The organism is Dietzia sp. CH92, from assembly GCF_032248695.1.
Classification (GTDB): domain Bacteria; phylum Actinomycetota; class Actinomycetes; order Mycobacteriales; family Mycobacteriaceae; genus Dietzia.
Window position 1 is genome coordinate 564,580 of record NZ_JAVHXC010000002.1, and the last position, 82,143, is coordinate 646,722.

General features: G+C 72.6%; 69 protein-coding genes. 25 read left to right on the forward strand and 44 right to left on the reverse strand.

Annotation, left to right across the window (positions count from 1 at the left end; all coding sequences use genetic code 11):
• Positions 1-84 precede the first annotated feature (84 nt).
• Complete coding sequence (locus RWK90_RS06030; RefSeq protein WP_314035769.1) at positions 85-936, reverse strand: formate/nitrite transporter family protein; 852 nt, start codon at positions 934-936, stop codon at positions 85-87.
• Positions 937-1,461: 525 nt separating this feature from the next.
• Here RWK90_RS06030 and RWK90_RS06035 point away from each other — a divergent pair.
• The 7 genes from RWK90_RS06035 to RWK90_RS06065 all read left to right on the forward strand — a co-directional run bounded on the left by RWK90_RS06035 (position 1,462) and on the right by RWK90_RS06065 (position 11,230).
• Positions 1,462-2,427: an NADP-dependent oxidoreductase gene (locus RWK90_RS06035; RefSeq protein WP_314035771.1), complete on the forward strand. Its 966-nt coding sequence runs from the start codon at positions 1,462-1,464 to the stop codon at positions 2,425-2,427.
• A gap of 406 nt (positions 2,428-2,833) precedes the next feature.
• Positions 2,834-3,499 carry a SipW-dependent-type signal peptide-containing protein gene (locus tag RWK90_RS06040; protein WP_314035773.1) on the forward strand — a complete coding sequence of 222 codons (666 nt, stop codon included), beginning with the start codon at positions 2,834-2,836 and terminating at the stop codon, positions 3,497-3,499.
• Between the two features lie 92 nt (positions 3,500-3,591).
• Positions 3,592-4,185, forward strand: coding sequence for a signal peptidase I (locus tag RWK90_RS06045; protein WP_314035775.1), 594 nt, complete (start codon positions 3,592-3,594; stop codon positions 4,183-4,185).
• Positions 4,178-5,893 (forward strand): hypothetical protein, encoded by a 1,716-nt coding sequence (locus RWK90_RS06050; RefSeq protein ID WP_314035777.1) that lies wholly within the window; start codon positions 4,178-4,180, stop codon positions 5,891-5,893. Before RWK90_RS06045 ends, RWK90_RS06050 begins: the two co-directional genes overlap by 8 nt.
• Before the next feature lie 207 nt (positions 5,894-6,100).
• On the forward strand, positions 6,101-7,327 hold the full coding sequence (locus tag RWK90_RS06055) for a leucine-rich repeat protein (protein WP_314035779.1): 1,227 nt from the start codon (positions 6,101-6,103) through the stop codon (positions 7,325-7,327).
• A 65-nt stretch (positions 7,328-7,392) separates the two neighbouring features.
• On the forward strand, positions 7,393-10,143 hold the full coding sequence (locus RWK90_RS06060; protein WP_314035781.1) for an ATP-dependent DNA ligase: 2,751 nt from the start codon (positions 7,393-7,395) through the stop codon (positions 10,141-10,143).
• A gap of 349 nt (positions 10,144-10,492) precedes the next feature.
• Positions 10,493-11,230 carry a DUF4352 domain-containing protein gene (locus RWK90_RS06065; protein WP_314035783.1) on the forward strand — a complete coding sequence of 246 codons (738 nt, stop codon included), beginning with the start codon at positions 10,493-10,495 and terminating at the stop codon, positions 11,228-11,230.
• 380 nt (positions 11,231-11,610) lie between these two features.
• Here the strand turns inward: RWK90_RS06065 and RWK90_RS06070 are convergent, their stop codons facing one another.
• Positions 11,611-12,141 (reverse strand): DUF6328 family protein, encoded by a 531-nt coding sequence (locus RWK90_RS06070; RefSeq protein ID WP_314035785.1) that lies wholly within the window; start codon positions 12,139-12,141, stop codon positions 11,611-11,613.
• Positions 12,142-12,252: 111 nt separating this feature from the next.
• Here RWK90_RS06070 and RWK90_RS06075 point away from each other — a divergent pair, with 111 nt between their 5' ends.
• Positions 12,253-12,798, forward strand: coding sequence for a hypothetical protein (locus RWK90_RS06075; protein WP_314035787.1), 546 nt, complete (start codon positions 12,253-12,255; stop codon positions 12,796-12,798).
• A 237-nt stretch (positions 12,799-13,035) separates the two neighbouring features.
• On the opposite strand, the gene RWK90_RS06080 is transcribed toward RWK90_RS06075, so the two are convergent.
• The 3 genes from RWK90_RS06080 to RWK90_RS06090 are packed head-to-tail and all read right to left on the reverse strand — an operon-like array spanning position 13,036 to position 16,875.
• The gene (locus tag RWK90_RS06080) at positions 13,036-13,473 is read right to left on the reverse strand and encodes a hypothetical protein (RefSeq protein ID WP_314035789.1); all 438 of its coding nucleotides are present in this window, start codon (positions 13,471-13,473) and stop codon (positions 13,036-13,038) included.
• Positions 13,466-15,049, reverse strand: a complete 1,584-nt coding sequence (locus RWK90_RS06085) for a sodium:solute symporter family transporter (protein ID WP_314035791.1) — start codon at positions 15,047-15,049, stop codon at positions 13,466-13,468. Before RWK90_RS06085 ends, RWK90_RS06080 begins: the two co-directional genes overlap by 8 nt.
• Positions 15,046-16,875, reverse strand: a complete 1,830-nt coding sequence (locus RWK90_RS06090) for an AMP-binding protein (RefSeq protein ID WP_314035793.1) — start codon at positions 16,873-16,875, stop codon at positions 15,046-15,048. Before RWK90_RS06090 ends, RWK90_RS06085 begins: the two co-directional genes overlap by 4 nt.
• A gap of 66 nt (positions 16,876-16,941) precedes the next feature.
• On the opposite strand from RWK90_RS06090, the gene RWK90_RS06095 reads away from it, so the two are divergent.
• Together RWK90_RS06095 and RWK90_RS06100 are read left to right on the forward strand one after the other, a co-directional pair.
• On the forward strand, positions 16,942-17,721 hold the full coding sequence (locus RWK90_RS06095; protein WP_314035795.1) for an enoyl-CoA hydratase-related protein: 780 nt from the start codon (positions 16,942-16,944) through the stop codon (positions 17,719-17,721).
• Between the two features lies 1 nt (position 17,722).
• Complete coding sequence (locus RWK90_RS06100; RefSeq protein WP_314035797.1) at positions 17,723-19,456, forward strand: helix-turn-helix domain-containing protein; 1,734 nt, start codon at positions 17,723-17,725, stop codon at positions 19,454-19,456.
• A 471-nt stretch (positions 19,457-19,927) separates the two neighbouring features.
• Here the strand turns inward: RWK90_RS06100 and urtE are convergent, their stop codons facing one another.
• From urtE to RWK90_RS06170, 14 genes are all read right to left on the reverse strand, one after another.
• A complete protein-coding gene (urtE, locus tag RWK90_RS06105; protein ID WP_314035799.1) occupies positions 19,928-20,629 on the reverse strand; it encodes an urea ABC transporter ATP-binding subunit UrtE in 702 nt (233 codons plus the stop codon).
• Entirely contained in the window at positions 20,626-21,567 is a 942-nt protein-coding gene (gene urtD / locus RWK90_RS06110; protein WP_314035801.1) for an urea ABC transporter ATP-binding protein UrtD, read from the reverse strand. Before urtD ends, urtE begins: the two co-directional genes overlap by 4 nt.
• On the reverse strand, positions 21,564-22,874 hold the full coding sequence (gene urtC / locus RWK90_RS06115; protein ID WP_314035803.1) for an urea ABC transporter permease subunit UrtC: 1,311 nt from the start codon (positions 22,872-22,874) through the stop codon (positions 21,564-21,566). Before urtC ends, urtD begins: the two co-directional genes overlap by 4 nt.
• Positions 22,871-23,755 (reverse strand): urea ABC transporter permease subunit UrtB, encoded by an 885-nt coding sequence (gene urtB, locus RWK90_RS06120; RefSeq protein ID WP_314035805.1) that lies wholly within the window; start codon positions 23,753-23,755, stop codon positions 22,871-22,873. The genes urtC and urtB overlap by 4 nt, the downstream gene beginning before the upstream one ends.
• Before the next feature lie 107 nt (positions 23,756-23,862).
• Entirely contained in the window at positions 23,863-25,092 is a 1,230-nt protein-coding gene (gene urtA / locus RWK90_RS06125) for an urea ABC transporter substrate-binding protein (RefSeq protein ID WP_314035941.1), read from the reverse strand.
• A gap of 644 nt (positions 25,093-25,736) precedes the next feature.
• Positions 25,737-26,744, reverse strand: a complete 1,008-nt coding sequence (locus tag RWK90_RS06130; RefSeq protein ID WP_314035807.1) for an urease accessory protein UreD — start codon at positions 26,742-26,744, stop codon at positions 25,737-25,739.
• Positions 26,741-27,376, reverse strand: a complete 636-nt coding sequence (gene ureG, locus RWK90_RS06135; protein WP_314035809.1) for an urease accessory protein UreG — start codon at positions 27,374-27,376, stop codon at positions 26,741-26,743. Before ureG ends, RWK90_RS06130 begins: the two co-directional genes overlap by 4 nt.
• An 84-nt stretch (positions 27,377-27,460) precedes the next feature.
• Positions 27,461-28,663, reverse strand: coding sequence for an MFS transporter (locus tag RWK90_RS06140; protein WP_314035811.1), 1,203 nt, complete (start codon positions 28,661-28,663; stop codon positions 27,461-27,463).
• A 156-nt stretch (positions 28,664-28,819) separates the two neighbouring features.
• Positions 28,820-29,629, reverse strand: coding sequence for an urease accessory UreF family protein (locus tag RWK90_RS06145; protein ID WP_314035813.1), 810 nt, complete (start codon positions 29,627-29,629; stop codon positions 28,820-28,822).
• Positions 29,626-31,821 carry an urease subunit alpha gene (ureC, locus tag RWK90_RS06150; RefSeq protein WP_314035815.1) on the reverse strand — a complete coding sequence of 732 codons (2,196 nt, stop codon included), beginning with the start codon at positions 31,819-31,821 and terminating at the stop codon, positions 29,626-29,628. The genes RWK90_RS06145 and ureC overlap by 4 nt, the downstream gene beginning before the upstream one ends.
• Before the next feature lie 59 nt (positions 31,822-31,880).
• Positions 31,881-32,762: a hypothetical protein gene (locus tag RWK90_RS06155; protein ID WP_314035817.1), complete on the reverse strand. Its 882-nt coding sequence runs from the start codon at positions 32,760-32,762 to the stop codon at positions 31,881-31,883.
• Positions 32,759-33,079, reverse strand: a complete 321-nt coding sequence (locus RWK90_RS06160; protein ID WP_314035819.1) for an urease subunit gamma — start codon at positions 33,077-33,079, stop codon at positions 32,759-32,761. The genes RWK90_RS06155 and RWK90_RS06160 overlap by 4 nt, the downstream gene beginning before the upstream one ends.
• Positions 33,080-33,239: 160 nt before the next feature.
• Positions 33,240-34,205, reverse strand: coding sequence for a PDR/VanB family oxidoreductase (locus RWK90_RS06165; protein WP_314035821.1), 966 nt, complete (start codon positions 34,203-34,205; stop codon positions 33,240-33,242).
• Positions 34,202-35,299 (reverse strand): aromatic ring-hydroxylating dioxygenase subunit alpha, encoded by a 1,098-nt coding sequence (locus tag RWK90_RS06170; RefSeq protein ID WP_314035823.1) that lies wholly within the window; start codon positions 35,297-35,299, stop codon positions 34,202-34,204. Before RWK90_RS06170 ends, RWK90_RS06165 begins: the two co-directional genes overlap by 4 nt.
• A gap of 139 nt (positions 35,300-35,438) precedes the next feature.
• Between RWK90_RS06170 and RWK90_RS06175 the strand changes: the two genes are divergently transcribed.
• The 8 genes from RWK90_RS06175 to uraH all read left to right on the forward strand — a co-directional run bounded on the left by RWK90_RS06175 (position 35,439) and on the right by uraH (position 42,663).
• Positions 35,439-36,044: a helix-turn-helix domain-containing protein gene (locus tag RWK90_RS06175; RefSeq protein WP_314035825.1), complete on the forward strand. Its 606-nt coding sequence runs from the start codon at positions 35,439-35,441 to the stop codon at positions 36,042-36,044.
• Between the two features lie 68 nt (positions 36,045-36,112).
• Complete coding sequence (locus RWK90_RS06180) at positions 36,113-37,486, forward strand: amidohydrolase (RefSeq protein WP_314035827.1); 1,374 nt, start codon at positions 36,113-36,115, stop codon at positions 37,484-37,486.
• 37 nt (positions 37,487-37,523) lie between these two features.
• Positions 37,524-39,032: an aldehyde dehydrogenase family protein gene (locus RWK90_RS06185; protein ID WP_314035829.1), complete on the forward strand. Its 1,509-nt coding sequence runs from the start codon at positions 37,524-37,526 to the stop codon at positions 39,030-39,032.
• Positions 39,033-39,083: 51 nt separating this feature from the next.
• Positions 39,084-39,584 (forward strand): thiamine pyrophosphate-binding protein, encoded by a 501-nt coding sequence (locus RWK90_RS06190; RefSeq protein WP_314035831.1) that lies wholly within the window; start codon positions 39,084-39,086, stop codon positions 39,582-39,584.
• A 28-nt stretch (positions 39,585-39,612) separates the two neighbouring features.
• Positions 39,613-40,236 (forward strand): thiamine pyrophosphate-dependent enzyme, encoded by a 624-nt coding sequence (locus RWK90_RS06195; RefSeq protein ID WP_314035833.1) that lies wholly within the window; start codon positions 39,613-39,615, stop codon positions 40,234-40,236.
• Positions 40,236-41,810 carry a GMC family oxidoreductase N-terminal domain-containing protein gene (locus tag RWK90_RS06200; protein ID WP_314035835.1) on the forward strand — a complete coding sequence of 525 codons (1,575 nt, stop codon included), beginning with the start codon at positions 40,236-40,238 and terminating at the stop codon, positions 41,808-41,810. The genes RWK90_RS06195 and RWK90_RS06200 overlap by 1 nt, the downstream gene beginning before the upstream one ends.
• Positions 41,807-42,340 carry a 2-oxo-4-hydroxy-4-carboxy-5-ureidoimidazoline decarboxylase gene (locus RWK90_RS06205; RefSeq protein ID WP_314035837.1) on the forward strand — a complete coding sequence of 178 codons (534 nt, stop codon included), beginning with the start codon at positions 41,807-41,809 and terminating at the stop codon, positions 42,338-42,340. The genes RWK90_RS06200 and RWK90_RS06205 overlap by 4 nt, the downstream gene beginning before the upstream one ends.
• Positions 42,340-42,663: a hydroxyisourate hydrolase gene (gene uraH / locus RWK90_RS06210; RefSeq protein WP_314035839.1), complete on the forward strand. Its 324-nt coding sequence runs from the start codon at positions 42,340-42,342 to the stop codon at positions 42,661-42,663. Before RWK90_RS06205 ends, uraH begins: the two co-directional genes overlap by 1 nt.
• A gap of 72 nt (positions 42,664-42,735) precedes the next feature.
• Here the strand turns inward: uraH and RWK90_RS06215 are convergent, their stop codons facing one another.
• The 14 genes from RWK90_RS06215 to RWK90_RS06280 form a co-directional block, all read right to left on the reverse strand.
• Positions 42,736-44,157, reverse strand: a complete 1,422-nt coding sequence (locus tag RWK90_RS06215; protein ID WP_396230270.1) for an amidohydrolase family protein — start codon at positions 44,155-44,157, stop codon at positions 42,736-42,738.
• Positions 44,154-46,826, reverse strand: a complete 2,673-nt coding sequence (locus tag RWK90_RS06220; RefSeq protein ID WP_314035842.1) for a molybdopterin cofactor-binding domain-containing protein — start codon at positions 46,824-46,826, stop codon at positions 44,154-44,156. Before RWK90_RS06220 ends, RWK90_RS06215 begins: the two co-directional genes overlap by 4 nt.
• Positions 46,820-47,671, reverse strand: coding sequence for an FAD binding domain-containing protein (locus RWK90_RS06225; protein WP_314035844.1), 852 nt, complete (start codon positions 47,669-47,671; stop codon positions 46,820-46,822). The genes RWK90_RS06220 and RWK90_RS06225 overlap by 7 nt, the downstream gene beginning before the upstream one ends.
• Positions 47,668-49,041, reverse strand: coding sequence for an 8-oxoguanine deaminase (locus RWK90_RS06230; RefSeq protein WP_314035846.1), 1,374 nt, complete (start codon positions 49,039-49,041; stop codon positions 47,668-47,670). Before RWK90_RS06230 ends, RWK90_RS06225 begins: the two co-directional genes overlap by 4 nt.
• Positions 49,038-50,447 (reverse strand): amidohydrolase family protein, encoded by a 1,410-nt coding sequence (locus tag RWK90_RS06235; RefSeq protein WP_314035848.1) that lies wholly within the window; start codon positions 50,445-50,447, stop codon positions 49,038-49,040. Before RWK90_RS06235 ends, RWK90_RS06230 begins: the two co-directional genes overlap by 4 nt.
• Positions 50,448-50,490: 43 nt before the next feature.
• On the reverse strand, positions 50,491-51,108 hold the full coding sequence (locus RWK90_RS06240) for a pyridoxamine 5'-phosphate oxidase family protein (protein ID WP_314035850.1): 618 nt from the start codon (positions 51,106-51,108) through the stop codon (positions 50,491-50,493).
• Entirely contained in the window at positions 51,105-51,884 is a 780-nt protein-coding gene (locus RWK90_RS06245; RefSeq protein WP_314035852.1) for a creatininase family protein, read from the reverse strand. Before RWK90_RS06245 ends, RWK90_RS06240 begins: the two co-directional genes overlap by 4 nt.
• Positions 51,872-53,209 carry an FAD-binding oxidoreductase gene (locus tag RWK90_RS06250; RefSeq protein ID WP_314035854.1) on the reverse strand — a complete coding sequence of 446 codons (1,338 nt, stop codon included), beginning with the start codon at positions 53,207-53,209 and terminating at the stop codon, positions 51,872-51,874. The genes RWK90_RS06245 and RWK90_RS06250 overlap by 13 nt, the downstream gene beginning before the upstream one ends.
• Before the next feature lie 61 nt (positions 53,210-53,270).
• Positions 53,271-54,446 carry an ABC transporter substrate-binding protein gene (locus RWK90_RS06255; RefSeq protein ID WP_314035856.1) on the reverse strand — a complete coding sequence of 392 codons (1,176 nt, stop codon included), beginning with the start codon at positions 54,444-54,446 and terminating at the stop codon, positions 53,271-53,273.
• 49 nt (positions 54,447-54,495) lie between these two features.
• The gene (locus RWK90_RS06260) at positions 54,496-54,993 is read right to left on the reverse strand and encodes a nucleoside deaminase (RefSeq protein ID WP_314035858.1); all 498 of its coding nucleotides are present in this window, start codon (positions 54,991-54,993) and stop codon (positions 54,496-54,498) included.
• Positions 54,990-56,165, reverse strand: a complete 1,176-nt coding sequence (locus tag RWK90_RS06265) for an ABC transporter substrate-binding protein (RefSeq protein ID WP_314035860.1) — start codon at positions 56,163-56,165, stop codon at positions 54,990-54,992. The genes RWK90_RS06260 and RWK90_RS06265 overlap by 4 nt, the downstream gene beginning before the upstream one ends.
• A 132-nt stretch (positions 56,166-56,297) precedes the next feature.
• Positions 56,298-57,239, reverse strand: coding sequence for an ABC transporter permease (locus RWK90_RS06270; protein ID WP_314035862.1), 942 nt, complete (start codon positions 57,237-57,239; stop codon positions 56,298-56,300).
• Complete coding sequence (locus tag RWK90_RS06275) at positions 57,239-58,024, reverse strand: ABC transporter ATP-binding protein (RefSeq protein ID WP_314035864.1); 786 nt, start codon at positions 58,022-58,024, stop codon at positions 57,239-57,241. The genes RWK90_RS06270 and RWK90_RS06275 overlap by 1 nt, the downstream gene beginning before the upstream one ends.
• On the reverse strand, positions 58,021-59,346 hold the full coding sequence (locus RWK90_RS06280; RefSeq protein WP_314035866.1) for an amidohydrolase family protein: 1,326 nt from the start codon (positions 59,344-59,346) through the stop codon (positions 58,021-58,023). The genes RWK90_RS06275 and RWK90_RS06280 overlap by 4 nt, the downstream gene beginning before the upstream one ends.
• 226 nt (positions 59,347-59,572) lie before the next feature.
• On the opposite strand from RWK90_RS06280, the gene RWK90_RS06285 reads away from it, so the two are divergent.
• Positions 59,573-60,166, forward strand: a complete 594-nt coding sequence (locus RWK90_RS06285) for an XRE family transcriptional regulator (protein ID WP_314035868.1) — start codon at positions 59,573-59,575, stop codon at positions 60,164-60,166.
• Between the two features lie 213 nt (positions 60,167-60,379).
• On the forward strand, positions 60,380-61,981 hold the full coding sequence (locus RWK90_RS06290) for a DUF222 domain-containing protein (RefSeq protein ID WP_314035870.1): 1,602 nt from the start codon (positions 60,380-60,382) through the stop codon (positions 61,979-61,981).
• Between the two features lie 13 nt (positions 61,982-61,994).
• Here the strand turns inward: RWK90_RS06290 and RWK90_RS06295 are convergent, their stop codons facing one another.
• The 7 genes from RWK90_RS06295 to RWK90_RS06325 form a co-directional block, all read right to left on the reverse strand.
• Positions 61,995-63,587, reverse strand: coding sequence for an FAD-dependent oxidoreductase (locus tag RWK90_RS06295; protein ID WP_314035872.1), 1,593 nt, complete (start codon positions 63,585-63,587; stop codon positions 61,995-61,997).
• Between the two features lie 237 nt (positions 63,588-63,824).
• Complete coding sequence (locus RWK90_RS06300; protein ID WP_314035874.1) at positions 63,825-64,940, reverse strand: 2-oxoglutarate and iron-dependent oxygenase domain-containing protein; 1,116 nt, start codon at positions 64,938-64,940, stop codon at positions 63,825-63,827.
• Positions 64,937-66,103, reverse strand: coding sequence for an XdhC family protein (locus RWK90_RS06305; RefSeq protein ID WP_314035876.1), 1,167 nt, complete (start codon positions 66,101-66,103; stop codon positions 64,937-64,939). Before RWK90_RS06305 ends, RWK90_RS06300 begins: the two co-directional genes overlap by 4 nt.
• Positions 66,104-66,178: 75 nt before the next feature.
• Positions 66,179-67,219: an allantoicase gene (gene alc, locus RWK90_RS06310; RefSeq protein ID WP_314035878.1), complete on the reverse strand. Its 1,041-nt coding sequence runs from the start codon at positions 67,217-67,219 to the stop codon at positions 66,179-66,181.
• Positions 67,216-68,601 carry an allantoinase AllB gene (allB, locus tag RWK90_RS06315; protein ID WP_314035880.1) on the reverse strand — a complete coding sequence of 462 codons (1,386 nt, stop codon included), beginning with the start codon at positions 68,599-68,601 and terminating at the stop codon, positions 67,216-67,218. The genes alc and allB overlap by 4 nt, the downstream gene beginning before the upstream one ends.
• The gene (locus tag RWK90_RS06320) at positions 68,598-69,932 is read right to left on the reverse strand and encodes a DUF6986 family protein (protein ID WP_314035882.1); all 1,335 of its coding nucleotides are present in this window, start codon (positions 69,930-69,932) and stop codon (positions 68,598-68,600) included. Before RWK90_RS06320 ends, allB begins: the two co-directional genes overlap by 4 nt.
• A 93-nt stretch (positions 69,933-70,025) precedes the next feature.
• Positions 70,026-70,313, reverse strand: coding sequence for a metalloregulator ArsR/SmtB family transcription factor (locus tag RWK90_RS06325; RefSeq protein ID WP_314035884.1), 288 nt, complete (start codon positions 70,311-70,313; stop codon positions 70,026-70,028).
• A 94-nt stretch (positions 70,314-70,407) separates the two neighbouring features.
• Here RWK90_RS06325 and RWK90_RS06330 point away from each other — a divergent pair, with 94 nt between their 5' ends.
• Genes RWK90_RS06330 through RWK90_RS06350 form a run of 5 tightly spaced genes read left to right on the forward strand, consistent with a single transcriptional unit; the run spans position 70,408 to position 76,284 of the window.
• Positions 70,408-72,081 (forward strand): ABC transporter substrate-binding protein, encoded by a 1,674-nt coding sequence (locus RWK90_RS06330; RefSeq protein WP_314035886.1) that lies wholly within the window; start codon positions 70,408-70,410, stop codon positions 72,079-72,081.
• Positions 72,048-73,073: an ABC transporter permease gene (locus tag RWK90_RS06335; protein WP_314035888.1), complete on the forward strand. Its 1,026-nt coding sequence runs from the start codon at positions 72,048-72,050 to the stop codon at positions 73,071-73,073. The genes RWK90_RS06330 and RWK90_RS06335 overlap by 34 nt, the downstream gene beginning before the upstream one ends.
• Positions 73,066-74,739 carry an ATP-binding cassette domain-containing protein gene (locus RWK90_RS06340; RefSeq protein WP_314035890.1) on the forward strand — a complete coding sequence of 558 codons (1,674 nt, stop codon included), beginning with the start codon at positions 73,066-73,068 and terminating at the stop codon, positions 74,737-74,739. The genes RWK90_RS06335 and RWK90_RS06340 overlap by 8 nt, the downstream gene beginning before the upstream one ends.
• Positions 74,736-75,410: an ATP-binding cassette domain-containing protein gene (locus RWK90_RS06345; RefSeq protein ID WP_314035892.1), complete on the forward strand. Its 675-nt coding sequence runs from the start codon at positions 74,736-74,738 to the stop codon at positions 75,408-75,410. The genes RWK90_RS06340 and RWK90_RS06345 overlap by 4 nt, the downstream gene beginning before the upstream one ends.
• 28 nt (positions 75,411-75,438) lie before the next feature.
• The gene (locus tag RWK90_RS06350; protein ID WP_314035894.1) at positions 75,439-76,284 is read left to right on the forward strand and encodes a hypothetical protein; all 846 of its coding nucleotides are present in this window, start codon (positions 75,439-75,441) and stop codon (positions 76,282-76,284) included.
• Between the two features lie 28 nt (positions 76,285-76,312).
• On the opposite strand, the gene ccsB is transcribed toward RWK90_RS06350, so the two are convergent.
• The 4 genes from ccsB to RWK90_RS06370 form a co-directional block, all read right to left on the reverse strand.
• The gene (gene ccsB, locus RWK90_RS06355) at positions 76,313-77,332 is read right to left on the reverse strand and encodes a c-type cytochrome biogenesis protein CcsB (protein WP_314035896.1); all 1,020 of its coding nucleotides are present in this window, start codon (positions 77,330-77,332) and stop codon (positions 76,313-76,315) included.
• Positions 77,329-78,990 carry a cytochrome c biogenesis protein ResB gene (locus RWK90_RS06360; RefSeq protein ID WP_314035898.1) on the reverse strand — a complete coding sequence of 554 codons (1,662 nt, stop codon included), beginning with the start codon at positions 78,988-78,990 and terminating at the stop codon, positions 77,329-77,331. Before RWK90_RS06360 ends, ccsB begins: the two co-directional genes overlap by 4 nt.
• 192 nt (positions 78,991-79,182) lie before the next feature.
• Complete coding sequence (locus RWK90_RS06365) at positions 79,183-80,844, reverse strand: hypothetical protein (RefSeq protein WP_314035900.1); 1,662 nt, start codon at positions 80,842-80,844, stop codon at positions 79,183-79,185.
• Between the two features lie 218 nt (positions 80,845-81,062).
• A complete protein-coding gene (locus RWK90_RS06370; RefSeq protein ID WP_314035902.1) occupies positions 81,063-81,671 on the reverse strand; it encodes a DUF3558 family protein in 609 nt (202 codons plus the stop codon).
• Positions 81,672-82,143: the final 472 nt, after the last annotated feature.

An 82,143-nucleotide genomic window follows, 5' to 3' on the forward strand; every position in this document is an offset into this window, starting at 1 on the left:
GGCGCGGCCGCGCCTGGGTTGGGCGCGGCCGCGGGGGGCGGGGCGGTCCCGGTTCAGGGCTCAGGACCGGGGACTCGGGCGGGGTCAGGCCGAGACGGCGGCGACCTCGGTGGGCTCGGGCGTCGACTCGACCGGGCGCCGCGCCTTGGTACGGGCGTGGGTGACGTAGAGGGTCAGACCCACAAAGAGCAGGCCACCCACCAGGTTCCCGGCGACCGTGGGGATCTCGTTCCACACCAGATAGTCGCCCAGCGAGAAGTCGCCGCCCAGCATGAGCCCGGTCGGGAACAGGAACATGTTGACCACGGAGTGCTCGAAGCCCATGTAGAAGAACAGCATCACCGGCATCCACATGGTCAGCGCCTTGCCGCTCACGCTGGTGGACATCATCGCCGCCACCACGCCGGTGGAGACCATCCAGTTGCACAGCACGCCGCGGAAGAACAGCGAGAGCATCCCGGCCGCGCCGTACTCCTTGTACCCCAGGGTCCGCGCCTCGCCGATCTCGCCGAGCCGCTGCCCCACCTCGTCGGGTGCCACGTTGAAGCCGTACGTGGTGATGAACGCGATGAGGAACGCCACCGTCAGCGCGCCGGCGAAGTTGCCCACAAAGACCAGGCCCCAGTTGCGGAGCATCCCGCCGACCGTGACGCCCCTGCGCTTGTCGAGCAGGGCCAGCGGCACCAGCGTGAACACGCCGGTCAGCAGGTCGAAGCCGAGCAGGTACAGCAGGATGAAGCCGACCGGGAAGAGCACCGCCCCAAGCAGCGCGCTGCCCGTCTGCACGGTGACCGTGACGGCGAACGCCGCCGCCAACGCCAGGATCGCGCCGGCCATGAAGCCGCGGATCAGCGTGTCTCGGGTGGACATGTGGACCTTCTTGGCCCCGGCGTCGATCATCGCCCGGGTGAAGGCCTCTGGTTGAACGTAGGACACGTCGTCTCCTCCAGCTCTGCGGTAGCCGCGTTGGTGAACTGGACCGAGTCTGACTGTCCTTTGTGTCGTGGCCGTTTCGCTGCCGCAGCGGTCGGTAACCGTCGGCTCACGGGGTAGCGCGCGGGCAGTGAGGGGCCCGGCGACGGGCCGGCGAGGGGCCGGTGACGGGCCCGGCCGGTGGTTCGAGGGTCAGGGTCCGCCATCGCGGGGTCGATTTCGTTCGCGTTGTCCCAGGTGGTTTCGTCCCCAACCGCTCGGATGTGACCACTCGACGAGCAGCACACCCACGTCGGGCCCGCCCTCGTGCGATTGACCTTCCCGCAACTTCGGAGGAGTGGGTGACAGCGGGCGGTGAGCGGCCAGGGTGAACTCGTCGTCGTCGCCGTCGTCGTCGTCGACACCTCCCCAGGCCCGTCGCGCGCGGCGGCACCGACCCGCCGCCGTGGTTACCCTGCGAGACAGAAGTCAATCGTGCCAACAATCCAGCGGCCCGGCCCCCTCGCCGGTCTGCGGGAAAGAGGAAGAATGACCGTCTCCACCGCCCCCGTCCGCGCCGTCGGAGTGACGACCTACGGGGGCCCGGACGCTCTGCAGGTCGTGGAGGTCCCGCGGCAGGAACTGGGCCCGACCGAGGTCCGCGTGCGCGTCACCGCCGCCACCGTCAACCCCACCGACACCTACACGCGCAACGGTTCGCGCTCCAAGACCGGCACTCCGCGCGGCGCCGCCGACGTGCCCGGCATGGACATCGCGGGCGAGCTCGTCGAGATCGGCGAGGACGCCGACACCACCCTGTCCGTGGGCGACCGGGTGATGGGGATCGTCGTCCCGCGCCACGATCACGGCGCGTATCGCGAGGACGTCGTGCTGCCGGCGCGGTCGATCGTCGCCGTCCCGCGCGGGGTCGACGACATCGCCGCGTCCACCCTGCCGATGAACGGGCTCACCGCCCGGCGCGCTCTCGACCTCATGAATCTGCAGCCCGGCCAGGTGCTGGCCGTGACGGGCGCGGCCGGCTCGACCGGCGGGTACGTCATCCAGCTGGCCAAGCACGCCGGGCTGCACGTGGTGGCCGACTCGTCCGAGGCCGACGAGGAGCTCGTGCGCTCCCTCGGCGCCGACGAGATCGTCCGGCGCGGCGACGGCGTCGCCGATCGGATCCTCGAGCTGTACCCCGACGGGGTCGACGGCCTCTTCGACGGCGCCGTGCATGACGCCGCCGTGCTTCCCGCCGTGAAGACCGGCGGTGACGTGGCGACCGTGCGGTGGTATCAGGGCGACGGCAAGCGCGACCTGCGGGTCCACGCCGTGAGCGTGGCCGACATGGCCGAGGAGCAGGAGAAGCTCGACGAGCTGCGGCGGCTGGCCGAGGACGGCGTGGTCACGCTCCGCGTGGCCGACAGCTACGCGCCCGCCGACGCGTGGCGTGCGCACGAGCGGCTCGAGGCCGGCGGGACGCGTGGGCGGTTGGTCATCGACTTCGCGAGGTAGGGCGGGCGGGCGTCCGGGCCGTCCGGGCGTAACCCCCTGAGCAGCGCCGTGGGTGTGCGATACCCGCGGCGCTGCTCTGTGTCGTGGGCGGGTGTTTCGGGAGGCGGTCTCACGGACTCGGAGCGCGGGCCCAGTTGTGCCCGGCAATGTTTACTTGGATCTCCAAGCTTCTAAATCAAGTGTCCAAGTCAGTTGACCAGAACGATCGGTCTGGCCGTCCCGCTCATCGGAATACCCGAGGGGCGCCTCATAATGCCTGGCGGAGACGGTTTGTCCCGAGAATCGGCCAATGTGTGAATTAGTCAACAATGGGCGCCGTTCCGGTTGCTACTCGCGGGTAGGTGAACAATAATAAACGTGTCGCGTCAGCAACCGCTGACGCCAGCCCCTCCCGAAAGGCCTGCCGATGAGCACCTCGACTGAGTCCCCCCAGCCCGCCGCGAAGAACCAGAACCGTCGCAAGAAGGCCCGCGCGATCATGGCCTCCGGCCTCGTTCTGGGCGTGGGCGCCGCCGTGACCCTGGCCGCCTGGTCCGACACGGTGTGGGGTGCCGGTACGTTCGGGACCGAAGGGAATGCCTTCAATATCAAGGGGTCCTTCGATGGTGGCGCCAGCTGGAATGAGCACGTCTCGTCGACCGGCTCAGGCACCGACGCGCCGGGGGCCATGTCCTTCGCCCAGAACGCCAATGCCCTCATTCCGGGCGTCCCCGTCTACCAGCTCGTCGGCCTGCACGAGGTCGAGGGCAACCTAGGCGCCGACATTGTCCTGAAGCGGACCAATGTCGATACCAGTGATCTGAGGGACGTCGTGAAGGTCGCCGTTGCTGACGCCGGCACCGGCAAGACTGCTCCGGCGTGCGGCTCCGGCGCCCCGTTCGGCGCCCCCGTGGCAATCGGCAATCCGGCCGGCCAGACGCTCAGCACCGAGATCGCCGCCGACGGTTACCGCTGGATCTGCTTCTCGGCCACGCTCGACGACAAGGCCACCCCCACCGTCTCAAACAAGAAGTCGCAAGAGATCCTCTGGGAGTTCGCCGCCACCTCCAAGAACGAGCCCGCCGCCCCGTAATCCGCCACGCGTCGGCGGCGGTGATCCCGCCGTCGCCGGCGCCTCACTGAACTCCCCTCTCCTTCCCTCCACGCCCTCGTCAGGAGACCGCCATGAGCGCCCAGACCGTGCCGCCCCCGTCCGAAGAGTCGACCTCGATCGCCGGGGCCCATCGGGCGCCGCGGGGCCGGTCGGTGTGGTCCTACATCGGCGGCGGCATCGGCAACCTGCTCGCCGCCGGCGGCGTGGTGTGCGTCATTCTGGTGATCCTCGCGGTGTCCATGAACATCTCGCTGATCATGTTCAAGACCGGGTCGATGTCGCCGACGATCCCCACCGGTTCGGTTGCGGTGGTCAAAGAGATCTCCGCCGATGAGATCCGGGTGGGAGACGTGATCACGGTCGATCGCGAAGAGGGCCAGCTCCCCGTCACCCACCGGGTGGTGGAAGTGCACCCGCAGTCGCCGGGCGAGGCGCTCGTGCAGATGAAAGGTGACGCCAACCCCAACATCGACCCCGGTATGTACCGGGTCGAGACGGTCCGCAAGGTCCTCTGGTCCGTGCCCGAGCTCGCCAAGGTGATCGTGTGGTTCGGCAACCCCTACGTCCTGGGCGGGATCAGCCTCGTCGCGGCGCTCGGCGTGCTGTGGGCGTTCTGGCCGCGGGGTGAGGAAGACAACTCGAACGGAGGATCGGTCGATGAGTAAGTACTGCGGACAACTTCGCGTCGGTCTTGCTGTCTTCGGAGTTCTCGCGCTGATCGCGACGGTAGCCCTGAGTGCGGCCACCATTCGCCCGACAGAGGCGACGTGGTCGGACCGGGTCATGGGGACTGCCCAGTTTGGTACCAGTGAGGTAGCCGGACAGAACTTCGCGAGATCCGCCGCCTCTTTCGGCTCTCTCAAGCCGTGGCTGTCTAGTGCAAACGGCATCGGGGCGATCCAGAGAGAAGTCACCCCATCGACCGATTGGATTGCACGCGACCCAGCGCCCTCGAATTGGACGAGGGAGTCCGTCGGCAACTTCCTCACTTCAGTTCGTGCAAGCGCCGAAACTCGGACGTGCGCACGTCGAGAGAACCGTCAGCCCAACGGGTGCCAGCTCGAAAACTTCCCTGACGGCCCCGGAACCAGCTATGCCGTGTCCCAAATTCGGGATCTCGAGGCCTCTGCACTTGCCGTTCTCGTCAGGGTGCCGCTCGTCCGCACCTCTTCCTCCCCGATCACTGCAACCGCATCCTGCTCTCCCGGCATTGACGGCCGTACGTCGCTCACGGGCGCCCCCATCACAATCGGCGGATTCCTCTGGGACTCCGGTGATCAAGTGGCGATTCCGAGCGAAGGCCGCCAGGTCTCTTTCACCAGGAACATTGGGGCGTATACCTACAAGGGGGTTCTTCAGCATCATCGAGTGTCTGGCAAGGGCTACGGCTTGGCGCAGCTACGTCTTTTCGTTGAGGCGACAGGAAACGTTCTCGGTTCTGACCCCTGGGCGTTTCACATAATCCTCGCGCACGCCGAATGCGGCGCGTCGACTCCCGTAAGCAAGAGGCCGGACCGACCCAATGAGAGCTGGCCCAGTCCGCTTCTCGAGCAGTCCGGGCGGATGGCTGCATCAAGGACCGCCGCGACCGCGGGCCCGGAAACCAATGTGAATCCGAGTAGCGAGATTCCGTCGGACGACCTGAGCTTCGCGCCTGCGCCCTCGTCCGAGGACACCGGTGCCCACGACAGTTCCGACGCGAACGCCGAGACGACGACGCGCGAAACGGGCAACGCAACCGAGTCCGCCCCGCGTCGGAATGCGTCGCCATCCCCTTCCGCGTCTTCCGAGCCCAACGTCTCCGAGCCGGAGTCCGCGAGTTCGGAACCCGCGACCTCCGCGCCCGCAACTTCAGACGCACCTGAGCCCACCGCTGCATCCGAGGGCCCCCAAGACGCCGAGCAGGTGAGGGTCGGCCGCGAGTTCGCCGTGGTCAACCGCGAGGGCGTCGAACTCGGCACTGCGGGGATTGACGACATCTCGCGCACGCCCGACTGCGGCGTGGAGCTCACCCTGAGCATCCGCACCTCCGACGAAGCCGGCCCCGAGCGGTGGGCGTCCATCGGCCCGGACGACTTCGCCGAGGTCCGCCCCGGCGGGTCTATCCGCAAAGCCGGCCGAGTCAGCTCGGACTGCGAGCAGGCGGCGAACTCTCGAGTCACCGCGCTGTCGCCGGGCCGGGAGTACGAGATCGTCCTCGCCATCGCGCTCGACGACTCCGCGCAGCAGGCCATGCTCCGGCCCGACGGCACCGCCGGGTGGGTGTTCGACCTCCCGCCGCTGATCCGCGTGCCGGTCACATCAGTGCCGGAATCGGCTGGCGTGGACGCCGGTGACGCCCGATCGGTGACAGACCTTCCTGCTAGCGGCTGAGGTCCTCGTCGTCGTCGTCGCCACGCCTCGAACACTCCCCACAGAACGCCGGCCCAAAGTGAGGACGTTGTTATCCTGGGGGGCATCCCACGTACTCCACGGCCTGACCGGCCGTCCGAGTCCGCGCGATACCCGTTCACCATGCGTTGCGCGTCGCCTCTCCCCACCCGGGTCCGCGCAGGGCACTCCGCCTGCCAGGAAGCCCCCATGCCCTTCGCCCTATCCCCCGCCGCCTCGGCGACCCGCCGCCTCGCCCCGATGCTCGTGGCGCTGTTGGCCGCGTTCATGCTGGCCGCCCTCCAGGCTGCACCCGCACGCGCGGTCACCACGGTGACAATTCTCGACGGTGTCACTTACGTGGTGGACCCCCACAACCGCGACGCCGGGGCCACCGCCACCGGGTACGACCGGAACCACGGCACTAACCTCACCCTCCCCGACACCGTCGCAATCGACGGCATCGAGTACGCCGTGACCAGGATCGGGACGAACGCCTTCGCGGGGGCGGGCCTGACCTCCATCGAGCTCCCCCGCACGCTGACCACCATCTCCAGCGCGGCGTTCCTCGAGAACAGCCTGAGCGAAGTGCACTTCCCTGACAGCCTCACCACCATCGAGGGCTTCGCGTTCGCCCGGAACACGCTGACCGCAGTCGACCTGCCCGACACCGTGACCACCATCGGCGACCTCGCCTTCACCCAGAACGCCATCGAAAGCCTGACGCTGCCCGGTGCTCTGGCCTCCCTGGGCAAGCACGCCTTCTCCAGCAACCTCCTGACCTCGGTCGACCTGCCCGACACCCTCACCACCGTCGACTACAAGGCGTTCTTCGACAACCGGCTCGAGAGCGTTGACCTACCCGCTGCCCTCACCGACCTGGGCGAGGAAGCCTTCGGCGTCAACGCGCTCACCTCGGTGGAACTCCCGGCCACGCTCCGGCGGATGGGCAGCGGAGTCTTCCGCAACAACAACCACCTCACCCGTGTGCAGTTCGCAGGCCCCGCCCCCGAGACCATCTCCGGCAGCGAGGCCACCCTGCCGTCCCTGGGCACCGCCTCCGGGCTGACGATCGCCGTCCCGAACCGCCTCGTCGGGGACGGAGAGGGTTCCTATACCGCGCCAACGTGGAAGGGCTACGCCCTCACGACCTACTCCACCGTCGAATTCCGCACCGGAACCGACGCGGACATCCCGCCCGCGACGCCTTGGCACGGCGAGACGGTCACGTTGCCCACCCCGCCCGAGCGCCCCGGCCACACCTTCACCGGTTGGTACACCACGCCCGACGCGACCGAGCAGTTCGACCCGGCGACCCCCGTCACCGGCGACCTCACCCTCTACGCCGGCTGGGCAGGGGTCAGTGTTCCCGCCACCCCGCTCACACCCGGGTCAGGATCGTTGGGCGGAGGCAGCATGAACACACAGCGTGGCTGACAACTAGGTGATCTCGCTCTGCCGAGCCGGTCGCCGATGTCGCACGCGAGTGCCAGAGTGGTCCCATGGCGACTAAGGGGCAGAAGGAGTCGGTGAAGGTCGACGGGCGCACCGTGCGCTTCACCCATCCCGACAAGGTGCTGTACGAGGCCACCGGCACCACCAAGGCCGACGTGCTGGAGTACTACACGGCCGTCGCGCCGCTGCTCATGACCTACGCCGGCAACCGGCCCGTCACCCGCAAGCGCTGGCCCGACGGCACCGAGGCCGACTCGTTCTTCGAGAAGAACCTGCCCTCCCACGCGCCCGACTGGGTGCCGCGCGTGTCGATCGAGCACTCCTCGCGCACGGTCACCTACCCCGTCCTCGACTCCCCCGCGACTCTGGCCTGGTTCGCCCAGCAGGCCGCCCTCGAGCTGCACGTCCCGCAGTGGACCCTGTCCGACGGCGAGCCGGGGAGGACGCGGCGGATCGTGATCGACCTCGATCCGGGTGAGGGCGTGGAATTGGATACGACGGCGAAGGTGGCCCTGCGCGTCCGGGACCTGCTGTCCGAGGCGGGACTCGAATCGTTCCCGGTCACCAGTGGCTCGAAAGGCATCCATCTCTACGCCCGGCTGGACAAGGCCGTCACCGCCGCCAGCGCCTCAAAGGTGGCCAAGGAGATCGCGCAGTCCCTGGCCAAGCAGACCCCGGACCTGGTCACCGCCACCATGAAGCGCTCGATTCGCGATGGCAAGGTGTTCGTCGACTGGAGCCAGAACAGCGGCGCCAAGACCACCGTCTCGCCCTACTCACTGCGCGGGCGGGCCGAACCGTGGGTCGCCGCGCCCCGCTCGTGGGAGGAACTCGGCGACGGCGGGCTGACGCACCTGCACTGGGACGACGTCCTCAAGCGCCTGGACTCCGATGGCGACCTCCTCGACGGCCTCGAAGCGTCGGGCTCGGGGACGCGCTCGGGATCGGGGTCGGGGTCGGGGTCCACGAAGTCCGGCAACACGAAGAGCAGCGGCGCCGCGAAGTCGTCCTCGTCCAAGGCCGCATCGAAGTCGACCAGCTCCACGTCCACCTCGTCCTCGTCGTCGAAGAAGTCCTCCTCGTCGTCCAGCTCCGCGAAGAGCGCCTCCCCGGACAGTTCGGATTCACGTGGAACCACGAAGTCCGGCGGGGGGAAGAAGTCCTCGTCGTCGTCCGATGACGACGACCCCCACCGCGTCGCCGCCGAGGAGGGGTGCGACACCGAACCCACCTCGCCTGACGCGGTCGTGACCAGCCTCGACGAGTACCGACGCAAGCGCGACCGCCGTCGCACGCCCGAACCGTTCGAGGGCGAGGTCGAGACCGACCGCGAGGACGCCGAGGGGCCGATCTTCGTCATCCAGGAGCACCACGCTCGGCGCCTGCACTACGACCTGCGGCTCGAACACCACGGGGTACTCGCCTCCTGGGCCGTGCCGAAGAACCTGCCGACCGAGCCCAAGGACCGGCGTCTGGCCGTCAACACCGAGGACCACCCGCTCGGCTACGAGACGTTCGAGGGCACCATCCCCAAGGGCGAGTACGGCGCCGGCCACATGACCATCTGGGACCGCGGCTGGTACGAGTGCGAGAAATGGCGCGAGGACGAGATCATCGTGTGGCTGCACGGCGAGAAGCTCGACGGCCGCTACGTCCTCGTGCGCACGAGCGCCGAGAAGAACCAGTGGATCGCGCAGTACATGAAGGACCAGTCGCCGGACTCGTTCTACGGCGGCCACGACAACCCCAAGTCCTCGTACCCGGACGACGACAAACGTGCCCGCGGATCCGGCTCTGACAGCTCCGGCGGCAAGACGCGCTCACGGGCCACCGACCGGTCCGACACCGCCCACCGCCCCGACGCTCCCCCGCTGCCCATGATCCCCACCGCCGCCGAGGTCACCGACCTACCCGACGACGCGTGGGCCTTCGAGGGCAAGTGGGACGGCTACCGCGTCACCCTGGCGACCGACGGCACGCAGACGCGCCTGGTCAGCCGGAACGGCAACTCGATGGACTGGCTCGCCGACGGCTTCCCCGGGCTGGCCGAAGCGCTCGAGCGGCGGGCCGTCCTCGACGCCGAGCTGGTGATCCTCGACTCCGAGGGCGTCCCCGACTTCGCGTCGCTGGCCAAACAGGCCGCCGCCGAGGGCAAGGACTCGTCGCTGCCGCCGGTGGAGCTGTTCGTCTTTGACGTCCTCGAGGTCGACGGCGTGGACCTGCAGAAACAACCGTGGGAACGGCGACGCGAGGTGCTCGACCTGATCGCGCCCGCGCTGCGCGAGGTCGAGCGCGTGCACGTACCCGAGGTCCTCGACGGGCCCGGCGACCGCGCCCTGGCCGAGGCCGAGGAGTACGGCTGGGAGGGCATCGTCGCCAAGCGGCGGGACTCGAAGTACGAATCCGGCCGCCGGTCCAAGGCGTGGCTCAAGCAGAAGCTGCTCACCACGACCGAGGCCGTCGTGGGCGGCTGGCGCACCGGCAAGGGCGGACGCTCCGGCTCACTCGGTTCCTTGCTGCTGGGCCTTCCCGCCGAGACCGGCCTGGCCTACATCGGCCGCGTCGGCACCGGCTTCACCGACAAACAGGCCCGCGCACTGCTCGACGAACTCAAGGGCCTCGAACGCAAGACCAGTCCGTTCGTCGAGCAGCTGCCCGCCGACGCCCGCCGCGACGCCGTCTGGGTGACACCCAAGCTCGTCGTGGAGGTCCGCCACCAGGGCTTCACCGACGACGGCAATATGCGCCAACCCTCCTGGCGCGACATCCGCCGCGACAAGCTGCCCGGGGACTTATAGACAATCGTTCGGACCTGGACCGGCAAGAGACGCCACAGGCCTTCTAGCCAGCATTTGAGTTGAAGTTAGACACTGAGCATCTGCTTATGTAATTCTTACTCACATGCCAGAATCAGATTTTCCGAGGCAGGGAACGTCGGACGGCAAACCGTCCCGCCCGGGCCCCTGGTCGCCGTCCGCGTCGTCCCCTCAGCCGCAGCACGAGTACGCCGGCGTTTCCGGCCCGCACTCCGGGGGCCAAGCAGGCGCGCAGCCGTGGTCCAGTGGTCCCAATGCCCCCTTCAGCGGCCCGCCATACGGTTCCCTGCCCTCGCTCGAGGAGGAGCCAAAGAGGCGAAACACGGTCGGCATGGTGGCGCTCATCGTCGCCGTCCTGGGCACGATCATGTCGGTGGTGCCCGGTGCGGCGATCGTCGGCTGGATCCTGCTCCCCTTCGGCTTCATCCTCGGTTTGGTCGGGCTGTTCATGAGCGGCAAGCCCAAGGGAACCTCAATCTCTGCCGTCATCGTCTCCATCGTCGGCACGATTGTCGCCATGGCCTTCTTCGTCACCGTCGTGGGGGATGCCTTCGACGAGGCGTTCGACGACGAGGTGACGGTGTCTCAGCCGGGGTCAGGGAGCTCGGGCGCTGGAGCGGTCGCAGACTCTAGCGATGCCGACTCCGACGACAGCACCGGCAGCCGGACCAACCCGTCAGCGATCGGCGATGTCCTCAGCTCGGACGAGTGGGAAGTCGTCGTCAACAGCTTCACCCGCAACGCAACCGACCAGGTCATGGCGGCCAACATGTTCAATGATCCTCCGCCGCCCGGAAGCCAGTACGCCCTGGTCAATCTCACGGCTACGTACATCGGGGATGAATCTGGTCACGCCGACTTCCTCAGCGCAGCCTTCGTCACCGACGCCGGCAACGTGATTCGGGACTACGACCATTCCGCCGTGACGCCCGATCCCCTGGAAGGGGAGCTCTACACCGGTGCGTCTGCGACCGGCAACATTGATCTCGCGATTCCCGAGGGTGAGTCGGGCTTGCTCCGCCTGGAACTCGGAACCTTCGGCGGCGAAGTGTTCGTCGCAGTCGAGTAGGTCAGCCTGAGAACGTTCGCCGTCGGCCCGTCAACGGGCCGGCGGCGATGTTCATTTCGCGCGACCCCGCCCAGACGACCCGCCTCTTTACTGCAGCTGCTTCCTGACACACCCGCCGGCTGATTCTTGGTGTCACCACTGCGAAAAACGGCTCGACCGTCGCAATGGTGACATCAAAACCCCGGGGCCCGGCAGCGCCGGTTCAGCCGACCGGGCCTCGGCAGCGCGGACGAGTGGGCTGGCCTCGTCGTCGTCGTTGTCGTGGCCTACTCTCGGCCCAGCGCGGCGCACCCCCTCTGACCTGCGGTGCCCTGAACGGGTGCGCCAGGGCACCGCAGGTCAGGCGGCTGCGTCACGCGCGTCCGGCGCCGCGGCCCTCCCTAGGCGACGTACGGATTCGTCACGGCCCGGCGACGCACCCGGGCCGGCACCACGAACAACATCACCACCACGAACGCGGCCATCACCGCCGCGGCGACGGCTCCCCACCCCGGACCGGACACCAACGTGAAGATGAGCCCCACCAGGCCGACCATCGCGACCGACAGGATCGCCAACCCCACCCGGGCCAACGTCGCCGACAGCCGCAGCACCCGGTCCTTGCGATGGGAGCGGAAGACCGCCCGGTGGATCATCACCGGCGCGAGCAGGATCACCGTCGAGGCCAACGTCAGCGCGAGGATCACCAGGTAGAGCGCGCGGGCGCTGGCCCCGAGCTCGGCGAACCGCTGCTGGAACGGCACCACCAGCAGGAAGCCGGTGAGCACCTGGCCCCCGGTCTGCACGATGCGCAGCTCCTGCAGCAGCTCGATCCAGTTGCGGTCAATGCGCTGGGCCTCGGTCTCGTGGCGTTCGCTGGCCTCGTCGCGCTCGTGGGGCCGGTCGCGCTCGCGGGGCCGGTCGACGTCCATGACGCTCCTCTCGCCGCCGGGGCCTTCATCGTTCCCCCGCACGCCGCGCGGCGGCTCGGCTTCGGCGGAATACGGGCGACCCGGTCGCGACCCACAGGGCAGGATGGGGTCATGGTCAAGCCTTCCAACACCGCCGGGATCGCCGCCGCCACCGGCCGCACGTGGGACGACTGGGTCGAGGTGCTCGAGGGCGCGGGCGCGCGCGAGATGCCGCACTCGGCGATCGCCGTGCTGGCCCTGAAGCACATGCCCGAGTCGCTCGAGCGCGCCGAGTGGTGGGCCCAGGCCGCGGCCGTCGCCTACGAACAGCACGCCGGTCTGCGCGTCCCCGGCCAGACCTGCACCGGCGACTTCCAGCTCTCCACTTCCAAAACCGTGACCGGCGACAAGGACTCGGCACTGGAGGCGTGGGTGGCGCTCGCCGGGGAGCGCGAGGAGTTCGGCGGGGTCGAGGTGGAGGCCCCCGGCGCCGCGTCGAGCACCGAGAAGTGGCGCTACTGGCGGGTCCCGCTGGCCGACGGCACCCGCGTCGCCCTGAACTTCAGCGACAAGGCCGGCGGTAAGTGCTCGGTGGGCCTGGTCCACTCCAAGCTCGACTCCACCGAGGCCATCGAGTTCTGGCGGCCCGTGTGGAAGGACCTGCTCGGACAGCTCTGAGGGTCCACGGGCGGGCGCGGTGCTGCCGCGGGCCTCGTCGTCGTCGTCATCGTCGTCGCCGAGCCCCTGACCTGCGGTGCCCTGAACGCGGCGAGCAGGACAGCCCAGGTCAGCGCCGCCGGCTCGGCCCCGGCGGGGCCGGCCCCCCGACACGCGTCAGCCGCGCGCCCCGGGTGACCCCGCCCCGCGGCGATGCGGTGCGGTGTCACGCGGAACGCGCGGCTGCTGGGGGACAGCTCAGTCGGCGACGGCGGCCAGACGCTTCTCGTCGATCGTGCGGTCAAAGACGAACGCGTAGAGCAGCCCGGCGCCGATCGCCGTGTACGGCCAGACGAAGTAGACGATCACGCCCATCGACATCGGCAGGCCCCAGAGCGTGGCGTCGCCGCTCGCGGTGAGGATCGACCACACCACCAGCACAGCCAGAACCGCGCAGTAACCGCCGATCGCCAGTGACGACGCGCGGTCCCACGTGCCGTTCGCGCGCAGCGAGCCCATGAGCATCATGGTCACGGCGAACAGCGGGACCGCGAGGAATACCATCTGCCAGATGTCGGCGAGCATCCCGATCAGGGCGAACGCGGCGATCCCGGCGAACACGTGGATGAGGGTGCCGGCGCGCTTGTACTCGGGGACGGGGGCACCGGCGCGGTCGAGGGCGGCGAGATCAGACATGGTCGGGCCTTTCGGTGGTGGCGGTCGGCGCGGTGGCGGAGCCCGGGGCGGGCGTGCCGGCGGGCGCGGTGGCGGCGGCGGTGCCGGCGAGTGCGCCGTCGGAGTGGGCGCCCGGGCCGCCGTAGAGGAATCCCAGGGTGGCGTCGGGGTGACGGTTGGAGGTGACGAGCGAGATCCCGTAGAAGAGCAGGATCGACACGAGCAGCGAGATGCCGCCGACCTGCATGTACTCGGGCACGGTGATGACTTCGCGGGCGGCCAGCGAGCTGATGACCAGGTTGCCGACGATCGCGAAGATGACCGTGATGGTCGCGGCCGTCGAGGTGGCGCGCTCCCAGTAGATCGACATGACCACCGGGCCGAGGATCGCCGCGGCGAACGCCGCCCAGCCCAGCGCGCCGAGCAGGAACACGACCTGCGACAGGAACAGGGTGAGCAGGACCGAGAGCACCACGAGGGTCAGCGAGGCGACCCGGCTCCACAGCACCTCACGCACCACGCGGATGCCGAACGCTCCGGGCAGGTCGCGCATCATCGACGAGGCGCCGATGGTGATGAAGCTCGAGGCCGAGGACATGATCGCCGCGAGCAGACCGGTCAGGGCGATGCCGCCGACGATCGGGTGGGTGACGGAGTCGAGGAACCAGATGGCGGTGTCGTCGATGTTCTCCAGCTCGGGGGCGTCGCCGGTGATCGTCATAGAGCGGGTGGCCAGGCCGATGCCCACCGAGAACAGGGTGGTCACGGCGTAGGCGATGCCGGCGACGGCCGCACCCCACTTGAGCTGGGTCATGTCGCGCAGCATGAGGAACTTGGTGAGCAGCTGCGGCTGACCGACGGCGCCGACAAAGATGAGGAGGCCGAAGGCGAAGATGTACGTCGGCGACTTCACGCCGTCGATCGACAGCAACTCGGCGCTGGTCGAGGAGATCGTGTCGAGCATCGGCACCCAGCCACCGGCCACCTGGACGGCGAAGAAGAACAACCCCACGGACATGACCACCATGAGCACGCCCTGGACGAGGTCCGTCCACACGGCGGCGAGCATCCCGCCGGCCATCGTGTACGCGGCCACGACGAGCGAACCGATCCACGCACTGGTGGCCACGGAGGTGCCCAGCAGCAGCGAGATGATCACGCCGATCGAGGTGACCTGCGCGGTCATGTAGGCGACGGCCGCCACGAACACCGCGACCGACATCGTGGCGTGCGAGGTGCGGTCCTGGAAACGGATCCGGATGAGGTCGGGCACCGAGTAGACGCTGTGCTTCTTACCGATCCAGTTGAGCCGGCTGCCCAGGAGGAACCAGGCGGCGGCAAACCCGAACGGGGCGAAGAGGCCGACGGCGATGAGCGCCTGGAGGCCCCAGGAGTACGTCTGCCCGGTGCCGCCGACCATGCCCCAGCCGGACTGGATGGACGAGAAGCTGGCGATGGCCATGACGAAGAAGCCGAGGGACTGCCCGGCCACGAGGAACTCCTTGGCCGATTTCATCTTGGTGTTGGCCCACGCGCCGATGGCGAACATCAGCACGAAGTAGGCGAGCACCACGCCTATGACGACGGGATTGTTCACGACTTGTCCTTTGTGTGGTCGGCGGAGAACGAGGCGCGCAGCTGCGCCCGGCGGATCTTGCCGGTGTTGGTGGTGGGCAGTTCGTCCAGGAAGACGACCTCCCGCGGGTACTGGTAGAAGGCGAGGCGTTCCTTGACGAACGCCTGGATCTCGCGGGCGAGCGCCTCGCCCGCGTCGGCGTCGGCGGACGGGACGACGTACGCGACGATCGCCTCCCCGCGCAGCTCGTCCGGCACGCCGATCACGGCGACCATCTCGACGGCCGGATAGCGCAGGATCTGGTCCTCGATCTCGCCGGGGCCCACGCGGTAGCCGGCCGACGAGATGAGGTCGTCGTTGCGGCCGGAGAACCAGAAGTTCCCGTCGTCGTCGACCGTCGCGAGGTCACCGGTGTGCAGCACGCCGCCGGCGGTCTTCTCGTCCGTCTTCTCGGGCGCGTTCCAGTAGCGCAGGAACGCGTTGGGGCTGGGCAAGCGGACGCAGATCTCGCCGACCTCCCCCGCGCCGACGGGCTGGCCGAGCTCGTCGAGCAGCTCGAGGTCGAAGCCGGGCGTCGGGCGGCCCATGGAGCCGGGCGGGGTGGCGAACTCGGCGTGGCAGGTGCCCACGATGAGGTTGCATTCGGTCTGGCCGTAGATCTCGTTGACCTGCACGCCCAGCGCGCCGCGGGCCCATTCGGCGACGGCCTCGCCGAGCGCCTCGCCGCCGGAGAACGCCGCGCGCAGGCCGGTGTGCGAGTAGTCGACGTCGGAGGCGCGCATCATCTTGAGGATCGTGGGCGGCAGGAACGAGCAGGTCACGCCGTGTCGCCGGAGGATGTGCTCGACGTTCTCCGGGCTCGGCCGCCGGGTGGACGCCACCACGGGCACGCCGCTGTAGAGGCTCGGCAGCAGCACGTCGAGGAGCCCGCCGGCCCACGCCCAGTCGGCGGGGGTCCAGAACACGTCGGTGGTCTCCCCCGCCGCGGGGAACCCGTCGAGCGCGCGCACCACGCCGGGCATGTGCCCCAGCACCACGCGGTGCCCGTGCAGCGCGCCCTTGGGCTGGCCGGTGGTACCGGAGGTGTAGATGAGGAGCGCGGGGTCGTCGGGTCCGGTGTCGGGGGTGACGACGGCGAGGTCGGCCTCCTCCGCCACCGCGAGCGGCAGCACGGTGAGCGCGCCGGGCCCGTCCGCGCCGGTCCCGCCAGCCGCGATTGTCCCGCCACCTACGGCCCCGGCTGCTCCGGCAGCGAAGCCGGCGCCGTCGGCTGTCGCCGCCGCGGCCTCATCCACTGCCGGGGCTGTGCCCGCCGCGAGCATCGCCCCGGCGACCGGCGAGGTCGCCTCCGGCACGGCCGCGCAGGTCACGAGCACGGTGCGCAGCTCGGGCAGCCCGGCGAGCTCGCCGGCGAGGCGCTCGTAGCAGTCCGCGTCGAACACCGCCGCGACCGCTCCGGAGTCGCCCATGCGGAACAGCGCGGCCTCGGGCCCGAACTTCACCGACAGCGGCACCGCGATCGCGCCCATGAGGTACGCGGCGACGTGCGCGACGGCGGTCTCGGCGGACTGGGCGCACATCACGGCGACCCGGTCGCCCTCGCCGACGCCACGCTCGCGCAGGAACGTGATGAGCCGGCGGGCCCGCTCGCCGAGCTGCCCGAACGTCGTGACCTCGGGCGGGGCGTCGCCGCGGTCCACCACGATCGCGGGTGCCTCAGGCGGATGCGCGTCGGTGCACGCGGCGCCGATGTTGAATCGGTCCGGGATCTCCCACCGGAAGCCCTCGGGCCGTAGCGGCGGGCGCCAGAGCCGTATATCTGTGATCTGTCTCACCTGGGGGTGCATGCCCCGACCGTACGAGTGGCGTGGTTCACATACAATGGAGATTCCCCCTAGCTTCGGAGCCCCACCATGTATGAATTCCTATCCCTCGACGTCGCCGACGGCATCGCCCTCGTCACCCTGAACCGGCCGCCGGTCAACGCCCTTTCCCGGGCGATGCAGGAGGAGCTGCGCGCGGTGTCGGCCGAGGTCTCGGGCCGCGACGACGTCGACGCCGTGGTGTTCACCGGCAGCGAGCGCGTGTTCGCCGCCGGCGCGGACATCAAGGAGATGCGCGACATGACCCACGCGCAGATGGTCACCGAGGCCCGCTCACTGCAGTCCGCCTTCTCGGCCGTCGCCGCGATCCCCCAGCCCACCGTCGCCGCCCTCACCGGCGCGGCCCTGGGCGGCGGCATGGAACTCGCCCTGTGCTGCGACCGCCGGATCGCCGCCGCCAAGGCCAAGCTCGGCCAGCCCGAGATCCTGCTCGGCATCATCCCCGGCGCCGGCGGCACCCAGCGCCTGACCCGCCTCGTCGGCCCCGCCGTGGCCAAGGACCTCTGCCTCACCGGCCGCACGATCACCGCCGCCGAGGCCCTCGAACTGCGGGCCGTCGAGGAGGTCGTCGAGGACGGCCGCGCCACCGAACGCGCCCTCGAGTGGGCCCGCCAGTTCGTCGGCGGACCCCGCATCGCCCTGCGCGCCGTCAAGGAGGCCGTCGACCGCGGCATCGAGGTGGACCTCGAGACGGGCCTGGCCATCGAGCGCGCCCTCTTCGCCGCCCTGTTCGCCACCGAGGACCGCGAGCTCGGCATGCAGTCGTTCATCGACAACGGCCCCGGCAAGGCGCAGTTCACCGGCCGCTGACATGGCGGTGGACCTGGCCCTCGGCCTGCGCGACGTCCTCGACGCGGCCGCCGAACTGGCGATCGCCGAGGACGAGGACGCGGTCCTGCACATCGCGATCCGGCGGGCCCGCCAGATCGTGGGCACGGACCTCGCGTACGTGATGCTGCTCGACCCCTCCCGCGGCGACACGTACATGCGCATGGCCGAGGGCGCCACCAGCCCCCGATTCGACACCATCCGCCTCGGCATGGGCCTCGGCCTCGGCGGGCAGGTCGCCGAGGCCATGGCACCCCGCTGGACCCGCAACTACCTCTCCGACGAGCAGTACACCCACGTCATCGACCCGATCATCATCGAGGAGGGCCTCACCGCGATCCTCGGCGTCCCCGTCCGCACCTTCGGCCGGCTCACCGGGATGCTGTTCACCTCCGACCGCACCGAACGCGACTTCACCCAGGACGAGATCACCCTCCTCGCCCTGCTCGCCGACCAGGTCTCGGCCGCCCTCACCGCCGCCGAACGCGCCACCCGCCGCCGACGCGAACTCGACGACACCCGCGACGCCCTCGACGCCGCCCACGCCGAGACCGCCCGCCTCGCCGGCATCGTCGACCTCCACGAGCGCCTCACCCGCCTCGTCGTGGACGGGGCCACCGTCCCCGAGCTCGTCGACCTCGTGGTGGACATCGGCGGAGGCTCCGCCGCCGTCTTCGACCTCGCCCACCGCGAGATCGGCTGGGCATGCCCGCCCGAGGGACCGCCACTCGACCTGCTCCGGCGAGCCCTCGACGACGTCGCCGCGAACACCGAGTGGACCGACGGCCCCGTCACCCGGTCGGTGGACGAGCACCTCGTCGTCGTCGCCCCCGTCGTCACCGGCCCCGACCACCTCGGCTACGTCACCTTCGCCAGCCGCGGCCCCGTCCCCACCATCGCGCGGGCGCTCGGGCGCGTGGCGTCCGTGATCGCGCTGATCCTGCTGGGGCACCGCGCGCGCGACGAGGCCGACAACCGCGTGCGCGGCGAGCTCCTGGCCGAGGTCCTGGCGCCCGGCGAGCACGACCTCGAGGCCATCGGCCGGCGCGCCGCCCTGCTCGGCGTGAACGTGGACACCGACCTCGTCGCGCTGGTCATCGCGCCCGCCGAGGACCGCATGCCGCGCGCCCTGCAGGCCGAATGCCGCGCCCTCGCCCGCGCCGACGACGGGCTCGTCACCACCTACGGCGACCGCGCCGTCATGCTCCTGCCCGGGGCCGACGCCGGCGCCACCGCCCGCGACGTGGCCGCCCGACTCTCCGCGCACCAGGCGACCGTCGGCGGCTCCGGGCCCCTCACCGGCGTGGCCGGACTCGCCGAGGTGGGCGACCACGTCGAGCGCGCCCGCCGCGCCGCCCGGCTGCTCCTCGCACTCGACCGCGCCGGCTCCGGCGCCGCCGCCGAGGAACTCGGGTTATACGGGCTGCTGTTCAGCGAGGCCGACCGCGAGTTCGTGGGGCAGTTCATCGAGCGCACCCTCGGGCCGGTCCGCGCCGCCGACCGCGCCCGCGGCACCTCCCTGCTCGACACCCTGCAGGCCTGGTTCGCCGCCGACGGCAGCCCCTCCGCCACCGCCGACCGGCTGTTCGTGCACGTCAACACGGTCTACCAGCGGCTCGACCGGCTCGACTCCGTGCTCGGGCCGGGCTGGCGGCGCGGCGACCGGGCGCTGGAGCTGCGGCTCGCGCTGCGGATGGCCGAGCTGCGGGGGGTGTGAGCGGGCGCTTGGCGGCGGCGCTCGCCTGCCGCCTGCGGGCTCCGCCCGGGCGACACCCGGCGCGGGCGCGCGTTGGAGCTTGGGCGCTTGGGTGCTGACCTGCGGTGCCCTGAACACGCCTCCCAGGGCACCCGGCCGTGTGGCAGCACTGACGGCGATTCTGGCAGCAGCCAGGGCGGTCGAATCGCGTTTTCTCCGCCCTGGCTGCTGCCAAACGTGGCTGACGCGGGGCTCGCGGGGCTGACGCGGGCCTGGCGGGGCAGATGCGGGTATGGGGCGAGGCAGTGCGGAACCTGGCGGAGAACTTTGGTGTCACCACTGCGATCGTCAAGCCAATTTCTCGCAATGGGCACACCACAGTTTCGGACGCTCCACGGCCAGATTCCGGCCTGGGTCGGACACGGCATGGCCCGGCGGTTCGCACGCCTCTGACCTGCGGTGCCCTGAAGGGCCCTGTCAGGGCACCGCAGGTCAGATCGCCAGGGCGGCCGACACCGCCCCGGCGGCGGCGTCATCGGAGGCGCCCGAGTGCGAGATCCGCCCGGACTCCATCACGTAGTAGACGTCCGACGCGCGCAGCGAGAAGCCGACGTGCTGCTCCACCAGCAACACCGAGAGGTCGCCGCGGGAGGCGAGCTCCACGATGATGCGCTCGATCTCCGCGACGACATTGGGCTGGATGCCCTCGGTGGGCTCGTCCAGCACCAGCATCCGCGGCTCGGTGATGAGCGTCCGGGCGATCGCCAGCTGCTGGCGCTGACCGCCGGAGAGGAGGCCGGCCTTGCGGTCGAGCAGCTCGCGCAGGGCCGGGAAGAGATCCAGCGACTCGTCGATCAGCGCCTTGCCGCGCTTGCGACCGTCGGCGACGAGCTGCAGGTTCTCGGCCGTGGTGAGCTGGGTGAACGACTGCTGCCCCTGCGGGACGTAGCCGATCCCGCGGGCCACCCGCGCGTGCGGACGCAGGCGGGTGATGTCCTCGCCGTCGAAGGTGATGGTGCCGCCCTTGCACGGCAGCAACCCCACGGCGGTGCGCAGCAGCGTGGTCTTGCCGGCGCCGTTGTGGCCGAGGATGGCGGCCACTCCCCCGGCCGGGACCTCGAGGTCCACGCCGTGGACGACCTCCGAGCCGCCGTAGCCCGCGCGGACGCCGGTCATCGACAGTGAAGCGCTCATCGGGGGGACTCCTCGCTGATGGTGGGCTCGGTGGCGGCCGGCTCGGTGGCGGCCGGCTCGGTGGCGGCCAGTTCGGTGCCGGTCGCGGCGGCGGTGCCCAGGTAGACCTGCTGCACCTTGGGGTCGGCCTGGATCTCGGCGACCGTGCCCTCGGCCAGCACCTTGCCGGCGGCCAGGACGGTGACAGAGGTGGCGAAGGCGCGCATGAAGTCCATGTCATGCTCCACCACCACCACGGTGCGGTCGGCGGCGATCCGCTGCAGGAGCTCGCCGGTGGCCTGGCGCTCATCGGCGCCCATGCCGGCGACCGGCTCGTCGAGCAGCATGACGTCACAGTCCTGGACCAGCAGCATCCCGATCTCCAGCCACTGCTTCTGCCCGTGCGCCAGCACCCCGGCCTTGGTGTCGGCGAGGTGCTCCAGCCCGATCGTGGCCAGCGCCTCGGCCACACCGTCCTCCCGGCCACGACGCCTGCGCAGCATGGTGAGCACACCGCGGTGCGCTCCGGCCGCGATGTCCAGGTTCTGCTCCACGGTGAGGTCCTCGAACACCGACGCCGTCTGGAACGTACGCCCGATGCCGAGCCGCGCGATCTTGTGCGTCTTGAGCCCCAACACCGGCTGCCCCGACTTGTCGACGCGGCCGGTGGCGGGCACCAGCCCGGTGATCGCATCCACCACGGTCGTCTTACCGGCACCGTTCGGCCCGATGAGGAACCGCAGGTCACCCTGGATGAGCGTGAGGTCCACGCCGTCCACGGCCCGGAAGCCGTCGAACGTCACCGTGAGATCCCGGACCTCGAGGTACGCCCCGGCGCCCTGCTCACGGCCCGCAGGGCGGGACCGGGCCCCACCGGCACCGGGCGGGGACAATTCCGAGCCGGTGAGCGTGCCCGCCGAGAGCGCGACACCGGTACCGAAGGCGGACATGGGGGTCATCGGGACTCCTCAGAAGGGTGAGCGGAACCGGAGCGGGAAGCAGAGGCGGTGGCAGCGGCGACCGGAGACGGTTCCGCATCGCCGGCGGTGGCGGGTCGGTCCGGGGTGGTGGAGCTCGTCGTCGTCGTACTCGTCGTCGTACTCGTCGTCTCCCCCGACGCCGCACCGGCCGGCTCGTCCGCCGCGACCGGGCGCGGGGCCTTCGCGCGCCGGCGCCGCGCCACGAACAGCGAGGCCAGGCCGCCGGGCAGGAACCCCACCACCACGATGAACAAGATGCCCTGCAGGTAGGTCCACTGCGAGGGGTACGCCTCGGAGAACGCGGTCTGCGCCCACGCCACCCCGATCGCGCCCAACACCGGGCCGAGCAGCGTCGCGCGGCCCCCGATCGCCACGCCGATGAGGAACGCGATCGACGGCGCGATCCCGATCGCCGACGGCGAGATGATCCCCACGATCGGCACGAACAGCGCGCCCGCGATTCCGGCGGCGAACGCGGCCACCGCGTAGGCGAACGACTTGACCAGCGCCGGGTCGTAGCCCAGGAACCGCACGCGCTCCTCCTGATCGCGCACCGCCACGAGCAGCTCGCCGAAGCGGGAGGTCATAAGCTGGCGCGCCAGCAGCACCACCAGCAGCAGCGCGCCGCCGGCGAGGAAGTACAGCATCCGCCGGTTCGCCGGGTCGGACAGGGCGAAACCGAAGAACCCGGTGAAGCGGTTGAGGCCGTTGGAGCCGCCCAGCTCGGGCCGGCTGACCAGGAAGATCGCGGCCGCGGCGGCCAGGGCCTGCGACAGGATCGCGAAGTAGGCGCCCTTGACCTTGCGGTGGAACACCAGGTAGCCGAACCCGAACGCCAGCAGCGGCGGCACCAGCAGGATCACCGCGAGCGTGAAGCCGGGCGAGGCGAACGGCACCCAGTAGCCGGGCAACTCGCGCGTACCGGCGATCTGCATGAAGTCGGGCAGGGCGTCGGGGCCGCCGCGCTCGCGGGCGTCCGAGAGCTTGAGGAACATGGCCATCGCGTAGGCGCCCACGCCGAAGTACACGCCCTGGCCCAGGGTGAGCATCCCGCCGCGCCCCCACGCCAGGCCGATGCCGCTGGCGACGATCGCGTAACAGAAGAACTTGGCCAACAGGCTCAGGCGGAAGTCGCTGAGCAGCGCGGGCGCCAGGCCGAAGATGACCAGCGCGGCCGCCGCGAGGGCGGCCCAGAACAGCCAGCGCGGGCGGGTGGTGGGCGCGGTAGGTGACGACGACGACGAGGTGGTCGTCGCGTCAGCACGGGCAGTGGTGGTGTCGGTCATGCCAGGCTCCTGGTCTTGACGGCGAACAGGCCCTGCGGTCGCACCTGCAGGAAGAAGATGATGGCGACAAAGACGAGGACCTTGGCCACCGAGGCGGTGGTGGAGTATTCGAAGAACGAGTGCAGGACCCCCAGCGCGAACGCGGCGATCACGGCGCCCCGCAGCTGGCCCAGACCGCCCACGACCACCACGAGGAACGCGTCGATCAGGTACGACTGGCCGATCGTGGGGCTGGTCGAGCCGATGAGCGTGAGCGCCACGCCCGCCACGCCGGCGAGACCGGAGCCGATGAAGAACGTGGTGATGTCGGTGCGGCGGGAGCTGATGCCGGACGATTCGGCGAGGTCACGGTTGAGGGTGACGGCGCGGATCCGCCGACCCATGGGCGTGAACTTCATGGCGGCCATCACGGCGGCGACGCACGTGATCGCCAGGGCGAAGATGAACACGCGGGTCAGCGGCACGGACGCGCCCAGCAGCTCGACGCTGCCGCGCAGGAAGTCGGGCACCGCCACGTTGACGGCGGGGGCGCCCCAGATGTCGCGGGCGATCTGCTGCAGCACCAGGCCCACGCCGAACGTCACCAGCAGGGTGTCCAGCGGACGGGCGTAGAGGCGGCGGATGAGCGTCACCTCGAGCAGCACACCGAGCAGGCCGCCCACCACGAAGCCCAGCACCAGGGACAGGGCGAGGCCGGCGCCGGAGGCGGCCATGATCTGTTGCACGACGTAGGCGGTGTAGCAGCCGGCCATGATGAACTCGCCGTGCGCCATGTTGATGACGCCCATCTGTCCGAACGTCAGGGACAGGCCGAGCGCGGCGAGCAGGAGGATGGAGCCGATGCTCAATCCGGTCGCGAGTTGTCCGATGAGGATGTCCACACCGGCTCCTTTCTCCGGGGCCCGCCCTCCCCCGCCCCCGGCCCCGGTTCAGGGCCGGGCGGGAGCGGGGTGAGGTGGGGCGGGCTGTGGGGCGGGCTGGTCGGGGGTCAGTTGCCGGACAGCTCGCCGGCCCAGTCGTAGGTCTCGAGGAACGGGTCGGGCTCGATCGGCTCGCCGGAGGTCCACACCTCGTAGATCAGGCCGTCGGGGCGGATCTCGCCGACGATGGCGGTCTTGGAGATGTGGTTGTTGTCGCCGTTGATGGTCACGGTGCCCTCGGGGGCGTCGAAGGTGACGCCGTCGGCGGCGTCCTGAATGGCGTCGACGGCGAAGGAGTTCGCCTTCTCGACCGTGTTCTTCCACAGGAAGACGGAGGTGTAGGCGGCTTCCATCGGGTCGGAGGTGACGCGGTTCGCGCCGTACTTCGCCTTGAACGCCTCGACGAACGCGGTGTTCTCGGGGCTGGAGTTGGTCTGGTAGTAGTTCCACGAGGTGAGCTGGCCCTCGATGTTCGAGGCACCGATGCCCTGAACCTCCTCCTCGGCGATCGACACGCTCACCACCGGGGTGTCCTCGGCCGACAGGCCTGCGTTGGAGTACTCGCGGAAGAACGCCACGTTGGAGTCGCCGTTGAGCGTGTTGAACACGGCGTCCGGGTTGGCGGTGCGGACCTTGTTGACGATGGTGGAGAAGTCGGTGGAGCCGAGCGGGGTGTAGTCCTCGCCCAGGATCTCGACCCCGTTGGCCGCGGCCCACGCCTTGATGACGCGGTTGGCGGTCTGCGGGAAGACGTAGTCCGAGCCCACCAGGTACATGGACTTCACGCCCTGCTCCTTGAGGTACTCCAGGGCGGGGACGATCTGCTGGTTGGTGGTGGCGCCGGTGTAGAAGATGTTCTCCGAGGCCTCGAGCCCCTCGTACTGCACCGGGTAGTACAGCAGCGCGTTGGCGTCCTCGACCACCGGCAGCATGGCCTTGCGCGAGGAGGAGGTCCAGCCGCCGAAGATCGCGGCCACGCAGTCACTGGTGATGAGCTTCTGCGCCTTCTCGGCGAACACGGCGGGGTCGGAGGCGCCGTCCTCCACCACGGGCACGATCTGCTTGCCCAGCACGCCGCCCTCGGCGTTGATCTGCTCGATCGCCAGGGCCACCGAGTCGCGCACGGTCTTCTCGGAGATGGCCATGGTCCCGGACAGGGAGTGCAGCGAGCCGACCTTGATGGTGTCCCCGGAGGTGTCGACGCAGGATTCGGCGGCGGCCGCGGCGGTGTCGCTGGTCTTGCTGCCGCACGCGGTGAGCGCGCCCGCGCCGAGGATGACCAGCCCGGCGGTGGCCAGTGCGCGCCGGGTGCGGCTCGGGCGCCGGGCTCGGCTCGGGCGCTGGCTCTGACCGGAGGAGAGGGAGGTGGAGTTCACGTGATTGACCTGACCTTCACTGACCGGCTGTCGAGGCCTCCCGCGGGCTGCGGGGCTCGAAGCGCGATGCGGATAAAGGTATGGACATCATGTGAGTCAGCTGAGTCGCCGATGTTTCGCCACCGTTGCCTCTACCGGCGTTGTGTAACCGGTGTGTGACGCGGGCTCGCGGCGGTGGCCGGGGGCTGCGGCGGCTGCGGCGGGTTGTCGCGGGCTGCGATGGCCGGTGGCCGAGGGGGCTGCGGCGGTGGCGGCGTCTCCGCCGGTGTCTGCCGCGCGCGGTGGGCATTTCGCCATCACACCTCGCCCCGGATGCGCTGCGTTTTCGGCTCGCGCTGGCTCTGTGCACGGTTGCGACCCACTTGCGCTGGGACAGTGGACCACCGAGGCAGCGCGGGTCACGGTCGCAGCGCACCTCGGGCCACATGCGATGCCGAAATGCCCGCCGGGGCCCGGAGGTGAGCGCGAGCGCGGGCTAGAACGCGGACGCGGGCGCCGAGGCGCGGGCACAAGCGCGGGTCAGGGCGCGAGCGCGGGTCAGGACGCGGGCGCGGATTCCCCGCCAGTCAGCTCTTGCGCAGGTCCGCGGCGGGCGCGCCCAGCAGGTGCACGCGGGCCGCGGACCACACCGCCCGCACGGTGCCCTCGACGTTCTCCTGCCCGCGCCCCAGCACGCGCAGCCACGCGCCGCAGCCGTCGGGCAGGGTGCTCACGCCGCAGCGCACCCCCGCCCCAGCGCCCGCGGCTCCCTCGCTCGTGCCCACGACGCCGTCGGCCGCCTGTCGCATCACCGCGGCGAGCGCATCGGCGGGGCCGGGGGCCACCACGAACAGCGTGCCGATCGCGTCGGCGTCGCCGGTGACGAGCGGATGGCCCGCCTCGTCGCAGGTAATACGAGTGGTGTCCACGACGAGCGGGACGCCGCCGGGCCGCTCGATCTCGACCGTCGAGACGCAGGCGTCGACATCCCAGAGCTCGCCGCGGGCCACGCGGCCGGCGGTGAGGATGTCGGCGGCGATGAGCGTCGCGCTCTCGGGCACCTCGGCCCGCAGGCGCTGCTGGAACCGGCTGCGGCCGTACGGGATGAGCGGGTCGGGCAGCCACTCGCACACCGCGCCGTCGCCCAGCCGCAGGGCGACGTTCTGCGTGGCGTAGCCGACGTCCATGCGGTGCACGCGATTCGCGGCCTGGGTGGTGACGAGCGCGTGCGCACCCTCGGCGAACCGGATGTCCATGTCGAGCCGGTCGCCGCCCACGATCCCGCCGCCGGTCGACATGACGAACACCACGGGCATCCCGGGCATCGCCGGGTCGAGGTACAGCGGCCGCATCACCTGCAGCGGCGACTTCTGGAAGCGGTCGGCCAGCACCGTCCGCCCGGCCGGGTCGCGGGGATCGCGCCGGAAGTCCAGGTCCAGGACGCCGACCTTGCCGGGCGAGCCGACGGGCAACGCGCCGGGCCCGGCCTGCGGTCCGACGGCGACGACGGGCCACACGAACCCCGGGTCGGCGGCGCGGGTGAGCCGGTCGCCCGCCGGGCCGATATCTCGTCCGGTGCCGCGCGGCGCGCTCACTGCGCGGGCAGCAGGTCCGCCCGGCGCGACTCGAGGTAGTCCAGCACCTCGTCGATCCCGGTCCCGGACAGGCAGTCGGTGAGCGCGACCGGCTTGCCCGAGCGGACGCGGTCGGCGTCGGAGGACATGACCTGCAGGTCGCAGCGGACGTACTTGGCGATGTCGATCTTGTTGATCACCAGCAGGTCGCACTCGGTGATGCCCGGTCCGCGCTTGCGGGGCATCTTCTCCCCCTCGGCGGTGTCGAGGACGAACAGGAACAGGTCCACCAGCGCGGGAGAGAATGTCAGCGTGAGGTTGTCCCCGCCGGATTCGAAGATCAGGGTGTCCACATCGGGGTGGTCCTCGAGCATCTCCGCCCCCACCGCGAGGTTCATGGTGGGGTCATCGCGCACCGCGGTGTGAGGGCACGAGCCGGTCTCCACGCCCACGACTCGGGCCGGGTCGAGCACGCCGGCCAGGGTGCGGCGGACGTGCTCGGCGTCCTCCTGGGTGTAGATGTCGTTGGTGATCACGGCCGGGGTGCGACCCCGCGCGATCAGCTCGGGGACCAGTGCCTCGATGAGCGCCGTCTTGCCGGAGCCCACCGGCCCGCCGATCCCGATCCGCAACACCTGCTGTGCCTTCGCCATGGGCGGAACGCTAACGCAGTCGTGTTTCGGTTCTGTTGCGCACGATTCCGGTGTCCCCCGCTTCGCGGCGAGCGCCACGCCGCCCTAGTTCCTCGGCAGGACCAGCGCGGCGAGCAGGGTCGCGGCGGCGCCCAGGCCCAGCACCATCGCCACGGTGCCCGGCCATCCCGCCACGTGCAGGAAGATCCCGCCCGCGAACCCGAACAGCGACGACCCGCCGTAGTAGCCCAGGTTGTACAGCGACGAGGACTGGGAGCGCCCCGCCACCGCCGCCGACCCCGCCCAGCCCGAGGCCACGGCGTGCGCGGCGAAGAACCCCACCGTGAGGATCACCGTGCCGGCGACGATCACCCACAGGTCGGCGACCAGGGTGAGCGCGGTGCCGGCCATCATGGTGAGATTCCCCGCGATGAGCACCGGCTTGCGGCCGAAGCGGGAGGCCAGCACTCCGGCCCGGGGCGCCGAGACGGTCCCGGCGAGGTAGGCCAGGAAGATGAAGGACACCAGCCAGATGGGCAGGGAGAACGGCGGGTCCGCCAGGCGGAAGCCGAGGAAGTTGTACACGGCCACGAACCCGCCCATGGTGAGGCAGCCCTGCAGGTAGATCACCCACAGCGTCGGCGACCGCAGGTTGCCCAGCAGCGCGGCCATCGCCTCCCCCAGCCGGGTCACGCGCGGGGTGAAGTTCTGGGCGCGCGGTGCGGTGCGCAGGAAGACGAGCACGCAGAACACCGCGAGGCCCGTGACCGTGAGCATCCCGAGCTCCCAGCCGACCGCCTGGCCGACGGGCGCGGCGATGATCCGGCCGGCGAGGCCGCCGACGGTCGTGCCGGACACATAGGTGCCCGCGGCGATCGCGGCGACCTTCGGGCTCACCTCCTCGCTGAGGTACGCCACGGCCAGGGCGGGCACACCGCCCAGCATGAGGCCCTCGACGAACCGCAGGGCGAGCATCCACCAGAACCCGGGCATGACCGTGATCAGGGCCGCGCACAGGCAGGCCAGCACGATCGCGGTGAGCATCGCGCGCTTGCGCCCCACCGCGTCGCCGACGTACGACCACGGGATCACGCCCAACGCCACCCCGAGGGTCGCGGCGGAGATCATGAGCGCGGCCCGGTCGGGGCTGACGCGGAGGTCGTCCGCGATCAGCGGAAGCAGCCCCTGCGGCGAGTAGAGCTGGGCGAACGTGGCGACGCCGATGAAGAACAGCGCCGCCAGCAGGCGGCGGTACGGCGGGGTCCCCGGATGCAGGCCCGCGCCGGAGCCAGCCGCGTCCTCGTTCACAGGCCCTCCCGGTTCGTCGCGAACGCGGGCCAGCGTAGGCCCTCGCGCTCGTCACGCCGCCGGGTGGCCCGCTCAGCGGATCGCCGTGACCTGCGGTGCCCTGCTCGGCGCGTTCAGGGCACCGCAGGTCAGAGCCGGTGCGACCCGGCGCTGCGATCAGGACGCGAACAGCCGCGCCTCGGCCCGCTCGTGGTGGCAGGACGCCAGGTCCAGCACGGGCGCGAACCCGCCCAGCTCCTCGAGTGTGCGGCCCACGGCGGCGTCGGCGACCTCGGCGATCACCGGGGCCGCCCCGCGGACGAGGGCCTGGGCGCTGCGGTGGTCGGCCAGGCGCAGCCGCAGTGCGGCACCCGACAGGCTGATCACCAGGGCGGTGAGGTCCGCGGCGACGGCCTCGCGCTGGCTCAGCCCGCCACGGGCGTACACGACGCCCATGACCACCGACTGCGACCCCGGCGACCGGCGGGCCCGGACGTGGTCGTTCCACGCCGAGAGCACCGGGTCGTCGAGCAGCTCAGCGGCCAGGTCGAGCACCTGCTTGCCCGTGCGGGTGGCGCCGTCGCGGAACTCGCGTGTCAGCCGGGTGACGTGGAGGCGCTGGTCGATGCGGGTCAGCGCCGCGAGCAGCGGGGCGGGGTCGTGCCCGCCGTACTCCCGCGTCGCCGCCCACGCCAGGGCCAGGGCCGTGGCGTCCGCGGGTCCGGCCGAGTGGCGCAGGATCCCGTGCACGGCCTCGGCCACACTCAGCGTCCCGGCGGGTTCGAGCGCACCCGATTCGCGCAGCCCCTCCAGCCCGTGCGAGAGCGTGTACATGCCCGAGGGGAACGAGGAGTCGGTGAACTGCAACGCGAGCAGCAACGTCGACAGGTCCGCGCGACCGGCGCCCTGCTCACGGCCGGCAGGGCGGCGGACCTCGTCGTCGTCGTCGCCCCTGACCCCGTCACCCACGCCCACGCCGCCCCTCACGCCAGGTAGTGGAGCTGGGCCAGCGGCAACGAGGTCGCGGGCGCGATGGTGGCCACCTCGCCGTCGACGGTGACGACGTAGGTCTCGGGATCCACCTCGATGGTCGGGCAGCGGTCGTTGCGGACCATGTCCTTCTTGCCGATCCCGCGGCAGCCGCGCACGGGCAGGCACGGCGAGGTCAGGCCCAGCTGCTCGGGCACGCCCGCCTCGATCGCGGCGGCCGACAGGAAGGTGACGCGCGTGGACTGCAGCGCCCCGCCGTACGCGCCGAACATGGGGCGGTAGATCACCGGCTGCGGCGTGGGCAGGGAGGCGTTGGGGTCGCCCATCGGCGCCCACACGATCATCCCGCCCTTGATCACCAGCGACGGCTTGGCCGCGAACGACTCCACCGGCCACACCACCAGGTCCGCGAGCTTGCCCGGTTCGATCGAGCCCAGGTGGTCGGCGACGCCGGCGGCGATGGCCGGGTTGATGGTCATCTTGGCCACGTAGCGCAGGACGCGCTCGTTGTCGTTGCGGTCGCTGTCCTCCGGCAGCGGCCCCCGCTCGACGCGGCAGTGGTGCGCGGTCTGGAACGCGCGCTGCCACGACTCCCCGATCCGGCCCATTGCCTGGGAGTCCGATGAGAAGATGGAGATGATCCCCTCGTCGTGCAGCACGGTCTCGGCGGCGATCGTCTCCGCGCGCACCCGGGAGTCGGCGAAGCTCACGTCCTCCGGGATGTCGTGCGACAGGTGGTGGCACACCATCACCATGTCGAGCAGCTCGTCCACCGAGTTCACGGTGTACGGCAGGGTCGGGTTGGTCGAGGCGGGCAGCACGTTGGGCTCGCCGCACACCCGCAGGATGTCGGGGGCGTGGCCGCCGCCGGCGCCCTCGGAGTGGAAGGTGTGGATGGTCGAGTCGCCCAGCGCGGCGCGGGTGTCCTCGTAGAAGCCGGACTCGTTGAGGGTGTCGGTGTGGATCGCGACCTGCACGTCGTAGGCGTCCGCCACCTCCTGCACGCAGCGGATCGCCGCGGGGGTGGTGCCCCAGTCCTCGTGGATCTTCAGCCCCGCGGCGCCGGCCACGATCTGCTCGACCGCCGACTCCGGCTGCGAGGTGTTGCCCTTGCCCAGGATCCCGATGTTCACGGGCAGCCCGTCGGCGGCCTGGAGCATCCGCCCGATGTTCCACGCGCCGGGCGTGCAGGTGGTGCCCTTGGTGCCCTCGGCCGGGCCGGTGCCGCCGCCGAACAACGTGGTCACGCCGTTGCTCAACGCCTCGTCGACCTGCTGGGGCGCGATGTAGTGGATGTGGGTGTCCACGCCGCCGGCGGTGACGATCTTGTGCTCGCCCGCCACGACCTCGGTGCCGGGGCCGATCACCAGGTCCGGGTGCACGCCGTCCTGCAGGTGCGGGTTGCCGGCCTTGCCCACGGCCACGATCCGCCCGTCGCGCACCCCGATGTCGCCCTTGACCACGCCCAACACCGCGTCCACGATGATCGCGCCGGTGATCACCAGGTCGAGCGCGCCCGAGGCGCGGGTGCCCGCCGGGTCCTGCGCCATGCCGTCGCGGATCGCCTTGCCGCCGCCGTACACGGCCTCGTCGCCGTAGCCGCTGCTGCCGTCGGTGGTCACCGCGTTGTGATCGGTCGTCACCTCGATCGTCAGCACCGTGTCCGCCAACCGCAGCCGGTCACCGACGGTGGGTCCGTAGATGTCCGTGTAGGTCGCGCGCGGGAGCACGGTCGGCGGGTCCTCGGCTCCGGGCACCGTGTCGGCGGGCACGGCGTCGCGCGGCGGGCTCACCTCGTCGTCGTCGTCCCCTTCCCGCTCCTCGTGCAGAAAGCCCTGCTCGCGCATCCTCCGCAGCGCCCGCGCGCGCACGTCCGCGTCGTCGAGCGGTCCGTCGACCAGGCCGGAGAAGCCGTGACACACGCGCGCGCCGGCGAAGTCCACCAGCCGCACCGTGCGGGTCTGGCCGGGCTCGAACCGCACCGCCAGCCCGGCGCCGATCGCCAGGTGACGCCCGTACGCCGCGAGGCGGTCGAAGCGCAGCTCCCGGTTGGCCTCGAAGAAGTGGTAGTGCGAGCCCACCTGCACGGCGCGGTCACCGGTGTTGGTCACGCGCAGTTCGATCGTGCCGCGGCCCGCGCCGAGCGTGATGTCTCCACTGCCGTAGAGGTAGTGCACCGATCCGGACATTCAGGCTCCTCGGGGTCTCGTTCAGGGGTCAGCGCGGGTGGGGTCAGTCCACGTGAGGGTCAGTGCGAGTGGGTGTAGACGGTGCCGTCGGCGGCGACGTGGGAGTGCGCGTAGCCGTGGCCATCCTCGGCGTCGAGCGCGGCGTCGATGCCGTCGTCGCCGTGGTCGAACCGGTGAACCGCCTCGGCGACGCGGGTGTCGATCACGCTGCGCAGCACCGCCGGTCCCATGAGGGGGGCACCCTCGCCGGGCAGGTCGAGGCCGGTGACCGGCGCGGGGTCGAAGGTCGCCGGGAGCAGCACCGGCGCCCCGCCGCCCAGGGCCCGGACGCGTTCGAGTCCCTCGGACAGGTCGGGGTCGGGGTCGTCGCCGCCGTGGAACGCCACCTCCACCAGGCTCGGCCGCCCGTACTGTCGCGCGAGACGGGCCAGGCGGAACAGTTCGGCGTCGGCGAAGGGGTCGATCGCGCGGCTGACCACCAGCGCCGCACACGCCGCCTCGTGCCGACGCAGCGCCGCGCGCAGGCGGCTGACCAGCATGGTCGCGTCGCCGAACGGCGCGGCCAGCGCCACCGCGCCGGTGCGGTCGGTGCCGTCGGCGCCATGCGCCAGGCGGGCGCGGACGTCGCGCAACGTCCGGGAGCAGTCGGCGACCATGGCGGGGGCGCGTCCGAACGTCATGGGGACGACGACGACGAGGCCCGCCTCCCCCGACTCCGAGCGGGCCGTTCCCGTCACCGCGTCGGCGAGCCCGCGTCCGGGCCGCGCCGCCGGGATGCCCAGGTCGGGCATCTGCTCGGACTCCGGGCCCAGCGCCAGGACGACCCGGGCGGTGGCCGGGTCGGTGTGCGCGTGGCCGTGGCCGGGTGCGTGATCGTGGCCGTGCTCGTGCGCGTGGTCGTGCGCGTGGCTGTGCTCGTGCGCGTGGCCGTGGCCGCTCATGCGCTCTGCTCCACCGGCCCGATGGGGTCGTGCACCGTGACGAGCTTGGTGCCGTCGGGGAAGGTGGCCTCGACCTGGATCATCGCGATCCGCTCGATCACCCCGTCCATCACCTGGCCCGCGTCCAGCACCTGCCGGCCCAGGCTCATGCACTCGGCGACCGTGCGGCCGTCGCGGGCGTGCTCGACGATCTCCCACGAGATGAGCGCGGTGGCCTCCGGCACGTTGAGGAGCACCCCGCGCTCGAGCCTGCGGCGCGCGACCTCGGCGGCCGTGAACAGGGTGAGCTTGTCCAGTTCGCGCGGGGTGAGCTTCATGGGCGGGTCCTCTCGGTCGCGTCGACGGATCAGAACGCTAGCGGCGTCGTGTGTCGGCTGTGTTACCTACCTCGGCGGCACCCCTGACCTGCGGTGCCCTGCTCGCCGCCGGCAGGGCACCGCAGGTCGGCCGGCATTGTCGGCCGGCGTTGTCGGCCGGTCAGATCCCCAGGGTCAGCGTCGGGGTGAGCGACCGCGAGCAGCACACGGTGATGAGCGAGCCCGCCTCCCGCTGCGCGGCCGACTGGACCTCGTCGCGGTGATCGGGGACGCCGGCGAGGACCGGGGTGAGGCAGGCCCCGCAGATCCCCTGCTCGCAGGCGAGCGTCGTCTCCACGCCGCCGCGGCGCAGGGCCTCGGCGATCGTCTCGTCCGGCGCGACGGGCAGCTCCCGCCCCGTGGAGGCCACCACCACGGTGAACGCCTCCCCCGGTGCCTCCACCGACCGGACCCGGCCGAACTGTTCGGCGCGGACCGAGTCCCGGGGCCACTCCAGGGCGGAGGCGCAGCCCGTCGCGGAGGCGATCATGCCCAGCGGCCCGCACAGGTACAGCGCGCGGCCGGGTCGGGGTCGGGGGATCACGGTCTGCGCGCGCCCCCGGAACCCGTCTCCGTGTGCGCTGAAGTGCAGCATCACCCGGTCCCGCCACGGCCGCGAGTCGAGGTGCCTCTGTAGAGGCAGGCTCTGCGGGGTGCGCGTGTAGACGTGCAGCTCGAACGAGTCGCCGCGGCGGTGCAGGGTCTCGGCCATCGACACGAGCGGGGTGACGCCGATGCCCCCGGCGATGAGGATGCTGTGGTCGGCGTCGGGGTCCGGGCGGAAGGCGTTCCGGGGTGGCGAGATCGCGAGGCGGTCCCCCACGGCCAGGCGGTGGACGGCGGCCGACCCGCCCCGGCCGTCGGGGTCGCGCAGGACCGCGACGAGGTAGCGATCGCGCTCGTCGGCTGCGCCGACCAGGGAGTACTGCCGGATCAGCCCGCCCAGGTGGAGGTCGATGTGGGCCCCGGCGTCGAACGGCGGCAGCACCGTCCCGGCGTCGGCCGGGCGCAGGTCCACCAGGAGAACCCCCTCGCCGTCCGGGGTGAGGGCGTGGACCACCACGTCGAGGGTGCGCGGCGCGGTCATGCGGTGAAGAACTCGGACAGGCCGGCGGCGCTCAGGGCCCGGCGGTAGGCGATCGAGGACCGGTCGGCGGGGATGTGGACCTCGAGGGCCGGGTCCAGCGGCAGGTTCTCCGGTTTCTGCTGTTCCACCACGCGGCGGTCCTCGTTGAAGACCTGCAGGTTGAAGTCGTAGACCTCCTGCAGTGGTTGATCGGTGTCGAAATTGCGGCAGCGGGCGTCGAACAACCGCGTCCTGGTGGCCGAGACCGGCGAGGCGGCGTTCATCAGGCTCAGGCGGATGTCGCCCGGGAAGTACACCACCAGGCTGCCGGTGAACGGGACGTGGAGGCGGTAGTGCCGCAGCCACAGGAAGTCTTCGGGGACCTCGAGGGTGGTGCCGGCCGGCAGGTTGGACACGGTGGACCAGTACTCGGCCTCGAACCCGTCCGCGGTGGGCACCGGCATGTACTCGGGGACCACCTGGTTCCCGGGATCGGCAAAGGTCTCGTGGTGGACAAAGGCGAAGTGGCCCACGTCGAGGAAGCCCTCGATCTGGCGGCCGGCGAAGGCCTCGATGTCGATCCACGGGCAGTTGATCTGCTGGAACCCGGCGTCGTCCCAGTGCGGGACGGCCGGGATCTGGGGCTCGTCGCCGGGTTCGGCCGCGAGGCAGGTCCACACCAGGCCGTACCGTTCCACGGCCGGGTAGGTCCTCAGATGCATCCGCTCCGGGATCGCGCCGTCCGGGTGGGCGGGGATCGCGGTGCATCTCCCCGCCGCCCCGAAGCGCAGGCCGTGGTACGGGCAGCGGATCCCCTCTCCGTCGCCCTGGTCCTGCCCCAGGCTCAGCTTGGTCCCGCGGTGGGGACACAGGTCGTCGGCCACGACCAGCGCGCCGGCGCCGGGGCCCTCGCCGCCCACCCGGTAGATCACCAGCGGCACGTCGAGCAGGGTCGCCCCGAACGGCCCGCCGGTGACCTCGGAGGACAGGGCGACCGGGTACCAGTACCGGGTGAGGATCCGCCAGTCGTCGGGGGTGAACGTCAGCGCGCGCGGCAGCGGCAGCGGCGCACGGCCGGCGGCGGTCTGCGCCTGCGGAATCGTCGGTAGCGACATGGGTGCTCCCTGAGGTGGGTGGAGGGGTGGTCCGTTGTGACCGTGATCGTAGGCAGCAATATTTATTAGCTCGCATCAATCGCGTTACGGGCGCGTTTCCGGGCCGCCGGGCGCCGATCCCGCCGGTTATGGTCGTCGGGTGCCGAACTCCTCCCGCCGCGCCGGCGACGTCCCGGTCGAGCCACTCATCAGCGCGTCCCTGGGCCGCGCGATCCGCGAGGCCCGCACCGCCGCCAAGCTCTCGATGCGCGCCCTCGCCTCCGCCGCCGAGATGAGCCAGCCCTTCCTGTCCCAGATCGAGTCCGGCCAGACCATGCCGTCACTGGCCACGCTGTACCGGATCGCCAAGGTGCTCGGCATCTCGCCCGCGGAGCTGTTGCCCGCCGAGCCGGACCCGGCCCCCGTGCACCTGTCCCGCGCCGCCGAGGCCACCTGGGTCCCCGTCAGCGAGAAGGACAACGCCGGGACCACCCGCGTGGTGAGCAAGGGCCTGGCCAACGTGCAGGAGTACCGCATCCTGCCGGGCCAGTACCTCGGTGACTGGTTCGAGTCCGACGGCGAGCTGTGCGTCTACGTCCTCGAGGGCACCATCGCGGTGGACCTCGAGGGCGCCGAGCCCTACGAACTGGGCCCAGGGGACGCCCTCACCCACCCCGGGGGCCTGCGAAACCGCTGGTCAGTGGTCGGCGACGACCCCGTGCGCATCATCCTCGTCTACGTCGGCGACCGCGCAACACCGCCGTAATATTATTGCCACATGCAATAAATGATTGACTCCTACTATCGGCAGCAGCCGACAGAAGAGAGTCAGACATGGCCGTATCCCAGCTCCTCGTCCCCGACATGGTCGTGACGATGGACGACGACCTCACGATCCTCACCGGGACCGCCGTCCTCGTCGAGGGCGGCGTGATCACCGCCCTCGGGGACCCGGCCGAACTCGCGGCCGCACACCCCGGCACGCAGCGGATCGACCTCCCCGACCGCCTGGTCATGCCGGGCCTGATCAACGCCCACCACCACTCGGGCATGCTGCGCGGCACCGCCGAACACCTCCCGGTGTGGGAGTGGCTGCGCCTGCACATCGACCCCATGCACCGCGTCCTGCGCCCCGAGGAGGCCGAGGCCGCCGCGTGGCTCTGTTACGCCGAGGGCCTGCTCGCCGGCACCACCACCGTCGTCGACATGTGGCGGTACATGGACGGCGCGGCGCGGGCGGCGTCCTCCCTCGGCAACCGCCTGGTGACCGTCAACTACGTGGGCGAACACCCGGACTTCGACTACTTCGACACCCTGGACGACAACGAGCGGATGCTCCGGGAGTGGACGGGCGCCGCCGGCGGCCGCATCATGCCGTGGGTCGGCCTCGAGCACCCGTTCTACACCGACGCCGCAGGCCAGCAGCGCGCGATCGCCATGGCCCGCGACTACGACACGGGGATCTACACACACTGCAGCGAATCGGAGATCGAGGTCGCCGACTTCCTGTCCGCCTACGGCGCCCGTCCCATGTTCGCGCTGGACGAGCTCGGGTTCTTCGACACCCCTCACGCCCTCATCGCGCACGCCGTGTGGCTGGACCAGTCCGAGGTGGAGCTCATCGCCGCCCGCGGGGTGGGCGTGTCCCACAACCCCGTCTCCAACATGAAGCTCGCCAGCGGCATGGCGCCCGTGGCCGACATGCTGGCCGCGGGGGTCAACGTCGGCATCGGTACCGACGGAGAGAAGGAGAACAACAACCTCGACATGTTCGAGGAGATGAAGGTCGCCTCCCTGCTCGGCAAGCTGCGCACGATGGACGCCGCCGCCATGGACTCCTGGCAGGTCCTGCAGATGGCCACCCGGGGCGGGGCGGCGGCGATCGGCCGCGGTGACCAGCTCGGGGCCATCACCCCGGGTCGCGCGGCCGACCTCATCGCCGTGCGCACCGACACCCCGCGGATGACGCCGCTGCTCACCGACGGTGCCTACCCCAACATCCACCACAACCTCGTCCACGCCGTCCGCGGCTCGGACGTGGACCTGACGATGGTCGCCGGCGAGATCGTGGTGCGCGACGGCCAGCTCGTCAACGCCGACCTGCCCGAACTCATCGACCGCGTCCGCTCCCTGGTCCCCGGACTGTTCGAGCGACGCTCCGCCTGGCTCGAGGCCAACGCCGACCCGAGCGGCCTGTTCCACGCCTGAGCACGCGCACCCTCCCCCAGACAGACACGAGGCCCACATGACCATCGACATCCCGACCCTGGCCTACCGCGACCGCGTCGCCGCCTTCCTCGCCGACTCCCCGGGCCGCCTGCTCATCGACGGCGCGTGGGTGGACTCCGCCTCCGGCGGCACCTTCCCCACCGTCGACCCCGCCTCCGGCGCGCACCTGGCCGAGATCGCGGCGGGCGACGCAACCGATGTGGACCGGGCGGTGACCGCCGCCCGCACCGCCCTGGACGGCGAGTGGTCGCGGATGACCCCCGCCGACCGTGGCGCCCTGCTGTGGCGGATCGCCGACGTGATGACCGAACATCTCGACGACCTGGCCGAGCTCGAGACCCTGGACCAGGGCAAGAACCTGCGCACGTCCCGGCTCGGCGAGGTCCCGGCCGCGATCAACCAGTTCCGCTACTACGCCGGCTGGCCCACCCGCATCCTCGGTCAGACCATCCCCACCTCCCTGGGCCGGATCCCACCGGGCAAGCAGGTCCACGCCTACACCCGCCGGGAGCCCGTCGGGGTGGTCGCGGCGATCGTGCCGTGGAACTCCCCGCTGATCATGGCCGCGATGAAGCTGGCGCCCGCGCTGGCCGCCGGCTGCACGATCGTGCTCAAGCCGGCGGAGAACACCTCGCTCACCGCGCTGTACCTTGGCCGCCTGCTCCGGGAGGCGGGCGTGCCGGCGGGCGTGGTCAACATCGTCACCGGCCTGGGCGCCGAGACCGGACAGGCCCTCGCCGAGCACCGCGGCGTGGACAAGATCGCCTTCACCGGGTCCACCGCCGTCGGCAAGAAGCTCGTGGCCACCGCCGCCACGGACCTCAAGCGGTGCACCCTCGAGCTGGGCGGCAAGTCCCCCGCCCTGGTGATGCCGGACGCGGACCTCGCCGCCGCGGTGGAGGGCATCTCCCGCGGGATCTTCGACAACGGCGGCCAGGTCTGCGTGGCCAGCGCCCGCGTCTACGCCCATCGCAGCGTCTACCTCGAGCTCGTCGACGGCATGGCCGCCTTCGGCCGCGGGCTCACCCTGGGCCACGGGCTCGACTCCGCCGCCGACCTGGGCCCGCTGGTCAGCGACGTGCAGGCCCGGCGGGTGGCGCAGTTCATCGACGAGGGCCGTCAGCAGGGCGCGACCGTGGTCAGCGGCGGCGAGCTGTCCGGCCCGACCGGCACGTTCTACTCCCCCACCGTGGTGACCGACGTGCGCGCCGACATGCGCCTCATGCGCGAGGAGGTGTTCGGCCCGGTCGCGGTGGTGACCCCGTTCGACGACGTCGACGAGGTGCTCGGCTGGGCCAACGACTCCCGCTACGGCCTGGCCGCCAGCGTGTGGACCGAGGGCCTGAGCGCCGCGCACCGCCTGGCCGCCCGCCTCCAGGCCGGCACCGTCTGGATCAACTGCCACTCGTTCCTCGGCCCGGAGCTGCCCAAGGGCGGCCACAAGGAATCGGGCTGGGGATACGAGAACGGAGCGCAGGGCCTGGAGAACTACCTCGAGACCAAGACCGTCGTGGCCCTGGTCTGAGCCGCCCGCCCCCCTGATGCCACACCCCCCCCCCGAGAAGGAGACGACACCATGAGAGCCGACGCCGTGGAGGCAGTGTTGAGCGGTCTGAAGAAGGCCGGGGTCAGCATCGCGACCTACCTGCCCGACTCCCTGCTCAAGGAGCTGTACCCGGCCCTGGACGCCGACCCCGACATCCGCACCATCCCCGTCACCAACGAGGGCGAGGGCGCGGCCCTGGCCGGCGGGGTGTTCCTCTCCGGCAAGCGCGCGGTCCTGGTGATGGAGAACTCGGGGCTGCGCGCGGCCACCGAGCACCTGGCCCGCCTGGGCCTGGGCGCCGGGATCCCGGTCGTGATGATCATGAGCTACCGCGGCGAGATGGGCGAGAACAACTGGTGGGCGATCCCCCACGGGATCACCATGGAGCCCCTCCTACAGACGCTGCGCACCCCGTACACGATCGTGCGCTCGGTCGAGGAGATCGAGACCGCGATCGTCCGCGCCTACGACACCGCCTACGCCTCGTACCACCACACCGCGATCGTCCTCGCCGGCGACCTGGTCCGCTGAGCACCCGGAAAGCACGGAAAGGAACCACATGAGCTACCCCCGCTACTCCCGATTCCAGGCCATGACGCTCCTCGCGGCCCGCCTGCAGGACGAACTGGTCATCCTCTCCCTCGGCGGCGCCGTCGACGAGTGGTACAACGCCGCACCCCACATGCGCGAAGCGAGCCTGTTCCAGCAGCAGCTCGGCTGCGTGACCCCCGAGGCACTGGGGCTGGCCGTCGGGCTGCCGCACCGGCAGATCGTCTCCCTGGACACCGACGGCGGGCTGCTGTTCAACCTGGGGGCCCTGGCCACGGTCGCCAACGAGCAGCCGGAGAACCTCTTCATCGTCGTCTGGGACAACGAGCAGTACCAGTCCATCGGCGGCCCGGCCACCCACACGGCCGCCGGCCGCGTGGACCTGGCCGGCATCGCCCGCGGCGCCGGCATCACCCACGCCTACACCGCGCACACGCTCGAGGAGTTCGACGCCCACTGCGCCGCCGGCCTCGCCGCGACCGAGCCCTACCTGGTGGTGGCCAAGACCGACGGGATCCTCGAGCCCGGCATCCGCCGCAAGCACTCCGACGGCCGCGAGGACAAGTACATCTTCGTCCGCCACGTGGAGGCCACCGAGGGCATCTCCATCATGGGTCCGAGCGAGCACAACTGATGGGCGTCGTCACCGCCCCGGCCGCCCACTACGACCTCGTCGTGGTGGGCGGCGGCGCGGCCGGCTGCGTGCTGGCCGCGCGCCTGACCGAGGACCCGGACCGCCGGGTCCTGCTCATCGAGGCCGGGCCCGATCACCGCGGGGTGCGGGAGATCCTCGAGGCCGCGCGGTGGGACGCGCTGATCGGCGGGCCCTACGACCACGGGTACCGCTCCCGCCCGACCGAGCACGTCCTGGGGCGGTCCATCGCGATGCCCCGCGGCAAGGTGCTGGGCGGGTCGTCGTCGACCAACGCGATGCTCTGGTACCGCGGTCATCGCGCCGACTACGACGCCTGGGCCCGCGACGGCGCCACCGGCTGGGGGTTCGACGACCTGCTGCCGTACTTCCGCCGGTCGGAGGCGCGCCCGGGCGGCGACCCCGCCTTCCGCGGCCTCGACGGCCCGGTCCGGGTCTCACCGCTGGCGCGGGTCCACCCGATCGCGCACGCGTTGGTCGACGCCGCGGCCGAGCGCGGACTGCCGGTGCTCGACGACGCCAACGCCGCCTCCAACGAGGGCGCCGTCTACGCCGACTACAACGCCGTGACCGGCCCCGACGGCGGGTTCGAGCGCTGGAGCACCGCCCGCGCTCACCTCGAGCCGGCCCTGCACCGCCCCACCCTCGACGTGCTGGTGGACTCCCCCGTCCACGCGCTGCTGCTGTCCGGCACGACGGTCACCGGCGTGCGGCACCTCGTCGACGGCCGGCCCGTCGACACCCTCACCGACCAAGTGGTCCTGGCCGCCGGCGCGCTGGACACCCCGCGCCTGCTGCAGCTCTCCGGCATCGGCGATCCCGGCCACCTGACGTCCGCGGGCATCGAGGTGCGGCACCCGCTGCCCGGCGTGGGCGAGAACTTCCAGGACCACCCGCTCATCCTGGGGATGAACTTCCGCGCCCGGGCGGACCTCGGTCCGGTGGTCGGCAACGGCGGCGGCACCATGGTCAACTGGCGCAGTTCGTACGCCGAGGACGGGCCCGACCTGCACACGGTGGTGGCCCACGGCTCCCGCGGCGACGAGGCCCTGCGCGCCGCCCACGATCTCACCGGCAACCGGATCTTCGCCCTGGTCCCGGGCCTGTACCGCTCCCGCAGCGTCGGCTGGGTGCGCGTCCGTTCGGCCGACCCCACCGCGCCCGCGGACTTCCACCCGAACTACCTGGCCGACCCCACCGACCTCGCCACGATGGTCGAGGCGGTGGACGCCGTACAGGACCTCGTGGCGACCTCCGCGTACGCCGAGCTGGCCGAGGGCCCGATCACCCCGGCCGCCGGCCTGGACACCGCGGCCAAGACCCGGTTCGTGCGCGAGAACGTCGGGTCCTTCTTCCACGGCTCCGGCACGGCCCGGATCGGCACCGACGAGCTGGCCGTGGTCGATCCCGGGCTGCGGGTCCGCGGCCTCGACGGGGTGTGGGTGGCCGACGCCTCCGTCATGCCCACCATCCCCACCTGCAACACCCAGGCGCCCACCGTGGCGATCGCAGAGCGTGCCGCGGACCTGATCCGCGGCGAGAACGGAGCACCATGACGACCGACTCCCCCGCCGACGGCCCCCGGATCGCGCCGGGCCTGACCGGCCTCAACGCGGCCGACGCCAGCCCCCTCACCGCGATCCTCACCGCGCTGTCCGGGTCGGAGGCGTGGGCGAGCGCGATCGTCGCCGCCCGCCCGTTCCCCACCGTCAGCGCACTGCACGCCGCCGCGCGGGAGGCGCTGGAGGGTCAGGACGACGACGAGGTGATCGCCGCGGTCGACGCGCACCCACCCATCGGGGCGCGAGGGCCGGTGAGCGAGGCGTCGGCCCGCGAGCAGAGCGCCGCCGCCCGCGCGGACGCCGAGACGGCCCGTCTCCTGGCCGAGGGCCAGGCCCGCTACGCCGAGCGGTTCGGCCGCGGTTTCCTGGTGTGCGCGACGGGCCTGACCGCCGGTGAGGTGCTCGCCGAGATCGACCGCCGGATGGCATTGTCACCGGAGGCCGACCTCGTGGAGACCCGCGAGCACCTGGCTCGCATCAACGCACTCCGCCTGGACCGCCTAATAGAAGAGGGCTCGCTCTGATGTCGATCAGCACCCACGTCCTGGACACCGCCACGGGCACGCCGGCCGCCGGGCTCGCCTACTCGCTGGCCGACGACTCGGGGACCGTGCTCGCCGCCGGCGTCACCGACGACGACGGCCGCGGCCCCGACCTCAACCGCGTGGCGGTTCCGGCCGGGGTCTACCGGATGACCTTCGACACCGGCGCGTACCAGCTCTCCCGCGGCGGGACGGGCTTCTACCCGGAGGCGGTCGTGTGCTTCCAGGTCGCGGATCCGGCGGCGCACCACCACATCCCGCTCATCCTGTCGCCGCACGGGTACAGCACCTACCGCGGATCCTGATCCCGCGGCCCTGACCTGGGGTGCCCTGCCCACACCGAGCAGGGCACCCCAGGTCAGAGCGTGTCGGGCGCGCTACGCGCCGGCCCCGCCGATGCCCCGCACCCGACACTGTCGGCGCAGCTCCGCCGACAGGTCCTGCTCGTCCGCGAGGACCAGCTCGTGGTCCCGCACCACCACCCGGCCGCCCACCACCACGTGCCGGGGCCGCCGACCGGGCGAGGCCCACAGCAGGCCGCGCACCGGATCGGCCACCCCGGCGTCGGCGACGCCCGAGACATCCCACACGGCGAAGTCGGCCGCGCAGCCCGGGTCGAGGCGGCCCAGCTCCGGGCGGCCCAGCCCGTCGGCGGACCCGGCGGTGGCCATGGAGAGCACCTCGAGCGCGTCCAGGGGACGGCCGACCAGCGGCGCGACCTGCATCGCCAGCCTCGCGTCGGCGATCAGGTGTCCGGCGTCGTTGCTGCCGCCGCCGGAGGTGCCCAGGCCCACCGGCACGCCGGCGTCCAGCAGGCCGGCGACGGGGGCGATCCCCCAGCCCATCGGCAGATCGCAGGCCGGGGCGTGGGTGGCGCTGACCCCGGCGCGGGCCAGCGCCGCGACCTCGTCCGGGGTGACGTCGCACAGGTGCGCCAGGGTCACGTCGGGTTCGAGCCAGCCCCACTCGGCGAGCAGTTCGATCGGGCGGCGGCCGTACTCGCGCTGCGCGCGCTCCACGTCGACCTGCTCGTTGGACTGCGTGCGCCGTCGCAGCCCGTGTCGCGCCGCGACCTCCCGCAACACCGCGAAGGTCTCGGGGCCGTCCGCGTGCACCCCGGAGGGGCCCACGGCGATCTGGCGCAGCCCGTCGGCGCTCACGCCACCGGCCGCACCGTCGGCGCCCGCGTCCGCCAGGTGGGCGGCCAGGATCGCGGTGACGGACTCGGCGGCGGCGTCCGGGTCGCAGCCCGCCGTGCCGCGCACGAACGCCAGCCGGGCCCCGAGCGAGCCCGCCGCGTCATAGGCGGCGCCGGCCATCGCCACCGGGTCCTGCCCCGGCGGCCAGGTGAGGTGGTGGTCGCCGACGGTGGTGACGCCGCACAGCAGCGATTCGGCCACCGCCACCCGGGCGGCCGCGGCCACCAGCTCGGGGTCCACGGCCGCGCTCACGTACGCCGCGCGCATGGTCGCCAGCCACTGCGCCATCGGAACGCCCCGTGTGCCGGGCAGGGTCCGGAACGCGCTCTGCAGGAGGTGGTGATGCGCGTTGACCAGGCCCGGGGTGATCACCCCGCCGCGGGCGTCCAGGGTCTCGGCGGAGGTCTCCATCGCTGCCGCCACGCGATCCGTCGACCCGGCGGCGGCCTCCTCGACCACCCGGCCGTCCGCACAGGTCAGGGAGGTCGCCGACCTCGTCGTCGTCGTCGTCGCTCTCGTCGTCGGCTCTTCCCACCCGGTCGACCACCCCGGCGACCACACCGCCGACGCCCCGGTCACGCGCAGCACCCGCGCGGTCACCGCCGGGCCCCCACGACCCCGGAGCCCCCGGCGGTCACCCCGCGCGCGGCTCCGGGCGCGGCTCCGGGCGCGACACCCCGCATCCACACCCGGTCCGGCGTGAGGGGGAGCGACTCCTGGCGCACCCCCGTCGCTCGGGCCACCGCGATCCCCACGGCCGCCGCGACCGGGCAGTACGGCGCCTCGGACATGGACTTGGCCCCCAGCACGCCCTCGACCTCGACGGTGTCGGCGAAGAAGACCTCCGTGCGCGGGACGTCGCCCAGGCGGGGCGGGTGGTAGTGGCGGAAGGTGGGGTTGGTGACGGCGCCGTCGTCGTCGAGCAGCACCTGCTCGTACAGCGCCGCACCGAACGCCTGCGCCACCCCGCCCTCGATCTGGCCGCGCAGCTGCTGCGGGTTGAGCACCCGCCCCGCGTCCACCGCGTGGACGCTCTGCAGCACCCGCACCGTCCCGGTGTCGGGGCACACGGCCACCCGCACCCCCTGCACCGTGAACGCCGCCTGCCGGGCCATCCCGTCGGTGGAGCCCTCCGCGGACACGGGCAGCGTCGCGCCGGCGGCGAGCAGCGCGGCGACCCGCGTGGCGGCGCGGTGCAACGCCCGACCGCCGACCACCGTGCCGGCGGAGCCGAACGCGCCGGTGTCGTGGGCGAGCAGGCTCGTGTCGGAGGCGTGCAACACCACCGACGCCGACGGCACGCCCAGCACCTCGGCGACGATCTGCGTGTGCACGGTCGCGGTGCCGTTGCCGAACTCGGCGGTGCCCACGTAGGCGTGGACCGTGCCGTCGGCGTCCACCTCCACACGCGCGGACCCGTGGTGTCCCCCGGGCGGGGTGGTGGCGATCATGGTCGTCGCGACCCCGCGGCCCTCGAGCCAGCCGGCGGGCGCGGGCTCGCCGCGGCCCGAGTCCAGGGCCTGTTCGACGTGGTCGAGGCACTGGTCGAGCCCGTAGGACGAGAGCGACAGCTCGTCGTCCACGCCCGCGGCGCTGACCAGCGGGTCGCCGGGCCGGATGACGTTACGCCGCCGCAGCTCGACCGGGTCCAGGCCGGCGGCGTCGGCGAGCTCGTCCAGGGCCGCCTCGAGGGCGAACCCCACCTCCCCCAACCCGTACCCGCGGAACGCGCCCGAGGGCACGGTGGTGGTGTAGACGCTCTCGGCGTCGACCCGTTTGGCCGGGCTGCGGTACAACTCCATGGACTCGGTGATCGAGTGGAACATCACGCCCGCCGAGTGGTTGCCGTAGGCCCCGGCGTCGGAGAGCACGTCCAGGGCCAGGGCGGTGAGCCGGCCGTCGTCGTCGCACGCCGCCGTCACCGACACCCGGAACGGGTGCCGGACCGTGGCCAGGGTGAACTGCTCCTCGCGGCTGAGCTCCCACACCACGTCCCGGCCGGTGCGCAGCGCGGCGAGCACGGCCAGGTCCTCGCAGATCATCTCCTGCTTGCCGCCGAAGCCACCGCCGACCCGGGCGGCGTGCACGCGCACGGCGTCGCGGTCCAGGCCGAACAAGTGGGCCAGCTCGTCGCGGACCAGGAACGGCACCTGCGTGGACGAGCGCACGTCCAGGCTCCCGCCGCGGCCCGGCCCGCCGTCGACCAGCCGCGCGATCACCGAGTGCGTCTCCAGGTGCGCATGCTGGACGCGGGCGGTGCTCCACGTGCCGCGCACGACGTGGGCGGCCGAGGCGATGCCGTCCGCGAGGTCGCCGTGCTGGGCGTGGAACTGCGCCACCACGTTGCGGGACGGGTCGTCGATGCGCGAGTCGGGCCCGGCGTCGCCGTGCAGCAGCGGGGCGCCGGGGGCCCGCGCGACCTCAGGGTCGAACACGGGCTCCAGCACCTCGTAGGTCACGTCGATCTCCAGGCACGCCCGCCGCGCCAGGGCCGCGGTCTCGGCCACCACCGCCGCCACCCGCTGGCCGCGGTGGCGCAGGACGCGGTCCAGCACGCGGGTGTCGTCGGGGTCGTCGGTGCGGTTCTGGTGGCGGGCCGCGGAGAACGGCACGCCGGGGTCGTCGTGGTGGGTGAGGACGGCGACCACCCCCTCCATCGCCAGCGCGCGGCGCGCGTCGATCGAGACGATGCGCGCGTGGGCGTGGGGCGAGCCCAGCACGGCGAGGTGGGCGCAGCCGGTGAGGTCGGTGTCCAGCGTGTAGGGCTCGCGGCCGCGGACCACGCGCGCGGTGGCCGGCGCCGCGACCGGATCGCCGATCCGCCCGCTCGGGCGGGCGTTGTCCACCCCGTCCAGGGCGTCGGTGATCGCCCGGTAACCGGTGCAGCGGCACAGGTTCCCCTTCATCGCGGCCGGCCGCGCGGTCGGGCCGCCGTCGCGGGCGCACGGGGCGCGGTCGAGCCCGGTGACGGTGGCGACCATGCCGGGGGTGCAGTACCCGCACTGGAACCCCGCGGCGCGCGCGAACGCCTCGGGCACCGCGTCGGGCACCCCGGCGGCGGTGCGCACGTCGGCGCCCTCCGCGCGGTGGGCGGGCAGGACGCACGAGTGGGTGGGCACGCCGTCGAGCAGCACGGTGCACGCGCCGCAGTCGCCGGTGTCGCAGCCCTTCTTCACCGCGTGGACGCCGGACTCGCGCAGCAGCGTGCGCAGGCACTGCCCGGGGCGCGGCGCGGCGTCCAGGGCGCGGCCGTCGACGGTGATCAGCATGATGCCTCCCTGGTCGGGGGGTGGGTGGTGTCGCCGGTCAGGTCGGTGACGACGGCGAGGGCCGCGATCCCCGCCACGTGACGCCGCCAGCTCGGATGACCCTGGGGGTCGTCGTGCCACAGGGGCAGTCCGCGGACGGCCGCGGCGGCCGCGTCGGCCATCGGGGGCCGGTCCCAGGTGAGCACCTGCGGCGCCGGGACGGCCGCGGTCACGACGAGGGTGCAGCGGCCGCCGGGGTCCAGTCGCCCGGTGACCACCGAGGACGACCGCCCGCTGGGCACGAGGCTGTGGCGGCGCACCGCGTACCGGGCCGTCAGGGCCGAGGCGGGGATCCGCAGCGCGCGCAGCACCTCCCCCGGGGCCAGGCAGGTCACGCCCGGCGCCCGCACGAACTGCGCGGCGGGCACCTCCCGGGCGCCGCCGTCCGGGGTCCAGATCTCGGCGACCGCACCCAGGGTGCACGCGGCGGCGGTCCCGGCCCCGGCGGGCAGGGCCGCGCAGAGGTTGCCGCCCCACGTGCCGCGGGACCAGATCTTCCACGAGGCCAGCAGGCACGAGAACGCGTCGTGCAGGAACGGTCGGATCGGCGCGGTCAGCGGGTGGTCGAGCGCCGTGCGCAGGGTGGCGGTGGCGGCCACGCGCAGACCGCCGTCCGGCAGCGGTTCCACGTCGGGCCAGCGCAGGTCGAGCAGGTCGACCAGCGCGCCCAGGTGCTCGTGGCGCTCGCCGTGCAGGGCCGTGCCGCCGGCCAGCGGTGTGGCGCCCGCGAGCAGGGCCGCGTGGAGGTCGTCGCGGCCGGTGGGCCGGTGCAGCGCGGTGACGGTGACCAGGTCCACCGCGCTCACCCCGCCTTCGCGAGCAGGCGCCGGCGGGCGGCCACCACGTCGCGGGAGACCTCCTCGGCGTCGACCGTCACCACGCGCCCGTCGGCCACCACGCGTCGGCCCTGCACCCACAGCCCGCGCAGTGGGGGCTGTGAGCCCAGGACCAGCGCGGCGACCGGGTCGTCGATGCCCGCCAGCGCGGGCGTGTCCAGCCGCCACAGCGCCACATCGGCCAGGTAGCCGGGGGCGAGCCGCCCGATCTCGGACTCGCGGCCCAGGACGCGGGCCCCGCCGACGGTGGCCATGCGCAGCGCCGTGCGCACGTCCATCGCGCGCGGGCCGCCGACACCGCGGGCGAGCAGCAGCGCCTGGTGCATCTCCTCCCACAGCACGCTCGACTCGTTGCTGGCGGCGCCGTCCACGCCCAGGCCCACGGGGATCCCGGCCGCGAGCATGGCCGACACCCGCGCGATCCCGGCGCCCAGCCGGCCGTTGGAGACGGGGCAGTGCGCGGCGCCCATCCCGCCGGCGGCCATCGCGGCGATCGCGGCGTCGTCGAGGTGGACGGTGTGGGCGAACCACACGTCGGGGCCCACCCAGCCCACGGACTCCATGTACTCCATGGGCGTGCGGCCGAAGCGCTCGCGGCAGAACACCTCTTCGTCGTCGGTCTCGGCCAGGTGGGTGTGCAGGCGCACGCCCCGCTCGCGGGCGAGCTCGGCGCTGGCGCGCAGCAGGTCGCCGGTGACGGAGAACGGCGAGCACGGGGCCACCGCGATCCGGCACATCGAGTCGGGCGAAGCGTCGTGGAAGCGGTCGATCACCTCCGCCGTCCCGGCGAGGATCGCGTCGGTGCTCTCGACCACCGAGTCCGGCGGCAGCCCGCCGTCGCTGCGGCCCAGGTCCATCGACCCGCGACTGGGGTGGAAGCGCAGCCCCACCTCGGCGGCGGCGGAGATCTCGGCGGCGAAGACGTCCCCGGCGTCTCTCGGCACCACGTAGTGGTGGTCGGTGGTGGTGGTGCACCCGCCCAGCGCGAGCTGCGCGAGGCCGCCCAGCGCGGCGGTGCGGACGTCGTCGGCGGTGATGCCCGCCCACACCGGGTACAGGGTGGTGAGCCACTCGAACAGGGTGGCGTCGGCGGCCAGGCCGCGGGTGAGCCACTGGTACAGGTGGTGATGGGTGTTGACCAGGCCGGGCGTGGCCACGCAGCCGGTGCCGTCCACGCGCTGCACGTCGCCGGGCAGCAGCGCCGGATCGCACGGCCCCTGGCCCACCGCGACGATCCGCCCGCCGTCGAGCAGCACGTGGCCGCTGGTGTACTCGGCCCCGGCGGTGCCGGCGCCGTCCATGGTGACGACGGCGCAGTTCTCGATCAGCACGCCCGTCATGACCGCACCAGTCCCTGCTCGGACCCCCGCGCGAAGGCGGGCGCGAAGCCCCGCACGCCCGCCGAGCGGATCATGCGGGCGGTGAGCTGCGCGTCGGCCTCGTCGGCCAGCGGGTGCAGGCTCCGCGCGCCCTCGGCGACCAGCCGCCCGCCCACGTAGACGTGGGTGAGATTGCGCAGCGAGCAGGCCAGCACGTAGGTGGCGACCGGGTCCCAGATCGGCCCGGTGGCGGGCCTGGTGGGGTCGACGACGACGAGGTCCGCGTATTTCCCCACCTCCACGCTGCCGACGCGGGCGGACAGGCCCAGGGCCCGCGCCGCCCCGAGGGTGTGCATCCGCAGGACCTCGCCGGCGGCCAGGACGGCGGCGTCCGAGTGGACGGCGCGTTGGGTGTACAGACCGATCCGCATGTTCTGGAACGGGTCGGACACGTCAGTGCAGGACTGGTCGTCCAGGCCCATGCCCACCCGGATCCCGGCGTCGCGGTAGCGGGTGACGTCGGCGACGCCCGAGCCGAGGCGACCGTTGGAGGTGGCCTGCCAGATCACGGCCGAGTCGGTCTCGGCCACGCGGCGCACCATGTGGTCGGTGGGGTGGACGAAGTGGCCGAACGCGAAGTCCGGGCCCAGCACCCCGGCGTGGTCGTACCAGTCGAACTTGGCCCGCTGCACCTCGAGGTGCTCGGCCGTCTCCACGAAATGGGCCTGGTTGCCGACACCGTGGGTGGCCATGGCGTGGCGCTCCCGCTCGGCGGTGACCGGCGAGGACGACCACTGCACCGACCCGAACACCGAGCCGCCCAGGTCCAGCTCCCGCGGGACGGTTCGCAGGCGGTGGTCGGTGACGTGGGCGAACGCCTGGAAGCATTCGTCCTCGGGGAGCTGCTCGTCGTCCAGTCGGGTGGAGGTGACGCAGCGCAGGCCCGAGTCGGCCTGGGCGTCGATCTGCCGGGTGAGGAAGTCCACGTCGTGGACGCGTTCGGCCCTCAGCGTGGAGGTGGCGTGGTCGAACACGGCCACCACGCGGCTCTGGGTGAAGTTGTAGGCGCTGGTCACGCCATTGCGCAGGAAGTCCAGACAGCCGGCGAGGGTGAACCAGTACAGGTCCTCGGCCTCCGCGCCGACCATCATCTCGCCCATCCGCGAGACCCAGCCGTAGAGAGTGTCGTCGGGGGCGGTGCCGCGCATGCCGGCGGTGAACAGGTGGCTGTGGGCCGAGACGAACCCGGGGGCGAGGATGGCCCCGCCGAGGTCGTGGACGGTCCCCGGGAGGCCGGGTGGCGGGTCGCCGGGTCCGAGGCCGGCGATGAGGCCGTCGGAGTCGACGTGGACCCATCCGTGGAACCAGTCGGGGTCGGTCGGGTCTGCGGACACCGGCAGGACCAGGGCGTCGGTGAAGGTGATCATGGGGGCTCTCTCGTTCTGTAGTGTGCTCGCTCCGGCCGGCTGCTCAGCCGGGCAGTTCCACGGCCCGCCACCGGGACCCGTCGCGCTCGAACCGACGGCGGTGGGACGGTTCCGCCCGTCCGGCGGCCCAGAAGGTCACGGTCTCGGGGCGGATCCGCATGCCCAGCCACGTCTCGGGCGGCAGGGCCGGGGCGTCGCCCAGGCGGTCGACGGTGGCGGACCACACCCGCCGCCGGCCCGGCGGGGCCAGCTCGGCGGTCGCGGCGTCGTTCGCCCAGGCCAGGAGCTTGAGGTAGTCGCTGCGGGCGTGGTAGCTGTCGAGGCGCTCGGCGCGGTCGGTGGGCTCGGCGACGCCGCTGACGGTGAGCTGCCGGGTCCGGTCGGGGGCGATCACCACGAGCGTGGCCCGCGGGTCCGCCGCCAGGTCCGCCGCCTTCTGCGAGCGGGAGTCGGTGTGGAACGTGGGCCCGTCGGTGGTCGCGCCGGAGACCAGCAGATGCCGGCAGTGCGGCGCGCCGTCGGGTCCGACCGTGGCCAGGACCCCCAGTGGCGGGTCCGCGGGGTCGATCGCGAGCCACGCGACCATCGCCTCGAGCGGGTCGTCGGTCGGACCGGGCATCGTGACCAGCGGTGTCGGGGGCGCGGTGTCGGTGGCGGTCATCGGGCTGCTCCCGGGTCGAACCCGGCGATCTCCGCCAGGGCGGCGCTCACGGTGTCCACGTGCCCGGCCACCAGCCGCGCGCCGGTGTCGGCGTCGGCGCCGGTGGGGTCGCCGATCACCCCGGTGTCGGACAGGTCGCGGGCCAGCCAGCCGAACCTCACCGGGCCGGTGAAGCCGATGTGCCGGCAGTCCGCCACCCCGTCGGGGACCCGCGCCTCCGCCGCCGCCATGTCCACCAGCTCGGGGTGCAGGTGCAGCATCATCGACGTCTCGGCCCACCCCGCGTGGATGCCCATCCCCCGCTCGGTCGGCCCTGGTTCGGCCCGCCCGGCGTAGAGGAACGTGCGCAGGTCGTGGCGGCGGCGCAGCTCCCGCAGCGCCACCTCGAGCAGCGCCGAGTTCCCGCCGTGGCAGTTGACGAACAGCACGCGGGCGAACCCGCTGGCCCGGAGCGCCGATCCCAGCTCCACGACCTGTCGGAACAGGGTCTCGGCGCCGATCCACAGCGCCCCGGGGAAGCCGGCGTGCTCGTCGCTCTTGGTGTAGCCCAGTGCCGGCATCAGCCACGCGTCGGTGCCCGCCTCGGCCGCGGCGGTCACGGCCCGGGCGGCGACGTGTTCGGCGACGAGCAGGTCGGTCGCCAGGGGCAGGTGGGGCCCATGGGGCTCCACGGCGCCGGTGGGGACCACGGCGATCGGGTCCCCGGCCCCCACCCGGGCGGCCTCGACGGTGGTGAGGTCGGCGTAGCGCCGGTCCCGGCCGATCACGACTCCCACCGGCCCGGGTTGAGCAGCCCGTACGGGTCGGTGCCGGCGGCGAGCGCGCGGACGCCCTCGGTGCCGTGGTCCACCCGGTACTGGTGCGGGGAGTGCACGCGCACCCCGAGGTCCTCGAGGGCGGCCACCCCCGCGTACGCCGCCTCGGCCGTGGTGAAGTGGCCGTTGAGCATCCCGAACATCCGCCCGTGGCCGGCCTCGAGGTGCAGCGTGCCGCCCGGGTAGACGGCCTCCACCTCGTCGAGCCGCTCCACCAACGCGTCGCCCTGGACCTCCATGTGGAACCACGTGTCCGGCTCGGCCTTCTGCAGCCAGTGCGTGGGGTGGTTGTAGGACAGCGTGGAGACCTTGATGGACTCGTTGACCCCCCTGCGGACGGCCTCGACCACTCCCCCGGCCGCCGCGACGATCTGCTCGACCTGCCCGACCGCGGCCGCGTCGACGATCGCCCGCAGGCTGGCCCGACCGGCGGGGATGGCCTCGTCGGCGGGCAGGCAGGACGCGACGTGGGCGCCGTCGGCCGAGCACAGGCGCGGCGCGGGCGAGACCCGGTGCACCTTCTGCACGGCGGCGAAGGCGTCGTGGTGGTCCTCGAAACTGGCGTAGACACAGCGCCAGTCCTGGAGGGGTTCGATCCGGACCGTCGCCCGCACGATGATCCCCGCGACCCCGTAGGTGTGGACGAACGGCTGGGCATCCGCGCCCTCGAGGTGCACGATCTCGGCGTCCTCGTGGGCAAAGACCACGTCGAGCGCCTCGACGAACCCCTCGTGGTTGCGGCCGTGCACGATCGTGCCGGTCCCCGCCGACCCGCCGGCGAGGAACCCGCCGAGCGTGGACTGCACGGTCGAGGGGTACATCCACAGCTGGCTGTCGTGGGCCGCCAGCCGCTTCTCCAGGGTGAGCATCCGGACGCCGGCCTCGGCGGTGACCACCCCGGCCTCCGGATCCACGTGGTCGATCCCGCGCAGGGCCGTCAGGTCCAGGACGAGTCCGCCGTGCAACGGCACGACCTGCCCGTAGTTACCGGTGCCCTTGCCGCGCGAGGTGACGGGCACCCGGCGCCGCACCGCGGCCCGGACCACGGCGGGCACCTGCTCCACCGTGGTGGGCCGGCACACCACCTCGGGCCGGCCGATCGGCCACTGGGCGCGCAGGATCGGGCTGAGGTAGGACCCGTCGACGGACGCCTTGTCGAGGGACCGGTCGTCGGTGAGCACGAGGTCGGGCCCGAGCAGGGCGGTGAGGTCGTCGACCAGGCCGGCGACGTCACGATCGGCGGCGGGGGCGCCGGGGGGCGGCGCGGGGGTCGTGGTCCGGGTCATGGGGTCCTCCTGGTCGAGGGGCGGGATGGTGAGCCGGTCGGCGTCCGGGTGTGCGGGTCGGCTAGTAGCCCAGGGAGATGGTGGGGTCGATGAACTCGTTGGTCATGACCACCTCCGGCGTCATGGGCTCGGCGATCTCGATGCCGCCCTCGGCGAAGATCGGGCGGTTGAGCTCGATCAACCGCTCCCACCGCGCGGGGTCGAAGTCGCCGGCGACGCCGTTGGCGCCGTCGCTGACCAGGCCCTCCTCGCGCATCTTGGCCAGCCCGTAGTCGGCCTGCCCCTGCGAGTAGATCCAGCCGGTGTTGTACTGCTCCACCAGGTCGAGCATCAGATCGGTGGTCGGCTGCGGGTCCGTGACGTAGTCGACGAGGCCCTGCTGCAGCACCGGGACCAGCTTCTCCAGGCACGCGCTCTGCGCCTCGAGGTCGCCGGTCCGCACGCTCACCGCCGACTTGTAGTTGGGGTACCCGGCGTCGTGGACCAGCTGGTAGGCCACGGGCTTGTTCCACTCCGGCAGGTCGTTCTCGTAGATGTAGAGCTCACTCGAGGCGAAGCCCTGCTGGGCGGTCCTGCCCTGGTCCGCCACGAAGCTGGAGGAGGACCCGTCGTAGCTGCCGTCGATCTGCGCCTCGTCGAGGATCCCGGCGCCGGTCAGGTACCGCCAGTAGGTGTCGGCCTCGAACGTGAGGATCCGCGCCCCGGCGTCCTTGAGGTCCGCGATCTCCTCGACCTCCGGGTAGGTCGCGGGATCCCACATGATCATCATGGGGCTGATCTCGAGCGGCGAGAACACCGCGGTCACCGGGTTGGTGGCCGAGACCTGGATGGCCTGGTCGCCGTCGACGAAGCCCAGCATGATGTCCGGGTCCGTGTACATCTGGGCGGAGACGGCCTGGAATCCGATGGCGGGCCCGCCCACCCGGATCTCGATGTCCACGCCCGTGTACTCATCCGAGGCGAACAGTGGCCCGACCACCTTCTTCGCCCCCGCGTCGACCTTGGGGTCGGGGCCCAGCAGGTCGTAGATGTGGCCGTGCTCGGCCTCGGGGTTCCAGTCCGTCTGGACCACCACCGTGGCGGGGCACACGTCGCTCAGGTCGACGGCCCCGATCGCCCCGTCGTAGCCGGAGGCGACGGCCTCCTCGGACCCGCCACACGCCGCGAGGGCGGTCAGGGCGAGCGCGCCGACGACGGTGCCGGCGGCCGCGCGGCGGGGGGTGGGACGTGAGGTCATGGGAGTGCCTTTCTGGAGTGTGGAAGATGAGGGGTGGGGCCGGGAGGTCTCAAGCGTCCCGCCAGAAGTCCGCGTGGACCTCGCGGGCGCCCGGGATCTTCACCGGGCCGATCACCTCGATGGGCCGGCGGCCGCGGGCGAACACCTCGCGGCAGGGCATGGCCATGGTGAGGTTCTCGGGGTCGTCGCCGGTCAGGGCGGCCAGCTCGGTCTCGGACAGGGCGTAGACCACCCGGCCGAGGCCCGCCCAGTAGGTCGCCCCGGCGCACATCACGCACGGTTCGGCGCTGGTCACGAGCGTCATCCCGGCCAGCTCGTCGGGCTCGTACCGCCGGCCCACGTCGCGGACGACGTTGGTCTCCGCGTGGCCGATCAGGTCGTGCTCGGTGCCGACGGTGTTGGTGGCGGTGGCCACGACCCGCCCGTGGGCGTCGACGACGATCGCGCCGAAGGGATGGTTGCCCTCCTCGCGCGAGCGGCGGGCGACGTCCACCGCGGCGAGCAGGTGCGGCCGCCAGGCCTCGACCGCGGGCGCTGCCGTGGTCACTTCATCCCGATCGCGGGATCGATGAACCGGTCGGTCACCACGGTCTCGGGCGAGACGTCCGGGGCGAGCTCCACGCCGAGCGAGCCGTAGGCGTCCTTGAGGATGTCGACCATCTCGGCCACGCGGGCGTCGTCGAAGTTGCCGATCGTGTCGTCGGGGCCGTTGCCCACGAGTCCCAGCTCGAGCATCGTCTCGTGGGCGTGCGCGGCGAGTTCCGGGCTGTAGACCCAGCCGGTGGCGTACTGCTCGACGATGTCCACGATGAGGTCGTTGGTCGCGGCCGGGTCCTCGAAGTAGTCGACCGTGGCCTGCTGCAGCACGGGCACCAGGCCCTCGAGGCACGGGCCGTGCTGCTCGAGCTCGGCCGCCCGGACCGAGATCATGGACTTGTAGATCGGGTACCCGATGTCGTGGAGCAGCTGGTAGGCCACCGGCTTGCCCCACTCGGGGACCTCGTGCTCGTAGATGTAGGGCTCGGTGCTGGCGAAGCCCTGCTGGGCGACCGCGCCCTCGGCGGCGACGAAGTTCGAGGGGGACCCGTCGTAGCTCCCGTCGATCTGGGCCGGGTCGAGGATGCCCTCGCCGGTGAGGTAGTTCATGTACACGTTGCCCTCGAAGTACAGGACGCGGGCCTGCTTCTCCTTGAGGTCGGCGATCCCCTCGACGTCCGGGTAGGTCTCGGGATCCCACATGATCATCTGCGGGTTGATGTCCAGCGGGGCGAAGACTCCGATCGTGGGGGTGGCCAGGGAGGTCTGCACGGTCTGGTCGGAGTCGACGTAGCCCAGCATGATGTCCGGGTCCTGGTACATCTGCGCGGTGACCTGCTGGAAGCCGATGGCCGGCCCGCCGGCCCGGATCTCCACGTCCACGCCGGTGTACTCACCGGAGGCGAACAGCGGGCCGGAGACCGACTTGGCGCCGGCGTCGACCGTGGGCTCGGGGCCGAGAAGCTCATAGAGGTGGCCGTGCTCGGCCTCGGGGTTCCAGTCGGTCTGGATGACGATCTTCTCCGGGCACGCGGCGCTGAGGTCGATCGCGCCGATCTCTCCGTCGAAGCCCGAGGACGCCCCGGCCTGGTCGGAGTCGCCGCAGGCGCTCAGGGTGACGGCGCCGAGCGCGCAGAGCGCGGCAACGGAGACGGCGGAACGGTGGGTGACGGGACGTCTCATGGGGGTCTCCTGAACGGGTGAGTCGTATTGATGTGATCAATACATGTGAGTCAACTGGTCGCGTGTTTCCGTGAGATTGCAGGCGGTGACGAGTGTCGTTACGAGTGGCGGCGGGAGCCCCCGCGCGGCGGTCTAGCGCGCGTCCTCGGGGTTGTACCAGCGCCCCACGACCCGGCGGGACAGCAGCCCGAAGACCAAGAACACCGCCACGCCGAGCAGGGAGGCCAGGATGATCGAGGCGAACAGCTCCGGCGACTGCAGCCGGGCGCGGAAGGTGTCGATGAGGATGCCGATCCCCGGCTCCCCCTGCTTGAAGAAGAAGTCGCCGACGATCGCGCCGACCACCGACAGCCCGGCGGCCACGCGCAGCCCCTCGAACAGCGCGGGCAGGGCGGCGGGGGCCTCGAGCTTGCGCAGCACCGTTAACCGGCCGGCGTGGTGGAGCGTGAAGAGCCGACGCAGGCCCGGGTCCACGGACTTCAGCCCGAACAGGGTGTTGGACACGATCGGGAACAGCGCGATGAGCACGCACACGAACACGCGCGCGGTGAACCCGAAGCCGAACCAGAAGCCGATGAGCGGGACCAGCGCGAGGATCGGGATGCACTGCAGCACCACCGCATAGGGGAACAGCGAGCGCTCCGCCCACTTCTCCTGACTCATGATGATCGCCCACACCACGCCGATCACGAACGCGATCGCCAGGCCGGTCAGCGCCACGGTCGCGGTCCGCCCGAGGGCCTCGACCATCGACGAGATGCTGGGCCCGAACAGCCCGTCGGTGACCACCACGTGCGGCGCCGGCAGCAGGAACCGCCGGGACGGGTCGAGGACCGCGTAGCTCACGAAGTACCACAGGCCCAGGACCACCACGAGGACGGCGAGCGGCCCGCCGTAGCGGACCACCGCCCCGTCGGCCGACAGCCGGCGCCGCGACCGGACCACCGGCTGCTCGGCCGCCCTCCCGGCCCGTTCCGCGACGGGGCCGGGGCCCACGTGCGAGGTGACGACCTCGTCGTCGTCGCCGTCGTCTCTCACACTCGGCCCGGCGGTGCGGGCGGTGATGCCGTTCATCAGTGTGCCTCCTCAAGTGCCTGGGAAACCTCGCCGACGAGGTTGATGTAGTCCGCCGTGTAGCGGATCTCGGGGTCGCGTGCGGCGCCGAACGGGACGTCGACCGAGTGGACGATGCGCCCCGGCCGGCCGGACATCACCACCACGCGCGTGGACAGGTACACCGCCTCCGCGACCGAGTGGGTGATGAACAGCCCGGCGAACCGCTTGGCCGCGAACAGCCCCAGCAGCTCGTCGCCGAGCCGCTGCCGGGTGATCTCGTCGAGCGCCCCGAACGGCTCGTCGAACAGGAACAGTTCCGGGTCGAGCGTCAGCGACCGGGCCAGGGACACGCGCATCCTCATGCCGCCGGACAGTTCGCGGGGCAGCGACTGCTCGAACCCGGACAGCCCCACCAGGTCGATCGCGGCGGCCGCGCGCTCGCGACGCTCGGCGCGGGGGATGCCGTCGAGCTCGGCGAGCATCTCGACGTTCTGCGCGACCGTGCGCCACGGCAGCAGGGTCGCGTCCTGGAACACGTAGCCGATCCGGTCGGTGCCGGTCTGCATGTATCCGTCGGTGTGGGTGGCCAGGCCGGAGGCGAGGCTGAGCAGCGTCGACTTGCCGCATCCCGACGGACCCACCACGCTGACGAACTCGCCGGCGCGGATCCGCAGGTCGACGCCGTCGAGCGCCCGGGTGCCGTTGGGGTAGGTCACGCCGACGCCGGAGAAGCCGAGGATCTCCGCGCCTGGCGACGCGGTGGGCGGGGACGGTGCTGTGGACGGGGACGGTGCGGTGGTCATGGGGTCTCCTCACAGGTGGTGGCTGGGGTGAAGGGGTCGACGACGACGACGGCCCTCGCCGAGACGACGCGGCCTGCCCGGATGACGATCCGGTCGGCGGCCGCGTCGGCGATGACGTCGTCGATCCCGCCGGCGCGGACGAGCAGCAGGTCGGGGCGGCGGCCGGGCACGGGGCCGGCGGGCGGCAGGCCCATGACCTCGCGGGCGCCGTCGGTGACCAGGTGCCACGCGGTCTCCAGGTCGAGGTGGGCGGCCACGACCAGCAGCATCGCGGTCTCGGCGGCGTCCGAGCGGCCGACCGGGTTGAAGGGGTCGCGCACGTTGTCGGCGCCCGCCGCCACGGTGACGCCGCCGTCGAGCAGGGCCCGGACCGGCGGCAGGCCGCGCGGGGTGGACGTCGCGGCGCCGCGGCCCTGCAGGTACAGGTTGGTGATCGGTAGCGTCACCACCCCGACGCCCGCCCCGCTCATGGCGTCGGCCGCAGCCGCCTGCCCGGGGGCGTCCATCGCGCCGATGCGACAGCAGTGGCCCGCGGTGCGGACCCGGGCCGGTTCCCACGACGCCACCCGCTCGGTGAAGACCGCGAGCATTCCGTGGTCGCCGTCGAGGAACTCGTCGACGTGCAGGTCGATCCCGGTGCCGAGCTCCTCGGCCAGGTCGACGAGCCGGTGGGTCTCGGCCGCGGTGTCGGACGCCAGGTGAGGCGCGCCGCCGATGAGGTCGGCGCCCGCCGCGACCGCCGCCCGGACGCGGTCGGCCGGGTCCTCCTGGCGGACCATCACGGCGATCTGCAGGTCCAGAACCTCGGCGAGCTCCTCACGGACCCGTGCCAGGGCGCGCACCCCGCGGAGCGGATCGCCGGCGGAGTGCAGGTCCACGTGGCTGCGCACGGCGGTCGTGCCGTTGGCGACGAGCCGGCGCGCCGCGGCGAGGGCGCGGCCGTGGATCTCCTCGGCGTCCACGGTCACCGCGTGGGCCCGCCAGGCCTCGATCGCGGCACCGAGATCACCGCCCGCCGGCCGGGTCGCGCCCCAGCTCAGCGCCTTATCGAGGTGGGCGTGCGGCTCGGCGGGCGCGGTGAGCGCGAGGAAACCGCGCCCGTCGAGAACCGCCGGCCCCGGAGCCGCTGAGGCACCGGCCGCCCGGACCGCCACCACCGTCTCGCCGGCGATGTCCACGTCGACCTCGCGGCCGTCGAGCAGGCGGACCCCTGCGATGCGGTCGACCTGACGGGGCGGGGCCGTCGCCGGGAGCGGGGCTGTCGCCGGGAGCGGGGCTGGCGGCTCCGCCGAGTCACCACGCCGGGGTGTGAGTGTCTCCACGCGCCCTGACCTCCTCTTGTCTCCGGATGGTCCCGCGGCGTGGGCCGGTGCAGCTCTTGTCATTCCGGCCCCGACACGGGATATTGACCTCGTCAATAACGCTGAGTCTGGCGGTCCCGTGTTGCCGGATGATTACCTCACGATTCCGGCATGTAACCGACTCGCCCGGCTCCGTCCCCGGACCCGGACCGCCCGGCCCGCCCGTCCCCCACGCCCAGGAGGCCGAATGACCACCGCACGAGGCGACGGCCAGGAGCGCCTCGGCGCCCGCATCCGTCACCACCGCCGCCAGCTGGGGCTCACCCTCGTGGAGGTGGCCGGCCAGGCCGGGATCTCGCAGCCCTTCCTCAGCCAGATCGAACGGGGGAAGGCCGCGCCCAGCATGTCGACCCTCGAGGGCCTGGCGCACGCCCTCGGCACCACCCAGGCGCACCTCCTGGAGGCGGTCAGCGGTCCCGCCGACCCGGCGACCGGCCCCGGCGAGCCCGGACGCGGCGTGGACATCCGACGCGCGTCGGAAGGCGCCGTGCTCACCCGCGCGGAGGGCACCGTCGGCGGACACACCCGGCTCCTGCCCGGAGGCCCGAACGGTACGCAGTTCCTGGAGTTCGTCGAGACCAACCACGTCCCGGGACGGTTCTTCGAGCACCCGGGCGAGGAATGGCTCTACGTCACCCGCGGCACGATCCTCCTCGAGGTGGGTGAGACCACGAGCAGGCTCGACGTGGGCGACGTCGCCCGCTACGACGGCACCCATCCCCACCGCTGGTACGTCCCCGAGGGCGAGCAGGCCTGCCTCATCGTGGCCCGGCCGGGCTGACCGCCCCTGACGTGCGGTGCCCTGCGGACCCAGAGCAGGGCACCGCAGGTCAGAGGGCCGGGCACGCGCGCCCCGGAAAGGGGAACGCCCCACACGGGCACACCGGCGGGCCGGGCAGGCGGGCCGGCTGCTTCGGACCGACCTCCGGTGCCCTGCGCGGGGCCGGCAGGGCACCCGACCCGCGATGTCGTACCTCGAACTTAGTGTCGAATCATGATCATGAACAATGCCGCGTCCCACCCCACCGCCCGGCACCCGCGCGTCCGGTCCGGCACCGCGACCCCCGGGGGTCCGCCGTTCCCCCCACCCGGCTTCCGCACGGAGTCCGGACCCGAGTTCGAGGTGGTCGTCCCCGACGCCTTCGGCGAGTGGGACGAGGCCCGTCAACGCGGGTACCTGGCCCAGCGGGTCATCTACGCCGCCGAGGGGCGGTCGCTCGCGTACGCCTACGACTGCGTGCGGCGGGCGAGCAGAAAGGACACCCACCGAGACCCGTGGGAGACGGCGGCGTCCGACCTCGGCGCCTCGATGGGGATGTCCCGCCACGGCGCGACCCGGCTGGTCACCACCGCCGTCGAGCTCACCGAGCGTCTCCCCCGCACAGCCGCGTTACTGGAGACCGGATGGATCGGACTCCTCGCCGCCCACACCATCGCGGAAGAGACGGCGATGGTCGCCGACCACCTCATGCCGGAGATCGACCGGAGGATCAGCGAGGGGCTCGCCCCCACGAGACGCCGGACCCACCCACCGCGACCCGGTCCGCTCCGCAAGATGCTCGGCAAGACGGTCCGGGCCTGCGACCCGGTGGGCGCCGATGCCCGCGCACGCGAGGCGCGGCGGGACGAGGACGTCGAGATGGTCCCGCTGGCCGACGACCGTGCCCTCATCTCGGCGACCCTCACCGCTGAGGCGGCCCTCGAGATCTCCGACCGTGTCGACGCCCTGGCCCGGACCGCGTCCAAGGACGACCCGAGGACCATCGGGCAACTCCGCGCCGCCGGGCTGTTGGCGCTCAGCCGGGGGTGGACCTGCCTTCCCGACCCCGACGGCCAACATCCCACCGACCCGGACGCCCTCGCCGCCGTCCGGCGGGTCATCATCACCGCATACGACGACGGCACCCCGGACAACCGCGGCGTCACCCTGTCCGGGTACGGACCCGTCACCGGCCACACCGCCGGCCAACTCGCGCAGAGCGCCCACCGCAGGGTCGAGTCGCTCGCGGATCTGGCCGACCCCGGGACGGACGCCGCCCGCCGCTACAGGCCGTCGGACGCCCTCGCGCGCTTCTGTCGCGGCCGCGACGGTGCCTGCGTATTCCCCGGCTGCCAGACCGCCGCCGAGAAGTCGGACCTCGACCACATCATCCCGTTCGACCACTCCGGTGCAGGCAGTGGCGGTCTCACCACCTCCGACGACCTGGGGATCCTGTGCCGCTGCCACCACCGCCTCAAGACCGACGGGATCTGGGCCTACTACCGCGACGCCGACGGTTCCTACGTCTGGATGCACGGTCCGAACCACCCGGACCCCGACCCGGGAACCCGCATCGTGAGTGAGCCCACCGGACCGTTGGCGGAGTTCGCCGCGCCACGGCACCCCGAGACCACCCGGCGTCAGCGAGCTGCCGCGGAGGCGGGCCGCACGGGAGACGGCACACCCGCGACGCGGCGGAGGCCTCACCTGCGGGACCGCCGCGCGGCCGAACGCCGCCGACTCCGCGCAACGGCACAGGCGGAGCGGCAACGCTCACGCCGAGAACCCGATCACTCACGATCCGCCCCGGTTGACGATGTTCCGCCGCCCTTCTGAGAGGGCGACGGCGTCAGTACCTCGGCCGGGTGGGATACGGCCCGTCGCCGGGACCGTGCGGGCCGATGGTGTGGACCTCGCGGAACTCGAAGTCGACGAAGTCGGAGGCCAGGCGAGGCCAGTTCTCCCGGGTGATCGAGGTGGTGACCGCTCCCGCGATCCGGCTGATCCCGCCGTAGATCCCGGAGAGCTGGTTACCGGTGACGCCCATCGAGGTTCGCGCACCACTGGAGAAATGGTGGAGCCGCGTGATCCACGGCGCGGTCCCCGGGCGACGCTCGGTGAACTCGAAACCCGGCCCGAGGTATGGATTGCGGCCGGCCGGATGGTCGGAGGCGTAGTGGTGGACGTCCTCCCACAGAGCGATGTCGTCAACGAACTCGGCCAGCTCGGGGCGCCGCCGCAGATCGACCTCGTACCCGGTCGCGGCGATCACGATGTCCGCGCGGACGCGCCCGGCCGGGGTGTCGATCTCGAGTTCGCTCCCGCCCGCCCCGTCGTCGACCACCTCCACACCGTCCCAGCCACACCCGGTGTGGAGGGTGAAGTCGGGGTGGGCGAAACACCGCCACACGGTGTGCTGGGTGGGCGGCTGGGGCAGTCCCCCGCTGAACAGGGTGAAGTCCCACTTGGCGCGGTCGTCCAGGTCGAAGAAGCGCTCCTGCATGCCGGGGAACTCCATCCAGCGCAGGGGGTTGGAGTCCGGGACGGTCCGGCGGCGCAGGAACACGTCCGCCCGCGCGGCTCCGTGGTCCAGGGCCGTGGCGGCGTTGTCGAACCCCGACGCACCGCCACCGAGCACCGCCACCCGCAGTCCGCGCAGGGCCTCGAAGTCGATCGCGTCCTCGGTGTGGAACCACCGCTCGCGCGGCAACGACCGGATCATCGCGGGCACACGCTGGCCGCCGCCGCCGGCCAGTCCGAGGGCGAAGACGATCCGCCGCGCGGTGATCGTCGAACCACCGGCGCCGCCACCGGTGCCGCGGCCCGCGCCGCCGCCCGCATCGGTGCCCGCGTCCGCACTCGCGGCGGGATTGACGTCCGCCAGCGCGACGGTGAAGGGCCCGTCGGGGGTCATCGGCCGGTGCACCGCGGTGACCCGCGTGTGGTGGCGGACGGACACGCCGGTGGTCTCGCGGTACCAGCGCAGGTAGTCGTTCCAGTCGAGCCGCGGCACGAGATCGATCTCCGCCCACGCCTCCTCGCCGTACAGTGCCTCGAACCAGCGGCGGACGTGCAGCGACGGGACGTCGAACTCGATGCCGCGCATGTGCTTGGGGCTTCGCAACGTGTGCATCCGCGCGTACCGGTCCCAGCAGCCGACGCGGTCCTCGGGGCCGTCGTCCACCACCAGCACCCGGTCGATCCGCTGGCGCGACAGGGCGAAGGCCGTACCGAGCCCGGCCTGCCCTCCCCCGATGACGAGGACGTCGAGGTCGGCCGGCTCGGGCCCCTCCCCGGAGTGCGTACGGGGGATCCAGTCACGCGCGTGACCGGTGGCGGCGATGTCCTCGCGCACCCGGGTGGCCAGTGCGTCGAGACGGGCATCGGCGTCCGGCAGGCGACGGACGGGCTGCTGCGTGGGAGCGGGGAGGAGGGAGGTCACGGACGTCTCCTGGGGTACTCGGGCCCGGATCGCTCACGGGCCTGCCCGGGTCCTGTGCCCGGGCGGACACCGCGCCGCTGCCTGACTGATGACTCGGTCGCCGGGGCGTCGGGCGCCCGTCGACCGGATCGGCTGGGCCGACCGCACCGTCGCGGTGTCACACCCGAGTGTTCCACCACCGCTTTTCCGCTGTGTTACGTCGAGATGAGGCCGGTGTGGCGGCTGTTGCCGGCCCGGTCACGAGTCGTGCGACGTCCCCCGCCCGGCGCCGGCCGCCGCCTCGAGAACCCTGGCTGCCTCGCGGACCGCCGCGGTGTTGGCCTTGCCGTGACGGGACCCGGCGAGCTTGGCGGCGATGTGCTCGCGGACGGTGATCGGCTCGTACGCGTCGCCGGCGGGGCCTTCGAAGCCGGGCAGCGTCGCGACGACGGCGTCGACGTTCCCGTCGTGGAAGAAGGCCGCCGAGCGGCGGCGCACGATGGTGCCGTCGACGATCGGCGGAGCGACGCGGTGCAGGGTCGACATCCACCGGTCGTTGGTCAGTCGCGCGGTGAGGTCCCCGAGGTTGACCAGCAGGCCGCCCTCCACGGGCTGCACGTCGTGCCAGACCCCGTCCGAGCCGAGGACCTGCAGTCCCGCGACGCGGTCGGCCCACAGGACGGTGACCAGGCCGAAGTCGGTGTGTTCGCCCATCCCGCGCAGTTCTCCGTCCAGGGTGACGGGCCCCTCGTCGAGGGCGTAGTTGACCATCCGGAGCACGTCGATCGAGTGGTCGGTGAGGCCCGCGAACAGGTCGGGCGACTGCCCCAGGGCGTCGGCGAAGATGCGGGTCAGGGTGCGTGCCACGCGGGAGGCCTCGGCGAAGTAGGCCTCGACGCGGGCGCGGAAGTGCGCCACCGCGGGCCAGACGTTGAGGCCGTAGTCGGCCTCGGACAGGTCCAGCCCGGTGAACGACCGGGCCTCCACGCCCACGTTGAACGCCTCGAAGAAGTCGTTCATCCTGTCCGCCGGTTCGACCCCCAGGCTCAGGCTCAGAGCCTCGCTCTTCGGCGGGCTGTACCCGCGGTTGGCGCCGGGGACCCGGTAGGAGCCCTTGGCCTCGGGCGGCAGGGCGAAGAAGTCGTCCATCGCGGTCGCGAGGCCGTCGGACACCGCGGGCGCGATGCCGTGGCCGACGATCTGGATGAACCCGACCGTCGAGCACGCCTCGTCGATCTCGCGGGCGACGCGGGCCCGATTCGCGGCGGCGGCGGTGGTGTCAGTGGCGGTGCTGCCGACGGCGGTCACGTACGGCGAGATGTCGACCGTGGGGACGTGGAACGGGCGGACAGGCCGGGGTGCGGACAGGGTCATGAGACCTCCTTGGTCAGGATGACGGGGTGCCCCGCTCGGGCCGTGCAGGGCGGGGCCGGGTGGATCGGTCGGCTCAGGTCCGCCAGCGGGGACCCGGTGCCCCCACGGCGGTGGGCGACGAGCTCGGCGGCGATCGACAGGGCGGTCTCGGCGGCGGTGCCCGCCCCGAGGTCGAGACCGATCGGCGAGCGCAGGCGGGCGAGGTGGGGCTCGGGCACACCGAGGGCCCGCAGTTCGGCCACGCGATCGCGATGGGTCCGCCTGCTCCCCATCGCCCCGACGTACCCCGCGGGCGACCGCAGGGCCTCGACCAGCAGCGGGACGTCGAATCGCGGGTCGTGGGTGAGGACGCAGATCGCGTCGCCGGGGCCGACCCCGGTCGCCGCGAGAAACCGGTGGGGCCAGCAGCGCACCACCTCGGCGGCGGCCGGGAACCTGTCGGCGGCGGCGAACACCGGCCGGGCATCGCACACCGTCACCCGGTACCCGAGCGCCGCACCCAACGGCACCAGCGCCTCGGCGAACGCACTGGCCCCGAACACCAGCAGCCGCGGCGGATCGAACCGGTGCACGGCGACGCGACCCGGCCGCCCCGCGACCTCGGCGGGCACCACGGTCACGGCCCCGTCCGCGGACCCCGCCCCGGCTGTCGCCATCGGCCCGCGCGCCCACGGCGGCACCCCGTCGTCGTCACCGTTACCGGCACCGCCACCATCACCGCCCCCATCACCGCCCCCGGCGAGCCCACGGACCGCCCACTCCCCGGCGCGGGGGCCGTCGAGGACGGTCGCCGCCACGGCAGGGCGCCCCTGCGCCACCAGGCGCGCGAGCCGGTCGACGGGGTGTGGTCCGCGCGGGAGGGGTTCGACGAACACCTCCAGGCTCCCCCCGCAGGTGGGGCCCGCGCCGAGGGGGTCGTCGCCCTCGGGGCCGAACACCGCGGAGGCGGGGCGTCCGTCGTCGAGGGCCTGCCCGCACATCGTGAACACGGCCCCGTCGACGCAGCCCCCGGACACCCCGCCCGCCATCGCGCCGGTGGCGGACACGGCCATCGCGGTGCCCGGGGCGAGCGGCGACGATCCCCGGGTGGCCACGACGCGGGCCAGCGCGCACGGCACGCCCTCGGCCCGCCAGCCGCTCAGGATCTCCAGGACGCTCTCCATGCGCTCATCGTGGCGTCGCCCGGTTGCCGCGATGTTTCGCCCGGGGGCGCGGCCTGTAACGCGTCCCGGTTCGTCTCAGCCGCGCGGGATCCTGTCCGCCATCACCGCGAGCGCCTCCGAGGTGAGCCGGCCGTGGACCCGCAGGCGCGCGATGCCGCCGTCGGGGAAGACGTCGAGGCGGACGAACCGCACCGGGTCCTCGCCCGCGTCGGCGGCCGGGGTGAGGAACCGGTGGCGGGTGTCCGGCTGCAGCGGCGTCCGGGGCACCAGGTCCACCCAGGCCTCCGGGCGGTCCAGGTCCTCTGCCCTGCGCACCCCTCGCAGGGACGCCGCGCCGGGCGCGTTGCCCAGGTAGTAGGAGGTGTCGATCTCCACGTGGTCCACGTGCCCGGGCCCGGCGAGGGCCAGTGTGACGTGGTCGTTGCCGTCGTCGCGGCGGCGCGCGTTCTCCCAACCCTCCCCCATGTGCCGCGAGCGGCCGGGGGCGATGATGTTGGCCGGTGACGAGTAGAACAGGTCCGAGCAGTCCACCACGCGACCGCCGTTCTCGGCCGCCGCGAGGTCCACGGTGCCGGCGAGGAACCGGGGGTCGGGGGTCGGGTCGCCGTGCACGCGGAGCCGGGCGACGCCGCCGTCGGGGATCATCCGCAGGCGCACGTGCGTCACGGGGACCCCGTCGGTGACCTCGTAGAGGTTGCGGGTGTCGCCCTGCGCGGCCGACGGCCGGACCAGCGGCCGCCACGGCGCCTCGGCGAGCCGCTCGGGGCCCGGGTGGCCGTCGACCCACGCGCCGTCCACCGCGACCCGCGGCGGGTAGTTCCCGCGGAAGAAGGCGGTGTCCACCACGACGCCGCGGACCACGCCGGGGACCCCGAGCCGGATCACCGCGGTGTCCTCCCCCGGCGTGCGCCGGCGGCGGGTCTCCCAGCCGTCGTAGACCTTGCCCTTGTGCCCGAACAGGGCCGGGTCGAACACGGGCTCGCCCGGCAGGATCAGGTTCTCCTTCTCGGCGAAGAACTCGTCGTCCGCGTGGACCACGGCGCCGGCGAGGGCGCGGGAGGCCAGGTCCGGCAGCGCGAGGAAGGCGGCGGGGGCGGGGGCGGGGGATGCGGTCATGTGGGCTGCTCCGTTCGGGTGGGCGCGGCGGGGGCGCCCGGGCGGGACACGATCCGGCCGGCGGCGGGACCGCCCGGATCCACGCGGCGGCCGGCCAGGTAGACCTCGCGGACGACGCCGGCCAGGGCCCGTTCGGCGTAGGCGGTGACGGGGTTCTTGTGCTGGAGCCGCTCGGGCAGCACGACGAACGCGTCGTCGGGGGCCAGGACCACCAGGTCCGCGCGGGCGCCGGGCCGGATCGCGCCCCGGTCGGACAGGCCGACGAACGCGGCGGGTCCGCCGGCCATCCACCGCACGACGTCGACCAGGCCCAGCCCCCGCCGCCGGGCCTCGGACCACACGATCGGCAGCCCCAGCTGGACCGAGGCGATCCCGCCCCACGCCTGCCCGAAGTCACCGGTGTCGAACCGCTTGAGCTCGGGCAGGCAGGGCGAGTGATCGGAGACCACCAGGTCGATCGTGCCGTCGCGCAGTCCCTCCCACAGGGCCTCGCGGTTTCCGGCCTCGCGGATCGGCGGGCAGCACTTGTAGTGGGTGGCGCCGGGCTGGATCTCCTCGGCGAACAGCGAGAGGTAGTGCGGGCACGTCTCCACCGTCAGGGGCAGGCCCTCGGCCTTGGCGTCGCGGATGAGCGGCAGCGCCGCCGCGGCGGACAGGTGCAGGATGTGCGCGCGGCACCCGGTCCGGCGGACGCCGTCGATGACCTGCGCGACCGCCCTCACCTCGGCGTCGACGGGCCGCGAGGCGAGGAACCCGTCGTAGGCCTGCCCGTCCGGCGGGGTCTGCGCGTCGATGGTGCCGGCGTCCTCGGCGTGCACGATGAGCAGCCCGCCGAACGCGGCGATCTCGGCCATCGCCGCCTCCATCTGCGCGCGGTCCAGGGGCGGGAACTCGTCGATGCCCGAGTGCAGCAGGAAGCACTTGAACCCGAACACGCCGCGGTCCCAGAGCTCGCGCAACCGGCCGAGGTTCTCCGGCACGGCGCCGCCCCAGAATCCGGCGTCGACGTGCAGTTTCCCGGGGGTGGTGGCGAGTTTGGCGTCGAGGGCGGCGGGGCTGGTGGTGACGGGGCTGGAGTTGAGCGGCATGTCGACCAGGGTGGTGACGCCGCCGCACGCCGCGGCGCGGGTGGCGCTGGTGAAGCCCTCCCAGTCGGTACGGCCGGGCTCGTTGACGTGCACGTGGGTGTCGACCAGGCCGGGCAGGAGGACCACGTCGTCCGCGAGGGTGACGGTCCGCGCGCAGGCGGGGGCGCGGCCGAGTGCGCCCGGGTCGGTGTCGACGGTGGTGATGGTGCCGTCGGCGACGACGACGAGGGCGGCCTGCTCCGCGCCGTCGACGATCGCTCGGGGCGCCCGGATCACGAGGTCGGGGTGGGTCATCTGCTCTCCTGGGGTCGGGTGCCCGGTCGGGTCAGGGTGGCCAGGTCGGCGCGGCCGAGGCCGGCGCGGGTGGTGAGCTCGTCGGCGGTCACGGCGCCGCAGTCGAGGGCGCGCAGGCAGAACGCGGCCAGGGCGCGGGCGGTGGCGGGTTCGTCGAGGTAGCCGGCGTCGGGGCCGGTGCCGAGGTAGGCGGCGAGCCGGGCGCACGCGTCCGGCACCGACCGGCGGTAGAAGGCGTAGGTCGCCACGTAGCGGGAGACGAGCTGGGCGGGGTGCAGGTCCCACCCCTGGTAGAAGCCGCGGCGCAGGGAGCGGTCGACGAGCGTGGCGTGCAACCGCCAGGCGTCGTGGACCGCGTCGGCCTCGCCGACGGGCAGCCGGTTGGTCGACCCGTCCGACAGTGCGACGCCGGTGCCGGCGGCGGCGACCTGCATGACGGCCTTGGCGTGGTCGGCGGCCGGGTGGTCCATGGCCTGGTGTTCGGCGGCGATGCCGAGGGAGGCCGAGTAGTCGTAGGTGCCGTAGTGCAGCCCGACGCAGCGGCCGTCGGCGGCGTGGACGAGCCGCGCGACCAGCGCCGTGCCGTCGGGGCCGCAGATGGACTGGGGGGTCTCGATCTGGATCTCGAACCGCAGCGTGCCCGCGGCCAGACCGTGGGCGGACTCGAGGTCGCGGCACAGCGCGGCCATCACGCGCACCTGCTCGACGGCGGTGACCTTGGGCAGGGTGGGCCGGAACCCGGCCAGCAGGAGGTCGCGGTGCGGCGCGGCGGCCAGTGCCGCGACGACGCGGGCGACGGTGGCGATGCCGCGGCGCCGCGTGGCCGGGTCGAGCGAGCCGAAGCGCACTCCCCAGAACGGCGGGAGGGCCGCGGTCGCCGGCCCGTCCCGTCGCCCGGTGACCAGGTCGGCCAGCACCCGGTCGACGTGGGCGTCCTCGTCCCGGTCGCGCATGTCCGCCGGCACTCCGCGCTGGGTGAAGCCGTCCTCGAAGTCGATGCGCAGGTCCTCGATCGGCTCGGAGGCGAGTTTGGCCCGCACCAGGGCGTGCAGGTCCCGGGCCTGCGCCGGATCCTGCGCACCGCCGCTGACCAGGGCCGCCCTGAACACCCTCTGCAGGGCACCGGGGTCGGGCAGGTGCTCGTCGAACGCGGCGAGGGCGGCCGCGCCCGTCTCGGCCACGACGTCCGCGCCGACCCGGTCGGCGGGCAGGTACAGGGTGTGCACCGGCTGACGGGTGGGTGGCGGGTCGGGGAATCGCCGGGCCGCCAGGGCGTCGACGGCCGCCAAGGCCACGTCGGCGCGGGTGTACAGGCGGGTGAGCGAGGGCATGGGATCTCCTGGAGGGCCGGGGGTGCGCTCCATGTGTATCCACGCCGGGTTTAGCGGCGGTCACCCGCTCATGTCGCCCGTGTTACGCCGCGCTCAGTCGTGTCGCGCCCCCATGAGGTGCAGGATCCGGTGCACGGTCTCGTCGACGAGGGTGTAGCGCACGATCCGGCCGTCGGCCTCGTCGCGGCCGGCGGACACCCAGCCCTGGTCGCGGAGGATCCGCAGCGCCTGGGAGGCCGCGTTGCGGGTGATCCCCACCGCCTCGGCCAGGTCGGTGACCGTGGCGACGCCCGGGCCCGCGTGGTGCATGTGCGCGAGGAGCCCGAGGCGGGTGGGGTCGGCGAGCAGGTCGAACCGCGCGGCCCAGTCGTCGACGTCCATCGTTCCTCCGTAACAGCGGCGACACATTCCGCCTCTACGCTCACCGCAGTATGTGTCCGGCCGGACACGTATCCCCCGCAGGCAGGAGCTGCTCGTGAGACCGTTCTACGCTGCCGCCGGTGCCGGTGTCGCACTGGCCGTGCTGGCGTCGGGCTGTGCGATGCCCGCGGCCGGCGGCAGCGGCGGCGGCGTGAGCGGCGGCCCGGGCGGCGGCGGCCGCGTCGTCCTGGCGGACTCCGCGCCGCTGGGCGAGTTCAACCCGATCGCCGGCTACGGCTCCACCGGGGTCTCCCCGATCTACGAGGGCCTGCTGCGCCCGGACGCCGCGGACGACGAGCGCCTCCCCGACCTGGTGCCGTCGCTGGCGGCGGCCGAGCCCGAGGTCAGCGCGGACGGGCTCACCTGGACGGTCCGCCTGCGCGAGGGGGTGCGGTTCCACGACGGCACCGCCCTGGACGCCGAGGACGTCGCCGCGACCTACCGCGCGATCGTCGACCCCGCCTCGGGCTCGCCCATCGCCTCGGACTACACCTCCATCGCGGGGGTCGAGACCCCGGACCCGCTCACCGTCCGGTTCCGGCTCGACGCCCCCGACCCCGGCATGCCCGCCCGGCTGCTGCTGGGCATCGCCCCCTCCGAGCGGTTGACGCCCGGCCCGGTCGCGGAGTCACCGCTCAACACCGACCCCGTCGGCACCGGGCCCTACCGCCTCGAGAGCCTGTCCCCCGGCGAGGCCGTCCTGCGCGGCAATCCCGATCACCGCGACGGCGCGCCCGCGGTCGACACCCTGGTCCTGCGGTCCGTGCCGGACGAGAACGCGCGCGCCCAGCTGCTGCTCACCGGCGAGGTCGACGGGACGGTCCTGCCGCCGACGCTGGCCTCCGGGCTCGCCGGGCGCGACGGCGTGGAGCTGGTGTCGGTGAACTCGGCAGACTGGCGGGCCGTCGCCCTGCCCATGGCGCACCCGTTCACCGGCGACCCGGCGGTGCGCCGCGCGCTCGCGACGGCCGTCGACCGCCACTCGCTGGTCGAGCACGTCCTCGCCGGCTACGGCCGGCCCGCCACGTCGCCGATCACCGGGGCCTACCCCGAGTACGAGCCGACCCCCGAGGTCGCGATGGACTCGGCCGCCCGGCGGGCCGAGGCCCGCGCGATGCTCGCCGCCGCCGGGTGGCGGGCCGGACCGGACGGGGTCCTCACCCGCGCCGCGGGCAACACCGGCGCCGCGAGTGAGATCGGCGCCGCCCCCGCCCGCGCCGAGTTCGTCCTCGCCTACCCCGCCGCCGACTCCCTGCGCCGCGAGCTCGCCTCGGCGGTCGCCGACCAGCTGCGCGGGCTGGGCGTGGCCGTCGAGCTGTGGGGCGCGACGTGGGACGAGATCGAGGCGCGACGCTCCGAGGTCGCGATCCTGCTCGGCGGCGGCGACAACCCCTACACCGTCGACACCCAGGCCCACCGCGCACTGCACTCGCCGACCCGCACCTCCGGCCCGCTGGACAACCCCGGTGGCTACGCGAACCCGGACCTCGACCGCGCCCTCGACGCCGCCCGCCGCGCCACCGATCCCGCCGGACGCACGGCCCTCTACCGCCGCGCCCAGCAGGCCTACCACCACGACCCCGGCCACCTGTTCCTCGTCACGCTCGAGCACACCTACCTCGTCCGCGACACCGGCCACACCGGCCCCGCGCCGATCCTCGAACCGCACGTCCACGGCGCGACCTGGGGCCCGTGGTGGGCGATCGCCCGCTGGACGGCCCGCCCGTGATCCGCCGCCTGCGCGAGCGCCGCGCCGACCTCACCCGCCTCACCGCCCGCCGCGCCCTGGCGGCGCCGGTGGTGGTGCTCGCGGTGACGCTCGCCGCGTTCGCCCTGGCCGGCGCGTCCCCGCTCAACCCGCTGGCCGCCCACTTCGGCTCCGGCTACGAGCGGATGACCGACGCCGACCGCTCCGCCGCCGCCACCGCCCTGGGCACCGATCTGCCCTGGTGGCAGGCCTGGGGCCGGTGGATCGCGGGACTCGCGACCGGCGACGGCGGCTACTCCCCCGTCTACCGCCAACCGGTCGTGGAGGTGCTCACCGAGCGGATTCCGTGGACCGTGGGGCTGTCCGCGGCGGGGCTCGGGATCGCCCTCGTCGTCGTCGCCCTATCCGGCCTCGTCGCGGCGTGGCGCCCCCACGGGGCGGTGGACCGCGCCCTGGCCGGGGCCGCGGTGGCGCTGAGCGCGGTGCCGACGTTCGCGCTGGCGCTCGGCTCGGTCGCGGTGGTCGCGGTGGCGCTGAGGTGGCTGCCCGTCGCCGGCGCCGCCCCGCCCGGCGAGGCCGCCACCGTCGGCGGGGTCGTGCGGTACGGCCTGCTGCCGGCGTGCGCGCTGGCCGCCGGGCAGGTGCCGTGGCTGCTGCTCGCGTTCCGGCGGGCGGTCCACGAGGCCGCCGACTCCGCTCCGGTCGCCGAGGCGCGCGCGCGGGGGCTGAGCGAGTGGACCGTCCTGACCGGGCACGTCGCGCCCGTGGCGTGGGCGCCGCTCGTCGCCCTGGTCGGGGCGCGGGTGCCAGAGGTGATGGTCGGCTCGCTCGTCGTGGAGACGGTGTTCGCGTGGCCCGGGATCGCCGCGGCGACGGTCGACGCCGCTCTCGCCGCGGACTTCGCGCTGCTCGCCGCGGTGAGCGTCACCGCGTCGCTCACCGTGCTCGCCGGCACGTGGCTCGCCGACTGCCTGCTGCTGCTCGCCGACCCGAGGGTGACGATCGATGCGTGAGGCCCTCACCGCGCGGCGGGTGGCCGGCGCGACAATGCTCGCGCTGCTCGTGGCGTTCGCGCTGGCCTGGCCGGCGCTCGCACCCGCCGGGTGGGCCGCCTCCGACTACCTCGCCGCCGACCTGCCGCCCTCGCCCGCGCACCCCATGGGCACCGACGCCCTCGGCCACGACCTGACCGTGCTCGTGGCGCGCGCCCTGCGCGTCTCGCTGGCGGTGGCCGCCGGGGCGGCGGTGCTCGCCGGACTCGTCGGTGTGGTCGTGGGCGCGGCGGCCGCGGTGGGCGGGCGGAGCGTCGACGCCGCGCTAATGCGGGTCACCGACGCCGTCGCCGCCGTGCCGCACCTGCTGGCGACGATCGTGGTGGTGGCGCTGTTCCGCGGGTCGCTCGCCGCGATCGTGCTGGCCCTGGCCCTCACCCACTGGCCGGGCGTGGCGCGCGTCGTGCGGGCGGAGGCGCAGAAGGTCATGGCGACGGGGTATGTGGCGGCCTCGCGCGCGGCGGGCGCGTCCCCGGCGCAGCTCGCGCGGTGGCACGTGGTGCCGGCGGTCGCGGGGCAGGCCGGGCTCGCCGTGGTGCTCATGGTCCCGCACGCCGTGTGGCACGAGTCGACCCTGTCGTTCCTCGGCATCGGCCTGTCCCCCGAGCGGGCGAGCCTGGGCACGCTCGTCGCCCTGTCGCAGTCCGGGTTGCTGGTCGGACGGTGGTGGCCGCTGGTGTTCCCCACCGCCGCGCTCGTCGCCGTCACCGTCGGCGTGGCCCTGCTCGGGCCCGGCAGGGCGGGGCGCGGCCGGCGCCCGGGGCACGGTGGCGGCGGCCGTGCGGTGCCTGTTCCCCCTGACGACGACGAGGTGCGCACCACCCGCGCGGCGCTCCGGGTGGTCGATCTCGTGGTGACGCACCCGGGCGGCGGCCCGGGAGGTGAGGTGACACCCCGCGACGGGAGCGCCGCCCGGTCCGGGCCGTCGGTCGACCGGGTGTCCCTGCAGGTCGCGGCCGGTCAGGTCGTGGCGCTGGTCGGGCCGTCCGGTGCTGGCAAGTCGAGCCTGCTGGACGCGTGCGCCGGGCTCGGCGCGCCGGGTGCGGTCGTCACCGGGCGGGTCGAGGTCGGTGGGCGCGGGGCGGTCGGCGGGCGCGGGGCGGTCGGGCACGTCCCCCAGACCGCCGCCGACGCCTTCACCCCGACCCGGCACATCCGGGGACAGCTGGAGGAGTCGATCGCGGTCGCGGCAGCCCGCGGGTGCGCGAACGGCACCGGCAGCGTCCCCGCCGACATGGCCGACGTGGCCGCGCTGTGCCGACAGGTGGGCGTCGATCCCGCGCTCGCCGACCGCTACCCTCACCAGCTCTCCGGCGGCCAGCTGCGGCGGATGGCCATCGCGGTCGCGCTGGGCACCGGGCCGTCGGTGCTGCTCGCCGACGAACCCACCGCCGGGTTGGACCCCGACCTCGCGCTCGCCGTCTTGAGGCAGCTGCGGCACCTGGCCGACCAGACCGGTGTCGCAATGCTGCTCGCAACGCATGACCTGGTGGCGCTCGAGGCCAGCAGCGCTGCTGATGACGTCGTATCGATGCAGGTAGGCCGCTTGTGCCCTGCGGACCCCCAGCAGGGCAGCCGCGCACTCGCGGATCCCGCCGCACGCGACGCGGAGCTGGTGACACCGTGACCCTCGCCGCCGACGGCGCCGCGTACCGCCACCCCGGCTCCGACACGGACGCGTTGCCCCCGACCGACCTCACCGTCGCCGCGGGCACGATCACCGCGCTCGTCGGTCCCTCGGGTAGCGGCAAGACCACCCTCGCGCGGCTCCTCGCCGGGCTCCTCGCGCCCACCTCCGGGTCGGTGATCGTGACCGAGGACGGCGTGGCGAGCGAGGTCCGACCCCGGCGAGGCCGCCTGCCGGGGCACACCGCGCTGCTCGACCAGGACCCCGCTGGCGCGGCGGACCCGCGTCTCACGCTGCGGAGGATGATCGCCCTGCCCGGGCGCCTGCGTCGCATCGACGTGGACGTCGACGCCCTCGCCCGCGAGGTCGGCCTCGACGCCTGGGTGCTCGACCGCCGGCCGGGGCAGGTCTCCGGCGGGCAGCTCCAGCGGGCGTGCCTCGCCCGGGCGCTGGCGCAGCGGCCGCGCTACCTCCTCGCCGACGAGGTGACCGCCCACCTGGATCCCGAGAGCGCCGCGCACATCCTGCGGGTGCTGCGCGCACGTGCCGACCGGGGGCTCGGCGTCCTGGCGATCACCCACGACCACGACACGGCCACCGCGTGGGCCGACACCGTGGTCGCCCTGGGCCCCCGGGGTGACACCGGTCGCGGGGGGTTGCTGCATAGTTGACCTCCCCCACCTCGAGGAAGACGACCCCATGACCCTCTCCCGTCGGCCCCGGCGCGCCCTCCCCTCCGCGGTCGCCACCCTGGCCGCTGCTCTCGCGGTCACCGCGATCTCCGCGCCTCTCGCCGGGGCCGCCACCGGTTCCGGTTCGCTCGGCGGCTCGTCCGGCCCCGCCGCGCCGGCGACGCCCCTCACGCCCCCTGCCCCCGTGGCCCCCGTCGAGGTGCTGACCGACCTCACCGTGAGCGCCGACCTGACCTGCGGGATCCGCTCGGCGGCCGACGGGCTGAGCCTGTTCGCCACCCCCGAGGCCTGCGCCACGCTCGTGCTCGTCGACGATCGCCTGTTCGGCCCCGCGGACATCGGGTTCGAGGCGTACGAGCCCCTCCTCCAGACCGAGTCGGGCGCCGGCACCGCCGCGGACCCGCGGGTCATCCGCACCGTCGTCGGCGTGGGTGCCGCCGACACCGGCCTGACGCTGACGCAGGTGGATCGCGTCGTCGACGGCACCGTCGGGTACTGGACCGACATCACCGTGGACAACGCCTCCGGCGAGGACCGCGGCGTGAAGGTCTACCGCGCCGTCGACTGCTTCCCGGAGGGCACCGACGGTACCGGTGCGCTCTATGGCCGGTCCGTCGCCTGCGTCGACGCGGCCGGGCGCCGGATCGCGTTCACCAACCTCACCGGCGGCGCGTCACGGCAGGCGGGGTTCTACAACGACATCTGGGCCGCGCCGATCATCGGGATCGACTTCGACGACACCGCCGGCGGCGACGTGCTGGACAACGGGATGGGACTCAACTGGTCGGTCACCGTCCCGGCCGGGCGGTCGGTCGAGCTCCGGTCGCGGTTCGAGCTCGACCAGCTGCCCTGACCGCCGGGGGCTGGGCTGACCGCCGAGGTCAGTTCAACCCGGCGTAGGAGTGCAGGCCCGAGACCACGATATTGATGAAGAACAGGTTGAACACCAGCACCGCGAAGCCCGCGATGTTGATCCACGCCGCCTTCTTGGGGCCCCAGCCCGACGTCGCGCGGGCGTGGAGGTAGCCGGCGTAGAGCACCCACGAGATGAACGAGACGGTCTCCTTGGGGTCCCATCCCCAGAACCGGCCCCACGCGCTCTCCGCCCACACGGCGCCGAGCAGGATGCCCACGCCGAAGACCGGGAAGCCGATGACCGTGGCGCGGTACGCCAACCGGTCGAGGGTCTCGGCGGCGGGCAGCGGACGCGCCAGGCGCGCACCCCAGCCGGACTCCTGCCCCTGCGGCTGCCACACGCGGATGAGGTACATGATCGACACGACGCCCGGGATGAGCAGGATGCCCGAGCCCAGCGAGATGATCGTGACGTGGATCGGCAGCCAGTACGACCGCAGCGCCGGAACCACCGGGGCGGCCTCGGAGTACAGGTGCGTCCCGCCGAAGAACAGCAGGACCAGCACCGGCACCAGCATGAACGGCCACGCCGTCTGCAGTGCGGGCTTGCGCAGGAACACCAGCCCGGCCCCCACCGCGAGCAGCGTGGTGCCGAGGATGAACTCGTACATGTTGCCGAACGGGAACCGGCCCGTCGCCAGGCCGCGGGTGATCATCGACCCGGCGTGGAACAGGAACGCCACCACGATGAACAGCTGCGCGATCCGCGCCCACCGCACGTTGCCCTCGGAGGCGCGGTTCTCGTCACCGGTGTCGGTGAGCGACGTGGACTCCGTCAGCCCGACGGGCGTTCCGTCGGCCGCCCCGCGCCCGGCGGCGACGAGCTGCTGGTGCGCGACCTTGGGGACACGGAACCCGGCGTAGTAGATCAGCGACGCGATCAACGCCAGGGCGTAGATGCCGAACGCCGTCCGGAACGCGAGGTCCGAATACGTCGAGAGGGTCTCGTCGACGGGCAGTCCCTGCGCGAGGGTCCAAGTGATCACCGGGTGTCGTCCTTCCGCACGTCGTCGCCGGCGGTGCCGCGACTGGTTGAAGTGTGGCCCTTGTCAGCGTCACCCGGCAACACGGGTGTGACGGCCGCCGCCGCGACGAGCCGGTCGCGGAGCTCGTCGAACTCGGTGCCCCAGCCCGAGCGGTCCGTCTTGGCGAGGCCTCCCAGGTCGACGCGGGTGACCCCGTCGTCGTCGACCCCCACCCTCGCCCAGATGCGCCGGCGCCGCACCATCAGGCTCAACACCAGGCCGCCCATCATCACCGCGGCGGACACGCCCACCCAGATCTGCGTGGGGTCCTCGGAGACCTGGATGTTGATGAACTCCTCGGCGCCGTCGAAGCGGACCTCGGTGCCGTCGGCGAGCGTCGTGGACTCGCCGGGCTTGAGGTTGACGCGCGCCTCGCGGTTGAGGACGCCGTTCTCGATGAGGTCCGGGTCGAGGGAGAAGATCGACTGCGGGCGGCCCGTGTCCAGGCCAGCGTCGCCGCGGTAGACGTCGATCGCCACCGCCGGGTCGTCCATCCGCGGGAACCGCGAACTCAGCAGGGTGCCGTCGAACTGCGCGGTCGGCGCGAAGAGGCCCTGGATGGCGATCTGCTGCGTGCGCCGCTCGAACAGGTCGGGGTACAGGCCGGCCGGCGGGTCGAAGCGCATGATGCCCGAGGAGAGGAACGTCTGCAGCTCGGTCGGTTGCCAGTGCTGCGTGTCGGTCCGCGTCTCGCCGTTCGGGAAGGTCACCGTGAACGTCGGCGCGTACCCGTGGCCCTGGAGGTAGACGCGGGTCGAGCCGATGCGCAGGGGGTGGTTGACGCGCATCTCGTACGGCTCCCACGTGGCCGGGTCGGTGGTGGTGACCTCTTCGCTGTAGCGCACGTTGGAGGTGAACATCTCGGCCTGGCCGTTGGGCAGGTAGTCGGCGCGGAAGTCCTCGATCTTGATGCAGAACTGTTCGAGGTCGGTGCCGTCGACGAGCAGGCCGGCGCGGAACGAGTCGTACGCGCTGGGGGTGGTGTTGCAGAACGCCGGCGACTCGGCGTTCGCGACGATCACGCGCATGCCCTCGGCGTACACGAACTTGCCGGCCGCGAACATGATGAGCAGCGCCAGCAGGCCGAAGTGGAAGACGATGTTGCCGACCTCGCGGGAGTACCCGCGCTCGGAGGACAGTTCGATGGTGCCGGGGACGCGGCCGTCGCCGTCGTTGCGGCGGACCCGGCCCTTGAGCTCGCGGCGGACCTGCTCGGCGGCCTGCTCGGGGGTGGCCGTGGTGCGGTACGCGGCGTGGTGCGGCAGGCGCGACAGGTTGCGCGGCGTGAGCGGCGGCGGGGTGCGCAGCTGCTTGACCAGGTCGATCGAGCGGGGGGTGAGGCAGCCGACGAGCGAGATGAACAGCAGCACGTAGATGGCGGTGAACCACCAGCTGGAGAACACGTCGAACAGTTGGAGGCGGTCGTAGAGTTCGCCGAGCCAGCCGTTCTCGGCGATGTACTCGTTGACGTTGCCCTCGTTGAGGCTGCGCTGCGGCAGGAGGGCGCCCGGGACCGCCGCGACGGCCAGCAGGAACAGCAGGATGAGCGCCGTGCGCATGGCGGTGAGGGTGCGCCACGCGTTGCGGAGGAAGGCGGTGACGGCAGCGGTTCTGGGCATGGGGTCCATCTGCGGGTCGCGGCGCGCCGACTGCTCGGCGCCGGTCGCGTACAGGCTAGTCCGGTGATCCTGAGTGGATCCTGGCAGGGTGTGGGGCGTTGCCGACGGTGTGGCGGGGGTCTCCGTGGCCGCTCGGTCCGGTGCCGGATCGCTCCCCGCCCCCTCTCCCGTTCGCGGGCTACTGTGCCTTGACTACGGTCCCTTCGCGCCGCCGCCGGTGTAGTCGCGGCCGAGGGTGCGGCCGCGGTACGGCGCGGCGCCGTTCTCCCCACCTGACTGTGCCGGTTCGTCCACGGTCCGCCCGAGCACCGCGGGTGCGACTTTGACGGGGTCGCCGATGATGGCGGTGGTGTTGGTGGCGTTGGTCAGGTAGCCGGCCGGGGTGTGGCCGCGACGGTCCGAATTCTGTCCGGCCCCGGCCGCGCCCATCATCGCGCCCATCGGCATCGCCCCTGCTCGCGGACCGTTGGCCGTACTGGTCGACGACGACGAGCCCATCGTCCCCGGGCCCGTTCCCGCCGTCCCTCCGGGGGCGGAACCGGCGCCGGGCACCCCGGCGGTCGGGCCGCCCGCCCCGGGTCCGGCTGGCCCGCCGGCTGCGTATCCCGCCAGCGTGCCGGCGCCGCCCATCCGCGAGGCCCCCGCACCCGCGGCTGCGGCGCCACCGCCGCCCACCAGCCCGGCGGTCGAGCCGAACCCGCGATCACGGCCCCGGTTCTCGGTCCCGCCGCGCAGGCCCCGGATCCCGCCGGCCCCCGCACCCCCGGCGGGCTGGCCGGCCGTGCCGGTCACCGGGGCCATGGGCGCCGCCGCCGCGGTCGTGGTCGCGTTCACGCCAGCACCCGCCCCCGCGTTACCGGTGGCCGCTCCCGATGCGCCGCCCTCGGCCGCTGCGGCTCGCGCCGCCAGCAGTGCCTGCTCGGTCGCCGCGTCAGTCGGCGCGACCGGCTGGCCCACCTCCGCGGCCGTCGCGCCGGGGCCAGGCTGTCCGCCGCCATCCACTCCCGCTCCTGCTGCGCCCGCGCCCGCCCCTGCTGCGGCGGCCAGCGCGGCGGGGTCCGGGGTCGCGGGCCGGGCGGGACGGACGACGCCGTCGGTGTTCCAGATGCGGGCGAGGTAGATGCCCCCGGGCCCGCCCAGCGCGGACGTCGCGACGACCCGGTAGGCGGAGGTGAAGTCCAGGTCGTCGAGGTTGGCGTCCATCACCGCAGGGCTGTACTCGGTGTTGACGATCGCCCGGGCCTGCTCCTCGGCCGCCTGCCGCTGTGCCTGTGCCCGCGCCGCTGCCGGCAGTCCCGCCGGCCCGAGCTCGCGACCGGACAGCTCGGCGGCCTTCGCCTGCATCGCCTGCTCGGCGATATTCGTGCGCGTTACGGCGAAACCCTCTTGGGCTCTCTGTGCCTTCGCCGCGACTCGTCCGAGCTCCCCGGAGAGCGCGACCGCGGACGTCACCAGACCTCGCACCGAGTCCTGGGCACTGGCGGCGAACTCGCCTTGCCAGCCGCTGCCCAGGACGTTGTCCAGATCGGCCTGCAGCTGAGTCGCCGCCGATTCCAACACCTCGGACACCGTGGTGGCCCGCGCGGAGATCTCGTCGAACTGGTCGGGTTGCAACGCCTGCGCACACGAGGCGATCCGGTCCAGCGGCGAATCCGACACGTCCTCCGGCCCCACCCGTCCGTAGCCGCCCATCACGCACGCATCCTCGAGGATGAACCCCTCGGACCCGCTCGCGTGAATCAGCCCCAGGCTCTGCAACCCGGCTGGTTCCTCCGCGGCCTTCGACAACGCCCCCGCCAACTCCTCGTCCTGCGCCTCGATCAGCCCACCCGCGGCGGCGAACAGCATCGACATGGCGCGGGCCTGACTCGCGAAGCCGTCCAAAAGCGTCGCCAGGTCCTGGTCGACGAACAGTGAATAGACAGTGCCGAGCTGTCGAGCCGTTTCGAACGAGCCACTCGAGGACGACTGCGAGCGGAGACTGTAAGCCCTAGACGCCTTGGAGATCTGCTCCTCGAAAAGCGAGCATGCTTGCAGGCAGCTTTCGGCGGCACCAGGATCAAGATGAACTCTCATTGGAAGTCTCCCTCTGGGATGAGAGGCACAAGCGGTTCAATAGCTCTGCCGATCACCGAGCACGCGTCGGCAGTGCGCTCCCCTCTGAATTCGTTGAGCGCATTAGTCAAACCGAGCTCAAACCACACTGTGCCTTGCGAGGTGAAGAACAACTGCAGGCATGTGGAATTGAATGCGTCAGTCGATTTCGATAGACGCATCCCCTCGCGGCCTATGACCTCGGCCGACTCATCGCGAAGATCAAACATCTCGTCCGACAGATATTCTTCTCGAGACTTCCAAGTCGACAGAACCGTGAAGTGAGCCTCCGCAGATTCCCACCCGCATGAAATCAATTCATCGGGTCGGTGATTGAAGAACTCCTCTACAGGCTGGACCGGTGCTCCGAGACCCCCCTCCACCGCCTCAATGGGGATCTGGGCACAGGGGTCGAAGAGGGCGGGCCTCTGCTCGATCGGCAGATCCCACGGGTTGCCCGACTCCTCCGCGGCGGCGGGACTCGTCGTCGTCGACGTCGGGCCTTCCTCCCCGTCCGCCGACGCGCACCCGGACAACACCACGCCGGCAGCGACCAGCGCCGCGCCCAGAGCTCCACTTCTTCCCACACCCGGTACGACGCGCCGCCCCGCCGGACGGTTCCATCTCGGCCCATATATCCTCCGCCCCTTCGACCGCGGGACCGAACAGGTGGCGACGTCGCAGTGGCGTGGGCTCACACCCGGTGATCTTTGCAGCAGACGCAACGCCGCGGGGGCACCATCGACCGTGGGCGAGGCTCGACAGTATCGACCGACGCGCGGGGCGGCGATGGGCCGCGAACCGAGCCGGCATCCTGCCGGGCGACACTCGCTGTACAGCGTGCCCAGCTTTCGCCCGCGTCACCTGCGGTGACGGGGTGTGTGTCGTACCCGGATGATCCAATCGAACACATGAGCGACACGGTGAGAGGCGCGAGCGCGGCGGCCGCTGCCCCGGGCGGGGAGCTGACCGCCGTGCTGCGCGCGCTCGACGCGCACCTGCGCCGCGACTGGTCCACGGTCCCGGCCGCCGAGCTGCACGCCGAGGTGGTCGCGCTGG

Coding starts and splice junctions, on each gene's coding strand:
- RWK90_RS06035 (WP_314035771.1), top strand. CDS start 1,462: ATGACCGTCTCCACCGCCCCCGTCCGCGCCGTCGGAGTGACGACCTAC.
- RWK90_RS06040 (WP_314035773.1), top strand. CDS start 2,834: ATGAGCACCTCGACTGAGTCCCCCCAGCCCGCCGCGAAGAACCAGAAC.
- RWK90_RS06045 (WP_314035775.1), top strand. CDS start 3,592: ATGAGCGCCCAGACCGTGCCGCCCCCGTCCGAAGAGTCGACCTCGATC.
- RWK90_RS06050 (WP_314035777.1), top strand. CDS start 4,178: ATGAGTAAGTACTGCGGACAACTTCGCGTCGGTCTTGCTGTCTTCGGA.
- RWK90_RS06055 (WP_314035779.1), top strand. CDS start 6,101: ATGCCCTTCGCCCTATCCCCCGCCGCCTCGGCGACCCGCCGCCTCGCC.
- RWK90_RS06060 (WP_314035781.1), top strand. CDS start 7,393: ATGGCGACTAAGGGGCAGAAGGAGTCGGTGAAGGTCGACGGGCGCACC.
- RWK90_RS06065 (WP_314035783.1), top strand. CDS start 10,493: ATGGTGGCGCTCATCGTCGCCGTCCTGGGCACGATCATGTCGGTGGTG.
- RWK90_RS06070 (WP_314035785.1), bottom strand. CDS start 12,141: ATGGACGTCGACCGGCCCCGCGAGCGCGACCGGCCCCACGAGCGCGAC.
- RWK90_RS06075 (WP_314035787.1), top strand. CDS start 12,253: ATGGTCAAGCCTTCCAACACCGCCGGGATCGCCGCCGCCACCGGCCGC.
- RWK90_RS06080 (WP_314035789.1), bottom strand. CDS start 13,473: ATGTCTGATCTCGCCGCCCTCGACCGCGCCGGTGCCCCCGTCCCCGAG.
- RWK90_RS06090 (WP_314035793.1), bottom strand. CDS start 16,875: ATGCACCCCCAGGTGAGACAGATCACAGATATACGGCTCTGGCGCCCG.
- RWK90_RS06095 (WP_314035795.1), top strand. CDS start 16,942: ATGTATGAATTCCTATCCCTCGACGTCGCCGACGGCATCGCCCTCGTC.
- RWK90_RS06100 (WP_314035797.1), top strand. CDS start 17,723: ATGGCGGTGGACCTGGCCCTCGGCCTGCGCGACGTCCTCGACGCGGCC.
- urtE (WP_314035799.1), bottom strand. CDS start 20,629: ATGAGCGCTTCACTGTCGATGACCGGCGTCCGCGCGGGCTACGGCGGC.
- urtD (WP_314035801.1), bottom strand. CDS start 21,567: ATGACCCCCATGTCCGCCTTCGGTACCGGTGTCGCGCTCTCGGCGGGC.
- urtC (WP_314035803.1), bottom strand. CDS start 22,874: ATGACCGACACCACCACTGCCCGTGCTGACGCGACGACCACCTCGTCG.
- ureG (WP_314035809.1), bottom strand. CDS start 27,376: ATGGCGAAGGCACAGCAGGTGTTGCGGATCGGGATCGGCGGGCCGGTG.
- ureC (WP_314035815.1), bottom strand. CDS start 31,821: ATGTCCGGATCGGTGCACTACCTCTACGGCAGTGGAGACATCACGCTC.
- RWK90_RS06155 (WP_314035817.1), bottom strand. CDS start 32,762: ATGAGCGGCCACGGCCACGCGCACGAGCACAGCCACGCGCACGACCAC.
- RWK90_RS06160 (WP_314035819.1), bottom strand. CDS start 33,079: ATGAAGCTCACCCCGCGCGAACTGGACAAGCTCACCCTGTTCACGGCC.
- RWK90_RS06165 (WP_314035821.1), bottom strand. CDS start 34,205: ATGACCGCGCCGCGCACCCTCGACGTGGTGGTCCACGCCCTCACCCCG.
- RWK90_RS06170 (WP_314035823.1), bottom strand. CDS start 35,299: ATGTCGCTACCGACGATTCCGCAGGCGCAGACCGCCGCCGGCCGTGCG.
- RWK90_RS06180 (WP_314035827.1), top strand. CDS start 36,113: ATGGCCGTATCCCAGCTCCTCGTCCCCGACATGGTCGTGACGATGGAC.
- RWK90_RS06185 (WP_314035829.1), top strand. CDS start 37,524: ATGACCATCGACATCCCGACCCTGGCCTACCGCGACCGCGTCGCCGCC.
- RWK90_RS06190 (WP_314035831.1), top strand. CDS start 39,084: ATGAGAGCCGACGCCGTGGAGGCAGTGTTGAGCGGTCTGAAGAAGGCC.
- RWK90_RS06195 (WP_314035833.1), top strand. CDS start 39,613: ATGAGCTACCCCCGCTACTCCCGATTCCAGGCCATGACGCTCCTCGCG.
- RWK90_RS06200 (WP_314035835.1), top strand. CDS start 40,236: ATGGGCGTCGTCACCGCCCCGGCCGCCCACTACGACCTCGTCGTGGTG.
- RWK90_RS06205 (WP_314035837.1), top strand. CDS start 41,807: ATGACGACCGACTCCCCCGCCGACGGCCCCCGGATCGCGCCGGGCCTG.
- uraH (WP_314035839.1), top strand. CDS start 42,340: ATGTCGATCAGCACCCACGTCCTGGACACCGCCACGGGCACGCCGGCC.
- RWK90_RS06220 (WP_314035842.1), bottom strand. CDS start 46,826: ATGCTGATCACCGTCGACGGCCGCGCCCTGGACGCCGCGCCGCGCCCC.
- RWK90_RS06230 (WP_314035846.1), bottom strand. CDS start 49,041: ATGACGGGCGTGCTGATCGAGAACTGCGCCGTCGTCACCATGGACGGC.
- RWK90_RS06235 (WP_314035848.1), bottom strand. CDS start 50,447: ATGATCACCTTCACCGACGCCCTGGTCCTGCCGGTGTCCGCAGACCCG.
- RWK90_RS06240 (WP_314035850.1), bottom strand. CDS start 51,108: ATGACCGCCACCGACACCGCGCCCCCGACACCGCTGGTCACGATGCCC.
- RWK90_RS06250 (WP_314035854.1), bottom strand. CDS start 53,209: ATGACCCGGACCACGACCCCCGCGCCGCCCCCCGGCGCCCCCGCCGCC.
- RWK90_RS06255 (WP_314035856.1), bottom strand. CDS start 54,446: ATGACCTCACGTCCCACCCCCCGCCGCGCGGCCGCCGGCACCGTCGTC.
- RWK90_RS06265 (WP_314035860.1), bottom strand. CDS start 56,165: ATGAGACGTCCCGTCACCCACCGTTCCGCCGTCTCCGTTGCCGCGCTC.
- RWK90_RS06270 (WP_314035862.1), bottom strand. CDS start 57,239: ATGAACGGCATCACCGCCCGCACCGCCGGGCCGAGTGTGAGAGACGAC.
- RWK90_RS06275 (WP_314035864.1), bottom strand. CDS start 58,024: ATGACCACCGCACCGTCCCCGTCCACAGCACCGTCCCCGCCCACCGCG.
- RWK90_RS06285 (WP_314035868.1), top strand. CDS start 59,573: ATGACCACCGCACGAGGCGACGGCCAGGAGCGCCTCGGCGCCCGCATC.
- RWK90_RS06290 (WP_314035870.1), top strand. CDS start 60,380: ATGATCATGAACAATGCCGCGTCCCACCCCACCGCCCGGCACCCGCGC.
- RWK90_RS06300 (WP_314035874.1), bottom strand. CDS start 64,940: ATGACCCTGTCCGCACCCCGGCCTGTCCGCCCGTTCCACGTCCCCACG.
- RWK90_RS06305 (WP_314035876.1), bottom strand. CDS start 66,103: ATGGAGAGCGTCCTGGAGATCCTGAGCGGCTGGCGGGCCGAGGGCGTG.
- alc (WP_314035878.1), bottom strand. CDS start 67,219: ATGACCGCATCCCCCGCCCCCGCCCCCGCCGCCTTCCTCGCGCTGCCG.
- allB (WP_314035880.1), bottom strand. CDS start 68,601: ATGACCCACCCCGACCTCGTGATCCGGGCGCCCCGAGCGATCGTCGAC.
- RWK90_RS06320 (WP_314035882.1), bottom strand. CDS start 69,932: ATGCCCTCGCTCACCCGCCTGTACACCCGCGCCGACGTGGCCTTGGCG.
- RWK90_RS06325 (WP_314035884.1), bottom strand. CDS start 70,313: ATGGACGTCGACGACTGGGCCGCGCGGTTCGACCTGCTCGCCGACCCC.
- RWK90_RS06340 (WP_314035890.1), top strand. CDS start 73,066: ATGCGTGAGGCCCTCACCGCGCGGCGGGTGGCCGGCGCGACAATGCTC.
- RWK90_RS06350 (WP_314035894.1), top strand. CDS start 75,439: ATGACCCTCTCCCGTCGGCCCCGGCGCGCCCTCCCCTCCGCGGTCGCC.
- RWK90_RS06360 (WP_314035898.1), bottom strand. CDS start 78,990: ATGCCCAGAACCGCTGCCGTCACCGCCTTCCTCCGCAACGCGTGGCGC.
- RWK90_RS06365 (WP_314035900.1), bottom strand. CDS start 80,844: ATGTCGATGCTGTTCGCCGCCGCGGGTGGGCTGATCGAGGCGCAGGAC.